Origin of the sequence: Peptoclostridium sp., assembly GCF_009881055.1 — a bacterium.
Classification (GTDB): Bacteria; Bacillota; Clostridia; order Peptostreptococcales; family Peptostreptococcaceae; genus Peptoclostridium_A.
Window position 1 is genome coordinate 1 of sequence record NZ_WXFG01000017.1, and the last position, 115,343, is coordinate 115,343.

The 115,343-nt window shown below is 43.4% G+C and carries 125 protein-coding genes and 5 riboswitches; of the genes, 113 read left to right on the plus strand and 12 right to left on the minus strand.

Features of this window, described 5'->3' with window-relative positions; translation table 11 throughout:
- The first annotated feature begins 924 nt into the window (after window positions 1-924).
- Together secA and prfB are read left to right on the plus strand one after the other, a co-directional pair.
- Window positions 925-3,669, plus strand: coding sequence for a preprotein translocase subunit SecA (gene secA, locus GT589_RS03435; RefSeq protein ID WP_293396064.1), 2,745 nt, complete (start codon window positions 925-927; stop codon window positions 3,667-3,669).
- A 10-nt stretch (window positions 3,670-3,679) separates the two neighbouring features.
- A protein-coding gene (gene prfB, locus GT589_RS03440) for a peptide chain release factor 2 (RefSeq protein ID WP_293396067.1) occupies window positions 3,680-4,790 on the plus strand; the annotation gives its coding sequence in 2 pieces (ribosomal slippage) (window positions 3,680-3,754 and window positions 3,756-4,790; 1,110 coding nt in all).
- 83 nt (window positions 4,791-4,873) lie between these two features.
- Here prfB and GT589_RS03445 read toward each other — a convergent pair.
- Window positions 4,874-5,329, minus strand: coding sequence for a YaaR family protein (locus tag GT589_RS03445; protein ID WP_293396070.1), 456 nt, complete (start codon window positions 5,327-5,329; stop codon window positions 4,874-4,876).
- 215 nt (window positions 5,330-5,544) lie between these two features.
- On the opposite strand from GT589_RS03445, the gene GT589_RS03450 reads away from it, so the two are divergent.
- From GT589_RS03450 to GT589_RS03480, 6 genes are all read left to right on the plus strand, one after another.
- Complete coding sequence (locus tag GT589_RS03450; protein WP_293396073.1) at window positions 5,545-8,190, plus strand: DUF6240 domain-containing protein; 2,646 nt, start codon at window positions 5,545-5,547, stop codon at window positions 8,188-8,190.
- Window positions 8,191-8,427: 237 nt separating this feature from the next.
- On the plus strand, window positions 8,428-11,154 hold the full coding sequence (locus GT589_RS10070) for a flagellin N-terminal helical domain-containing protein (protein WP_330582850.1): 2,727 nt from the start codon (window positions 8,428-8,430) through the stop codon (window positions 11,152-11,154).
- 14 nt (window positions 11,155-11,168) lie between these two features.
- Window positions 11,169-11,639 (plus strand): flagellar export chaperone FliS, encoded by a 471-nt coding sequence (gene fliS / locus GT589_RS03465; RefSeq protein ID WP_293396076.1) that lies wholly within the window; start codon window positions 11,169-11,171, stop codon window positions 11,637-11,639.
- 137 nt (window positions 11,640-11,776) lie between these two features.
- The gene (locus GT589_RS03470; protein WP_293396079.1) at window positions 11,777-13,900 is read left to right on the plus strand and encodes a Tex family protein; all 2,124 of its coding nucleotides are present in this window, start codon (window positions 11,777-11,779) and stop codon (window positions 13,898-13,900) included.
- A gap of 24 nt (window positions 13,901-13,924) precedes the next feature.
- Window positions 13,925-15,094 (plus strand): amidohydrolase, encoded by a 1,170-nt coding sequence (locus tag GT589_RS03475; protein WP_293396082.1) that lies wholly within the window; start codon window positions 13,925-13,927, stop codon window positions 15,092-15,094.
- Between the two features lie 52 nt (window positions 15,095-15,146).
- Window positions 15,147-15,261: riboswitch (FMN riboswitch) on the plus strand.
- A 70-nt stretch (window positions 15,262-15,331) separates the two neighbouring features.
- A complete protein-coding gene (locus GT589_RS03480) occupies window positions 15,332-15,943 on the plus strand; it encodes an ECF transporter S component (protein ID WP_293396085.1) in 612 nt (203 codons plus the stop codon).
- 181 nt (window positions 15,944-16,124) lie between these two features.
- Here GT589_RS03480 and GT589_RS03485 read toward each other — a convergent pair whose 3' ends face one another.
- A complete protein-coding gene (locus tag GT589_RS03485; RefSeq protein WP_293396087.1) occupies window positions 16,125-16,919 on the minus strand; it encodes an RNA-guided endonuclease TnpB family protein in 795 nt (264 codons plus the stop codon).
- A gap of 185 nt (window positions 16,920-17,104) precedes the next feature.
- On the opposite strand from GT589_RS03485, the gene tsaE reads away from it, so the two are divergent.
- The 4 genes from tsaE to tsaD are packed head-to-tail and all read left to right on the plus strand — an operon-like array spanning window position 17,105 to window position 19,747.
- Window positions 17,105-17,572 (plus strand): tRNA (adenosine(37)-N6)-threonylcarbamoyltransferase complex ATPase subunit type 1 TsaE, encoded by a 468-nt coding sequence (gene tsaE, locus GT589_RS03490; RefSeq protein WP_293396090.1) that lies wholly within the window; start codon window positions 17,105-17,107, stop codon window positions 17,570-17,572.
- A complete protein-coding gene (tsaB, locus tag GT589_RS03495; protein ID WP_293396093.1) occupies window positions 17,569-18,279 on the plus strand; it encodes a tRNA (adenosine(37)-N6)-threonylcarbamoyltransferase complex dimerization subunit type 1 TsaB in 711 nt (236 codons plus the stop codon). The genes tsaE and tsaB overlap by 4 nt, the downstream gene beginning before the upstream one ends.
- The gene (gene rimI / locus GT589_RS03500; RefSeq protein WP_293396096.1) at window positions 18,272-18,718 is read left to right on the plus strand and encodes a ribosomal protein S18-alanine N-acetyltransferase; all 447 of its coding nucleotides are present in this window, start codon (window positions 18,272-18,274) and stop codon (window positions 18,716-18,718) included. The genes tsaB and rimI overlap by 8 nt, the downstream gene beginning before the upstream one ends.
- Window positions 18,719-18,724: 6 nt before the next feature.
- Window positions 18,725-19,747, plus strand: a complete 1,023-nt coding sequence (gene tsaD, locus GT589_RS03505; protein ID WP_293396099.1) for a tRNA (adenosine(37)-N6)-threonylcarbamoyltransferase complex transferase subunit TsaD — start codon at window positions 18,725-18,727, stop codon at window positions 19,745-19,747.
- A 25-nt stretch (window positions 19,748-19,772) separates the two neighbouring features.
- Here tsaD and GT589_RS03510 read toward each other — a convergent pair whose 3' ends face one another.
- Window positions 19,773-21,689 carry an ABC-F family ATP-binding cassette domain-containing protein gene (locus GT589_RS03510; RefSeq protein ID WP_293396102.1) on the minus strand — a complete coding sequence of 639 codons (1,917 nt, stop codon included), beginning with the start codon at window positions 21,687-21,689 and terminating at the stop codon, window positions 19,773-19,775.
- Between the two features lie 425 nt (window positions 21,690-22,114).
- Between GT589_RS03510 and GT589_RS03515 the strand changes: the two genes are divergently transcribed.
- The 11 genes from GT589_RS03515 (at window position 22,115) to groL (ending at window position 34,085) form a co-directional block, all read left to right on the plus strand.
- Window positions 22,115-22,765: a redox-sensing transcriptional repressor Rex gene (locus tag GT589_RS03515; RefSeq protein WP_293396105.1), complete on the plus strand. Its 651-nt coding sequence runs from the start codon at window positions 22,115-22,117 to the stop codon at window positions 22,763-22,765.
- Between the two features lie 178 nt (window positions 22,766-22,943).
- Window positions 22,944-23,456, plus strand: a complete 513-nt coding sequence (locus GT589_RS03520; RefSeq protein ID WP_293396108.1) for a type 1 glutamine amidotransferase domain-containing protein — start codon at window positions 22,944-22,946, stop codon at window positions 23,454-23,456.
- A gap of 18 nt (window positions 23,457-23,474) precedes the next feature.
- Window positions 23,475-24,284 carry an ATP-binding protein gene (locus tag GT589_RS03525; protein WP_293396111.1) on the plus strand — a complete coding sequence of 270 codons (810 nt, stop codon included), beginning with the start codon at window positions 23,475-23,477 and terminating at the stop codon, window positions 24,282-24,284.
- Window positions 24,285-24,718: 434 nt separating this feature from the next.
- Window positions 24,719-26,065: an NADP-specific glutamate dehydrogenase gene (gdhA, locus tag GT589_RS03530; protein ID WP_293396113.1), complete on the plus strand. Its 1,347-nt coding sequence runs from the start codon at window positions 24,719-24,721 to the stop codon at window positions 26,063-26,065.
- 176 nt (window positions 26,066-26,241) lie between these two features.
- Window positions 26,242-26,601, plus strand: a complete 360-nt coding sequence (locus GT589_RS03535) for a response regulator (protein ID WP_293396115.1) — start codon at window positions 26,242-26,244, stop codon at window positions 26,599-26,601.
- 64 nt (window positions 26,602-26,665) lie between these two features.
- A complete protein-coding gene (locus GT589_RS03540; RefSeq protein ID WP_442952075.1) occupies window positions 26,666-29,113 on the plus strand; it encodes a heavy metal translocating P-type ATPase in 2,448 nt (815 codons plus the stop codon).
- Window positions 29,114-29,192: 79 nt separating this feature from the next.
- Window positions 29,193-29,408 carry a heavy-metal-associated domain-containing protein gene (locus GT589_RS03545; protein ID WP_293396120.1) on the plus strand — a complete coding sequence of 72 codons (216 nt, stop codon included), beginning with the start codon at window positions 29,193-29,195 and terminating at the stop codon, window positions 29,406-29,408.
- A gap of 117 nt (window positions 29,409-29,525) precedes the next feature.
- Entirely contained in the window at window positions 29,526-30,404 is an 879-nt protein-coding gene (locus GT589_RS03550) for a DNA-3-methyladenine glycosylase family protein (RefSeq protein WP_293396123.1), read from the plus strand.
- A gap of 10 nt (window positions 30,405-30,414) precedes the next feature.
- Window positions 30,415-31,905, plus strand: coding sequence for a cardiolipin synthase (gene cls / locus GT589_RS03555; RefSeq protein WP_293396126.1), 1,491 nt, complete (start codon window positions 30,415-30,417; stop codon window positions 31,903-31,905).
- Window positions 31,906-32,132: 227 nt separating this feature from the next.
- Window positions 32,133-32,417 carry a co-chaperone GroES gene (gene groES, locus GT589_RS03560; RefSeq protein WP_293396129.1) on the plus strand — a complete coding sequence of 95 codons (285 nt, stop codon included), beginning with the start codon at window positions 32,133-32,135 and terminating at the stop codon, window positions 32,415-32,417.
- 39 nt (window positions 32,418-32,456) lie between these two features.
- Complete coding sequence (gene groL / locus GT589_RS03565; RefSeq protein ID WP_293396132.1) at window positions 32,457-34,085, plus strand: chaperonin GroEL; 1,629 nt, start codon at window positions 32,457-32,459, stop codon at window positions 34,083-34,085.
- Between the two features lie 102 nt (window positions 34,086-34,187).
- Here the strand turns inward: groL and GT589_RS03570 are convergent, their stop codons facing one another.
- Together GT589_RS03570 and GT589_RS03575 are read right to left on the minus strand one after the other, a co-directional pair.
- Window positions 34,188-35,327 (minus strand): site-specific integrase, encoded by a 1,140-nt coding sequence (locus GT589_RS03570; RefSeq protein ID WP_293396135.1) that lies wholly within the window; start codon window positions 35,325-35,327, stop codon window positions 34,188-34,190.
- Between the two features lie 179 nt (window positions 35,328-35,506).
- Entirely contained in the window at window positions 35,507-36,583 is a 1,077-nt protein-coding gene (locus tag GT589_RS03575) for a Fic family protein (RefSeq protein WP_293396138.1), read from the minus strand.
- 478 nt (window positions 36,584-37,061) lie between these two features.
- On the opposite strand from GT589_RS03575, the gene GT589_RS03580 reads away from it, so the two are divergent.
- A complete protein-coding gene (locus GT589_RS03580) occupies window positions 37,062-37,190 on the plus strand; it encodes a hypothetical protein (protein WP_293396141.1) in 129 nt (42 codons plus the stop codon).
- 5 nt (window positions 37,191-37,195) lie between these two features.
- On the opposite strand, the gene GT589_RS03585 is transcribed toward GT589_RS03580, so the two are convergent.
- Window positions 37,196-37,603, minus strand: coding sequence for a helix-turn-helix domain-containing protein (locus GT589_RS03585; protein WP_293396144.1), 408 nt, complete (start codon window positions 37,601-37,603; stop codon window positions 37,196-37,198).
- Between the two features lie 133 nt (window positions 37,604-37,736).
- Between GT589_RS03585 and GT589_RS03590 the strand changes: the two genes are divergently transcribed.
- The 76 genes from GT589_RS03590 (at window position 37,737) to GT589_RS03965 (ending at window position 94,247) form a co-directional block, all read left to right on the plus strand.
- Window positions 37,737-37,961, plus strand: a complete 225-nt coding sequence (locus GT589_RS03590) for a helix-turn-helix transcriptional regulator (protein WP_293396147.1) — start codon at window positions 37,737-37,739, stop codon at window positions 37,959-37,961.
- Window positions 37,962-37,992: 31 nt separating this feature from the next.
- Window positions 37,993-38,673, plus strand: a complete 681-nt coding sequence (locus GT589_RS03595) for a Rha family transcriptional regulator (protein WP_293396150.1) — start codon at window positions 37,993-37,995, stop codon at window positions 38,671-38,673.
- A gap of 253 nt (window positions 38,674-38,926) precedes the next feature.
- Entirely contained in the window at window positions 38,927-39,727 is an 801-nt protein-coding gene (locus GT589_RS03600) for a phage antirepressor KilAC domain-containing protein (RefSeq protein ID WP_293396153.1), read from the plus strand.
- A 2-nt stretch (window positions 39,728-39,729) separates the two neighbouring features.
- Window positions 39,730-40,083 carry a hypothetical protein gene (locus tag GT589_RS03605; RefSeq protein WP_293396156.1) on the plus strand — a complete coding sequence of 118 codons (354 nt, stop codon included), beginning with the start codon at window positions 39,730-39,732 and terminating at the stop codon, window positions 40,081-40,083.
- A 13-nt stretch (window positions 40,084-40,096) separates the two neighbouring features.
- Window positions 40,097-40,405 (plus strand): hypothetical protein, encoded by a 309-nt coding sequence (locus GT589_RS03610; protein ID WP_293396159.1) that lies wholly within the window; start codon window positions 40,097-40,099, stop codon window positions 40,403-40,405.
- Between the two features lie 10 nt (window positions 40,406-40,415).
- Window positions 40,416-40,760, plus strand: a complete 345-nt coding sequence (locus tag GT589_RS03615) for a helix-turn-helix domain-containing protein (protein WP_330582852.1) — start codon at window positions 40,416-40,418, stop codon at window positions 40,758-40,760.
- A gap of 4 nt (window positions 40,761-40,764) precedes the next feature.
- Complete coding sequence (locus GT589_RS03620) at window positions 40,765-40,914, plus strand: sigma factor G inhibitor Gin (RefSeq protein ID WP_293396161.1); 150 nt, start codon at window positions 40,765-40,767, stop codon at window positions 40,912-40,914.
- Between the two features lie 165 nt (window positions 40,915-41,079).
- Window positions 41,080-41,205: a hypothetical protein gene (locus GT589_RS03625; RefSeq protein WP_293396164.1), complete on the plus strand. Its 126-nt coding sequence runs from the start codon at window positions 41,080-41,082 to the stop codon at window positions 41,203-41,205.
- A complete protein-coding gene (locus tag GT589_RS03630) occupies window positions 41,205-42,134 on the plus strand; it encodes a YqaJ viral recombinase family nuclease (RefSeq protein WP_293396167.1) in 930 nt (309 codons plus the stop codon). Before GT589_RS03625 ends, GT589_RS03630 begins: the two co-directional genes overlap by 1 nt.
- 11 nt (window positions 42,135-42,145) lie before the next feature.
- Window positions 42,146-43,000, plus strand: a complete 855-nt coding sequence (gene recT, locus GT589_RS03635) for a recombination protein RecT (RefSeq protein ID WP_293396170.1) — start codon at window positions 42,146-42,148, stop codon at window positions 42,998-43,000.
- A 40-nt stretch (window positions 43,001-43,040) separates the two neighbouring features.
- Window positions 43,041-43,181: a sigma factor G inhibitor Gin gene (locus tag GT589_RS03640; RefSeq protein ID WP_293396173.1), complete on the plus strand. Its 141-nt coding sequence runs from the start codon at window positions 43,041-43,043 to the stop codon at window positions 43,179-43,181.
- Window positions 43,182-44,054, plus strand: a complete 873-nt coding sequence (locus GT589_RS03645) for a DnaD domain-containing protein (protein WP_293396176.1) — start codon at window positions 43,182-43,184, stop codon at window positions 44,052-44,054.
- Entirely contained in the window at window positions 43,981-44,835 is an 855-nt protein-coding gene (locus GT589_RS03650; protein WP_293396178.1) for an ATP-binding protein, read from the plus strand. Before GT589_RS03645 ends, GT589_RS03650 begins: the two co-directional genes overlap by 74 nt.
- Window positions 44,836-44,847: 12 nt before the next feature.
- Window positions 44,848-45,303 (plus strand): class I SAM-dependent methyltransferase, encoded by a 456-nt coding sequence (locus tag GT589_RS03655; RefSeq protein WP_293396181.1) that lies wholly within the window; start codon window positions 44,848-44,850, stop codon window positions 45,301-45,303.
- A 15-nt stretch (window positions 45,304-45,318) separates the two neighbouring features.
- Complete coding sequence (locus GT589_RS03660; protein WP_293396184.1) at window positions 45,319-45,798, plus strand: YopX family protein; 480 nt, start codon at window positions 45,319-45,321, stop codon at window positions 45,796-45,798.
- Window positions 45,798-46,169, plus strand: coding sequence for a single-stranded DNA-binding protein (locus tag GT589_RS03665; protein ID WP_293396187.1), 372 nt, complete (start codon window positions 45,798-45,800; stop codon window positions 46,167-46,169). The genes GT589_RS03660 and GT589_RS03665 overlap by 1 nt, the downstream gene beginning before the upstream one ends.
- Before the next feature lie 185 nt (window positions 46,170-46,354).
- Window positions 46,355-46,645 carry a hypothetical protein gene (locus GT589_RS03670; protein ID WP_293396190.1) on the plus strand — a complete coding sequence of 97 codons (291 nt, stop codon included), beginning with the start codon at window positions 46,355-46,357 and terminating at the stop codon, window positions 46,643-46,645.
- Window positions 46,646-46,689: 44 nt separating this feature from the next.
- Window positions 46,690-47,277 carry a hypothetical protein gene (locus GT589_RS03675; protein WP_293396193.1) on the plus strand — a complete coding sequence of 196 codons (588 nt, stop codon included), beginning with the start codon at window positions 46,690-46,692 and terminating at the stop codon, window positions 47,275-47,277.
- 47 nt (window positions 47,278-47,324) lie between these two features.
- Entirely contained in the window at window positions 47,325-47,594 is a 270-nt protein-coding gene (locus GT589_RS03680; RefSeq protein WP_293396196.1) for a hypothetical protein, read from the plus strand.
- Window positions 47,595-47,649: 55 nt separating this feature from the next.
- The gene (locus GT589_RS03685; RefSeq protein WP_293396199.1) at window positions 47,650-47,793 is read left to right on the plus strand and encodes a hypothetical protein; all 144 of its coding nucleotides are present in this window, start codon (window positions 47,650-47,652) and stop codon (window positions 47,791-47,793) included.
- 63 nt (window positions 47,794-47,856) lie between these two features.
- Window positions 47,857-48,033, plus strand: coding sequence for a hypothetical protein (locus GT589_RS03690; protein ID WP_293396202.1), 177 nt, complete (start codon window positions 47,857-47,859; stop codon window positions 48,031-48,033).
- Between the two features lie 40 nt (window positions 48,034-48,073).
- Window positions 48,074-48,256, plus strand: a complete 183-nt coding sequence (locus tag GT589_RS03695; RefSeq protein ID WP_293396205.1) for a hypothetical protein — start codon at window positions 48,074-48,076, stop codon at window positions 48,254-48,256.
- A 123-nt stretch (window positions 48,257-48,379) separates the two neighbouring features.
- Complete coding sequence (locus GT589_RS03700; protein ID WP_293396208.1) at window positions 48,380-48,829, plus strand: hypothetical protein; 450 nt, start codon at window positions 48,380-48,382, stop codon at window positions 48,827-48,829.
- On the plus strand, window positions 48,826-49,056 hold the full coding sequence (locus GT589_RS03705; RefSeq protein WP_293396211.1) for a hypothetical protein: 231 nt from the start codon (window positions 48,826-48,828) through the stop codon (window positions 49,054-49,056). Before GT589_RS03700 ends, GT589_RS03705 begins: the two co-directional genes overlap by 4 nt.
- 211 nt (window positions 49,057-49,267) lie before the next feature.
- Window positions 49,268-49,453 carry a hypothetical protein gene (locus GT589_RS03710; protein ID WP_293396214.1) on the plus strand — a complete coding sequence of 62 codons (186 nt, stop codon included), beginning with the start codon at window positions 49,268-49,270 and terminating at the stop codon, window positions 49,451-49,453.
- Between the two features lie 13 nt (window positions 49,454-49,466).
- Window positions 49,467-49,676, plus strand: a complete 210-nt coding sequence (locus tag GT589_RS03715) for a hypothetical protein (protein ID WP_293396217.1) — start codon at window positions 49,467-49,469, stop codon at window positions 49,674-49,676.
- Entirely contained in the window at window positions 49,676-49,996 is a 321-nt protein-coding gene (locus tag GT589_RS03720; RefSeq protein WP_293396220.1) for a hypothetical protein, read from the plus strand. Before GT589_RS03715 ends, GT589_RS03720 begins: the two co-directional genes overlap by 1 nt.
- Window positions 49,969-50,163 carry a hypothetical protein gene (locus tag GT589_RS03725; RefSeq protein WP_293396222.1) on the plus strand — a complete coding sequence of 65 codons (195 nt, stop codon included), beginning with the start codon at window positions 49,969-49,971 and terminating at the stop codon, window positions 50,161-50,163. The genes GT589_RS03720 and GT589_RS03725 overlap by 28 nt, the downstream gene beginning before the upstream one ends.
- Entirely contained in the window at window positions 50,144-50,503 is a 360-nt protein-coding gene (locus GT589_RS03730; protein ID WP_293396225.1) for a RusA family crossover junction endodeoxyribonuclease, read from the plus strand. Before GT589_RS03725 ends, GT589_RS03730 begins: the two co-directional genes overlap by 20 nt.
- Before the next feature lie 16 nt (window positions 50,504-50,519).
- The gene (locus tag GT589_RS03735) at window positions 50,520-50,708 is read left to right on the plus strand and encodes a hypothetical protein (RefSeq protein ID WP_293396228.1); all 189 of its coding nucleotides are present in this window, start codon (window positions 50,520-50,522) and stop codon (window positions 50,706-50,708) included.
- On the plus strand, window positions 50,705-50,872 hold the full coding sequence (locus tag GT589_RS03740) for a hypothetical protein (protein ID WP_293396231.1): 168 nt from the start codon (window positions 50,705-50,707) through the stop codon (window positions 50,870-50,872). The genes GT589_RS03735 and GT589_RS03740 overlap by 4 nt, the downstream gene beginning before the upstream one ends.
- A gap of 12 nt (window positions 50,873-50,884) precedes the next feature.
- Window positions 50,885-51,439: a hypothetical protein gene (locus tag GT589_RS03745; RefSeq protein WP_293396234.1), complete on the plus strand. Its 555-nt coding sequence runs from the start codon at window positions 50,885-50,887 to the stop codon at window positions 51,437-51,439.
- Window positions 51,440-51,783: 344 nt separating this feature from the next.
- Window positions 51,784-52,128 (plus strand): hypothetical protein, encoded by a 345-nt coding sequence (locus GT589_RS03750; RefSeq protein ID WP_293396237.1) that lies wholly within the window; start codon window positions 51,784-51,786, stop codon window positions 52,126-52,128.
- A gap of 65 nt (window positions 52,129-52,193) precedes the next feature.
- On the plus strand, window positions 52,194-53,114 hold the full coding sequence (locus GT589_RS03755; RefSeq protein ID WP_293396239.1) for a terminase small subunit: 921 nt from the start codon (window positions 52,194-52,196) through the stop codon (window positions 53,112-53,114).
- Window positions 53,104-54,384, plus strand: coding sequence for a PBSX family phage terminase large subunit (locus GT589_RS03760; RefSeq protein WP_293396241.1), 1,281 nt, complete (start codon window positions 53,104-53,106; stop codon window positions 54,382-54,384). The genes GT589_RS03755 and GT589_RS03760 overlap by 11 nt, the downstream gene beginning before the upstream one ends.
- Window positions 54,384-55,784, plus strand: coding sequence for a phage portal protein (locus GT589_RS03765; protein WP_293396244.1), 1,401 nt, complete (start codon window positions 54,384-54,386; stop codon window positions 55,782-55,784). The genes GT589_RS03760 and GT589_RS03765 overlap by 1 nt, the downstream gene beginning before the upstream one ends.
- A complete protein-coding gene (locus GT589_RS03770; protein WP_293396247.1) occupies window positions 55,784-57,286 on the plus strand; it encodes a hypothetical protein in 1,503 nt (500 codons plus the stop codon). The genes GT589_RS03765 and GT589_RS03770 overlap by 1 nt, the downstream gene beginning before the upstream one ends.
- Window position 57,287: 1 nt before the next feature.
- Window positions 57,288-57,557, plus strand: a complete 270-nt coding sequence (locus GT589_RS03775) for a hypothetical protein (RefSeq protein ID WP_293396249.1) — start codon at window positions 57,288-57,290, stop codon at window positions 57,555-57,557.
- A gap of 11 nt (window positions 57,558-57,568) precedes the next feature.
- Window positions 57,569-57,949 carry a hypothetical protein gene (locus tag GT589_RS03780; RefSeq protein WP_293396252.1) on the plus strand — a complete coding sequence of 127 codons (381 nt, stop codon included), beginning with the start codon at window positions 57,569-57,571 and terminating at the stop codon, window positions 57,947-57,949.
- Window positions 57,950-58,077: 128 nt separating this feature from the next.
- The gene (locus GT589_RS03785) at window positions 58,078-58,689 is read left to right on the plus strand and encodes a phage scaffolding protein (protein WP_293396254.1); all 612 of its coding nucleotides are present in this window, start codon (window positions 58,078-58,080) and stop codon (window positions 58,687-58,689) included.
- A gap of 11 nt (window positions 58,690-58,700) precedes the next feature.
- Window positions 58,701-59,573 carry a N4-gp56 family major capsid protein gene (locus GT589_RS03790; RefSeq protein ID WP_293396256.1) on the plus strand — a complete coding sequence of 291 codons (873 nt, stop codon included), beginning with the start codon at window positions 58,701-58,703 and terminating at the stop codon, window positions 59,571-59,573.
- 52 nt (window positions 59,574-59,625) lie between these two features.
- Window positions 59,626-59,769: a hypothetical protein gene (locus tag GT589_RS03795; RefSeq protein ID WP_293396259.1), complete on the plus strand. Its 144-nt coding sequence runs from the start codon at window positions 59,626-59,628 to the stop codon at window positions 59,767-59,769.
- On the plus strand, window positions 59,766-60,155 hold the full coding sequence (locus GT589_RS03800; RefSeq protein WP_293396262.1) for a hypothetical protein: 390 nt from the start codon (window positions 59,766-59,768) through the stop codon (window positions 60,153-60,155). Before GT589_RS03795 ends, GT589_RS03800 begins: the two co-directional genes overlap by 4 nt.
- On the plus strand, window positions 60,152-60,514 hold the full coding sequence (locus tag GT589_RS03805; RefSeq protein ID WP_293396265.1) for a hypothetical protein: 363 nt from the start codon (window positions 60,152-60,154) through the stop codon (window positions 60,512-60,514). The genes GT589_RS03800 and GT589_RS03805 overlap by 4 nt, the downstream gene beginning before the upstream one ends.
- Complete coding sequence (locus tag GT589_RS03810) at window positions 60,515-60,859, plus strand: hypothetical protein (protein ID WP_293396267.1); 345 nt, start codon at window positions 60,515-60,517, stop codon at window positions 60,857-60,859.
- Between the two features lie 8 nt (window positions 60,860-60,867).
- Complete coding sequence (locus GT589_RS03815; RefSeq protein WP_293396270.1) at window positions 60,868-61,209, plus strand: hypothetical protein; 342 nt, start codon at window positions 60,868-60,870, stop codon at window positions 61,207-61,209.
- Between the two features lie 12 nt (window positions 61,210-61,221).
- The gene (locus GT589_RS03820) at window positions 61,222-61,785 is read left to right on the plus strand and encodes a hypothetical protein (protein ID WP_293396272.1); all 564 of its coding nucleotides are present in this window, start codon (window positions 61,222-61,224) and stop codon (window positions 61,783-61,785) included.
- 16 nt (window positions 61,786-61,801) lie between these two features.
- Window positions 61,802-62,239: an esterase gene (locus tag GT589_RS03825; protein ID WP_293396275.1), complete on the plus strand. Its 438-nt coding sequence runs from the start codon at window positions 61,802-61,804 to the stop codon at window positions 62,237-62,239.
- Window positions 62,240-62,449: 210 nt separating this feature from the next.
- Entirely contained in the window at window positions 62,450-65,125 is a 2,676-nt protein-coding gene (locus GT589_RS03830; protein ID WP_293396278.1) for a phage tail tape measure protein, read from the plus strand.
- Between the two features lie 3 nt (window positions 65,126-65,128).
- On the plus strand, window positions 65,129-65,986 hold the full coding sequence (locus GT589_RS03835; protein ID WP_293396281.1) for a phage tail family protein: 858 nt from the start codon (window positions 65,129-65,131) through the stop codon (window positions 65,984-65,986).
- Between the two features lie 3 nt (window positions 65,987-65,989).
- Window positions 65,990-67,108 carry a hypothetical protein gene (locus GT589_RS03840; protein WP_293396284.1) on the plus strand — a complete coding sequence of 373 codons (1,119 nt, stop codon included), beginning with the start codon at window positions 65,990-65,992 and terminating at the stop codon, window positions 67,106-67,108.
- Complete coding sequence (locus tag GT589_RS03845) at window positions 67,108-67,473, plus strand: tail fiber assembly protein (protein WP_293396287.1); 366 nt, start codon at window positions 67,108-67,110, stop codon at window positions 67,471-67,473. The genes GT589_RS03840 and GT589_RS03845 overlap by 1 nt, the downstream gene beginning before the upstream one ends.
- An 11-nt stretch (window positions 67,474-67,484) precedes the next feature.
- Entirely contained in the window at window positions 67,485-68,588 is a 1,104-nt protein-coding gene (locus GT589_RS03850) for a siphovirus ReqiPepy6 Gp37-like family protein (RefSeq protein WP_293396289.1), read from the plus strand.
- 12 nt (window positions 68,589-68,600) lie between these two features.
- On the plus strand, window positions 68,601-70,706 hold the full coding sequence (locus GT589_RS03855; protein ID WP_293396292.1) for a BppU family phage baseplate upper protein: 2,106 nt from the start codon (window positions 68,601-68,603) through the stop codon (window positions 70,704-70,706).
- A 315-nt stretch (window positions 70,707-71,021) separates the two neighbouring features.
- The gene (locus GT589_RS03860; RefSeq protein ID WP_293396295.1) at window positions 71,022-72,089 is read left to right on the plus strand and encodes an RNA-directed DNA polymerase; all 1,068 of its coding nucleotides are present in this window, start codon (window positions 71,022-71,024) and stop codon (window positions 72,087-72,089) included.
- A complete protein-coding gene (locus GT589_RS03865; protein WP_293396297.1) occupies window positions 72,046-72,348 on the plus strand; it encodes a hypothetical protein in 303 nt (100 codons plus the stop codon). The genes GT589_RS03860 and GT589_RS03865 overlap by 44 nt, the downstream gene beginning before the upstream one ends.
- Window position 72,349: 1 nt before the next feature.
- Entirely contained in the window at window positions 72,350-72,496 is a 147-nt protein-coding gene (locus tag GT589_RS03870; RefSeq protein WP_293396300.1) for a hypothetical protein, read from the plus strand.
- 42 nt (window positions 72,497-72,538) lie between these two features.
- Window positions 72,539-73,417 (plus strand): stalk domain-containing protein, encoded by an 879-nt coding sequence (locus tag GT589_RS03875; RefSeq protein WP_293396303.1) that lies wholly within the window; start codon window positions 72,539-72,541, stop codon window positions 73,415-73,417.
- Between the two features lie 13 nt (window positions 73,418-73,430).
- Window positions 73,431-73,697 (plus strand): BhlA/UviB family holin-like peptide, encoded by a 267-nt coding sequence (locus GT589_RS03880; RefSeq protein ID WP_293396306.1) that lies wholly within the window; start codon window positions 73,431-73,433, stop codon window positions 73,695-73,697.
- Between the two features lie 12 nt (window positions 73,698-73,709).
- Window positions 73,710-74,141, plus strand: a complete 432-nt coding sequence (locus tag GT589_RS03885; protein WP_293396309.1) for a YcbK family protein — start codon at window positions 73,710-73,712, stop codon at window positions 74,139-74,141.
- Window positions 74,142-74,629: 488 nt separating this feature from the next.
- Window positions 74,630-75,304, plus strand: coding sequence for a TIGR04283 family arsenosugar biosynthesis glycosyltransferase (locus tag GT589_RS03890; RefSeq protein ID WP_293396311.1), 675 nt, complete (start codon window positions 74,630-74,632; stop codon window positions 75,302-75,304).
- Window positions 75,304-76,005 carry a TIGR04282 family arsenosugar biosynthesis glycosyltransferase gene (locus GT589_RS03895; protein ID WP_293396314.1) on the plus strand — a complete coding sequence of 234 codons (702 nt, stop codon included), beginning with the start codon at window positions 75,304-75,306 and terminating at the stop codon, window positions 76,003-76,005. The genes GT589_RS03890 and GT589_RS03895 overlap by 1 nt, the downstream gene beginning before the upstream one ends.
- Window positions 75,977-76,984, plus strand: coding sequence for a phosphotransferase (locus tag GT589_RS03900; RefSeq protein WP_330582853.1), 1,008 nt, complete (start codon window positions 75,977-75,979; stop codon window positions 76,982-76,984). Before GT589_RS03895 ends, GT589_RS03900 begins: the two co-directional genes overlap by 29 nt.
- A 19-nt stretch (window positions 76,985-77,003) precedes the next feature.
- Window positions 77,004-77,681 carry a TVP38/TMEM64 family protein gene (locus tag GT589_RS03905; RefSeq protein ID WP_293396317.1) on the plus strand — a complete coding sequence of 226 codons (678 nt, stop codon included), beginning with the start codon at window positions 77,004-77,006 and terminating at the stop codon, window positions 77,679-77,681.
- A gap of 785 nt (window positions 77,682-78,466) precedes the next feature.
- Window positions 78,467-79,285, plus strand: coding sequence for an ABC transporter substrate-binding protein (locus tag GT589_RS03910; protein ID WP_293396320.1), 819 nt, complete (start codon window positions 78,467-78,469; stop codon window positions 79,283-79,285).
- Between the two features lie 63 nt (window positions 79,286-79,348).
- Complete coding sequence (locus GT589_RS03915) at window positions 79,349-80,029, plus strand: amino acid ABC transporter permease (protein ID WP_293396323.1); 681 nt, start codon at window positions 79,349-79,351, stop codon at window positions 80,027-80,029.
- The gene (locus tag GT589_RS03920) at window positions 80,022-80,747 is read left to right on the plus strand and encodes an amino acid ABC transporter ATP-binding protein (protein ID WP_293396326.1); all 726 of its coding nucleotides are present in this window, start codon (window positions 80,022-80,024) and stop codon (window positions 80,745-80,747) included. The genes GT589_RS03915 and GT589_RS03920 overlap by 8 nt, the downstream gene beginning before the upstream one ends.
- A gap of 110 nt (window positions 80,748-80,857) precedes the next feature.
- A riboswitch (purine riboswitch) is annotated at window positions 80,858-80,958 on the plus strand.
- A gap of 81 nt (window positions 80,959-81,039) precedes the next feature.
- Window positions 81,040-82,503, plus strand: coding sequence for an IMP dehydrogenase (guaB, locus tag GT589_RS03925; RefSeq protein WP_293396328.1), 1,464 nt, complete (start codon window positions 81,040-81,042; stop codon window positions 82,501-82,503).
- 2 nt (window positions 82,504-82,505) lie between these two features.
- Complete coding sequence (guaA, locus tag GT589_RS03930; RefSeq protein WP_293396331.1) at window positions 82,506-84,041, plus strand: glutamine-hydrolyzing GMP synthase; 1,536 nt, start codon at window positions 82,506-82,508, stop codon at window positions 84,039-84,041.
- Between the two features lie 201 nt (window positions 84,042-84,242).
- A riboswitch (purine riboswitch) is annotated at window positions 84,243-84,343 on the plus strand.
- Between the two features lie 346 nt (window positions 84,344-84,689).
- The gene (gene purE / locus GT589_RS03935; RefSeq protein ID WP_293396333.1) at window positions 84,690-85,169 is read left to right on the plus strand and encodes a 5-(carboxyamino)imidazole ribonucleotide mutase; all 480 of its coding nucleotides are present in this window, start codon (window positions 84,690-84,692) and stop codon (window positions 85,167-85,169) included.
- Window positions 85,170-85,259: 90 nt separating this feature from the next.
- Complete coding sequence (gene purC, locus GT589_RS03940) at window positions 85,260-85,964, plus strand: phosphoribosylaminoimidazolesuccinocarboxamide synthase (RefSeq protein WP_293396336.1); 705 nt, start codon at window positions 85,260-85,262, stop codon at window positions 85,962-85,964.
- 54 nt (window positions 85,965-86,018) lie between these two features.
- Window positions 86,019-87,056 (plus strand): phosphoribosylformylglycinamidine cyclo-ligase, encoded by a 1,038-nt coding sequence (gene purM, locus GT589_RS03945; protein ID WP_293396338.1) that lies wholly within the window; start codon window positions 86,019-86,021, stop codon window positions 87,054-87,056.
- Entirely contained in the window at window positions 87,050-87,649 is a 600-nt protein-coding gene (gene purN, locus GT589_RS03950) for a phosphoribosylglycinamide formyltransferase (RefSeq protein WP_293396341.1), read from the plus strand. The genes purM and purN overlap by 7 nt, the downstream gene beginning before the upstream one ends.
- A complete protein-coding gene (purH, locus tag GT589_RS03955) occupies window positions 87,639-89,174 on the plus strand; it encodes a bifunctional phosphoribosylaminoimidazolecarboxamide formyltransferase/IMP cyclohydrolase (RefSeq protein ID WP_293396344.1) in 1,536 nt (511 codons plus the stop codon). Before purN ends, purH begins: the two co-directional genes overlap by 11 nt.
- A gap of 12 nt (window positions 89,175-89,186) precedes the next feature.
- Entirely contained in the window at window positions 89,187-90,449 is a 1,263-nt protein-coding gene (gene purD / locus GT589_RS03960) for a phosphoribosylamine--glycine ligase (RefSeq protein ID WP_293396347.1), read from the plus strand.
- A 42-nt stretch (window positions 90,450-90,491) separates the two neighbouring features.
- Window positions 90,492-94,247, plus strand: a complete 3,756-nt coding sequence (locus GT589_RS03965) for a phosphoribosylformylglycinamidine synthase (protein WP_293396350.1) — start codon at window positions 90,492-90,494, stop codon at window positions 94,245-94,247.
- Between the two features lie 120 nt (window positions 94,248-94,367).
- On the opposite strand, the gene GT589_RS03970 is transcribed toward GT589_RS03965, so the two are convergent.
- The 3 genes from GT589_RS03970 to GT589_RS03980 are packed head-to-tail and all read right to left on the minus strand — an operon-like array spanning window position 94,368 to window position 96,843.
- On the minus strand, window positions 94,368-95,171 hold the full coding sequence (locus tag GT589_RS03970; RefSeq protein ID WP_293396353.1) for a metal ABC transporter permease: 804 nt from the start codon (window positions 95,169-95,171) through the stop codon (window positions 94,368-94,370).
- Window positions 95,164-95,931, minus strand: a complete 768-nt coding sequence (locus GT589_RS03975; protein ID WP_293396356.1) for a metal ABC transporter ATP-binding protein — start codon at window positions 95,929-95,931, stop codon at window positions 95,164-95,166. Before GT589_RS03975 ends, GT589_RS03970 begins: the two co-directional genes overlap by 8 nt.
- Entirely contained in the window at window positions 95,932-96,843 is a 912-nt protein-coding gene (locus GT589_RS03980; RefSeq protein ID WP_293396359.1) for a metal ABC transporter solute-binding protein, Zn/Mn family, read from the minus strand.
- 228 nt (window positions 96,844-97,071) lie between these two features.
- Between GT589_RS03980 and GT589_RS03985 the strand changes: the two genes are divergently transcribed.
- A complete protein-coding gene (locus GT589_RS03985; protein ID WP_293396362.1) occupies window positions 97,072-97,602 on the plus strand; it encodes a cob(I)yrinic acid a,c-diamide adenosyltransferase in 531 nt (176 codons plus the stop codon).
- A gap of 5 nt (window positions 97,603-97,607) precedes the next feature.
- Here GT589_RS03985 and GT589_RS03990 read toward each other — a convergent pair whose 3' ends face one another.
- Window positions 97,608-98,336, minus strand: coding sequence for an HAD family hydrolase (locus GT589_RS03990; RefSeq protein WP_293396365.1), 729 nt, complete (start codon window positions 98,334-98,336; stop codon window positions 97,608-97,610).
- Between the two features lie 219 nt (window positions 98,337-98,555).
- Between GT589_RS03990 and GT589_RS03995 the strand changes: the two genes are divergently transcribed.
- Window positions 98,556-99,653, plus strand: coding sequence for a hypothetical protein (locus GT589_RS03995; protein WP_293396368.1), 1,098 nt, complete (start codon window positions 98,556-98,558; stop codon window positions 99,651-99,653).
- A 24-nt stretch (window positions 99,654-99,677) separates the two neighbouring features.
- Here GT589_RS03995 and GT589_RS04000 read toward each other — a convergent pair whose 3' ends face one another.
- Entirely contained in the window at window positions 99,678-101,645 is a 1,968-nt protein-coding gene (locus GT589_RS04000; RefSeq protein ID WP_293396371.1) for a cell division FtsA domain-containing protein, read from the minus strand.
- A gap of 226 nt (window positions 101,646-101,871) precedes the next feature.
- Between GT589_RS04000 and GT589_RS04005 the strand changes: the two genes are divergently transcribed.
- From GT589_RS04005 to GT589_RS04020, 4 genes are all read left to right on the plus strand, one after another.
- On the plus strand, window positions 101,872-102,579 hold the full coding sequence (locus tag GT589_RS04005; protein ID WP_293396374.1) for a stalk domain-containing protein: 708 nt from the start codon (window positions 101,872-101,874) through the stop codon (window positions 102,577-102,579).
- A gap of 133 nt (window positions 102,580-102,712) precedes the next feature.
- Entirely contained in the window at window positions 102,713-103,978 is a 1,266-nt protein-coding gene (locus GT589_RS04010; RefSeq protein ID WP_293396376.1) for a pyridoxal phosphate-dependent decarboxylase family protein, read from the plus strand.
- 220 nt (window positions 103,979-104,198) lie between these two features.
- Complete coding sequence (locus GT589_RS04015; RefSeq protein WP_293396379.1) at window positions 104,199-104,828, plus strand: cyclodeaminase/cyclohydrolase family protein; 630 nt, start codon at window positions 104,199-104,201, stop codon at window positions 104,826-104,828.
- Between the two features lie 14 nt (window positions 104,829-104,842).
- A complete protein-coding gene (locus GT589_RS04020; RefSeq protein WP_293396382.1) occupies window positions 104,843-105,703 on the plus strand; it encodes a bifunctional 5,10-methylenetetrahydrofolate dehydrogenase/5,10-methenyltetrahydrofolate cyclohydrolase in 861 nt (286 codons plus the stop codon).
- Between the two features lie 96 nt (window positions 105,704-105,799).
- Here GT589_RS04020 and ymfI read toward each other — a convergent pair whose 3' ends face one another.
- Window positions 105,800-106,534, minus strand: coding sequence for an elongation factor P 5-aminopentanone reductase (gene ymfI / locus GT589_RS04025; protein WP_293396385.1), 735 nt, complete (start codon window positions 106,532-106,534; stop codon window positions 105,800-105,802).
- Between the two features lie 374 nt (window positions 106,535-106,908).
- On the opposite strand from ymfI, the gene GT589_RS04030 reads away from it, so the two are divergent.
- The 7 genes from GT589_RS04030 (at window position 106,909) to GT589_RS04060 (ending at window position 115,233) form a co-directional block, all read left to right on the plus strand.
- Entirely contained in the window at window positions 106,909-107,604 is a 696-nt protein-coding gene (locus GT589_RS04030) for a C40 family peptidase (protein WP_293396388.1), read from the plus strand.
- Window positions 107,605-108,115: 511 nt separating this feature from the next.
- Window positions 108,116-108,232: riboswitch (glycine riboswitch) on the plus strand.
- Between the two features lie 3 nt (window positions 108,233-108,235).
- Window positions 108,236-108,328, plus strand: a riboswitch (glycine riboswitch).
- 275 nt (window positions 108,329-108,603) lie between these two features.
- Window positions 108,604-109,719 (plus strand): glycine cleavage system aminomethyltransferase GcvT, encoded by a 1,116-nt coding sequence (gene gcvT, locus GT589_RS04035; RefSeq protein WP_293396391.1) that lies wholly within the window; start codon window positions 108,604-108,606, stop codon window positions 109,717-109,719.
- Window positions 109,720-109,854: 135 nt separating this feature from the next.
- Window positions 109,855-110,241, plus strand: a complete 387-nt coding sequence (gene gcvH, locus GT589_RS04040; RefSeq protein WP_293396394.1) for a glycine cleavage system protein GcvH — start codon at window positions 109,855-109,857, stop codon at window positions 110,239-110,241.
- Between the two features lies 1 nt (window position 110,242).
- Window positions 110,243-111,583, plus strand: coding sequence for an aminomethyl-transferring glycine dehydrogenase subunit GcvPA (gcvPA, locus tag GT589_RS04045; protein ID WP_293396397.1), 1,341 nt, complete (start codon window positions 110,243-110,245; stop codon window positions 111,581-111,583).
- Window position 111,584: 1 nt separating this feature from the next.
- Window positions 111,585-113,039, plus strand: coding sequence for an aminomethyl-transferring glycine dehydrogenase subunit GcvPB (gcvPB, locus tag GT589_RS04050; RefSeq protein WP_293396400.1), 1,455 nt, complete (start codon window positions 111,585-111,587; stop codon window positions 113,037-113,039).
- A 101-nt stretch (window positions 113,040-113,140) separates the two neighbouring features.
- Window positions 113,141-114,811: a formate--tetrahydrofolate ligase gene (locus GT589_RS04055; RefSeq protein ID WP_293396403.1), complete on the plus strand. Its 1,671-nt coding sequence runs from the start codon at window positions 113,141-113,143 to the stop codon at window positions 114,809-114,811.
- Between the two features lie 242 nt (window positions 114,812-115,053).
- Window positions 115,054-115,233: a hypothetical protein gene (locus GT589_RS04060; protein ID WP_293396406.1), complete on the plus strand. Its 180-nt coding sequence runs from the start codon at window positions 115,054-115,056 to the stop codon at window positions 115,231-115,233.
- Window positions 115,234-115,343 lie beyond the last annotated feature (110 nt).

Genomic DNA, 115,343 nt, shown 5'->3' on the forward strand with positions numbered 1-115,343 from the left:
TCCTTAGCGCCGATGGTACTTGGATCGAAGGGTCCTGGGAGAGTAGGTCGTGGCTGCGTAATCTTTTTATTTTTTTGTTTTTTTTGAAGAATTTAAGGGCGTGCCTTGAATACAAGAAAGCGGCTCGCGCGATGCTGCAGCTGCCAGCTATAATCCGATGAAAACGCCGGCCTTATGTCTCGTTTTGGACCGAATCCAAAGGAATAATTGGCCTTTAAATTTCATTTTGTGATTTCCAATTGGCTTATGCACTCTGAAATCTGGAATTTTGAGAACTCGCTGCGCTCAGACACTCAAAATTCCAACGATTTCATTCATGCACTTCGCCAGGAAATCAATCAAAACTCATTAAATCAGGCCTGCTTTATTCCGTTTGGATTCTTGCGATAAGAGCTCTGCCCATACGTAACTAGCCGACTATGCATAGTCCGGCTTTTTTTATTTGGATGAATCTCTCAAAACAGCAAGCTGCTCCAAATGTCGCAAAAAATAAAAAGCGTTACGCAGTTGGTGTGGGGAGAGGAAAACCAGCGCGCATGGCTGAGTGACTCTGGCAATGATAAATCAGGGCGCCTTTATGAGGCTTTGATGGATTTCCAATCGAAATGCAGATGCGGAGCCGGGAGAAAGCTTTGACTGTCTGAGCGCAGCGAGTTTCAAAGCTGCCGGCAGAGTGGCGGCATGAGATGAAAGGAAAGCCCAAAGCTGAGTCGGCGCCTATTTATCATGCAGAGTCAAAAGCAGAGTTCCTCACAAAACCTTAACATCAGTAAAATCAAAAAAAAGCTCTACAATATATATTTTATGATAAAATAATAGTTATGGGATAAAAAGGACTGTTGCATAATTTCAGCAAGCAAGCAGCCCGAACAGCCCAATTAGGCTATTAAAATAAAAATAGAATCTTGAAACGAGGGACTAAGCATGGAATTTATTAAAGAATTATTCGGGGGAAATAAAAAAGAAATTAAAAAAATCGAAAAAATAGTAGATAAGATAGAGGCGATAGAACCTAATTTTACAGGTATGAGCGATGCAGAGCTAAGGGGCATGACTCAGAAACTAAAGGATAGAGTAGCTGGCGGCGAGACGCTTGATGACATACTGCCGGAGGCTTTTGCCACAATGAGAGAGGCAGCCAAGAGGGTGCTTGGAATGAGGCACTACAGGGTGCAGCTAATTGGAGGTATAGTTCTTCACCAGGGAAGAATAGCTGAGATGAAGACTGGTGAAGGTAAGACGCTTGTGGCTACGCTTCCAGTTTATCTTAACGCGCTTTCAGGCAAGGGAGTTCACGTTGTAACTGTCAACGATTACCTTGCAAAGCGTGACAAGGAATGGATGGGAAGCATATATGAATTCCTGGGCCTTACAGTAGGTGTTGTTGTGCACGGGCAGACGCCTGAGCAGAAGAAGGCTGCGTACAACTGCGACATAACATACGGTACGAACAACGAGTACGGCTTTGACTACCTAAGGGACAACATGGTCATATATAAAGAAAACATGACACAAAGAGAGCTCAACTTTGCCATAGTCGACGAGGTTGACTCCATACTTATAGATGAAGCCAGGACTCCGCTTATAATTTCGGGACCTGGAGACAAGTCTACAGGACTCTACCATGATGCAAACACCTTTGTACAGATGCTGAAAGGCAGAATACTCGATCCTACAGAAGACAAGCAGGACAGATTCAACAGGGAGTACAAGGAAGAGACTGTTGATTTCACTGTAGATGAAAAAGGCCACTCTGTAATGCTTGCGGAAAACGGAGTTGCTAAGGCTGAGAAGTACTTCAACGTTGAAAACCTGTCAGACCCCACAAATATGGAAATATCACACCACATAAACCAGGCTCTAAAGGCTCATAACCTAATGAAGCTTGATGTGGATTATGTCATAAAAGACGGCGAGATAGTAATCGTAGACGAATTTACAGGAAGACTAATGTTCGGAAGAAGATATTCCGACGGCCTCCACCAGGCGATAGAGGCCAAGGAAGGGCTAGAGGTTCAAAGGGAATCGCAGACGCTTGCGAGCATAACGTTCCAGAACTACTTCAGGATGTATAAGAAGCTCTCTGGTATGACGGGTACGGCCAAGACGGAGGAAGAGGAGTTCAAGTCGATATACGGCATGGACGTAGTTCAGATTCCAACTAATAGGCCTATAGCCAGAAAGGACGAGCCCGACAGTGTATACAAGACTGATGAAGGCAAGTTCAAGGCTGTTGTAGATGAAATTGAGATGAGATACAGGACTGGTCAGCCTATACTTGTAGGTACTATAGCTATAGAAACGTCTGAAATGCTCTCTAACATGCTCAAGAGAAAGGGTGTAAGGCACCAGGTGCTAAATGCCAAGCAGCACGAGAGAGAGGCTGAAATTGTAGCGCAGGCAGGAACGCTAGGCTCTGTGACTATAGCTACAAACATGGCAGGAAGGGGTACCGACATAGTGCTTGGGGGTAATCCTGAGTTCATGGCCAAAAAAGAGATGAGGAAGCTTGGTTATAGCGACCACATCATATCGCTGGCTACAAGCTTCATAGATACGGAAGATCCTGAAATAATAGAAGCCAAGGACAAATACAAGGGAATATACTATGACATCAAAACGCAAACAGACGAGGAGCAGGAAAAAGTTAAAGCTGTCGGCGGTCTTTGCATACTTGGTACTGAAAGGCATGAGTCTCGAAGGATAGACAACCAGCTCAGAGGTCGTGCCGGACGTCAGGGAGACCCGGGTACGTCAAGGTTCTTTATAAGTCTTGAAGACAACCTGATGAGATTGTTTGGAAGCGAAAAGATAAGAAGCGTAGTAGACAAGCTGGGAATGGAAGACGACATGCCTATAGAGCATTCACTTCTGTCTAAGTCGATTGAAAATGCTCAGAAGAAGGTAGAGGGCAGGAACTTTGGAATAAGAAAGCACGTTCTCCAATTTGACGATGTAATGAACAAGCAGAGGGAGATAATATACAAGGAAAGAAGAAGCGTCCTTGAAGGCGAAAACATAAGGGAAAATATAATGTCCATGATTCAAAAGATAGTGGACTACGCAGTGGAGCGTTTCACCGCCGAGGGCAGCTATCCGGAAGAGTGGGATCTGCAGGGACTAAAGGAGTACATGTACTCTGCCTATCTTCCAAAGGACAGCATCGATTTTGGCGACATAGAAAATCTCGACAGGGAAAAGATAAAAGACATGCTGCTTGACCTTTCGGTATCGCTTTATGAGCAAAAGGAAGAGCTCATTGGCGAGGAAAGGATGAGGGAGATTGAAAGGATTATACTCCTTCAGGTTGTTGATACCAAGTGGGTTGACCACATAGACGCCATGGAGCAGCTAAGACAGGGAATAGGTCTAAGGGCGGTAGGACAGGAGGACCCTGTAAGGGCATACCAGTTCGAGGGCTTTGACATGTTCGAAGAGATGATAAGAAGCATACAGGAAGACACAATAAAATTCATGTTTGGATTCTCGCTCGAGGAGCGCATAGAAAGGAAGCAGGTAATAGATGTAGACCACCTTTCTCAAAGCTCTGCCGATCTTGATTCTCCGAGCCAGACAACAGTTGTAAAGGACGATAGGGTAGGAAGAAACGATCTTTGCCCATGCGGCAGCGGCAAGAAGTACAAGAAGTGCTGTGGAAAGAACTCATAGGGGGAAGCATATGCTTAATATTCAAGAATACAACCAGAAAATCCAGGAGATGAGTGAGTCAATAAAGGAGCTTTTGGTTTCTCTTTGACATAGCAAAGCTTAAGGACTTGGTGGATGAGCAGGAAAAAGCCATGACTAGCCAGGGCTTCTGGGATGACAATGAAAGGGCCCAGAAGACGCTGCAGTCCAACAAGATGATGAAGGAAGAAATAGAAGGCTTTGAAAGACTGGAATCATCGTATGAGGATATTCAGATACTTCTTGAAATGGCAATCGAAGAGGATGACGAAGCTACAGAAATGGAAGTAAAGCAGGCCATAGAAGAGCTTGAGCGGGAGATAGCCAGCATAAGGATAAAGACTCTTCTGTCGGGAGAGTATGACAAGAACAATGCAATACTTTCAATACATGCAGGCTCGGGAGGGCTAGACGCCCAGGAGTGGGCTCAAATGCTTCTCAGGATGTACAAAAGATGGGCCGAGCAGAAGGGATATACTACTTCTGTGATAGACATGATTTCAGACCCGGAAGCCGGAATAAAAAGCGCCACGATACTAGTGGAAGGTATGAATGCATACGGATATCTCAAAGGGGAAAAGGGCGTTCACAGGATAGTCAGGATTTCGCCCTTCGACCCTTCGGGCAAGAGGCACACGTCCTTTGCATCCTTGGATGTGATCCCTGAGATAGAGGAAGATGCGAGCATCCAGATCAATCCTTCCGATCTGAAGATAGACACCTACAGGGCTTCGGGAGCCGGAGGTCAGCACGTCAACAAGACTGATTCGGCTGTAAGGATAACTCATATACCTACGGGAATAGTGGTCCAGTGCCAGAACCAAAGGTCGCAGCACAGCAACAAGCAAATGGCCATGCAGATGCTAATGTCAAAGCTTGTTGAGATAAAGGAGCTTGAAAAGAAGGAGCGAATAGAGGATATACAGGGCGAATATTCTCAGATAAGCTGGGGAAGCCAGATAAGATCCTACGTGTTCAATCCGTACAATATGGTTAAGGACCACAGGACAAATGTGGAGGTTGGCAACGTTCAGTCGGTGATGGACGGGAACATAGATATATTCATTAACGAATATCTCAAGTGGATAAAAAGCGGCAAGTAGACCTATGCAAAAAATAGACAAAGAAAATGGAAGGGGAATACCCTTCCATTATTTGTATGCAAAAATAATATATAATAAGGAAATCACATCATAATATCAACAAGAAGACCTCTTATTGCATCTATACTTTTTAGAACTTTGGAATGATCTACATGATTTGTTATGAATTCTCTGGTTATGGCATCGAGTTCCCTGTCAACTTGTTTAACAACAGAATAAACTCTATGTCTTCCTCTTCTGTCAAGAAAGTTTTGCTGAGAATAGGTATGTGAGTTTTCGACTGCTATGCCCATGAATTCTCTTACTAGTTTTTTGTATTCAAGCACATCTTTTAGATAAAGGTTATTTTTAAGATGGTCAGATTTTTCTACTATCTTTTCGAATATGCCTTCAAGCTTAGTCCTGACCTCATCTGACTTTATCTTTTCAAATTTTTGCAAAAAGTCACTCTGTTTTGGCTTTAATTTTTGGGGGACGCTGCTTGTATTTTGAATTTCATGTGTCTGGGATAATTGAGATATATTGTTTATTGTTGACAATTCATCACATCCTTGTTAACTCTTCTTGGAATATAATATCATTATACATTATCGGCAAGACTCGTACATACATAAAATAAAAATATGAAGCTAATGCTGAAATCGAGATGGGATAATTAATGAGTCAATATGCTCATATTTCATAAAAGAGGTTAAACAAATTGGTGTCCAATGACGATAGATAATGTAATAAGAAAACCAAGAGGTGGTTTTACATGATAGATGCAATTTTGAACGGCAAACATGCGGCTGTTGCTGATGCATACACTGCACTTACAACATCTGCAAAAACGAAAGAAAAACTTTTTGAAAAAGACACTAAAAATAAAAACATGGATGTAGCGGATGAAAATGAAAGAGTTTTCTATTCCAAAATACTAAGGACGCTTGGCATGGATGCCAACGATGAAAATGTAAATGCCGCAAAAAAGCTTCAAAGTCATGAGGTTCGGCTGACAAGGGAAAATGTACAGTCGTTTTTGATTGCAAAGAACAGTATGGAGGAGATATCAGCCTCTCTTGACTACGAAAATGTTATAAGACTTTCAAAAATGGGTTTGGACATTGAAAATGAGTCGCTTCAAAAAATAGCACTGTCACTTGGAGAGCTTGAAGAAGAAAAAGAAGGGCTTAGCATACTAAAGATGTTTGGCAAGAAAGAACTTTCGACTGAACAGGCTGAAGAAATAGCAAATAAAGTATATGGAAGCAGCATGGGGAAGGATATAACTGACATAATAAAGTCTCTTCATAAGGCTGGCGAGAGTATAACAAAAAAAAATATCGAAAAAATAAATGATGTTTTTTACAAGCTTGATAAGCTTTCAGATATCAAGGATCAGACATTTATAGATACAATCAAAAATGAGCTCGACGTCAGTATAGGGAATCTATACAATATAAAAAGATTTGTAAAAACCGGGGAAATAGAAAAGGCGCAAGGCACAGAGGCTGCAATTATAAAAGGCTATGAGGCTGCAGGGCAAACAAAGCGTGCGATTTCAGCAGCAGAGCTGCAGCTTTTGGAGGATGATATAAAGGCTCTCCTTGATGAGATGGGGCTTGTAGCATCGCAGGATAATGTAGAGCTTTCGAAAGAGTTTATTAAAAGGGACATTCCTGTAACTAATGAGAATATAGCGAGCATAAAAGAGATGAAGGAAGCTCTTGAAAGTGTCATAAGAGCATTGGATATTGACAAAGCAGTTCAGCTCTCTAAGTCTGGGGTGGATGTGGAGAAAGAAGACATCAGGGAGCTTGCTGAAAAAATAAGACACCTGGAAGTTATTAATCAGGAAGATACTAAGCATTTGGATAGAAATGAATATGAGAAGATTAAAGAAACGTTGGAAAAAATAGAATCTTTGAAAAAAATAGAAGAAAAAGACCTGCTAAATCTTCTAAAGAAGAATGTAAGCTTCAAAATAAGCAAAATAGAACAAATCATATTGGGCAAAATAGAAGAACCTAAGCCGATTATTGAAAGTGTGTTGGGAACAGCGGCTAATAGCATAAGCAAAATAGCCGAAGCTTTCAGGGAAATAGGCGACCTCGACCTAAAAACAGTGGCCTTCCACATGAAAAACAGCATACCGATGACACTTGAAAACATTCAAAGCAGCACGATGTGGATTTCGGGCAAGGTGAAGAATCTGGATGTAAAATTGCCGGAGAATGAAGCAAATGTGCAGGCGCCTACCATCATGGGCGACATGGAAGAAGCCGTCATAAAAAAATACATGCAGCTAAATGGCAGTGTGGATAGAAATGCAGTAGAAGCTGCAAGGGCGCTTGTTCAAAATGGACTGCAGATTAGCAGCTCAAACATTCAAAGGGCAATTGACATATACGGAAGCTACAGCAACGTAAGGGACAACCTGACTAGCGACATGGTAATGAGCAGTGCACATATAGGAACCCATATTGAAAGTGTCGACATTCAAGCTGTTTCAAGATATGTGGATGCATACGAAAAAATGAGTGATAAAAATCAACTGACGCCGATAGAAGGCAAAGCAGTTCTAGGTCAAGGATATGAAGACAAACTGGTTTTTGGCAAGAATCTAATGGAGAATATTTTGGATTTGTGCAGAGAAAGTGAAAACAATATAGCATTTTTGATAAAAAACAGCAGAATGCTTTCTCTGGGAGAACTGCAAAAGACATACTCTATGTTAAAAAACAAAGACCAGGCAGGGCATAAAATTTCTGAAATTGCTGATTTCATATATGAAAAGGGCGATGAAAACAGCATCAAGGAAATTGAAAAACTTAGAAAAGCAGTAGATGAAATTTCAAAGAGTCTGAGAGCACCTGAAAGAAAACTAGATGATGCATACAAAGAAATGGAAGAAGCTTTAAAGCATTTAGAAAAGAACATAAAACTCCAAAACGATGAAAGCAATGACGCTCTAAGCAAGAAATTCAAGGAGCTGCATGAGACCATAGAGCAAAGCAGAAAAACTTCAGCAGAAAGCAAAATAATACAGCTTCCGATATATATGAATGGGCAGTTTACAAATCTCAACATGTATTTCACGGACAGAAGGAAGGGTTCGGCGAAAATGAACTCGGAAGATATGGTTGCTATAATAAGTATAAGCACTGCAAGCATGGGGAATGTGAAAATGGGGCTGGAGATACAAAAAAAGAGCGTAAACCTAAAAATCGAGCTTGAAAATGCATCTGACAGGGTCTATATGGAAAAACACAAGGGTATGCTTGAAGATCTATTTAGTCAAATTGGATACAAATTGGGGGAGATGACATTTCATGAAGATGAGCAAGGCGGTGCTTTGAAAAACGAGGAGCCTGAAAAAGAAATGCCCATGTCCCGCGGAGCTTTGGACATCAAGATATAGAGGTGATGAATATGAAAAAATATCCGGAGCAAGAAAGTCGGACCCCTATTGTAAAGTCGGAGGAAAATCAATCATTAAGACTTCCTAAAGAAGTTCCGGCTGATTTTTTAAACATGGTATCTCAGCTTCTTAATTTTATTGAACATGTAGACGAAATAAAGAGCAAAAACGAGTAAAGTATTTTGGAGATTCGGTCGATAAACTACTTGTAATTAAAAATGCCAGGGAGGAATAGAGTTGAGAATAAATCACAATATATCGGCAATGAATGCCCATAGAGTTCTAACTAGGAACAATGATATCGGAAGCAATACTCTTGAAAAACTCTCTTCGGGAAAGAGAATAAACAGAGCAGGAGACGACGCTGCTGGAATGGCCATAAGTGAAAAAATGAGGGCACAGATCAGAGGGCTTCAGGTAGCTTCAAGAAACTCCCTTGATGGAGTGTCACTTGTTCAAACTGCGGAAGGAGCAATGGCTGAGATTAACTCAATGCTTCAAAGGATGAGGGAGCTGGCGGTACAGGCAGCTAACGGAACGGCGACTGAGACAGACAGGCAGTCAATACAAGAAGAAATCAACCAGCTTACATCAGAGGTAAATAAGATTGCAAATGGTACGGAATATAACACAAAAGCTATGCTTAGAGGGAATGAGGCGCCAGACACCAATACGATAGTAAAGCTCATGTCTACAGGGAATGCGGCTAAAGCCACAACAGACAGTCTTGGAGTGACCGCTGGAGAGGATGTATTGACAAAGGATTTTTCTAACAAGACATTGTCAGTAAGTATCAACGGCAAAAAGACAGAGGTAAATCTGCAAGGTTTTACAGGGGATAAAAATGATACTCTTACAACCAACGAATTTTTGACCAGAATAAATGACGCTCTTGGCGATAGTGCAGTAGCTGTGTTCAACAAGGATTATGGTGTTGAAATAAGCACAATAGCTTCGGGTGGAGACCAGAACATAAAAATAGAAGGAAGCGCAGTTGATGTTTTATTCTCAGGGCAGACTGAGGTGTCTGTCTACGGCAAGGGCGAAGACTCCGGAGGAACTGCAAAAGGCTCATTCTACTTCAAAGATATGCCGGAAGTAGGTTCGTTCATACAAATAGGCAATGAAAGGATAGATTTCTACGATGGCTCCAAAGAACCTTATGTAGGCTCAAACAAGGCTATAGACATAAGTGCAGTCAAATCAGGGAATGAGCCAGTAGAAGTAGTTAAGACAGTTACTGAAGACTGGGAAGTTTCAAATAAAGTTTCGTATGCACCTGCAACACCTACAAGCATTGAGCCTGGAAAGGTTGAGGTTCTTAATTTTTCATTCAACTTCAAAGACGGGGATAAAATAAAAATAGGAAATACAGAATTAACGTTGAAAACTGTTTTGTCAGATCCTCCAGAGGCAAACGAAGTTAAAATAGAATCCAGCCTTGGTGAAACATTAACTAATTTAAATACAGTATTTGCATCAAGTTCGATAGCGCCTCACAATTTTGAAATGCAAGCGCCGGAAAGCGTTATGGAGCTTGATTTGAAAACTGTGGCAGGCGACATAGACGGCAAGGTCATAGAAATTGAATATCCAAAAGGGGCTTCAACTAAATTTGAATTCGATACGGATAATAGCGTTACTGCCGGAAACATCAAGATAGGGGTCATAGGCGGAGCATCTGCCGAGAGCATGGGAAATGCCATGAAAGCCGCCATAGAAGCCAAGTTTCCGGAGCTTTCTGTTGCAGTTGACGGCTCCAAGCTTACAATAAACGGAACGGATGGACTTGTATTCAAAGGTTCTGATTTATCATCCATAACGACAAGTACTATTGATGGCGATGGAGAGATAAAATCAAGCGCCATAATTTCAATAACCGATACAAATGGAAATTCAGACGAAGTGACTTTAAGCTTCACTCCAAACGGAGGAACTGAAATCATAGGCAGCAATATAAATCTAAACGTCGGAGGCACACCAGAGCAGGAAGCTGAATGGGAGTTTGAGTTCAGCGGAAACCTGGAAGCAGGACAAAAAGTAATAATTGACGGAGTTGAATTTACAGCAGTAGCTGGAGCTCCGGGAGCCAACCAGTTTGAAATAGGTGCAGATATTGAAACGACTGTTTCAAATCTTGCGGCAGCAATGAAGGCAAATGCAGCATTAGTTGAACCAGCGGGAATATACAGCGACATTGTAAGCTCTGGCGTCAAAATGACATTGAAAACGGCATCTGTAAGCGAGCCTGTTGTTCAGCTACTGCGAGAAGAAGTGACATTTGAAGAAGTAGAAGAGGAGCAGTCGAATACATATAAAACTACTGCAGAAATTGTGGAAGAGATAAAGAACAACATAAAACTTGATGGCGTTGATTTTGAAATAGGAATTGACAAGCCTCAGGAACTCATAGTAGTGTCAAAACAATCCGGATTTGCAGGGAACCTCATAGCTCTTGAGGGGACCCTTGATGAATTCAACACAAATCTTCAGATAGGCGCAAATGGCGGACAGAGCTTCAGATTGGAGATAGGGGACATAAGAGCCAAGGCTCTTGGAATATCTTCTGACAAGCCTACAGGCAATACAGGAGTGGATGGAGCAGCATATGTAAAAGTGCCTAATGTTACAAACGGCGTTTCTGCAAGCAATATAGAGTATTCAATAGATGTATCGTCAGAAGAAAAGGCCTCTGCAGCAATCAGCGTGTTTGACAACGCACTGCTTAAGGTGACATTTGAAAGGGCAAGGCTTGGGGCTGTTCAAAACAGGCTCGAGCATACTATAGCCAATCTTGACAACACAGCCGAGAACCTGACTGCCGCAATGTCGCGCGTAGAGGACACGGACATGGCTCTTGAGATGGCTAACTTCCAGAAGATAAATGTTCTTCAGCAGGTAGGGGTTTCAATGCTTGCTCAGGCAAACCAGCAACCCCAGTCTATACTTAAGCTACTAGGATAAAAGAGGTGGAATAGATGATAGAAAAAGAATACCTGGCTGTAAGAGTGGCTTCGTCAAACGACGCCCAGCTTGTTTCCATAGTGTACGAAGGACTGATCGATTCGCTGAACGAGTCTATCGAGCATATAAAAGACGGTGAAATTCAGAAGTTGAATCTTTCCGTAGATAAATGCAGGGATATAATAGCAGAACTAATAGCAACGCTGAGCGGGGATTCTGAAATTGCAATGAACTATAAAAGTCTTTACATATATTTGAATTCACTAATAACAGAAGCTCATATTAAAAAAGACACTCAAAAGTTTGAAGAGGCAAAGAAGATTGTAACTCCTCTACACGAGGGATGGAGTGAACTTGGCGAAAAGCTCTTCCAAGAGAGTGTGGAAAAAGGAAATGGAACAGCTGTCGTATCAGGAATGACATACGGCAAGGGGTATGTTAACGACCAAGTATCGCGCAGCGAAATTAGATGGGAAAAGGGTTAAAACACAAATAAAGATGTTAAGCCGGCAGAGGAAATCATATATTTCCAGCTGCCGGCTTTTTGACGTATTTGTCCCATTAAAATTTTCATATATGATATAATCTTTAAGGCAGCAATTTAGACGGGAGAGATGAAAAGATGATTACAAGCATGCTTGTAAAAGAGCTTGGCGTTAAAAAAGGACAGGTTGAAAATGCCATAAAGCTTATAGATGAAGGCAACACCATACCGTTCATTGCAAGGTATAGGAAGGAAATGACAGGCGGCCTGAGCGATGAAATATTAAGGCAGCTGCACGAGAGGCTCACTTACCTTAGAAACCTTGAAGATAGAAAGCAGGAAGTAATAAGGATAATAGATGAGCAGGGCAAGCTTACAGCGGAGCTTGAAAAGGCCATAAACAAGGCTGACATGTTGCAAAAGGTAGAGGACCTATACAGGCCCTACAAGCAGAAAAAGAGCACCAGGGCTGAAAAGGCAAGGGAGAGAGGACTTGAGCCTCTTGCACAGGCCATAATAGAAGGAAAAAGAGGCATACTGGAGTTTGCAGCGAGTTTTATAGATGCAGAAAAGGAAGTGGATTCGGAAGAGGCTGCTATAGCTGGCGCGAAGGACATAATAGCTGAGGGCGTATCTGACAACGCGGCATACAGGCAGTGGATACGTGAGCTTTGTTTGAAGACAGCAGTATTAAATTCTCAGGCAACAGACAAGGACAGCGATTCTGTCTACTCGAACTACTATGACTTCAGTGAGCCGATTTCAAAGGCGGCAGATCACAGGATACTTGCCATAAACAGGGGGGAGAGCGAGAAATTCCTCAGGGTCAAACTCTTATTCCCCGACGAGAGGATGGTCGAATACCTCAAGTCGAAGGAGATAAAGTCTGCAAACGAGTGTACATCGTATATGGAAGAGGCTATAGAGGACGCATACAAAAGGCTCATACAGCCGTCTATAGAAAGGGAGCTGCGCAGCGGTCTTACGGAAAGAGCCCAGGAGAATGCCATAGCTCTTTTTGGAAAGAACCTGAAGGGCCTTATAATGGCTTCCCCAGTCAAGGATGTAAGGGTGCTAGCAATAGATCCGAGCTTCAGAACGGGCTGCAAGCTCAGTGTACTCGACGAGACTGGCAAACTGCTTGAATACTCGACAATATACCCAAATGCACCCAGAAATGAGACTGAAAAGTCAAAACAGGAAATGCTAAGGCTCATAGAAAAACATGAGGTAGACATCATATCCATAGGCAACGGCACGGCCTCGCGCGAGACTGAATCGTTCGTGGCGGAATCAATAAAGGACTTGAGCAGGGCAGTCCACTACACAATAGTCAGTGAGGCCGGGGCATCCGTATATTCCGCATCAAAGCTGGCAAACGAAGAATATCCGGACATAGACGTTTCAATAAGGGGAGCAATATCAATAGGCAGAAGGCTTCAAGATCCAATGGCCGAGCTTGTAAAAATAGACCCAAAGAGCATAGGTGTGGGCCAGTATCAGCACGATCTCAACCAGAAGAGGCTCGATGAGGCGCTTAAAGGCGTTGTGGAGGACTGCGTGAACTCTGTGGGTGTGGACATAAACACTGCAACAGTATCCCTGCTGAGGTATGTATCGGGAATATCGGAGTCAATCGCCAAAAACATAGTCGCATACAGGGACGAGAACGGAAAATTCAATGGCAGGCAGGAGCTTAAGAAGGTCAAAAGACTTGGAGACAAGGCCTTTGAGCAGTGCGCAGGCTTCCTTAGGATACACGGCGGTGCAAATCTGCTTGATAACACGGCTGTCCACCCTGAGTCATATGAGGCTGCCAAGAGGCTGCTCGAGATTCTGGGCATAGACATAAGCGGAGCCTCAAAGGTGTCTATAGACAGAAAGGACATAGACATAAAAGCGCTTTGCGAGCAAACCGGTATAGGAGAGCTTACTCTGGCTGATATAATCACGGAGTTGCTTAAGCCGGGCAGGGATCCTAGAGATGAAATGCCAAAGCCAATACTCAGAAGCGATGTGCTCAGCATAGAGGACCTTAAGGTGGGCATGGTGCTATCGGGCACTGTAAGGAACGTTGTTGATTTTGGGGCGTTCGTGGACATAGGGATAAAAAATGACGGACTTGTTCACATTTCGCAGATATGCGAGCGGTTCATAAAGCATCCTATGGAGGTTCTGAGCGTAGGTGATATAATAAACGTAAGGATTATAGATGTAAACCATGAAAAGGGGAAGGTCTCCCTGAGCATGAAAGAAATATAGAGGATAAATTGGAAGGAGAATGGTATGCTACTTATTAAAAATGGCAAGGTGTACACAATGGCAAATGGCGTGCTTGATTCGGCCGATATACTTGTCAAATCAGGCAAGATAGCCATGATTGCAAAAGACATAGAGGCTACAAGCGACATGCAGGTCGTGGATGCCACGGGAAAATTCGTTTTTCCGGGCTTCATAGATGCGCATACTCACATGGGGCTCTGGGAAGACGGAATGGGTTTTGAAGGCGCCGACGGCAACGAAGAGACAGATCCCGTAACTCCGCACCTTAGAGCAATAGACGGAATCAATCCCATGGACAGGAACTTCAAGGAGGCACTTGAGGGCGGAATTACTACGGTTGCAACAGGTCCCGGAAGCGCCAATGTTATGGGGGGACAGTTCGTAGTAGTCAAGGCTGTCGGAGACAGGATAGACGACATGATAATAAAGGATCCGGCGGGCTTTAAGATAGCCTTCGGAGAGAATCCAAAGAGTGTCTATGGAAAGGATGACAGGGCGCCTCAAACGCGCATGGCGATTGCTGCGCTAATAAGGGAGACGCTCAAAAAAGCAGTCAACTACCACGAGGATATGCAGGATTACGTGTCAGATGAGGACGTTGACAGGCCGGAATACGACATAAAACTAGATGCACTCATTCCGCTGCTTGAAAAAAAGGCTCCGCTTAAGGCTCACGCTCACAGAGCGGATGACATATTTACAGCCATAAGAATAGCCAAGGAGTTCGATCTGGAGCTTACTCTTGATCACTGCACAGAAGGTCACCTGATTGCAAACCACATAGCTAAAGAAGGCTATCCGGCGCTAGTTGGGCCGTCGCTATGCGAAAGGTCGAAGATAGAGCTCAAGAATCTTGATTTCAAGACGGCTGCCGTACTTAGCAACGCAGGCGTTCAGGTTGCACTGATTACAGACCATCCAGTTGTGCCTATACAGTACCTTCCACTCTGTGCAGCTCTTGCAATAAAGGCTGGAATGGACGAGCAAAAGGCTCTTGAAGCCATAACGATTAATCCGGCGAGGATACTCGGGCTGGGTGAGAAGATAGGCAGTATAGAGGAAGGCAAGGATGCGGACATAGTAATATGGAACGGGTATCCGCTGGATGTGAAAAGTGTCGTAAGCATGACTATTGTTGATGGCAGTATCGTCTACAATTCGGCAGAAAAATAACACGTTGACAATTATTGCCTGACGTATTAATATAATTATATAAGTGAATATATTTTAACTTCAGGGCAGGGTGAGATTCCCGACCGGCGGTACAGTCCGCGAGCCTAACGGCTGAACTGGTTAGATTCCAGTACCGACAGTGAAAGTCTGGATGGGAGAAGTATGTATTTTTGTGCGAGCAGAGGAACCTGGAGATTATTCGGGTTCCTTTTTATTTTAAACTATGGGGGGATTTAAATGGATAGAGCGGCAAAACTAAATCCAGGCAGACTGTTTACAACATCGAACCTGGTTAAAATCTCAATGCTAGGAGTAATGTCTTTTTTGATAATGTTCATAGAATTTCCGATAATGTTCTTTCCTGAATTTCTGAAAATCGACATATCGGATTTGCCGGCTGTTATAGGAGGCTTTGCGCTCGGCCCCGTGGCGGGGCTTATGATTGAGCTTGTAAAAAATCTGCTTCACTTTGCAATAAAGAGCCAGACCGGCGGTATAGGCGAATTTGCCAACTTCCTTGTGGGCGGAGCTTTCGTGTTCGTATCATCTGGCATATACTACTCGTCCAAAAGCAAAAGAATGGCAGTGATTGGGTGCATTGCTGGAACTTTTGCCATGGGTATTGTGGGCGGACTTGCAAACTACTTTATACTCCTGCCTTTCTACTCGACATTCATGCCAATAGAAGCCGTGGTTGCCATGGGAGCCCAGTTTAACAGCGCCATAACAGACCTTAAGACATTTGTTTACTATTCAATAGTGCCTTTCAACATAATAAAGGGCGTATTGCTTTCTGCAGCGACGCTTGTGATGTACAAGAGGGTATCACATATTCTGAAAGGGCAGTAAATGAAAGGAATCAAAAAGTAGCCGAGAGCAGACATAATATATTTATTCACGTATATAAAAAGTAGGCATATGCCTATTTTTTTATGTTTAGACTGGGCTTTTTTTGCTATAATGAAAGTTGGACTACAATTGGACATAAGACTTAAGTCATAGATTGAACTACCGCCACCTATGATAAAGCTTAGAGGTGGACGGAGTTTTTGACTATCTCGGTAGAGATTTTGTGCAGGTAATCTGCTCTTGCACTAGCTATATGCTCATGTATTCTGGTAACCTTGACTCTTTGCTTGTGCCAGTTGTTTGAGAACTTGACACGCCTTGACAGTATGCGCTGTTCTCTTGCAAGCTTTGCTTCAAGCGTTCTGAAAAACTTGGGATTCTCGTATGTTGTGCCATCTGAAAGTATGGCGAAGTCTTTCAGCCCTACATCTATTCCGCATGAGGAATTCGACTTGGGCAGCTCTTGGACCTTTGCTTCAACTAGCAGAGACACGAAGTATTTGCCGGATGGGTTACGCCTTATAGTGGCACTTAGAATCCTGCCAGTTATTTCTTTAGACTTGGCAAATTTGATTATACCAAGCTTAGGCAGTTTGATTTTGTTGTCTGCTATAGCTATATTGACATTGGTGAATTTTGTAGTATACGACTGCACCTTGTTTCTTTTGGATTTGAAGCGTGGAGCGTCATTCTGCTTCTTGAAGAAACGGTCGAAAGCATCGCCAAGATTCTTCAGGGAAGATTGCAGTGCTATGCTGTCTACTTCCTTGAGCCACACAAGTTCTTTCTTGAGTTGGGTCATTTGCGCCGAGCAAGAATTATATGTCAAGCCCCTGCCTGTTTGTTTGTATTCACTGTTCCAAGCATTCAGGAAGTGGTTGAACACAAAGCGGCTACAGCCTATTGTTTTGGCTATCAGCTTTCTTTGCTTGCTATTCGGATATATGCGGAGCTTGTATGCTTTGTTAACTAGCATTGCTTTTCACCTCCTTGTGTGACATATAGGGCTGATTGCTGCTATTACTATCATATGTATACCCTGGAGCAGACACAAAAACACAACTTAAAAACATTAGGCGATTCATTCCCCACCTAAGAGGATGAGGGTATTCTCGCCCTAACATTGATAAAACTTGGAGAATCACCTTGAGGAGAATTGATATGAAAAAAATCCTTATGAAAAACGAACGGGAAACCACGGAACTGGGCTTCAGGCTCGGTTCGATCATAGACTTTCCTGCAATCGTGTGTCTGTCGGGAGATCTAGGAGCTGGCAAGACGACATTTGTGCAGGGATTTTCAAAGGGCCTGGGAGTCAGTGAGAACATAACAAGCCCGACGTTCACAATAGTCAATGAGTATAATGGAAGGCTGAAGCTTTACCACTTTGACGTATACAGAATTTCATCCTCGGACGAGATGTATGATATAGGTTTTGACGAATATATAAGTTCGGATGCCGTATGTATAATAGAGTGGGCAGAGATGATAGAGGATCTGCTCCAGGGAATCGAGAAGCTTTGGATAGAAATAAAGTATTCTGAAGGCTCAACCTTCAAGAGAGAACTCTTGATGAGGCCGGAGGGAGAAAAGTACGAGAAATTAGTCGAGGAGCTGTTTAAGGAATGAACATCATAGGCATAGACACATCTTCAGCGGTGGCCACTGTGGCGCTGATGAACGAGAGCAAGCTTATAGCTGAATACACTTTAAACCACAAAAAGAGCCATTCAACAAACCTCATGCCTATGCTCGATGAAATGCTAAAAGCGTGTGAAATTAAAACTAGTGACATTGACCTTATAGCAGTATGCAACGGCCCCGGCTCATTTACCGGAATAAGAATAGGAGTAGCGACTGCAAAGGCCTTGTCTCATGTGCTGAACGTGCCTATCGTTGCCGTAAACAGCCTTGAGGTTCTCGCATTCAACTCGGTCAGCTCATACAGCTATGTGATGCCCATAATGGACGCTCAAAGAGGCCAGGTATACTCCGCACTCTATAGGTGTGATGGCCAGGTAGTTGAGCTCGAGGGCATAGGAGTCAAAACAATGGAGGAAGTGCTAAGTCAGATTGAAGGCCTGGGCGAGCGAGTGATGGTGCTCGGGGAAGCTTCTGAGCTTTACAAGGATGAGATATCAAAGCTCAGCAACGCTGTAATCCCGCCTTGCAGCCAGCGCCTTGCAAGAGCCTCAAGCGTGTGCGAGCTTGCGGCTAAAAAGTACAGCTGCGGAGAGCTCAGCAATGGATTTGAGCTTAGGCCGGTTTATATAAGGAAATCCCAGGCTGAGGTGCAGTACGAGGAAAAAATGAAAAAGGCAGGCAGCAATGAGTAGCATATATGAAATAAGGGAAATGACAGCTGAGGACATAGATGGAGTATTTGAGGTGGAAAAGCTGTGTTTCAAGACTCCGTGGAGCAGGGACTCCTTTGAAAAGGAAATGGGAAACCAGCTTGCCTTTTACCTGATAGCTCAAAGCGGCGATGTAATAGCCGGCTACGGTGGAATATGGTTTATAGCAGGTGAAGGGCACATAACAAACATCGCGGTCCACCCGGATTTCAGAAGCAGGGGTCTGGGCCGGGCGATTGTCATGGGGCTCATAGAGGAGTCGATAAAGCGAGAAATCGAGGCCATGACTCTCGAGGTCAGAGCGTCTAACGACAAGGCCATTGGCCTTTATGAATCGCTCGGATTTAAGTCTGCGGGGGTAAGACCTGGCTACTACACCGACAGCAATGAGGATGCGCTTATAATGTGGAAGGAGCTATAAGAAAAGATGAAAAGTGTAATAACGCTTGCCATAGAGAGCAGCTGCGATGAAACTTCAGTGGCTGTTGTAAGGGACGGAAGGCAAGTTTTGTCTAACATAATATCAACCCAGATGGATGAACACAGGAAGTTTGGCGGAGTGGTGCCCGAGGTGGCATCCAGAAGACATATAGAAAACATACAGGGCGTAGTGCAGGAGTCGCTCGACGAGGCAGGAGTCAAATTCAGCGATATAGACATTGTTGGAGTGACATACGGAGCGGGCCTTGTGGGCGCTTTGCTCGTAGGCCTTTCTACTGCAAAGGCCATATCGTTTGCGCTTGGAGTGCCGCTTGTGGGTGTAAACCACATAGAGGGCCACATATGCGCCAACTTCATAGCACATAAGGAGCTGGAACCGCCATTTGCATGTCTTGTGGTTTCGGGAGGTCACACTCATATGGTTGAGGTCAGAGGCTATGGGGATTACAATGTACTGGGCATGACAAGGGATGATGCAGCCGGAGAGGCTTTCGACAAGCTGGCAAGGGCCATAGGTCTGGGATATCCTGGCGGCTCAAAGATAGACAGGGCAGCAAAACTCGGTGACAAGGAAGCCATTGATTTTCCAAGAGCTTACCTCGAAAAGGGCAGCTATGATTTCAGCTTCAGCGGCTTAAAGTCAGCTGCGCTCAACTACCTGAACAGCAAGAAGATGAAAAAAGAGGAGATATCTATAGAGGATGTTTCAGCCTCATACCAGGAGGCTATCATCGATGTGCTGGCGGAAAGAAGCATAAGGGCGTGCATTGAAAAAGGCTACAAGACACTTGCAATAGCAGGCGGTGTTGCAGCCAACTCTAGGCTCAGGGAGAGGCTTGAGGGCGATGCAAAAGCGCACGGAATACAGGTCAAATACCCTCCTATAGAGCTTTGCACTGACAACGCCGCAATGATAGGCTGCGCGGCATATTACGATTACATCGGCGGAAGGGTTTCGTCCCTTGATCTTAATGCAGTGCCTGGCCTCAGAATAGGAGAACGGGAATAAAAAAAACAGGCATAGCCTGTTTTTTTTATTCGGAAAGCTCCTCCCAGCGCTCGTAGAGGGACGCTAGTCTGCTTTCAAGACTTGATTTGCTCAAATGAATTTCTTTTGACTTTTCGGGATTGGAATAGATTTCCTCGCTACACATAAGTACATCCAGCTCGCCTATGCTCTCTTCGATGTCCATTATCTCCTCTTCGAGTGCCGCTCGCTCCTTTTCAACGCGCTTAGCCTCAACCTGTTTTTCTTTTTGCTTTTTTTTCTCATCGCGCAGCTGAGTCTTAGTCTTTTCAGGGGACTCCTCAGCGACGTTCATCTCCTCAAGCATTCGTTTCTTTTCATTATAGTAGTCGTAGTTGCCAAGGTACTCACTGTAACCGCCCTCCTCGAGGACTATTATCCTGTCGGCTATCTTGTTTAGGAAATACCGGTCATGTGATATTGCAAATATTGTGCCGTCATAGCCTAGCAGTGCATCCTCTAGTACCTCCTTGGAGTCGATGTCCAGGTGGTTCGTAGGCTCGTCAAGGAGCAGGAAATTGGATTTCGAGAGCATGAGCTTGAGCAGAGATACTCTGGCCTTTTCCCCTCCGCTCAGGGATGATATGGGTTTGAACACGTCGTCACCTTCAAAGAGGAATGCGCCAAGATATGTTCGCACCTGTGTCTGGGTCAGGCCTTCGTTCGAATCCCATATCTCGTCTATTACAGACTTGCTGCTGTCTATATTCTCCTGCTGCTGGTCGTAGTAGCCAAGGCTTACATTGGTGCCAAGTGAAAATTCACCTGAAAGGGCATTCTCCTTGCCGCAGAGTATTTTGAAAAGCGTGGACTTGCCCTTGCCGTTAGGGCCGATAAGGGCCACACGTTCGCCCCTGTAAATATCGAAGCTGAGCTTATCAAACAGAAGATTGCTTCCGTACGCCATTGACAGCTCCCTTGCATGGAGAACGTCTCTGCCGCTTTGGGCGGCTGCCTCAAAGTGCATTTTCGCTTTTTTGCTGTATATGAGAGGCTTTTCAGGTTCCTCGAGCTTTTCTATCACCTTTTCACGGCTTCTGGCCCTTTTGACGAATTTTTCATTTCCGTAGCCCTTGAGCCTCTGGGCTATTTCCTTTTGCCGCCTTATTTCAGATTGGGCTTCCTCGTACTGCTTTATTTCAAGCTCGCCCTCCTGAGCTTTTTTGCCTACATAATAGGAATAGTTGCCGCTGTATTTTTTGAGCATGGTGCCGGAAAGCTCGAATATACCGCTTACAGTCTGGTCCAGGAAATATCTGTCGTGGGATATTATAATTACGGTGCCAAAATACTGCTTTATGAATGTCTCAAGCCACTCTACGGCGTTTATGTCGAGGTGGTTTGTGGGCTCGTCCAGAAGCAGTATTTCGGGCTTTTTAAGCAGAAGCTTTGCCAGAAGAACTCTTGTCTTTTCGCCTCCGGAGAGTATGCTTACAGGCTTGTCAAATTCGTCATCGCTAAAGCCAAGACCCTTTAGTATGCCCTTTACCTCGGATTTGTAGCTGTAGCCGTTTTTCTTGTTGAATTCATCGAGCCTTGCGGAGTAGTCCTTCATAAGCATGTCGAGCCTGCTTGTATGTCCGTTTTTACCCTCTGCCGATATTTCATGTTCAAGCTCCCGGAGCGAAGCCTCCTCGGCCATGAGGGCTGAAAACACGCTGAGTGTTTCTTCGTATACCGTGCTTTCGGAATCGAACTCGGCTGTCTGCTCTAGATATCCAATGCTGTTTTGCTTTGATGCGAATATTTCACCGCTGTCGGGCTCATAAATTCCCGAGAGTATCCTAAATAGAGTCGATTTGCCGGAACCATTTATCCCGACAAGCCCTATGCGCTCGCCATCGTTGATGGAAAACGAAATATCCTTGAGTATAACATCTATGCCGAAGCTTTTGCTTATATTTTTGCAAGATAACACTATCATAAAATCACTCCCCAAAAGATAATTATAAGGTTAATGGCAGACATATTCAAGATGCGGTAATATCAAAATCGGAGACTTCCTTGGACATCTATCTAAATGAATCGCATTTGCCATAATATGGCATGAATTAATCGAAAAATTCAATGTCATATTGTTTTTATATAAAAGCGAAACATAAATTTTTATCAAAAATTGTTTTAAAAATAAAACAAAGTATGATATAATTTCATTTGCAGGTGTGCTTAAGACACAAAAAGAGGCACAAAAGCCATGTGTGATTGTTGAAAAACAAAAATTCATAAAAAAAATCAGATTTATAAATACTCACAATAAAGTGAATAAATCACAAATGCGATTGACAATTCACAAATTGTTTGTTACAATCATAACAAAGTTTAAAATTCAAAACGGAGTAGGTGAAATTCATGTCTAGAAAAATTTCAATGGCCGTTATCAGAAGACTACCGAAGTACCATAGATATCTTAGGGACCTTTTAGAGAAAGATGTAAATAGAATTTCGTCTAAAGAGCTTAGCAAGATCATAGGATTCACTGCTTCGCAGATAAGACAGGACCTTAATAATTTTGGTGGTTTCGGGCAGCAAGGGTACGGTTACAACGTAGAAGAGCTCTACAAGGAGATAAGCACAATACTTGGACTTGAAGAAGAGTACAACACAATAATTATTGGTGCCGGAAACCTCGGACAGGCCATAGCTAACTATGCGGGTTTCAGATCATCGGGATTCAGGATAAAAGCTCTTTTCGACATCAATCCAAGGCTTATAGGACTTAAGATAAGAGAGCTTGAGATATTCGACATAGAGGATATCAAAGAGTACGTGATAGCAAACAACATAAAAATCGCAGTTATTTGCATACCAAAGGATAAAGTTCAAAGCATAGCAAATGAACTAGCAGAAGCAGGGATAACTGGGATATGGAACTTTGCGCCGGTTGACCTTGACCTTCCAGATGACATAATAGTTGAAAATGTTCATCTTACTGAGAGCCTTTTTACGCTTTCATACCTTCTGAATGAAAAAAAACTCGGACATGAATTGCCGGAGGAATAATAAAAATCTGTCGCTACGACAGATTTTTTGCTTTTTTGAACAAAATCTGGACATATTTACTGCATATACCCTATTGTTTTAGGAAGAATGAATCAAAGAATGTGTTAATTAAAGAATTTATGGGTATATGAAATACTGTTTGGCAAGAATTGAATTTGGGATTTGGAGGTTTATAAAGATGCATGAAAAGAGGATTGGAATACTTGCGGAGGATGACTTTGAAGATCTCGAGCTGTATTATCCGTATTTCAGACTCATAGAGGCTGGCTGCAAGGCTGAAATAATCGGTTCCAGAGGCAAGGATTATTACAAAGGCAAGAAGGGGCTAAGCATAAAAAAAGATGTGGATATAGAAAATATAGCGCCACAGGATTATGACGGTGTAATAATACCGGGCGGATGGGCTCCCGACAGGCTAAGGCGCAGCGACAAGATATGCAACTTCGTCAGAGGAATACACGAGCAGGGAAAGCTTGTGGCTTCAATATGCCACGGGCCGTGGGTTCTTATATCTTCAAACATTGTAAAAGGCCATACGATGACAGCCACGCAGGCAATAAAGGATGATCTAGTCAATGCGGGTGCGCATTGGGTCGACAGGGCAGCCGTAAGGGATGGTAATATAATAACATCTAGAAATCCTCATGATCTTCCGGCGTTCATGAAGGAGATATTAAGCTTTATAGACTAATAAAGACAGGGAAATTTTATGAAAATATATGCATTAATAGGGCCGAGCGGAACGGGCAAGAGCTACAGGGCGCTCATGGTTGCCTACGAAAAAGGGATAGACTACATAATAGACGACGGGATACTCATACATAAGTCAAAGATACTTGCGGGTATCTCTGCCAAGAGGTCAAGAACAAGCATGGAGGCTGTAAAAAGAGCGATATTTGAATACGAGGAACAAAAGAGCGAAGTAATGCATGAGCTCGAAAGGCAAAAACCAAATAAGCTTCTTATAATAGGAACCTCAGAAAACATGATAAGCAAGATAATGGAGAGGCTCGGACTTGGATTTGAATATGAAAAGATATCAATATACGACGTGGCCTCCGAGCAGGAGATATACCAGGCAAAGACCACAAGAGCGTTGCAAGGTATACACACCGTCCCGCTTCCAACTTTCGAGTTGAAGAGCCATTTTTCGGGAATCATAAAAAATCCGGTGAAGCTTTTTTTTAAAACAAAGGACACAGATGAAGTGAAGGAATTTGAAAAGACGTTAATAAGGCCAACCTTCAGTTATCTCGGAAAATATTTTATATCCGAAAAGGCAATAATTCAAATGATCAAATATGAGCTTGAAAAATCGGATTTTGTGCGGAAGGTTTACAACATAAAAATACACAAGGCGCCGGATGGAATAGAGATTGAAGTTACGGTAGGTGTAGGCCTATGCAGGATGCATGTCGAAGCTGTTCTATTGCAGAGGAAGATCGCAGGCTCTGTTGAAGGAATGACGCTAATTAACGTTAAGGTTGTAGATGTCAGAATAATAAGGGTCTATTACTAGATAAAAAAATAACAGCAAAATACATGTATTGCTGCATGCATGGATTGTCTATTTATAGACAAAAAATATCAAAAAATGCCAGAAGGCACCGCTAGGTGAAACAGGTGCGATTATTCAGAATATTCAAAAAATAAATATTTATACAGCGCACCCGTGGATTATCGCGGATTTTAACATATGGCAAAGTGTGTGAAACATAATCAAGAATTAAAATGCGAAAATATACATAATTATAAGGTTTTTTAACTTGACACAAAAATATCAAATTTATGTTGTTTACATACAAAACACCCTATGTTATAATTTAATCAACACCAAGGAAAATGTTTTCTAGTGCTTTTATTGGATTTTGTTGGAAACCATGTGGAATGAGATTGTCTATTGTTCTACATGCAAAAAATAATAATATAATAATAGTAAGAGGAGATGTAAAGATGAGCTACGTTGAAAGCGTATTGGAAAAGGTAAAACAAAGAAATGCCAGTGAGCCCGAGTTCATTCAAGCTGTTGAAGAGGTACTAGCTACTCTGGGACCAATAGTTGAAAAGCACCCTGAGTGGGAAGCAGCTAATCTTCTTGAGAGATTCTGCGAGCCAGAAAGACAAATAATGTTCAAAGTGCCATGGGTTGACGATCAAGGCAAAGTTCAAGTTAACCGTGGATTCAGAGTACAATTTAATGGAGCTATAGGACCTTACAAAGGCGGCCTTAGATTCCATCCAACTGTATACCTAGGAATAATCAAGTTCCTTGGATTCGAGCAGATACTTAAGAACTCTCTAACTGGTCTTCCAATAGGTGGAGGTAAAGGTGGTTCTGACTTTGATGCAAGAGGAAAGTCTGACGCTGAAATAAGAAGATTCTGCGAAAGCTTCATGACTGAGCTGTACAGACATATAGGACCAGACGTTGACGTTCCAGCTGGAGACATCGGTGTTGGAGCGAGAGAAATAGGATACCTTTATGGTCATTACAGAAGAATAAGAGGAGCTTTTGAGAACGGAGTTCTTACAGGCAAAGGACTTTCTTACGGCGGAAGCTTAGTAAGACCAGAGGCTACTGGATTTGGCGTAACTTACTTCTGTAACGAAATGCTTAAGCATGAGGGAACGTCTTTCGAAGGCAAGACTGTTGTAGTTTCAGGCTTTGGAAACGTTGCTTGGGGAGCTTGCCAGAAGGTTAGAGATCTTGGCGGAAAAGTAATAACACTTTCAGGACCAGACGGATACATATACGATCCAGAAGGCGTTGTAACTGACGAGAAGATAAACTACCTTGTTGAAATGCTTAAAGAAAACAAAGGTGCAAGAGTTAAAGACTACGCTGACAAGTTCGGCTGCGAGTTCGTTGCTGGAGAGAAGCCATGGTCAGTTAAAGGTGATATCATAATGCCTTGTGCTATCCAAAACGACATAACTATAGAGCATGCCAAGATGATAGTTGCTAACGGAACTAAGTTTGTTGCAGAGGCTGCTAACATGCCTTGTACAAACGAAGCTGTTGAATACTTCCTTGCAAACGGCGTAATAGTAGGACCTGCTAAGGCTGCTAACGCTGGTGGAGTTGCTACTTCAGCTCTTGAAATGTCACAAAACAGCATGAGATACAACTGGACTGCTGAAGAAGTTGACGCTAAGCTACATCAAATAATGATAGACATACACAACAACGCTATGAAGGCTGCTGAAGAGTATGGATTCGGATACAACCTGGTTGCTGGTGCAAACATAGCTGGATTCCTTAAAGTTGCAGAAGCAATGATGGCTCAAGGTGTATATTAATAGCTAGAATATAAGTTTACAGAGAGGCTGCTCATAAGGCAGTCTCTTTTTTTCTGCAAAAAAGTTTAGAATATGACTGCTGAGGTATAAATATTATTGATGTTTAATTCAATTATTTGCCCGAATATAATAGCAGACTGTACAAAATAAACATACTTAAGCTAGAGGGAAGTGACATGATGAAAATACTTGTAGTAGACGACGCAGCTTTTATGAGGGAATTCATATCAGCAAACCTTTTAAAGGCCGGATTCGAGGTGGCTGGATACGCCTGTGACGGCAAGGAGGCTGTTGAGAAGTATGTGGAGCTAAGACCTGACATAGTCACGATGGATATCAATATGCCAAGAATGGACGGCATACAGGCTCTTGTCGAGATACTAAAGATTGACGAAACGGCCAAGATCATAATGATATCTGATATAGGACAGCACACCAAGATAATTGAGGCCATAAAAAAAGGCGCTCTGGATTTTATAGTCAAACCTGTGCATCCTCAAAAACTTATTCAGTCACTTGAAAAAGCAAGAAATTAGCTTGCTTTTTTTTATTTTTAGGCCTAAAATACCATTGGGGGGTATTTCGTGAATGCGGAGAGGGGTGGAATTATTGGCTAAAAAAGAGTTTAAAATTTCAGGCATGACCTGTGCTGCATGTGTTAGAGCAGTTGAGAAGGCAACGAAAAAATTAGAAGGTGTTACTAGTGTTGCGGTCAATATCTCGACAGAGAGTATGACGATTGATTACGATGAGAACAGAGTGTCTGTGGAAGATATAATGAGAGTAGTTGAAAGTAGCGGTTATAGTGCCGCTCTGAAGCAAGACATGAGAGAAGTGTCCATACCGATACGAGGTATGACGTGTGCGTCTTGTGTCAGGGCAGTGGAGAAAGCGATTCAGAAGCTCGACGGAGTGGTGGAAGTTAGCGTGAATCTAGCGACGGAAACCGCACAAGTTAAGTATGATGCGGACAAGGTCAGAATATCCAGTATCAAGACGGCTATAAAAAATGCCGGCTATGAGCCTCTTGAAATAAGTCTTGAGACGTCTGATGCAGATAGAGATGAAAAGGAAAGGCAGACGCGTGAAATGCTGCAGCGGGTGAGGGTGGCCATAGGCTGTGCTTTTCCGCTTTTATACATTGCAATGGGAAACATGTTTGGACTTCCGCTGCCTGGAGCAATAAATCCTGAAAGTCATCCTGCAAGCTTTGCGCTAGTACAGCTTGCGCTGCTTATACCAATAGTAATAGCCGGAAAGAAGTTTTACACGGTGGGGATGAGGGCTCTATTCAAAAAAAGTCCCAATATGGATTCGCTCGTAGCCATAGGCACGGGTGCAGCCATAATATATAGTATCTACTCCACGTATATGATAATGATGGGTGAGCACTACGTGCATGGGCTCTACTACGAATCGGCGGGCATAATAATAGCGCTTGTAATGCTTGGAAAATATCTAGAGACAAAGTCCCGAGGCAGGACATCTGAAGCCATAAAGAAACTTATGGGCCTGCAGCCAAAGACGGCACTTGTGGCAGCTGATGGCGACGAGATTGAAATACCCATAGAGGAAGTTGAACCTGGCGATATATTGATTGTAAAGCCGGGAGAGAGAATACCGGTGGACGGAGCCGTAGTTGAAGGATACACTTCCGTGGACGAGTCAATGATTACAGGTGAGAGCATACCGGTTGAGAAAGCAGCGGGCAGCAGCGTAACTGGAGGCACAATAAACAAAAACGGAACTATAAGATTCAGGGCTACCAGGGTAGGCAAGGATACTGCGCTTTCGCAGATAATAAGGCTTGTACAGCAGGCCCAAGGCTCAAAGGCACCGATTGCCAAGCTGGCTGACGTGGTTGCTGGATATTTCGTGCCTGCTGTAATGGTCATAGCTGCAGTTTCGGCGGTGCTCTGGTATTTGGCAGAAAGGGACAGCGTTTTTTCGCTTACAATATTCATATCGGTGCTTGTGATTGCTTGCCCGTGCGCCCTTGGGCTGGCAACACCTACAGCGATAATGGTAGGCACCGGCAAGGGCGCGGAAAACGGTATACTTATAAAGAGTGCCGAAGCACTTGAGAGTGCCCACAAGATTGATGCTGTTGTATTTGACAAGACGGGAACCATAACAATCGGAAAGCCGAAGGTGACGGACATACTGACCTACGGCGTTAGCGAAATTGAGTTCTTAAGGATTGTAGCGGCAGGGGAGAAGGTCTCGGAGCATCCTCTCTCTGAGGCAATACTGCAGCAAGCAAATGAGCTGCGAGTTCAAGTGCCGGAGGTCTCTGAATTCGAGGCTGTTCCGGGAAAGGGTATAAAATACACGCTTGACGGCAAAAGGGTTGGAGTCGGAAACGAGGCGCTCTTGTCTGAAATGGGCATTTCGTTTGAAAATGGCGACGATGCCAGGCTACTGGCGTCGCAGGGCAAGACAATCATAATAGGTGCTTTGGACGATAAGGTTATAGGCATGGCTGCAGTAGCCGACGTCATAAAGGATACAAGTCCAAATGCTGTTGAAACACTCAAGGAGATGGGTATAGAAGTAATAATGATAACGGGTGACAACGAAATTACAGCAAATGCCATAGCACAAAAGACTGGAATAGACAGGGTGTTTGCAGGAGTGCTGCCTGAAGGCAAGGCAAAGCGCATAGAGGAGCTCAAAAAAGAGGGGAAGACTGTGGCTATGGTTGGCGACGGCATAAACGACGCTCCCGCTCTGGCGGCGGCGGATGTTGGAATAGCCATAGGCTCTGGAACTGATGTGGCTATAGAGTCTGCAGACATAGTGCTTATAAAGGGAGACATAACTGACGTTGCAAGGGCGATCAACTTGAGCAGAAAGACAATAAGCAATGTAAAGCAGAACCTGTTCTGGGCGTTCATATACAACACTCTTGGAATCCCTGTGGCAGCAGGGGTGCTCCACATATGGGGCGGGCCGCTCCTTAGCCCTATGCTGGCAGGTGCGGCAATGGCTTTCAGCTCTGTGTCGGTAGTCACAAATGCCTTAAGGCTTAGGAAATTGAAGCTATAACATGCAGTTGCAAGGGTATTATAAAGACATAATATTTTATAATGCCAAGATATCAATATACTTGATAGGAGGAATTTTCATGAGAAAGCTTGTATATATAGAAGGAATGAGCTGCAGCCATTGCGTCAACAGAGTAAAGGGTGCCATTGGAGAGCTTGAAGGAGTGATAGCCGTCGATGTAAGCCTTGAGGAGAAAAGGGCTATTGTTCAGATGGAGAGAGAGGTTTCGGACGAGGCTATCAAGGCTGCAGTAGAGGAATGGGGCTACAGCGTCACAAGTATTGAAACCGCTTAACAACTTAGGTTGGCGAAATATAGCTTTACAAAAAATATTTTATGAATTAATGTTTAACTAAGCCCTTTGCAAATTGCGGAGGGCTTGATTTTACGCTCTTGGGAGGAATATCTTGATATGAAGATATATGAAGAAAAAAACAGAGTAATAGTCAGCGGCTTAGAGGATTTTGAGCCAAAGCACGTATTCGAATGCGGCCAGTGCTTCCGCTGGGACAAGGAGGAGGACGGCTCCTACACGGGAATAGCCCACTCGCGAGTGTTAAATGTAAAAAAGGAAGGCGACATAGTGATATTTGACAATACAAGCAGGGCTGACTTTGAGGGTATTTGGATGGACTATTTCGACATTGGGAGAGACTATTCCGCCATAAAGGACAGACTTAGAAAGTTGGATGAGCATCTTGAACGGTCGGTTGAATTCGGCTATGGCATAAGGCTGCTAAAGCAGGATGTTTGGGAAACCACAGTTTCGTTCATAATATCTGCAAACAACGCCATACCCAAGATAAAAAAGACAATAGAAACTCTCTCTTATCTTGCAAATGAAGAGGCTGTAGAATACAAAGGCAGAAAATTCTATGCTTTCCCAAGCCCCCTGACAATACAAAGGTTCCATGAAACCTGCGTGGACAACTGCAAGGCGGGATACAGAGCGCAGTACATAAAGGACAGCTGCAACATGATAATTAGAAAGGACGTGGACCTGGAAAGGCTCGATGAGCTTGATTCGCATGAGTGCAGAAAAGAGCTTATGAGGCTTCCGGGAGTGGGGCCGAAGGTTGCTGATTGCATAATGCTCTTTGCGCTTCAAAAATTTGATGCGTTCCCTGTTGATGTATGGGTAAAAAGGGTTATAAGCAGTCTGTATAGCCAGGAAGATATGAGTCTCAATAAAATGCGTGAATTTGCGCTGGACAGATTCGGGGAGCTTGCTGGTTTTGCGCAGCAGTATCTTTTTTATTATGCCAGGGAAAATGGAGTAGGCAGAAAGTAGGGGAGCTTTGATGGTGACCACGAGCGTTTTAGCATATTACATAATAGGTTTTTTCGTGCTGTCTGCTGCATTTGTGTCCATAGTGATATTTCTTGAAAACAGGGATCCTTCGAGAACTATAGCATGGCTGCTTGTGCTGCTTTTGTTTCCTGTGGTCGGATTCGTCATATATATCCTGTTTGGACAAAACATCAAAAAGAAGAAGATTTTCAAGACGCAGAAGCTTTTTTCTGAAATCAATGCCAACAAAATATTTGAAAGCATACAAAATTTTGAAAATCTGATTTCCATACAAAAGCAGGCAATAATGGAGGACCTTGTTTTCTACGATCCTGAGATAAACATAAAAAGAAGAATTATGAACCTGCTCTTGAACACGGGCAGATCTCCGTTCACTCTAAACAACAGCGTAAAAATACTAAACAGCGGAGAGGAAAAGTTCAGGGAGCTGTTTGAGGATATAAGAAATGCCAAGCGGCACATACATATGGAATACTACATAATAAAGGATTCCAAAATAGGCAGGTCCGTAAAGGAGCTGCTTATGGAGAAGGCCAAAGAAGGAGTCCAGGTGAGGGTGCTGTACGATGATGTCGGCTGCTGGAATCTCTGGTTCAAACGAGAATTTTTCAATGAAATGAGAGAATGTGGAATAAAGGTGGAGCCATTTTTGCCTGTGAAGCTGCCCTTCCTCAACAGGAGGCTCAACTACAGGAATCACAGGAAGATTGCGGTCATAGACGGCAAGATAGGATATGTAGGCGGCATAAACATAGGCGATGAATATCTGGGCATGGACGAAAAATTCGGTTTCTGGAGAGACACCCACATGAGGATAGAAGGAGAGGCTGTCTACATGCTTCAGCTCACGTTTCTTCTCGACTGGTATTTTTCCACAAAGGAAAAGCTTTTTTGCACATGCTATTTTCCGGCGATATCCTACTGCGGACATAACGTCATGCAGATAGTAGCCAGCGGACCTGATTCTGACTGGGAGGCGATACACCAGGCTTATTTCACTGCTATTTCGCAGGCCAAAAGGATGATATACATACAAACGCCGTACTTCATACCTGACGATTCGCTGCTTGTGGCCCTGAGGACTGCCGCGCTGAGCGGTGTGGACGTCAGGATAATGTTCCCAGGAAAGCCTGACCATAAAATAGTCTACCACGCTTCCCTGTCCTACTTCGAATCCATACTCAAATCAGGCGGAAAGGTGTTTTTGTATGACAAGAGGGGCTTCCTCCATTCCAAGGTCATGGTAGTGGACGATGACATAGCGTCCGTTGGAACTGCCAACATGGACCTTAGGAGCTTCATGATAAACTTCGAGATTAACGGGTTCATATACGACAAGGAAATAGTGGGCTCGTTAAAGCAGGATTTTCTTAATGACCAGCAAAGCTGCAAGGAGATTACGCTGGAGGAATATCAGAACAGACCAATGCTTCAAAAACTCAAGGGTTCGTATGCCAGACTTTTTTCTCCGATACTTTAAAAAAGAAGAAAAAACACTTAAAAATGAGTAAATAGCATAAATATGAATAAAAATGGCTATAAATGCTCTAAATCGACGTAAATCGCCTTTAAAGTCTATTGCCAATGAAAAATCTTTTTAATAGTATATTATATGTAGTTAGCACTCGGACTCATAGAGTGCTAAAATAAAAATACGTATTTCTGGCACATCTTAAATATAACAAATTTTCAAGGAGGGTTACATTAATGAAAATAAGACCACTTGCAGACAGAGTAGTAATCAAAAGACTTGAAGCAGAGGAAAAGACTAAAAGCGGAATAGTGCTTCCAGGAAGCGCCAAGGAGCAGCCACAAATGGCAGAGGTAGTTGAAGTAGGACCTGGCGGGGTAGTAGACGGCAAAGAGATCAAGATGGAGCTTGCAAAGGGAGACAGGGTTATATTCTCCAAGTATGCAGGCACTGAAGTAAAGATTGACGGCGAAGAATATACAATACTAAGACAAAGCGATATACTTGCAGTAGTTGAATAACAGACAGCATATCAATATAAACTATGGGAGGTTACAGGAATGGCTAAAGAAATCAAATTCGCTGAAAGCGCAAGAAAAGGACTAGAAGCTGGTGTTAACAAGCTTGCAGATACAGTTAAGGTAACTCTTGGACCAAAGGGAAGAAACGTAATACTAGACAAGAAATTCGGATCTCCGCTTATAACTAACGACGGAGTTACAATAGCCAAGGAGATAGAGTTCGCAGACGCCTATGAGAACATGGGAGCTCAGCTTGTAAAAGAGGTTGCTACTAAGACTAACGATGTTGCAGGAGATGGAACTACTACTGCTACAGTTCTGGCTCAGGCTATAATAAGAGAAGGACTTAAGAACGTAGCTGCAGGAGCTAATCCTATAATAATCAGAAAAGGAATCTCTAAGGCTGTAGACACTGTAGTAGATGAGATAAAGAAGGTTTCAAGATCTATACAAAACAAAGAAGAAATAGCGCAGGTTGCCGCAATATCTGCAGGCGACGAGGAAATAGGCGCCCTTATAGCTGACGCCATGGACAAGGTAGGCAAAGACGGCGTAATAACAGTTGAAGAGTCAAAGTCAATGATGACTGACCTTAAGGTTGTTGAAGGAATGCTATTTGACAGAGGATATCTGTCTCCTTACATGGTTACAGACGTAGAGAAAATGGAAGCTGTAATAAGCGATGCTTACATCCTTATAACTGACAAGAAGATTTCAAACATACAGGAAATACTTCCAGTGCTTGAGCAGATAGTGCAGCAAGGCAAGAGACTGCTTATAATTGCAGAGGACGTTGACGGAGAGGCTCTCGCGACTCTAGTTGTAAACAAACTAAGAGGAACATTCGAGGTTGTGGCTGTCAAGGCTCCGGGCTTTGGAGACAGAAGAAAGGCTATGCTTGAAGATATTGCTATACTTACAGGCGGAAAAGTTATATCAGAAGAAGTTGGACTTGAGCTTAAAGAGGCAACAATGGCTATGCTGGGAAGAGCCGAGACTGTTAAGGTTACAAAGGAAGAAACTACAATAGTAAACGGAGCGGGCGCTGAGTCTGACATACAAGAAAGAATAGCTCAGATAAAGAGACAAATAGAAACAACAACTTCTGATTTCGACAGAGAAAAGCTTCAGGAAAGACTTGCAAAGCTTGCTGGCGGAGTAGCTGTAATAGAGGTTGGAGCGGCTACGGAATCAGAGCTTAAGGAAAGAAAGCTGAGAATAGAAGATGCGCTCAACGCCACTAGAGCTGCAGTTGAAGAGGGAATAGTAGCAGGAGGAGGAACTGCTCTTGTAAGCGCTATACCTGCCCTAGACAAGCTTGTTGAAGAGACTGAGGGAGAGGTTCAAACTGGCGTTAAGATAATCAAAAAGGCCCTTGAAGAGCCGCTAAAGCAAATAGCAATAAACGCAGGTCTTGAGGGCGCCGTAATAGTAGAGAAGGTTAAGCATTCAGAGCCGGAAATAGGCTTTGATGCACTCAAGGAAAAATACGTGAACATGGTTGAGGCTGGTATAGTAGACCCAACTAAGGTTACAAGGTCAGCGCTTCAAAACGCAGCTTCAGTTGCTGCAGTATTCCTTACTACAGAAGCTGCCGTAGTAGACGTGAAGGAAGAAAACGAGCCTCCAATGCCAGGCGGAATGGGCGGCGGAATGCCGATGATGTAAGACAATCTGAATATCGATTGTTGCGAATGCTGGAATTTAGAGGTTTGACGAGTTAAAAAACTATTGATTTGCCACCATTTTGCCACCACGAGGTAGAAAAACCTATTTCGTGGTGGCAATTTTTCTTTGTAAAAGACTTTCGAATTGATTAACAGCTTGCTCTTCAATCTCTTTTGTAACGTGTGAATATGTGTCCATGGTTATGCTTATGTTTGAGTGACCCAGTCTTTCCTGGACTACCTTTGGATTAACTCCAGCCTGCAACAATAGAGTCGCATGCGTATGCCTGAGCATGTGGAAGTTCATATCAATGCCAGCTCTCTTTGCTATGTTGCTAAGCCGGCTAATTGTTTTAGTCGTCACAGGCTCGCCATTCTCTTTTGTGCTGACAAAGTCGGTATCGGTATAGTGTACACCGTACTTCAATTTATTCTCTTTCTGTCTGAGCTTTTGGTCCTTCAGTGCGCGTGCAAGTTCCCCGCCTATCTTAATGGTCCGGATAGAGCTCTTCGTCTTTGGGGGATAGAACTCCCACTTGTCATTTGTTGCCGTGAAGTCCAAGCGCTTTGTTATGCTGATAGTACTATTTATGAAGTCTATGTCTGTCCATTGCAAGGCTGCTATTTCGCCGGCTCTCATCCCTGTATGCAATGCAATCATTGTCGGAATGTAATGGTGAGAATTCGAGATCTTATCCAGCAATGTTTGAATCTGCTCGTCAGTCAATGTCTTGACTCTTTTTTCTTCCTCAACTGTCTTTTTGGGTTTTTTAACCTTAAGCATGGGATTGGTTTTGATAAATTCCCATTCATACGCCATGCTGAAAGCTATATTGAGCGTTGCGTAGATAAGGTTCATGTAGTTTCGAGAATAGTTTTTGGCTTTCTCAGAAACTATATTTTGCAGTATGGCTGGAGATATGTTGCCTATAAAGATATTTCCTATGGCGGGCAGAATGTGGTTTTTGATTATATGCTTACGAGCTCTTTGTGAGTTTTCGCGCATATTAACCTCGATATAGTTTGTCGTGAAATAATCCATGTATTCAGCCACGGAAATTTTCTTAGGCTCTATTACTTGGCCGGTCGCATTAAGTTCCTGCAGGGCCCTATTGAGAGCCTCCTGGGCCTCCTTCTTAGTTCTGAAGCCAGACTTTTCTTTCTTGACCCATCTGCCGTTTACTTTGCCCACCCTGAAGTAATACGACCATTTTTCGCCTCGTTTCCTTACGGATCCTTGCATATTATCACATCCTTTTTTAATGTTACAGCTTCAAAGGCTTGTGATATAATAGATTCACAAGATAATTCACAAGCCAGTTTAAGCTGGATAAGGAGCCCACCCCCATGGACTCCTTTTTTATTATACAGCAAAAAGAACACACGTTCATGGATTTGGTCAAAAGAAAAGAGCCGAAGCTCTTATCTGAGAATGTCTATTAAATCATAGAATCTATACATGGTATTCCTTTTTTTGTCGTCTCCGTAAATCTTGCCGCTTGTCAAAAGCTTGGCCACATAACTCCTAGCCGTGTTGTAGCTAACGCCTATTTCAGATTCAAGGTCTTTTACCGTAAAGAATGGCTTTTTAAAAATTGCCAGCACTGCCGAATCGTTTATTTTGTTGGATTTTGCAAAATTCATAAGCTCGTCATAGAGGGCTTCTATAGCAACCAACTTGCCTATGTATTTGTCAGCTTGGTTGACTGATGAATTGATGAAGAATACTAGCCATTCTTTCCACTTGGGCTCTTTGCCTCTAATGCTGTTTAGCAATGCATAGTATTTGAATTTGTTTTTCTCAAGCTCTTCGCTAACGAAAAATGTCGGGCTGTAGAGTATGCCCTTGTGAAGGAGATAAAGCATTATGAGTATTCGCCCAACTCGACCATTTCCATCTAAAAAAGGATGTATGGTTTCAAATTGGGCATGGATTATGGCAGCTCTTGCAATAGGGCCGAAATCATCTTCGAATTCATCATTTGCATATCTTTCGAGATTGCTCATAAGTTCACCGACCATTTGCGGCTCTGGCGGAATATATGAAGCATCTTCTATTTTGGTTGTAGGGCCTATGAAGTTTTGAATTCTCCTATATTCTCCTGGGCTTCTATGCTGTCCTCTGGCGTCTTCCATTATTATTTCATGAAGTCTTAAAAACATCCTCGTACTAATAGGGATGCTTTTCAAAAGGCGCACACCTTCTTGAAGGGCGTGCAGATAATTCAAAACTTCTTGTATATCCTTATCTTTTTTGCCGGTTGCTTGGGCTTCCATTACATCGCTGAATGTCGCCTGAGTGCCTTCGATTCTTGATGATTGAATTGATTCGTCCAGAGAGAAGAACATGAGGACTTCTTCCTTGATGACAGAGCGCTCAAGAAGCGAGTTGAAGCGTTCTATTTTGGCTCGGGCATTGGCTTCAAGCTTGTATATTTCTATGATGTCCGCATCATTCAATTTTACAGGAAGCATTTCTGGCATGAAAGGTTTTTTCATATTACCACCCCTTTTGAAATAATTATACATTAAACGGTGCGTTATCTCAATTTATTTATTTTTTTGAAATATGATTTTCTGTATTGATACCGCATGTTTGTTGTTTTTAAACAAAGAAAAAGAGCCTTTCGGCTCTGTGAAAAACGCATCGACTTTTAGTATTGATTTCCATGTGCAATAGAGGTACAATAAAACAAACAGGTGTTCGATTGATTATAAATAAAATTTATGGCATTATAAAATAATTCTATAGTAAAACTTAAATATCATCACAAAATACAATAAAACACGATAAGCCCCCGTAAGATACTGTGGGACAAAAAGCGGATTAATCTAAAATAAAGAACAAAGCCATCGGAATGTTTGAAAACGCTAAGTTTTACATAAAAATTGATTTTAAATTGCCACCACGGCGCGTTTCTGCATGGTTTTTTAAAAACTGATATAATAGGGGATATAAAATACTGGGAGGGGACTTATGAACGAAGAAAAAGACAAGCTCGAAAGCGAGAAACCAGGCGTAAGCATATCGCAATACATAAAAAAATGTACGATTAATGGCGATACATACGAAAATGAAGAATATAGAAAAGAGCAGGGTAAGTAAAAAACTTATTCCTGCTCTTTCTTTTTGGCTATTTTCATAAGCTCTATGAACTTTTTCATTTCTTCAACTGATATATCGCTTAATTCTAATTCCTTTGCAATTTCGATATATTCAAGTCCCAAGTCTTTAAACTTATCTGGTATCTGGTCTTTTTCATATATCTTAATTTCTTCATCATCTGTTCTTCCCAGTAAGTAATCCACAGTTACATCGAAGTAGTCGGCGATTTTGTTTAAAATTTCAAAATCAGGAGTCCTTTTATTTGTTTCATACATTCCGATAGCTCCTGCTGATACGCCGAGTATTTTTGCTAAGTCTTTCTGATATATTTGCCTTCTCTCTCTTAACCGTCTCAGTCTATCTCCAAACAAATCAATCCCACCAATCGTTGTTTTTACCTGTAATTGTAACATATCGTTAGCTCCTTTGAAATATAACTCAACAAAAAGTTAAAAAGTTTCAACAAATAGATTGACAATTAACAAAACGTTAGATATACTATCCTTAGAAACAACGTAACGTTAATTGAAAGGGTGGTGATAAAAAGTGGTTAACTTAAAAATTGCAAGAATTAAAAAAGGATACAGCCAGCAAGAATTCTCTGAAATGCTTGGAATCCACAAGAATTACTATTCCATGATTGAAACTGGATCCAGAAACCCAGGCTTCAAGCTTGCGAAGAAGATTGCGGACATTCTTGAAGTCACAGTCGATGAAATTTTTTTTGACGACTCAAACAACGAAACGTTAAGCGAAACTAACTCATATTGAATTTATACCCAAATTTAAGAGGAGAGAGCATATGAACAATCTAATTAATTTTCAAAGTCAACAAGAGCAACTAGTGTTGGACAGCAGGGAAGTGGCGGGAATGATTGATAAAAATCACGCGCATTTATTAAGGGATATCAAGTGCTATATAGAGCACATATCAACCAATCCAAAATTGGATTCGTTAGAATTTTTCAAGCCTTCCGACTACGTAGACAGTAAGGGTGAAAAGAGACCTCGTTATGAAATAACAAGGAAGGGCTGCGAGCTTGTTGGGAATAAACTCACGGGTGAAAAAGGGACAATATTCACAGCAAAATATATCAACAAATTTCACAGCATGGAAAAGGCAATGGCCGGCATATACCACATATCAGAAACGGCAATAGTCAACAACATAATGGGCAGTCTTGAAAGCAAGCTTTTCAGCCAGATAGACAAGCGATTCAGCATGTACGAGGAGAACTACAGGCCGACACACGCCAACAAGATAGATATTAACAGGTATATCAAGAATATGTTGGGCGAAGATAGAGAAGACGATGAGGTTGAAAAAGTGAAGGAAAGAGTACTGCTTCTTCTGGATGGCGAGAGCTGGCAAGATATCCCGTACAAAAAGATTATTGATAACCTACATCTTGTGGACGAAAGCGTTAGGTCGATTATGAGGTTCAGAGTTAAAAGGCAGCTAAGCTTGTTTGACCAAAACTAATATCCAAAGGAGGGAAGCGGATGCAATATTACGGATTTCAATTCGGAGTCGAAAAGCAAGGCCATGACATAATCATTGAATGCGGTTGTGGGCACATATTCAATCTTAGTAGAACAAATTATAACAGCAAAGCACCTAATCTAAGGCGATGCCCTGAATGTGACTGTTTATGGCATTTAGATAACGAGCGAGTGATACACCCAAAAACAAATGTTACGGTCGCAATAAAAGACATTAAATAGGGAGGAGAATGATGAACAATCTAACAATTATCAACAACAGAGAGAACATACCAATGATGAACGAGCTAATCGGCATCCAAACAAATGAAAGCCAAGAAGTAATTGTAAATGGCAGAGAACTTCATGAATTTTTAGAAATCAAAGAAAAATATACCGAGTGGTTCAGTCGCATGGTCGAGTATGGATTTATTGAAAATCAAGACTTTGCATTGGTTTCCGAAAAAAGAGAAACCAATAATCCTAAAAATCCATGGACTACAATTCAGAACCACGCGCTAAAACTAGACATGGCAAAAGAGCTTTCGATGATACAGAGAACTGAAAAAGGCAAACAGGCTAGACAATACTTCATCCAGATAGAGAAAGACTTTAATAGTCCAGAAAAGATAATGGCCAGAGCTTTGCAGTATGCCAACAGACAACTGGAAACTTTATCTTTTACAGTGAGGGCTCAGGAGCAACTAATAGGAGAGTTGAAGCCAAAAGCAGATTACGTTGACAGAATACTAAACAACAAAGGGCTTGTAACTATTACACAAATAGCAAAAGACTACGGCATGAGCGGAACCGCCATGAATAAACTTTTGCACCACTTGGGAATACAGTACAAGCAAGGAGAACAATGGCTGCTATACGCGAAACACCATAGCAAAGGCTATACGCACTCTGAAACAGTCGACATCATGCGTAAAAATGGAACGCCTGATGTAACCATGAATACTAAATGGACTCAAAAAGGCAGATTATTCTTGTATGAATTGTTAAAAGCCAATGGGCATGTTCCGGAAATAGAAAAAATAGGGAGGAATTAATAATGGACACAATTAAAAGGCAAGATGCAGCGGCAATAATCATGAATAGATTTATAAAATTGACACTGGATATGTCAATAGGCGAGAACAGCATAGCGGAAATATTGGCAAGAACTCAATCGGATATACTTACAGATTTATTGTTGTATATGCCAAGTGAAAAAGTCTTGAGTGAATTTGATGAAGCAAGAGACATATGGCACATAGTTGATGGAATTGTTGAATCAGTGGAAAGCTGCAACACGGAAGATGGAGAGGATTTGCTAACAATCGCCATTAGAAAGGATGATCAGAGCTACACGATAGCATTCAAGGATGGAGAATGGCTCAGCAACCATATAAGCGAAGAAAACTAAGGAGGAATTAACAATGATACAAGAAATTAATTTCGGCATAAGCGCAATAGATTTTTCAGAGAAGTTCGAGATTGGGCTTCAACAAACATTGAACTTGTTCAAGGATGCAAAACTTAAGTATGAAACGCTAGATTCGCCTGGAGACATTCTGATTATGCCGTCTGACTACACAGCTTTCTTCATCACACTGGAAAACATATTAACACAAGTCGACGATTTAGCAATGGAGGACATATATCTCGAGCGTGAGGCCATGACTGTGAGTGAATATTGGAAAACAATGCTTTCGGTTGAGTGGAAGCCAGTGCTCACTACTAGATAAGGAGGCTCGCATGTCAAAAAAAATAGAAATCCCAATAGTCCCATTTCCGTTTGACTTTTCGGGGCTGGATGAGGCACTAGAGAAAATGGAGCAACTCAGCAGGATGTCCAAGGAAGTCCAGCCTTTTAGGCCTCCCGCTGAGGACCACCTTTACACGGTAGCTGAGGTGGCAGCTATATTCAAGACGAATGCTAATGCTGTCTATAAGTTGATAGACAAGGGGCTTTTAGCCTGCTTGAAGCTAGGCAGCTTAAAAATACGAAAAAAAGAAGTGGAAGGATTCCTTGAAAGAATGGAAGGCATGGACCTAACAGACTTGGAGAACATTAAATCAATTGAAACCCATAGGAGGTAGAGTCATGGACGAATGTATATTCTGCAAGAATGAAGGGAGAAGCATTAAAGGGATGTACTACATGGGGCAATGGATATGTCCGGAATGCATGAAGAAAATCGAGAAAAGGCTTGTCGAGGAATGTGGAGAAGAGGAGGTGAAGTCATGTGGGTAAAAGCAAGAGAAGTCTTAGGCTTTTTGATGCTAACGGGAGCGATGTTCGCAATCATGTGGTGCTTTCTCTTAGCGGTATAAGAAAAGCCCCTCAGCCTGGCAGGGCATAGAAGGGGCGCATACAAATAAAATCAATTAAAGTATACCACATTTTGGAGGTGTAGTCATGATGCTAGATTGGCATGACAAATGGGTTTTCGAGGACGCAGTATTCCCTAAGAGAGAAATGACAGAAGAGGATATTTTCGAATGCTGTAGCGATGAAATAGAAACCGACGAGGAGGACGAATAATGAGCGCTCAGGTACTTATGAAGACGCTGGACCTGTCACACGAGGACTGGCTAAAGACTAGAAAACTAGGAATTGGCGGCTCGGAAGCAGCAGCGATAGCAGGTCTGAATCCGTGGAGCAGTCCACTGCGGATATACATGGACAAGGTGTCAGATGAAGTCGAAGGCATCCCGGACAACGAAAGGATGAGGATAGGCAGGGACCTTGAAGATTACGTGGCTAAGAGGTTTGCAGATGAGACAGGCAAGAAGGTCAGAAGGCTCAACAGCATGCTTCAGCACAAGGAGCACACTTTCATGCTGGCCAATCTCGACAGGGTTGTCGTGGGCGAAAATGCCTTCCTGGAATGCAAGACTACAAACTCTTATGCCAAGAAGGAATGGGAAGAAGGCATTCCGCTTCACTATGAGTTGCAGTGTTTACACTACATGGCAGTGGGCGGATATGACTGCTGCTACATAGCTGCCTTGATAGGCAACGAAAAATTCATCTGGAAGAGGATAGAGCGGGATGAGGAGACAATCCAGAACCTCATTCAAATTGAGCATAACTTCTGGCACAACAACGTGCTCAAGCAGGTTCCGCCAGAGCCAGACGGGAGCAACGAGTATTCGGAGATACTCAAGAAGAAATACGCATACTCGGAAGACAGCCAGATAGAGCTAGACGGTTCATTCGTTGAAAAAGTTGAAAGGATTGACGTACTCAAGGACCTGATCAAGGACATGGATACCGAAAAGACACAACTTGAGCAGCAGATCCAAGCGCAAATGGAGTTCAACGAAAGGGCTCTTGTAGGTGAAAGGTTAATAACTTGGAAGACATGCACATCAAACAGATTCGACAGCAGCTCATTCAAGAAGGACTATCCAGAGCTGTATGAACAATATATCAACCAAAGCTCTTACAGACGCTTTGTAATTAAATAGGAGGGATTGATATGGCAAGTGTAAACGCGAAAAACGCACTATCTCAAAAGGCAACAAGCAATCAGGTTCAAAAATCGGACGGTAACAAAGGCATGAAGCAGATGCTGGCTAAGATGGCATCTGAAATCAAAGCAGCGCTTCCAGAAATGATGAGCTCGGAAAGGTTTCAGAGAGTAGCCCTGACGGCGTTCAACAGCAACCCCAAGCTACAGCAGTGTGACCCGGTATCTTTCATAGCTGCAATGATGGAGAGTGCTCAGCTCGGTCTTGAACCGAATACGCCGCTTGGACAGGCTTATCTGATACCTTACGGTAACAAGGTCCAGTTCCAGGTAGGTTATAAGGGCCTTCTTGACCTTGCGCAAAGGAGCAACAAAATTAAGACGATATATGCCCACGCAGTGATGAAAAACGATGAATTTGATATAGACTATGGCCTTGAGCAGAAACTCATCCACAAACCACTCCTGAGCGGCGACAGGGGTGATGTAATAGGATATTATGCCGTCTATCATCTGACTAACGGGGGTTATAGCTTTTACTTCATGACAAAGGACGAGGTGACAGCTCATGCCAGGAAGTTTTCTAAAACATTCGGCAGCGGACCATGGCAGACAGATTTTGACTCTATGGCTAAGAAGACAGTAATCAAGCAGCTGCTCAAGTATGCGCCACTTTCGATAGAGATGCAAAGGGCAGTATCTTCCGATGAGGGCGTCAAGTCGAAGATATCAGACGATATGAGCATGATTGAAAATGATATAGATTCAATCTCAGCCGACTATACAGTGATAGATGCGGAAACAGGAGAGGTTACACAAGCCGAGGAAGTGAATTTCGAAGGCACACCATTCGAAGAAAAATAACCAGGGGCGGCTTGACCGCCCTCTACATAGGGGGATAGCTATGGAAGATAAATGCAGGTTTTGCGAGAGTGAGCACAAGGACATAGATGGCATGTACTTTTTCGGGCATTGGATATGCCGGCACTGCCTGGAGAAGATCCAGAAAAGGCTTGAAGAAAGCCAATATAAAGTAGGTGATTAGATGGCCAGATATAGACAAGTCCATACAAGCTTTTGGCAGGATGGTTTTGTATTAGAGCTCACTCCAGAAGAAAAGTATTTCTATCTATACTTAATGACTAATTCCAAGACGAACCAGTGCGGAATATACGAGCTCCCGAAACGGATCATAGAGACGGAAACAGGATACAACAGAGAAACAGTAGATAAGTTGCTCCAAAGATTCATTGGTTATGGAAAAATTAGGTATTGCGAAGATACCAGAGAAATAATTCTGCTTAATTGGAATAAGTATAACTTTATTAATTCTAAAAAAGTAATTGCATGCATGGAAAAGGAACTCAAAGGTATTAAAAACAGTGAATTCCTAAGGCTTTTTCAGGATGGATTAATCGAAGCTGGATACCCAGTTGATACCGTATCTATACCGTATGCATACCCTATGGATAGACTAGGCATAGACTCGGGGGAAGAAAGAGAAGAAGAAAGAGAAGAAGAAGAGAATAAGAATAAGAAAGAGAAGAAGAAAGAGAAAGAAGATTTATCTTCTTCCGCTGCTCTTTATGATAAAGACTTCAAGAAAATTGTTCAAGCATTCGATCAGAATATACATCCAATCACGCCTATGGAAGGTGAAAAGCTTTCTAACTGGATGAATGATATGGAAACAGACGTGATTATAGCAGCTATCGGAGAAGCAGTGACATATAACAAGCGCTCATATGGATATATCAATGCAATATTAAACAACTGGCACAAGAGCAACATAACCACTATGGATGGCCTCAATGCCTACCTGAGGGATAGGAGGGACAAGCAGAATGGAAACGATAACTCAAACACTTTCGAAAATGATCAATACGCAGACGTCAAATCAATCAAGTTTGGAAGTTGATTATTGCCCTGAGTGCGGAGAAAAAACATCCACGATTGTCGAATTCATGGGTGCCAAGAAAAAAGTTCCATGCATGTGCAAATGTAAGCGTGAGGAGTATGAAAAGCAAAGAGAGTTGGACATGAAAGTTGAGCAGCAAAGGAAACTAGACAGGCTAAAAGAATATAGCCTTATGGATAAAAGCTTCATGCAATACACTTTCGGAAATTTCAAGACGGATAAATACAACAAAGACCTGTATAAGCTTGCGGTGGAATACTGCAACGAATGGACAAGGATGAAAAAAGAGAATACAGGAATGATACTCATGGGGCCTCCGGGAGCAGGCAAGTCATATCTGAGCTTTTGCATAGCGAATGAGTTGCTCAATAAATTTGTCCCAGTCATAGCAATATCAACCATAGGCATAATCAACAAAATATACTCATCGTATAACAGCTATGGCGAGGAAGGCGAAGCCCATATAATCAACTCACTTAAAAATGCAGACCTCCTAGTACTGGATGATCTGGGAGCGGAGCACACATCTGCAAGAGGCAAGGAAAAACAAATAATCTACTCGATTATAGACAGCAGAGTCAGACAAGGGAAGCCCATTATAATAACAACGAACCTAAACAAGCAGCAGCTAAGGGAAAAGTTGATTTCCGAGGACAGAATAGACCGCAGCTTTGATAGGTTAACGGCAGTAGCTCCCATATTAGAAATCGAAGGCCCTTCGAGAAGGAAGGAAGAGGGCAACAGAAGATTTGATTCCTTGATGGGCTTGTTGAAGAAATAGGAGGCATGCTTTGTGACTAAGAAAATATTAGATGTTTGCTGTGGTAGCAGAATGTTTTGGTTCGACAAAAACCACAAAGATGCAGTATACATGGATATCAGAGAAATCGAGGATACCCTATGCGATGGCAGAAAACTCGTTATAAAGCCTGACGTAATCGGAGATTTTAGGAATATTCCATACGGCGACAATTTGTTCAGACTGGTGGTATTTGACCCACCGCACTTAGTTAGAGCAGGAAAAGCATCTTGGCTGAGAAAAAAATACGGAGTTCTGGAAGAATCGTGGCCAATCGATTTGAAGCAAGGATTCAGTGAATGCATGAGGGTTTTAGCTCCAGACGGTGTGCTGATTTTCAAATGGAATGAGGACCAGATTAGACTCAAGCAAATACTTGACTTAATAGACTTCAAACCTTTGTTTGGGAATCAAAGAGGAAAGACGCATTGGCTTGTATTTATGAAGTGATAGGAGGCGATAAGCGTGAGAGAAATCAAGTTTAGAGCGTGGGACCATAAGTACAAATACATGAACTATAAGGTCTGTGTTGCAATGTGGGGAGAATGGACAGACGTAGCAGGCGATGAAAACTATACCGCATGTAGCGTGTGGATAAAACCCGAGGATGTGGATTATGACTGTCAGCCGCATTGGGCGCATTTTGAGCCATACTCCAAATGCGTGGATATAATGCAATACACCGGTCTCAAAGACCATGCAAAACGTGATATTTACGAGGGCGATATTCTGCTATGGCAAGGAAAAGACCAGCAAAGCGGAGAGTATTTATCTGACAAATATGAGGTTGTATTCAAAGACGGGGCGTTCATGGCGAGGAATTATAGGGGTTATCACCCGAAATTTGAGCCGTTGGCTGAGACTCTCAGAATACGCTATGAATCCGACATAGTGACTATCATAGGCAACATACATCAGGACGCAGAACTTTTGGAGGTGGAATAATGAATAGTGTGGTAATTATCGGAAGACTTTGCAAGGATCCTGACCTTAAATATCCACCAGGGATTGAAAAAGCAGTGGCGACATTTACGGTTGCCGTGAATAGAACGTTTAAGAACAAGGAAGGTAATTACGAGGCGGACTTCATACCTGTGCAGGTTTGGGGGAAAGCAGCTGAGAATTGTGCAAACTATCTTCAAAAGGGCAGACAGGTCGGAGTCAGCGGAAGACTTCAGGTAAGAAGCTACGAGGCTCAAGATGGGACGAAACGCTGGGCGACTGAAGTTGTTGCAGATAGGGTTGAGTTCCTGGAATATGCGAAGAGCGACGGTGGACAGAGCGAGCCAGCAGGGTTAAGTGCAGAAGGATTCTAGGCACTGGACGACTCGATGGATGACATTCCTTTTTGATTAGGAGGCAGACATGGGATATACACACGGAACAAGATGGGATAATCAGAAGATAGAATCTGAAATAAAAAAAGTAATGAGGTGTCTCGGCATAGATAGGATGCCGAGTAGAAGCGAAATAGAGCAAGTCACGGGAAATAATTCTCTGCTTGTACGTCAACAACGCCATCAAGGTAGACATAAAAGCAGCTAAGCCATATACGAATTCGAAAACAGGGACTTTCCACACATTCAATCTCGACAAGAAAGAGCACGCTTGCGACATATTCATGATGTTTGCAATAGAGCATGATGAAAGCATCGGTAGAATATTGATAATACCAAGCAAAGAATTAAAGGTTAAGCAATTGTCCATTGGAGCCAAAAGCCAATACAACAAGTACGTGAATAGATGGGATTATTTTGATAAATATGCGAATTTTATGAACGGTATAAATTAACGTTAGAGCTTAGCAAAACATCATATATCAAGGAGGGCGTTGATGTGGCAAAAAAGATACCTGAGGAGATAGATTCATACATTAAGGCGAACTACGCTGACACTCGAAACAGCGTGCTCATGGAAAGGCCGGGAGTGACGCTGCATAGATTGCAACTGGTACAGAAAAAATATGGGCTAAAAAAGAATCCTGACGCTATAGAGCCGAGAAAGAAAAACAGAGGCTTCGGCATGAAAATGAAGGTAAAGGAATATATAAAAGAACACTGGGGAAGCAAAACACTCAAGGAGATAGCAGACGCAAACAGGCTATCTCAGAGCACAATCAAGATATACGCCGAGGAGCTAGAGTTGTATAAGCCGCAAAGAGCATCAGACAGAGGCCCGAAAGTGAACATACCTCAGCGCAAACAGTTTGAGCCAGGTAGGAAATACATCATCAAGCAACCATACATCATGGGAGGCAGTGGTGACAAGGAAAGACGTGGGGACGGCAGGTGCAAGAACATGATTGGCATATACACGTACTTATACGATACGGAGCACCTGCATTTCTTCAGAGATAAGCTTGGAAGGCTTGAGAGTTTCCAGTGGAAAAGAATAGGCATTGATGTGCAGATCAAGGAGGTGTAGGTGCGCAATCTGAATAAATGGCCAATAAGAAAAAAGGAGTGGTCTGTATGATGATAGACAGTGAAGTCTTGAAGAAAAAACTCAACGATAAATCTATTGTTGATTGGATAGACGATGACAACAGCCCTATTAATTACAAACAAGGTTATCTAAGCGGCATCATAAAGGCTCTATCAGTAGTAGGCGAAGTCGAGTATTTCACAAAGAATGGACATGATAGGCCGCCGATAGATTTTGAGCTTGACGATGAAGCGGCAGAAAGTCTAAGGGTAGTTATGAAGACAGTAAATGACAAACTCAAAGAACTTGAATTATAAAGTCATTCTGAAAAAGACATCGTGAATGGCTGTATAGGGCTTATGGATAGCGTGCATGGGCACGGTGCCGGAAATAGCCAAGGAACTGGGCATCAAGGAAACGAGTCTCAGGTTCTATTCGTCACCGGTATATATGAAACGCATCAGCGCTGCTAAAAATCCAAGGGTGCTGGTGTGCTTGGATGATGAGGAGGAATAGCAGACTTATAATCGTGTGATGCGCAATCTGAATATATTATGCACCAATTTAGGAGGTGGAAAAATGGACACAAGAGAGTATAGAGAAGTTTTGTACACAATAGAAGTTGATTGGAAAGGTGAAAGAGTATGGCTTAATAATCATGTTTCTAAAGAAAAATTGGTGCTAACAGAAAAAGACTCTGAATACATTTATGATTGCTTTCAAGACTTGAAAGCAAAAAGAATGGGGTTATACTAATTCACATTACAAGCAAATAGCGCAATAGGAGGCGCAGGGCATGAACAACCTAAAAGATATAGAGAGAGCCATACAATATCATAAGCAGCAGCTAGGATTTGAGCGAGGTAGAGATTGCCATAGGCTGGCTAAATATTACGAACTGGCGATGTGCGAGGATTATACAAAACGATATACAAGTAAAAAATACAGCACAATCCAATCAAATGATGCAGTATGCTGATTGGCTATACAATTTGTTCTCGTGTCGCCATAGTGCTTGGAATTTGCTTTTGCAGGCTCTTTTTTTAAACATTCAGAGGTGACTGACAAGGGAAAACCAAAGTAAAATTGGGAGGGATTGACAATGGAAAAGAAAACTAAAACAATCATTAAGGATGTGTTCATAGCTAATGATGGTACGGAATTCTACAACGAAGATGACTGCCTTTGCTATGAGGAAGAGAAAAAACAAGAAAACTTGGAAAGAGAGATAGAAGAGAGATTGGGGATTAAAACTCAAGCAAATTTCCCAGCCATGCTTAATAATAGGTACAAGCATGAGTACAAGCTTTTCTTAATTAGAAACGAAAAAGATTTAGACTTTTTTGTGAAAACATACGAATATTGGTTTACGCAACTGGAAAACTATCATCAAGTAGATAAGGAAACATTTGTTTACCCAGATGTGCTTTGCATATTAGACTTTCCAACAGGTGGAGAGGAACATAGGCTATACAGGATGTCTCAGCTATGCAATCAATTTAATGCCTTTATAGACGAGGTTTCATCAGTTGTGAATGAGAAGATGGAATGATATTATTTGTTTGCCATTTACAAACAACTTCAAGAGGGCATGGCAAGCGCCAGCAAACGGAAGAAACGGACATGTGCGCAGCCTTATGTGTGTTCTGTCACATAAATGTCCACAATAACAGAAAATACGACCTAGAGCTTAAAAGATTAGCACAGGACAGATACAGGGAGAAAGGATATTCAGACGATGAAATTAGGAAACTTGTCGGAGGAAAGCTGTACGATTAGGGGGGATAGCATGATCGAGTTTCATCTAGACCAAATAATAACTTCAAAGCACGGACTCAATAAGATTTATGCCGGGTGCCACTGGACCCAGCTGGGAGATTTAACATGACTAAATCGGAGTTTGTTAACAATGAATGGACCCTAGAAGAAATATTGAGGGAGTTGAAATAATTCACAATACAAGCAAATTGCGAAATAGGAGGATAAATAAATGAAAAGCGAATGGAAAGTATCATCTAATTTTATCAATGACAAAAAAATATACTGTGCATATAGAAATATAGATACGGCAGAAATTGATCACTCTGGGAATCGTGAATATCATGGGGAATGGACTGATAATCGTGATGAAGTCAGATTGAGAGTGGAAAAGCTGAATTTGGAAAGCGAAAAATAGTGGAGGTGCAGCAGTGAATATCGGATGTTATTTATTATCTGAGGGCAAATTTGAAAAAGCTGCTTTGTCTGAAAATCTGTTAACCGAATTAGCTAAAAGCCTCAGGCAAAGCGGAAAAGAGATGGTGCACTTTGCATCTAGGAGCATTGAAGTTGAGGGAATCTTTATTCCGGCAAAAAACTCTACGACGGCATTAATGGCAATACCAGAGGAGGCGAAGTAATGGATTTATATATAGAAAAACTCAACACTGCTTTTAAAGAACTGGCCATGAAACTGGCCGGCATAGCAAAGAGAGTGAAGACCGAATTTGTTAGAAGGAACCTGAAAGCAAGCGAAACGGAAGAAGCTGCAGCGATGGAAATACACGAAGTTCAGGAGAGAATAAGCAAGCGCATAAGAAAGAGTATGGAGCTTCGTGCTGAAATATTGAGGCTGGATAGAATACGACATCGAACAAGAAAGTATAGAATCGAGAAGAAGCTGAAAAGAAGGATGCAGCCACTTATAGAAGCGTGGTTCGCAGAAGATGTGAAGGAGTAGACATGGGGATAATGTATGATTTGATAGCCAAGAAAGCTGCCAAGATTGCTGTTGAGAAATACTTCAACGGCATGGATCCTCAGAAAGCGATTGAAGAGGCAGCCAAGGAGTGCAACATTCAATTGGGAAAGCAAAAGGAAGTGCGAAATGAAGATAATAATAAATGACATACCGCCCAGCAACAATAAGTATATGGGAAATTCGAATTCTTTCCATGCTTACAGCGAAGAAAAGAAGCGATGGGAGTGGTTGGTCAGAGGAAGTATAAGAAGACCTAAAAAGCCCCTTCAAATCGCTCTGGTGAGGATAACATACTTCTTTAAAGATAGAAGAAGACGTGACCCAGACAACTATTCCGGAAAGTTTCTTTTGGACGGTCTGGTGAAAGCCGGAGTAATTGAGGATGACAGCTTCAACAACATAGAACTGAGGCTTCAGGGGAAGGTTGATAAAAAGAATCCAAGAACTGAAATTGAGGTGATGGAGATTGAACAGGCAGCAGAGTAGACAATCGTCCAAGGCGATGAAAAAGCGGTTTTCGAAAATGAGCGTTGCTGAGTTCGAAAACACCATCAACAACATAATATTCAGGGCCCAGGAGGAAGTGATGGAGGTTTACAGGGAAGCTCTTCACGAGCGGTTTGGATTCGGTCCTGGGAGAATGGAAAGGTTGATGGTCGGAGTGATGAAGAGACTGGAGGCGAGGGAATGAAAATCGAAATCATCAAAGAGGATAACAAGGTCGTGTCAGCCAAAGAGTATTACATAAACGAGGAAGGCTGGCAAAGAGAAAGAGAGCTCGAAAGCCACGAGCTTGGATTGCTGGGTGTAAGCCTTATCAATCATGCGTGGGCAGGCGGACAGATAGAGAAATAGGAGGGAGATTACTTGGTAACAGGGGATGTTTTTAGAAAAACAGAAAGCAAGCTATATACTTATTTCAGAAACATCAAGAGAAAAGGAGTTCTAGAGCATAAAAAGGGGATACTGGAAAAAAAGAAAGAGAATGTGCTCAGAGACATTAAGGAATGCAATGTCATAATAGACGATTGTCTTAAAGGCATTGATTATTCAAAAGACAAAGTAACAGCATCAAGCGATTGCATAGGTCCAGCGGAGAAAGCGATTATCAATGGCATAGGGAAGCTTGAGCGGGAACTCGAAAAAACAATGGCTGAGAAGTTAGATATACAATCGGACATAAGGCAACTCGAAATTGCGATCTGCGAAATTGAATACATACTGAAAAAGCTTGATGAAAAGGCCAGGGAATTTGTTGAATACAAGTACGGAGACGAGGCTGGATTTGAATTGATAGGTGAGAAACTTAGCATGAGCAGAGCAACAACATACAGGAAGAGAGAAGACATAGTAAAGGACATTGCAAAGTACATGGAGTGGAATGAATTTGAAAAGTGTGAGACAAACGTGAGACAAATTTGAGACAAACATGAGACAACAAGAAGAAAAATCTATGTTATGCTTGGTATAAGGAAAAGTGAAAAGAAGTGCACACAAAGTCGAGAGAGCAGTCCAGCGGGGCTGCTTTTTCAATTTGAGGTGATAATTTGAACGTGAATAAATACATCGAGACAAAGAAAAAGCAAATAGACGGAAAGGTAAAGGCTGCAGAGAACCATAAGTGCAGAAATTGCGAGTGGATGTCGCATTATTATCTCAAGAGTAATTATGATACAGTGTTTAAGTGCATGTTTCCGAAATGCGTGAAATAAATCCTCCTGACTCAGGCGGGCTTAGTCCCGCCACCTCCTTTTCAGTGTCGAAAAATGGCGAATGGTTCTTGTGGAAATAAATTGCCATTGGAGTATACTGGGAATGGGGAGGGGGGTGAGATTGTGGAATACTATAATAAAGCCTTTGAAAGCCTAAAAAATAAGTACGAGTTAGAAAAAAATGAAATATGCAAAGTTATCGAGGAAACGAAGATAAGGCAGTATGAATTATGTGTACGAAGAGAGTATAAGCATATATTCTTTGATTTTGAGAATGAAGAAGAAAGAAAAGAATATGATTATAATCTTGAAAAAATAAGAAGTCATGAGCAATCATTAGAACAAATAAACATAATAACTGAATTTCTTGACCAAAAATTAGAACAGTATATAAAATAACACAAGAGCCTCCGGGCTCTTTTTTCATGAATAAAACCTAGTACTGCGAGGTGGTGGTGATGTAATTGGCAAGGCAAAGAAGTCCAGACAGCATACAAGGTGAAGAACTATATATAAAAAGCAACGGAGAAATGCTTCTTAAGGATATAGCCGAAAAGATTGGGGTATCTGAGGGGACTGTCCGATCGTGGAAGAATAGATATAAATGGGATTTGAAATTAAATGGAGATACTGCAACGTTGCAAAAAGAAGCTGAAAAGAAACGCAACGTTGCAAAAGAAACAAAGATAGAAAAGAAGTCTCTCCGAGATAAAATAACTGAAAGTGATATAGATGGTGCTGAGCTAACTGAAAATCAGCGCCTTTTTTGTTTGTATTATTTGAAAAGCTTCAATGCGACAATGGCAGCTATAAAGGCGGGATATTCGAAGGATAGTGCGCACGTACAAGGTCCTAGGCTGTTAGGAAATGTTAGAGTTAGAGCCGAGATTCAAAGGCTTAAAGGTGCTATGCATGAAGAGATCTTCATCGATGCAATGGATGTGCTGAAAAAGTATATAGCCATAGCCTTTGCAGATATAAGCGACTATGTAACATTCGGCCAGAAGGAAGTGCAGGCCATGGGAGCTTTCGGGCCCATCGTAGATGATGATGGCAATCCGGTCATGAAGATGGTCAACTATGTAGACTTCAACGAAAGCAGCGTAGTCGATGGAACGATAATCAAAGAGGTAAAGCAGGGTAAAGACGGCGTTTCAATCAAGTTCGAGGACAGGATGAAGGCGCTTGAGAAGCTGGAGCTGTACTTCGATATTCTCCCTGATAAATTCAAGCGGAAAGTCGAGGAAGAGAAGCTTAGCATGGCCAAGGAGCGACTGGAGCTCGATAAACTCAAGCTCAAAGAGGATGCAGACGAAATTGAAGATGATGGCTTCATAGACGCACTGAGGGCAGAAACGTCGGAGGTGTGGGACGATGAAGCTTAGGAAGGCAGTATTCAAGTTTAAGCCGTTCAGCAGGAAGCAAAAAAAGATACTGACATGGTGGATGGGCGAATCGCCCGCAAGCCATATGGACGGCATAATAGCCGACGGTGCCATACGTTCCGGCAAAACTCTTTCGATGTCGCTTTCATTCGTCATGTGGGCAATGGAGGAATTTGAGCAGCAGAACTTCGGGATGTGCGGAAAGACGATAGGGTCATTCAGAAGGAACGTCCTGTTTTGGCTCAAGCTCATGCTTAGATCTAGAGGATATAAAGTTCAAGACAAGCGTGCAGATAACCTCGTGATTATAAGTAAAGGCGGCAAAAGCAACTTTTTCTATATTTTCGGCGGCAAGGACGAAAGGTCGCAAGACTTAATCCAGGGTATAACATTGGCTGGCTGCTTCTTTGACGAGGTAGTACTAATGCCTGAAAGTTTCGTTAACCAGGCTACAGGCCGTTGTTCTGTGGAAGGTTCGAAGTGGTTTTTCAACTGTAACCCCGAAGGGCCTTATCATTGGTTCAAGCTCAATTGGATAGACAGAGCGCAGGAGAAAAACATACTCTACCTGCATTTTACTATGGACGACAACCTTTCGCTTTCAGAGAAGATCAAAGAGAGATACCGAAGGATGTATTCGGGGGTATTTTTCCAGCGGTATATACTTGGCCTGTGGGTAGTAGCAGAGGGAATCATATACGACATGTTCTCAAGGGAGAAACACGTCGTTCCTACAGTTGACAGGGCATACACGCAATACTATGTTGCGATAGACTACGGAACGCAAAACCCTACAACATTTGGACTGTGGGGCCTTTGCAATGGAATATGGTACAAGGTGAAAGAATATTACTATTCAGGCAGGGATGAGGGCAAGCAAAAGACAGACAGCGAGTTTGCCGATGATCTCCAGTCTTTTATTGGGGAACTGCCGGTCAAGGCTGTCATAATAGACCCTTCGGCAGCTTCATTCATAGCGGAGCTCAGAAAGCGAAACATAAAGGTTCAAAAGGCAAAAAACGATGTCTTGGATGGCATAAGATTCATGGCGGCGCTTCTTACAAAAGAACTTATAAAATTCAATGACTGTTGCCAGGAGACATTCAAGGAGTTCAGCTCCTATATATGGGATTCAAAGGCATCCGAAAGAGGAGAGGACAAGCCGGTCAAAGAAAACGACCACGCTCTCGACTCAGATAGGTATTTTTGCTACACAGTAGTCAGAATACCAAGAGCAACGAGAAACTACTCAGGAAAGGGGGCGAGATAGTGCTAGAAATAATAAGGCAGGAGCTCGAAGGGCTTTATGGAGATGAGGTCCTGCGAGATATGAGCGAGATAATTTCGCTATACGAATTTTACGAGGGCAAAGGGCAGGACTGGACTATCCCGGCAGACCTCGACTATAAGCCAACGAAAAAGAAAACGAACTGGACTAAAAAGCTTATCAAGGAAGAAGCTCGCTTCCTCTTTGGGAAAACTCCTGAATTCAAGATAGTGTCAGAAAACGAGGAAGGCGCACAGGTAGTACAGGAGTATGTAAATAAGGTTCTCAAGGACGGATTGTTTTCAGATAAGCTTGTTAAAGGCGCAAGAGACTGCTTTGTTGGAAAGAGAGTTGCATTGAAGCTCTCAGGGGGAGCAGGCCAGCCAATCAAGGTTCATTTCAAGCCTAGTCTTGAGTTTGTGTTTGAGCCTCAGGACGAAGATGTGGATGAGCTTCAGTCTATAGTGTTCTTCTACCATATGAATCAAGCGGAGGACAAGAGCAAGCAGCGCATCTGGAAGCAAAGGTATCACATGGACAATGCAAGGTGCATACTCAATGAGGGGATATATGACGGCTACGGTAGGGTTGTAGAGGAGAGATTCGCGGACTACGACACAGGCCTTTCATTCATTCCCGCATACGTCATAATAAACGATGGCCTCACGGGAGACCTCAAGGGCGAATCAGATGTCACGGAGCTCATGGACAACCAGAAGGCGTTCAATAGGCTTTCGAGCGATGATGTCGATGCTCTGCGGTTCAACATGTTCCCTCAGACAGTTGCAACAAACGCTTCAGAGGACAGCCTGAAGTATATCAAGATAGCTCCAGGGGCGCTCATAGACCTTCAGCAGGCAATCGAGGCAAATGGCAACGTAGACATGAAGAAGCTAGAAAGCCAGTTCAGCTATGGCGACAAACTGGAAAAGACATTGTCCAGAGCGGTCACAGAAATGCATGAGGTGCTGAACGTGCCGAGGCTTAACCTTGATGAGCTCAAGGGCATCATGACTTCAGGCAAATCCATGAAGGCTCTGTATTGGCAGCTTGTGACTAGATGCGAAGAAAAATATACGTCTTGGAGGCCGGCTCTTGAGTGGATGGCGTGGGCAATCATAGAAATGACGAAAGCCTACAAGCTCGAAAGCTTGCCGGAGTTGCCGGACATGGCTATCCAAGTAGAGAACATATATCCATTGCTTGAGGATGAGCAGGACGAAAAGCTTCTCGACATGCAATCAATCAACACGCAGGCTATGAGCAAGAAAACATACCTGAAGAAATGGAATCCGGGCATGGATGATAAGCAGGCTGAAGAAGAGCTAAAGCAGATAGCGCTTGAGAAGAACCTTCTTGAAGATTCGTACATGAAAGGACTTGACGAGGGAGCTGGTGAGTAATGGCCAGCAAAAGATACAAGGAACTTATGAAACAAGCCCAGAGCGAAAGAACAAGGCTCACAAGGGCGATTCATAATGAGATAAATGAAATATTCAAGGATGTTTCGAAATCGCTTGAGAGGAAAGCTGTGGGCGCAAAAAGGGCAAGTCTAACTGAGCGCTTCATGCTCGACTACAAGAAAGCAATAGATGCAGAACTGAAGGAAGTCAGAAAACAGCTCTACTCGAAAAATAAGAAGGTAATAGAGGATGCAGCAAACGCTGCAGTAAAGTCGCAGTTGTCATTCCTTGAAGAAATAGACGTAAAGTACAGCTTAGGACTTGGCGAAACGTTCAGAGACGCTTTTTCAAGAGTGCCAAAAGACGCCATGAACGAAATACTCTCGGGCAATATGTACAAGGACCGCATGGGTCTGTCAGAGAGGATATGGGCAGACACAAAGGGCATGGAAAAGGACATAGATTACATCATAGCTAGAGGCATAGCAGAGAAGAAATCAGCTTACGACTTAGCAAAAGATCTTGAGGTGTATCTGGATCCAGAAGCCAAGAAGGATTGGGAGTGGTCGAATGTCTACCCGAATACTAGAAAGCAGATAGACTACAACGCCCAGAGGATGGCGAGAACGAGCATAAATCATGCCTTTTTCAACACCAACATGAAAAGCTATGCTAAGAACCCGTTTGTCGAAGGGGTAGAGTGGATGCTGTCCAACTCTCATTACGAGAGACAGATAAAACCTTTTGGCCCCGACGTTTGCGACGAGTACGCAAAGCATGATGAGGGTTTAGGAACAGGAATATTCCCGGTGGACAAAGTGCCACTTCCGCATCCGATGTGCCTATGCACGCAGGCAGCATACATACCCAAAGACTTTGACGAAATAGGCGAAGAGTTAGGGCGGTGGGTAAGAGGTGAAAGCAACCCAACGCTTGATGGATGGTATGGCGAATTTGGCAGAGAGTTTGCAGGAGGCGGGAAACAAGATGGCGACATCTACAAGTTCAGAAAGAGGGAATCCTATGCGGATTGGTTCGACAAGCGCAACGACAGTTACAAGAAGGCTGTCCTGGGAACCCATAAATACTATTTGCATAAAGCGGGAGTTTTCAAAGATAGCTACTTTGATATGCCATGGTCTGAGTTGAACACAGAAAAGAATAGGATTATAGTGGCTAGAGAAAAGACTTTAGCTGAAGGACCTAAATGGAAGAGTGGTAAGCTAGAGCAACACGTATCCACAAGAAGGATAAGAAAACACATACCAGATAACTGGACAGCCCAGGATTACAATGACAAAATACTGGGTATCATTGATAACAAGGAAGCCGATGTGTATAGATATCTTGATAAGTACGTTGTTTTCAGTGATGGCGAGTGGATAGTAATGATGTCTCAGGAAGGAACTATGGAAACAGCATTCCCTCCCGAAAAATTCGATAACTATGTGAATAAGGGAAAGGGATATGAGTTGCTTGGCAAGCTAAAGGAGATGTATTGATGTGGAAATAAGGCGAGAAGTAATTTCGTACATCGGAGGGATTAAAGACTTTGAAAAAGTAAGCCCATTTGAACTTGTAGACACTTTGATGGTTAGGGATGAACTTGAAAAAATCATATCAGAGTTAAACAGCGAAGAGCTTCGCAGGGTTGAGGAAGCAGACGATGAGCTTAAATCAAAAGGCGAACTAGCTCATAAACATTTGATGAAAATCGAATATAAAACTCACAAAGAGCCAAAAGAAAATTGGTGGTGGCATGTGGGAGAGTAAGGAGTGATAGCGTGGAACTGGATATCAAACATCAAGTGCTGTTTGCAATATACTCAGAGTATCAAAAAGACATACCTAATATGCAGAATGTCAATTTCAAAAGCTTGGATATGGACAGCCTTGCATTCAGAGTTGCATTGCTGAAGCTCCAAAATGAGGGGCTGATTGACGGCCTTGTGACATGTCCTCCGGGGACGAGGCTTGCAGAAAAGGTTAAGGCGCTGTTGATGGAAGGTGTAATGCCAACAAGAGAAGGTATCGAGTATGTTGAGAGAAAGCTTGAGGTGGCAAGAGACCTTTCGGGGCGCGAGAAACTCAAGCTAGTATCCGATAAGCTTGGGAGACTAGGCTACGAGATTCTGAAAGAGTTTGTAGCAGCACAATTCAAATGATGACAAGGCACTTTCGAATGAAGGTGTCTTTTTTATCGCCTTCTAAAAGTTCAGGCGTAAAAGAGAAGTATTCTATCGTGGTACACTGGCACGTTAAAAAGTGAAAATAGACTATTGGAGGTAATGGAATGAACTGGCTTAAAGAACTACTTGAGAGACTAGGGCTTGCAGACAAATTTGAGGATATAAGAGCAGCGGTTGAAGCAAATTATAAGGGATATGTGCCGAAAGAGCGTTTCGATGAAGTAAACGATCAGAAGAAGGAATACAAGAAGATGCTTGATGAAAGGACTACCCAGCTTGAAGAACTCAAAGGCAAAGCCCAAGGCAACGAGGAACTGCTAAACAAAATCAAGGAGCTTGAAGGCGCTAACACAAAGACTGCAGCGGACTATGAAAAGAAAATAGCCGATCAGTCTTTTTCTTTTGCACTCGAAAGCGCCTTGAAGGATGGGAAAGTCAAGAATACCAAAGCTGTAAAAGCTCTGCTTGACCTTGAAGGCATTAAGCTTGACGGGGATAAGCTGACAGGCCTTGATGAGCAGATATCCAAGCTTAAGGAATCTGACTCATATCTGTTTGAAGTTGAGAATGCCGGCGGCACAGGTGGCGCAGGGAACTTCGGCAGGAATAATGGAAAAACAGGAGTAACAAAAGAGCAATTCGGCAAAATGAGCTACAACGAGAGAGTGAGTCTCTATAATGAGAATCCAGAGCTGTACAAACAATTAAACGACTAGGGGGAATTTAAATGAGTAAACTATTTAATATTAAACTACAGCTGTTCGCCACAGGAACAACTGCGTTAACGAACATGGTGAATCCGCAGGTTATGGCGGATATGGTATCGGCAGAGTTGCCAAGCAAGCTTAAATTTGCACCAATAGCGAGTGTAGACACTACGCTTCAAGGGCAGCCAGGAACAACGATAACAATCCCGGCATACAACTACGTGGGTGAGGCTGACGACCTTACAGAGGGCGTTGCAATGGGTACGGTGGTTCTTGAAACTACTACAAAGACGGCTACCATAAAAGAGGCCGGTAAAGCGGTGGAGATAACAGACAAAGCCGTGAACTCGGGATATGGAGACCCGCTAGGGGAAGCTAAGAACCAGATAGTCATGTCCATAAACGACAAAATAGATTCCGATTGCGTGACAGCACTTGCGGCGGCAACTCTTACTCATGACATATCCGCGGAAGTTACTAACAACTTCATAACCTACACTGCAGTTGTAGATGCGGTGGATAAGTTCCAGGAGGAAGACGACGAAGCTAGGATACTATTTATACATCCGAGCCAAAAGACTAGGCTTAGAAAAGACGAGAACTTTATAAGGGCTTCAGATCTTGGGGACAATGTGCTCCTAAAAGGAACGATTGGGGAACTGGCTGGATGCCAGGTGGTTGCGTCAAACAAAGTGCCATACGATGATGTAACTGGAAAATACACAAATCTTATAGTTAAGCCAGGGGCGCTTGCTATATACCTGAAGGCAAAGGCTAACATAGAGGACGATAGGGATATTCTAAAGAGAACTACTGTCCTAGCGGCTTCGGAATACTATGTGGCGGCTCTAGCTAACCCAAGCAAGGTAGTCAAGTTTATCTGCAAAAACTAAATTAAAGCAGGGCTAGTCCCTGCTTTTTCTTTTTGACGGAGGTGATCAAGAAGTGCTTTTGAGAAGATACCACAATAAAGAAGACGCGCCTCAAGAAACCGCGACAGAAGTAAAGATTGAAAGCAAGTTAACAAAGGCTGTGCCTGATAGCAGCTCATCTAAGAAGCCTGCTAAAAAGGCGGATGATGCCAAGTGAGAATCCTAACTGACGAGCAAAAGATTAGTGCTATTGCATATATCAAATTCAAGCTGTTGGAGGACAAATGGCCGTTCTTTACTGATGCGCAAATTGCAATGCTCTTGGAAAGTAACCTAAATGCTCAGGACCTTGCGGTATATGAGGGTCTGGTGGCTAAAAGTAGAGTGGACAGCATAGAGCTTCCAGGAGGACTTAAGAAGCCATCAAATCGTGAATACTGGCTTTCCATAGCTGGAGAGATGAGAAGAAAGATAGCAGCTGCTATAGAGGCAGGAGCATATGCTGATATAATCACGGAAATGGAAGCGACGGGTCTTATGGATGTGTTCCGGACGTCTAATGGAGGCGGATTCTACTCGATGATGAGGGTGGATGAAATATGAACGTAGAACAAATATCAGCACAGGAAATCAAAGCTATAATCAAAGAAGTTGGCGGGCTTGTGAGTGTCCTCAGGAATGGCGAAAATGAGTTTGGCGAGCCTGTAGAGAGTCCATTCGGGATTATCATTGCAGGTTATTTTTATAAGCAGGACAAGTACATGGGAATCAAAATAGACACTGCTGGCTCGACTGTAAAGGCAGCGGGTGAAGCAGCGTATAGGCTTCTGACGGGGGTTGACGATGATACGTTGCAGATTCAGTCGGGAGATTATTTTGAGTACAACGGCATCCAGTACAAGATTACCGACCTCGGTAAGTTTGAAAATGCTTATTTCAACATGTCACTGGAGGTGATGTAGATGGGGTTAAAACTTGATACATCAGGCCTGCTTAAAGGGCTTGGAGAGGCTGACATTAAAATGAAGGCTGCTGTAGGTGTGTATTGTGACGCCGCAGGCAAGAAGCTGGAGAGGGAAGCAAAGGCAAACAGGCCTTGGACAGACAGGCAGCCACTAGCGAGGCCAACTATTAAAGGTGGCAAGGAGTGGCAAGGTTCAAAATGTAGGGTATTCGTTAGCGGCAATACGGATTACTTTGAATACCTTGAATTTGCTCACGAGAAGAAATACGCGATTCTATGGCCTACCATTCAAGCTAACAGCAAGAAGATGCTTGAAGGCATGCACAAGATACTTGAAAAGTAGGTGGCAACATGTGGAAGAAGATATATTTGCATCTCAAGGCTAAAGGTTTTGCGGTGTATAGCCCAGGACAGCATACAGGGCTTTGCGCGAGCTCTTATGTGGTTCTCAAGGACTCAGGCTCCAATGCTTTTGCAGGTACAAACCAAGTAGGCTATGCGCTCATGGATGTAATAATATACCACCCTGCAGGCAAATATAGCACGCTGGGCGATTATGTGAAAAGCATCCGCAGCGCCATGAAGGAAATACCTGAGGCAAGATTCACAGGCTACGAAACGCCAGTGCTGATGGAAGAAGAAAAGCAGGGTTACACGACTAGCCTGCAATATCAAATACTTAAGAAAATATAGGAGGTAATGCCGATGGCTGCAATAAATTTGACAGGAAAACCCCTTGTCAACGTGGTAAGGGTGGAAGTTATTACAGAGGAAACCACGCCAAAGACATATAGAATGGGCACAAGCGACAAGGCTACTGCTAAACCAAAGATATCTCAGGGGAAAGAGGAGATACTCAGAGTAAAAAATCAAATACTAGGCCTCGACAGGACGGAGGACATAGTTGTTGGATATGACTTGGATCTTGAGTCAGCGGTTATGTTACCGGAACTTTTTGCTTTGATAGATGGAGGAACACTTACATTCGATCCTGTAGAAACAACCAAAGTGACAAAATACGAAGCTCCAACTCAAGGAGTGGCGGTATCGAGAACCCCGTTCACATTGAACATTTTCACAGAGGAGAAGGATACTGACGGCAGCGTACTTGGATATGCCCAGTTTGCATTCAAGCACTGCAAGGGCAAGCCGGTTGATTACCAGTTTGAAGATGGCAAGTTCACAGCCTCAAAACTCGCAATGGAGTCAAGAGCCAAAAAGAACGAAAAGCCAGTAGCAATCGACTTTTTAGACACGCTACCAGCATAATAGGAGGAATTAATATATGAGTACAGCACTTAAAATAACTAGCTTAGGCGAACTGAAAAAGAAAGCGCTGGGTTGCATGGAGCAACTCCCAGGGTGGGACGATGAACCGTTCATAGCAAGATTGAAAAGGCCTTCCCTGCTGGGTCTTGCGTCAAAAGGCAAGATACCAAATTCAATGCTGGGAAGCGCACAGAAAGTATTCAGCAAGGGCGTGAGCGGCGATGTGGACATCAAAGAGGTGTACAGCATAGCGAGAATTATAGCCGAGGAATCCCTTGCAGAGCCAACTGTGGAGCAAATAGAGGAAGCGGGCTTAGAGCTAACAGATGAGCAGCTAATGGCGATAATAAGCTATACGCAAGCGGGGTCCGCAGGGCTTGAAAGGTTTCGTCCAAAGCAAGCAGATAGTGAGGATACTGGATCAAAGCAAGATGTACAACGAAAAGCCGAGTAGGATTCTTCGAATAGAGGATGAATACACGGCTTTTTGCTTTGATGAGGCGTGTTTCTACATTCAGCAAATGCTTGAGGAACGAGATAAAGAAGGAAATTTCGTAAACACGCCAACTTGGGTGGATGAAGTAAATTCTCAGAATAATAGCGATACAATCAAATGGATGCAGGGGCTCTAGTGGCCCCTGGCTCCCAATAGGGAGGTGAACAAATGTCAATAGATGCAGGTACGGTAGTTGCGTATCTTGATATGGACACAAGTAAATATAGCTCGGCGCTCAAGACGGCAGGCATGCAACTCGGAGTGCTTGAAAGTCAGAGTGCAAGTCTTGGGGACAAGCTCACAGGGCTGGGCAGTTCACTTAAAACTGTGGGCGCTACCATGGCTGTTGGATTTACGGTTCCCATATTGGCGGCAGGCGCAGCCGGAATAAAGCTTGCAAGTGATTTCAACGAGTCATTGAACAAGGTCAATGAAGTTTTCGATGAGAGTGCAAGCGAAGTTGAAGCGTGGTCACAAAAGACGCTGGAGGCTTCAGGCATAGCGCAAGGGACGGCACTTGATATGAGTGCGCTTTTTGGAGATATGGCAGTGAGCATGGGACTGCCTACAGATAAAGCGGCTGACATGTCCATGTCACTTGTTGGACTAGCCGGGGACATGGCTTCTTTCAAAAATATCAGCTTAGACAGAGCACAGACGGCGCTTGCAGGTGTGTATACCGGGGAAACTGAAGCACTTAAGGGTCTTGGTATCGTTATGACACAGGCGAATCTCGAGGCGTTTGCCCTAGCACAAGGAATTCAAAAGCCAATCAAAGAAATGACTCAGGGCGAGCTTGTGGCGCTCAGGTATGCATACGTCATGGACGTGACTAAAAACGCTCATGGGGACTTCGCTAGAACTTCAGATGGGGCAGCAAACCAGATGCGTATATTCCAGGAATCGCTCAAAGAGCTTGGGGCAAGTTTCGGTCAGCATTTACTCCCGGTGTTTACGCCGATGGTTCAAAAGCTCAACGAAACGCTTAAATGGTTTGGAGAGCTTGACGAAGGGACTAAAAAGACAATAGTGACAATAGCCGGCATAGTGGCGGCGATAGGGCCAGTGCTGATGATACTAGGAGCATTATCAAGCGCAATAGGTTCTATTATAGGGCTTTTCACGGTAGCGGCTCCTGCGACGACAGCAGTAGGTGCGGCAGCCACGGCAACGGTAGCTCCAATAGCGGCAGTAGGCACTGCAATTGGTTCGGTAATAACATTCGCCACGAGCGTATTGGCTCCATTGGCGGCGGTGGGTGCGGCTTTATTTTTATTGTACCAAAATAGCGAGACGTTCAGAGACGGAGTCAAGGCTGTATGGGAGGCTGTAAAACAAACATTCCAGAGCTCTCTTGATTTTATCAAGACGTTGTTTAGAGGAGCAACGACTTTCCTTCGGGATTTACTTAATGTATTCAAAGCGGCATTCTCTGGTGACTGGAGCGCTCTGTGGTCGGCAATTAAGACTCTTGCGAGCAACTCGTGGAACAGCATCAAGGCAATATTCTCGACCGGTCTGGAGGCCTTGAAGGGCGTACTTAGAATCGGGTTCGAGGCCATGAAAACAGTCATATCGACTGTGTGGACCGGCATTAAGAATCTAATAAGCACTTTGCTGGGTGGCGTCAAGACGCTGTTCACGCAGAAGATCCCCGAGTGGGCGAATGCAATCAAGGGTGCAGGCCCGGCGATGCTCCAAGCAGGCAAGGATATGATTCAAGGGCTTATAAATGGCATACAGAATAAAATCAGTGCCGTAAAGGGCAAAGTATCAGAGCTGGCAGAAAGCATTCCAAACTGGCTGAAGAAAGTACTTAACATTCAATCTCCATCGAAGGTTACGACAGAGATAGGTCAGTTCGTAGGTGAAGGCCTAGTACTTGGAATGGACTACACAAAGGCAGCTGTATCCGGCAAATCAGATGAACTGGCCAACAAGATAGGCGAGTCCCTCGGCAAGGTGAACGATTACGTCAAAAACACAGTAAGTATCATCCAAAAGCAGTATGAGCTGTGGAGGGTGCAGAACAAGAGTCTCGAAGGCAGCTCGCAGGACCTTGCAAAGCAACTAGATGTGCAGAAGCAACAACACACAGCACTATCTATAGAAATTGCCAACACAGAAAAGGCATTGTCACAAATAATTGCAAAATATGGCGAAACATCAAGCGAGGCGCTGAGCTACAAGAATCAATTGCTCGATTTACAGATAGAGCAGGCAAAACTCAAAAATGACATAGACGACACTACAAAGTCACTCTCTGGTATGGCCGACAAGTACAAGTATGTTGGGCAGGTCATGGATGATGGCAGGATATACCAAGGTGTCAATTCGCTCGGAAACGAGGTCTACAAAATATCTTCAGGTGGCAAATCCTCAGGTGGTAGCAAAAGAAATGGCCCTGCAATAGGTTCAGCTGAGGACAAGGCTGAAAAAGAAGCGCGCCGTGCAAGAGACAGGGCAAATGGTATGCCTGACGGCTATGCTACTGGTACAGACAATGCAACTCCAGGATGGCACCTCGTAGGAGAAGAAGGGCCGGAGCTTATGTGGTTTAACGGCGGTGAAAAGGTGGCCAGCAACTCAGAAACAAACAGCATATTTGAAATGGTCGCAGACCTTGCAAGGTCAATCCAGTTTGCACCGCAAGTGTTAGAACAAAAAATAACAAATAATTTCAATCTGGACTATGACAAGCTTGCGCAGGCCATATCAAAGGCCGCTAAGCCTTCGGTGACCATGCAGAATACTTTCAACAGCCCAGAGGCTCTTGATGCCGTGAAAATTAGATGGGAGCAAGAGAAACTGACAAGAAGCCTTGCAATGCAGTGGGGGGTGTAGCGGATGCAGATGACATATATAAACTCAAGCGGGGAACAGATAGATTTCAGTCTGGACTCCGAATACCTCCTCATTGACGTGCAGGGAGTGAGCGGCCTTAATCTCAACATAGAGGCGCAGAAAGCGCCTTTGCAGGATGGGCAGACCTACCTGTTCAACACGCTGGATTCGCGCCTGATAACGCTCACTGTGGCCTTTGTGTATGAGGATGACAATGATAAATACTTCAAGCGAGACATGCTGCTGAAAATGTTCAACCCAAAACTAGGGCAAGGCGTGCTGCAAGCAGACTTTCTGCACTATACGCGGGAAGTGGACTGCATAGTAAGCGGCATGCCCGACTTCTACGTTGCGCCAGAAGATGCGGACACGCTCTGCAAGGTGCAAATCAACCTCATAGCGCATGATCCATACTGGAGGGACGCAAGGCAAAGGGAAATTGAAATTGCATCGTACAGCGGCGGTCTGAGCTTTCCACTGTCGCTTCCGATGAACTTCAGGGTGAAAGAAAAATCCAAGAAGATATACAACGATGGTCATGTTGATGCGCCTGTGACTATAGAGTTCTTTGGGCCGGCGGTCAATCCTACGGTCACGAACGAAACTACGGGAGAATACATCAAAGTCAACAAGACTCTTATTGACGGAGACAAGCTAATCATAACCACCGGCTTTGGGAATAAGGCTGTAAGGCTCATAGACGGCGTAGGAGCCGAGTCCAACGCCTTCCACTATGTAGACCTGCAAAGCACTTTCTTCGGCCTTGCAACAGGCATTAATGAGCTTAATTTTGACGATGATAACGATTCAGAAGGCGCAAACGTGAAAATAAAATGGAAAAACAGATATTTGGGGGTGTAGATTTTGCCGGAAACAAGCAGATTTTTTGACAGCACCCAGGGCGACGCCAGAACATATTCCGCGGCTGACTTTGCAGAATACTTTGCAACAATGGTTACAAGCGGGGTGTGGGCAGAGGAACTGGATGCGCTTGAATTATACAGCACAGACACAAATATGACTTCTACCCTCAAAGCGGGTAGAGCCTTTATCAACGGCCACTACTATGAGAGCGACACGGCGATGCCGATGACGCACGATGCGGCGGATGCAACATATGACAGAATAGATAGGGTTGTTTTAAGGCTTAACCTAAACGCGGAAGCCAGGAATATTAAAGCTACAATCCTTAAAGGCACACCATCCGAAACGCCAATAGCTCCTGCGCTCACTCAAGACAGCACAGTATACGAGATACCTATAGCGCAAGTGCTTATACCTGCAGCAAGTGGAGTTGTACTTGATGCAAATATAACCGATGAAAGGCAATATGCGAGGTACAAGACTAAGCCAGAGTGGTATCCTGAAGGCAGTGTGCCACAAGAAGCTTATATGTATCAATTATTTAAGAACGAACTTACGGCGCAAGAGATAAGTGACATTGAAGCTAACCCAAGTTTAATGGCGATTATAAACGGTAATCCCATAGCAGCAGATACAGTTGATGGAGCGCACCTTTCGACAGATGGAACGCTTGCTTCTAATTCTGACATTAAAATACCGAGTGAAAAAGCGGTCAAGACATATGTAGGTGAAAAAACTGCAAGGGCGAGTGGAACATGGTCAGATACAACTACATCCATTTCAGCAGGCTCAACGTACAAAAAAACAATTTCATTGGGGATGTCTGCGAGTCGTGGAAAGTTTATATCAACTGGATATGCTTCCGGCGACCAATCAGTTGTATTTTTTAATACAAGTCAGACTGGGGCTGTTGGAATAACAAGTGATGGAGGGGTTACATCTGTTATGTCTAATGCGTATTACACTACTAATCCACTATCAGACTATTGTTTTGGGCCATATATATCTATTCAGAACGCTTATATAAGCGGCACTAATCTTGAAATAGTTTTAAAAAATAATGATACTGGCGCTAGAACGATATATGCTAGAAATTTAAATTGGGAGGTGGAGAAGTAATGCTGATAATCATTAGAAAAAGCGACAAGGCTTCTTGTGGAACGGTATCTTCAAATATGTCTTTTGATGATGAGTTGCTACTAAATGTTATTCCTAATTTCGGTGGTCACGCTGAGGACTATGAATTAAAAGAAATTCCAGATGAAATTGCACTTGCACTTACATTTGATGAAAAGCTCACAGCAATACGAAATCAAAGGGATAGGTTGCTTGCAGAATGTGATTTCACTCAACTTCCAGATGCGCCGATAAGCTCAGAACTCAAAACAGCTTACGCAACATACAGACAGGCACTTAGGGATTTGCCAGAGACAATCACAGTAGACAACATAGACAGCGTTCAGTTTCCTGCGAAGCCTGAATAGGGGTGATATGATTGCATCCTATAAGAGTAATAAACAGCAATTTTGAACTTGTAGCAGACATAGAATTGTATGAAACAGCCATATACAAAAGGAGCTTCACGGGGGTAGGCACATTCGAGATATACATGCCTTACTTCCAGGGGCTCCTTGATGTTTTCGGCATAAAAAGTTTTGTCATATTCGACAACAACGTTCATAAGGTCGGCATAGTGAAATATCTCCGGATAGAGATAACCGAATCCGGCAGAGAGCAGCTCATAGTCGGAGGCAGGTGCCTAAAAAGCATATTGCAGCAGAGGATAGTAATCCCTCCCGCAGGACAGGCGCAATGGAGCAGGACTTCAAAGAATGTCGAGACTGTCATAAAGGATATGATAGCAGATAGCATGATAAGCGCTGCGGATGCAGACCGAAACATCAGCTTTGTGCAAAACGCTGCAAGCCAAAACAGGGGAAGCGTTATAAGCTGGGACAGCCGATACTACAATCTTATGGATGAAGTCGAGAAGATCTGCAATGAAAACGGCATGGGCGTATTCGGGCATCTGGACTTGACAAACAAGAAGGTCATATTCGATGTTGTCGAAATATTCAACACTGCAATAGACAACGGCGTGAACCCTCCTGTGATATTCAGCAAAGACTATGACGACATAAAGAACCAGACCTACATCTATGACACCTACAGCCTTGTGTCGGATGCGTTTGTAGCTGGCCAAGGCGAGGGCGTGTCCAGGACTATTGTGGAAGTCGGCTCTGGAGGCACAGGCATAGACAGGATAGAAAGCTTTATAGACGCGCGGGACATAGCGGATGTTACAGAGCTCACAAGCCGGGGAAATGAAAAGCTCCTGGAGGCTGGCATCAAAGAGACTTTCGAAAGCTCCGTGCTTACGCACAGCGCCTTTCAGTACGGGTCGGATTGGGATTTGGGCTATAAGGTCACGGTTGTAAACAGCGACCTCAACAAGCGTTTGGACACTGTGATTACTGAGGTGGTTGAAAACTACTCGGCAAGAGGCTTGGAGCTCCAGGTCACTTTCGGTGACAAGATACCAAACGTGCTGGACAAAATCAAACAGGATATTAACAAGCCTGTCAAAACCAACATATAAGGAGGTAGGCTTTTGATTACAAATGACTATAACATAATCATGGACCTTGAAAAGCCGGTCCTGCTGCAACGCAAAACTTTCGTGCAGAATGACACAAAGTCATGCAAGATAGTAATAGAATTCAAACGGAATGCTCAGGTCGTGGATCTAACTGGCCTGACGGTGAATTTCGCTTTCCAGAGAGCTGACGGGATATCTATCAACGCTATAGGGACAATTACAGATGCGCAAAGCGGTGTGTGCGAGTACGTGTTGGCAAGCAACATACTGGCCGTAGAGGGGCAAGTGCTCATGCAGGTGTCGCTGTTCGGGCCTGAGAACGAAAGGCTCACAAGCGTAATCCAGGTGCCTTTCACGGTGATAGCGGACATAACAGACGGGGCTAACCCAATTGCAGAAGCGGACGACTATCCGGTGCTGACTCAGCTCATAACTGATTGTACTGCAATCCTTAATGCGGAGGCAACAAGAGTAATAGCAGAGCAAGACAGGGTGGAAGCTGAAGTTTTGAGATTGTCCGCAGAAAATGCGAGAGTAGCATCCGAGGCAACAAGAGTAATAGCAGAGCAAGACAGGGTGGAAGCTGAAGTTTTGAGATTGTCCGCAGAAAATGCGAGAGTAGCATCCGAGGCATCTAGAGGCAGCGCAGAGACAACAAGACAAACAAATGAATCCGCTAGGATTAGCGCAGAAGCTTCTAGGGTAACATCTGAAAGCGCTAGAGTTTCCGAGTTCGATACAATAAAAACCGAATACGCAAATCTATCGTCGCAAATAATCAAGAAGTATGGAGTTAGACGAACGCTGGGAGCAACTACGCCGAACCTAGAAAGACTTTACAGCGCTGTCGGGAAAGTCGCAAATTTCCCGGTCGGAGATGTATCCGTTCAAAACGATTTCGACAGCATATATCCATGGTCGCACATGCGAGATTGTATTAGGGATTCCACGGGCAGATTTCACTACAAAGGAGATCCTGCCTATGGCGCTGCAATTGGAGACCACTTGGTGGAGATCCCGAAATTCTACGCTTCAATATCGCAAACTGAAACCTATAGGGATTTCGTACTTTCTGAATACCCAGCAGCCGGCTTAAGGTTACCATATGCTTTCTACCGCGAAGATGGCACGATATGCGATAAAATATATGTCGCAAAATATAAAACTTGTTCTGATGGCGGCGTGGACGTTTCGAGGCCTGATTTGGTTCCGGAAAATTATCGAGACCTAGCAAGCTTCAGGATTGGCGCAAGAGCAAAAGGTGCCGGATGGCAACTGATAGATATTGCATATGTCTCGGAAGTGCTGCACGTGCTCTATCTGATTGAATATGCAAGCTTATACTCGCAGGATAAGCTTGGACTAGGCGTTACAGCGATGCGATATGCATCAGGAGACACCGCACAAATAGCCGAAACAGGCGTAAATAGGATAGTGGTGCTCAACGCTGTAGCCGACAACTTCGCTGTTGGCCAGCAAATAAGCATAGGAACGAGCTTAGGTTCAAGCAACGTGGCGAACAAGAGAAACATCACAGCCATAAACGCAGTGGATGCGTCAACGAAAGAAATTGTTTTTGATGGGGCCACAGTAAACATAGCTGTAGGAAATATCGTATGGAGCTCTGCACAGAAAACAGGCAGCACGAAAAATCTCACGCTGCCGTCAGGAAGACTGGCTGGAACAAACGGAAAAGTATCGATGAAATACAGAGACATAGAAGATCCATTCGGAAATGTGCTTGAATGGGTGGACGGCCTTCTGATCAACAACAACATTGCACATATTTGCAGGAAACCAAGCTTGTACGCATCGACATTGACAACCGACTATAAAGCGGTTAGCTATACAAATAAAAACACAGATGGATACCCGCTTGAAATGGGATATGACAACAACTATCCTGAAGCCCTATTCCCTATCACTACAGGAGCAGGCTCAACAACCGGATACACTGATTATTATTATCAGAACACCGGCTTGAGAGGGGCCTTTTTTGGTGGCTATACGAGCAACGGCAGTGCTGCGGGTTTGTTTTATTGGGGTCTGGGCAACACGCCGTCGGCTGCGAACTGGAGTATTGGGTCTCGACTTCTCTTTAAACCGCCGGTGGGTTAGCCGGGGACCGGGGATGGCCAATCCCCGGAATGATATTACCCTATTAAAAACAAAATACCTTTATATAGGGGTTCTGCATGCAGGGGCCTATTTTGGTGGCAATGCGAACAACGGCAGTAATGCGGGTTTGTTTTATTGGAATCTGAACAACACGCCGTCGAATGCGAACTGGAATATTGGGTCTCGACTTATCTTATACATGAACACGCATGCAGTCCTCCTTGCCGCTTGGCAAAAATTCGTCGCTACGGAACAGACTAGTAACTTAATTGTTGAAACTCTGTTAGACACTATAAGAGAATCCGAGGTTATATTTTGAAAAGAACAGGCTACTTATTCGAAAAAATAGTTGATATCAATAATATAAAAACCGCAATAATTAACGCAAGCAAGAAAAAGAAGAAACGGACCTGCGTTAAGAAGGTGCTTGCTAACATAGAGTTTCACGCCAAGGAAATACAGGACATGCTGCAAGACGATAGCTATTTGCCAAGTCCTTATTATGTCGAAAGCATAATCGACAACTCAAGCTGCAAGCAAAGGGTCATATTCAAGCCTAAGTTTTATCCGGACCAGATTATCCACTGGGCAACGATGCAGGTGCTAGAGCCTGTCCTTATGCGAGGTATGTCTCGCTATTGCTGCGGGAGTATTCCAGGGCGTGGCGGAGCACATGGCCAAAAAGCTCTAAAGAAATGGCTGAGAAGAGACCGCAAACACACAAAATATACCCTGCAGCTGGACATAAGCAAATTCTATCCGTCCATAGACCAAGAAATCCTAAAGACGCAACTGAGAAGAAAAATAAAAGACGGCAGATGCCTGCAACTCCTGGACAAAATAATAGAGAGCACTTCCAGTGGGCTTCCTATAGGAAATTTCACATCGCAGTGGCTTGCTAATTTCTACCTGGAGGGCCTAGACCATTTCATAAAGGAAAAGTTGAAAATCAAATACGCCATACGATATATGGATGATATCGTCATGTTCGGAAGCAACAAGAAGAAGCTGCACAAAGCACGCAAATTGATAGCTGAATATCTTGAGACTCTCAAGTTGAGACTTAAATGCAACTACCAGGTGTTCAAGACGGATTCCAGGCCGCTTGATTTTCTGGGCTTCAGATTCTACCGGGACCACATAACGCTCAGACGAAGGAACGCCCTGAGAATCAGAAGGCGTGCCATAAGAATCAAGAAGAAGGGCTATTTCAACCTTAAGGATTCGGCCGCCATGCTAAGTTATCTCGGATGGATATATCACAGCGATAGCCATAAATATTTCAAGAAGTGCATCGAACCAAATATAAATATTGAGAAGATGAAGGATGTGATCAGACGTGAAAGCAGAAAGCAATGTAATGCCTCAAGCGTATGCAATTGACAAGATTGGGGAACAAGCAGTCATAACATTTGCTGAAAATGTCACCGAAATAGTAATCGAATCAGAAACAAAATATGAATACGACAGCTATAGTATGGTAGTGCCATACAGAACAGATATTGCCGCTCTAGTGGAAGAAGATTACCAGGCGTGGATAGATAGCGCCAAAGCGATTGAACCGGCACCTGCAAAACCGACTATCGAAGAGTGTGTCGCCACCATAGAAGAAACTATAGACGTATTGTTCGGAGGTGAATAGGTTGAAAATAGAGCAATTAAAAGAAATCAAGAAAATCAAGGATGCAGCAAGAGTGAAGAACAAGGGCAAGACTGTAGCCAAAATGACAGCGGGCGAAAGAAATGAGCTGCTTGAAACTATAGCAAGAATGCTACGGTTGATTGACTAAAACTAGGAGTCGAAAAACTCCTTTTGCACGGGAGGTGAAACCGTGGATGTAAAAGTAGTACTTGAGAAACTGAATATCAGCAAATGGCATAAGCAAGGCATAACCGGCAAAGGCGCAAAGGTTGCCATAATAGGATTCGAGGCTGGAGCACATCATAACGGGGCATGGCTAATCAAGCAAACAGCTCCGGAAGCAGAAGTCCGAGAAATTAACGTCATGAAAGGCGGCATGAGTTTTGAGCAGGCTTTCAAAGAGTGCATTGTCTGGGACGCTGATGTAATATGCTGCAGTCTTAGGAAAAGCACATGGAGTGCTGAGCAAGAGATGCTTTCGAAAACTCTATATGACCAAGGGTGCATAATGATAGACTCCAGCGACAATGAAGGAGATCCCATAGATGCATGGCCGGCGTTATCTCCTTACTGGTTCGTCGTGGGCGCATACAACGCCAAGTGGAACGAGGCGGAAGGCTACAGTTCATACGGTCCTAAGCTCGACTTCCTTGGCTACACAAGCCTGGACTGTCCGAACAAATACGGTAACATGATTCCAATCACTCACACCTCGGGAGCCACGCAGGTTCCTTCGGGCATGGCGGCACTCCTGAAAGAGAGCCACAACATAACACCTGAAGGCTTCAGGGAGTTTATCAAGGAAAACAGTATGGACATACTTAATGAGGGCAAGGACGACAAAAGCGGATGGGGGGTGCTCGCTATGCCAGACAAGGTATATGCGAATAAAATCGAACTAACTATAGGAAAGCAAATGGCGACGGTCAACAGCAAGGCAGTAACTCTAGATGCAGCGCCAGTGATAATGAATGACAGGACTATGGTGCCACTCCGGTTTGTGGCTGAGGCGCTTGGATGTAAGGTTGGTTGGGATGAGGCAACACAGAAAGTCACTATAGAAAAATAGGGGAGGGATAGTATTGGAAGCAAAAATATTTGAAATGGCAACACAACAGGGTCTTACGGCTGTATTATTTGTAGCGTTGTTTTGGCACACTCTCAAAACGTCAAATGATAGAGAGATGAGGTTGCAAGCTGTAATAGATAACAACCAACGCATTATGGGTGACATGGTGGCTAAGCTTGATACACTCGACTCAATCAAGGATGACGTAGACGATATCAAGGTATCGCTTAATGCTACAGCGGCTACAATCAATGCTACAGCAGCCACAAGATTGCCATAGGAGGTACATATTATGCTAAATGTCAAAGTATACGATGGGAAAATCACTGATAATTTTAACATTGCAGAATTTGCCTGCAAAGGCGGAGGAGAAGTACTCCTGAACAGAGAGACAATAGACCACATTTGCAGGCTCCAGCGCTTTAGGAATTGGTTTAATAGGCCGATGACAATCAATAGCGGGTATAGGACAGCTGCCTATAATGCTAAAGTAGGCGGGGCTAAAAATTCAATGCATGTGCAGGGTATAGCTACGGACTTTGCGTTGCCAAATGAGTTTTATACGTTCTCAAAAGAGCGCCAAGAGCAGTTCTTGCAGAACGTGAAAAAGAAGTGGTTTGAGATATGTGCAGCTGATGGATTGGGCGGAGGGGTAGGGTTCTACAAAACCTTCATTCACCTAGATAGTAGGACAGGAAAGTCAGCGCACTGGGATGGAAGATAGCCGGGTTTCCCCGGCCTTTTCTATTGCGACCTAAATATGCCCGAAAAAAGTGGTGGCAATAAAAACTTGCCACCACTTTGCCACCACAGTATAAAACATTTATTTATATTGTAGGTAACTATAAAACACAATAAGATTTTGGGGGTTATTAATTTGGCCTCATATATAATGTAGAAAAAAATTGCAAATCATTTTAAGATACAATCCAACACATTACTTTTACATGCCGATGATGTAGGACAATCTGAATATTGATTGTTGTAAATACCACCAAATTGCCACCATGGGATGATTTTTACATCCTGCGGTGGCAATTTTTAATGTGCGGAAAATATAGAATAAATTAATGGAAAATACAACGACAATAGAAAATATTTATATGAGGCATTTTCAGCCAATTTGTATTTGTCGTGGGAGTCGGGGACGTATATACTAATAGTTGTAAACTTATTACATTTCAATTACATCTCTCCTTCTAAGGTGATTTAATGATATCTATAATAGTTCCCGTATTAAATGAAGAAAAAACAATAGAAGGGTTGCTCCTGGAGCTCAAAGCTCTCGAAGGCGATAAGGAAATCATTGTAGTCGACGGCGGAAGTGTTGACAGGACAGCAGAAATTGCTGCCAGGCACGCAGCTCTTATTGGCGGGGTCAGCGGAAGGGCGAGGCAGATGAACATGGGAGCTGGCGCGGCAAAAGGAGAAGTGCTTTGGTTTGTGCACTCAGACTCCAAAGTGGACAGAGAAAGCCTGTATCATATAGAAGCGGCAGTTGATGAGGGCTGTGTAGGCGGAGGCTTTTCAATGTTTTTCCATGATTACGATGCGCCTCTAATGAGATTTATAGCCAGCTCATCAAACATGAGAGCACGACATGTAGGCCTTTATTTCGGAGACCAGGGAATATTCGTAAGACGCGATATATTCGAACGCATAGGGGGCTATCCGGATATACCCATAATGGAGGATTGGGAGATGGGTCTTCGTCTGAAAAAGGAAGGCAGAATGGAACTGCTTGATGCCCCTATCGGGACATCGGGAAGAAGGTTCAAAAACGGCGGGGCTCTTAGGACTCTGTTGTTCATGCACAGGATAAAGCTACTTTATATATTGGGGATACCCCCGGAAAAATTAAGCGGCACATACAGGAAGGTACGATAATGAAGGCATTAATACTTATGACAAGAATCCCAGTTCCGGGAAAGACAAAGACAAGGCTAATGGAGGTCCTTTCGCCGGAAGAATGTGCCCTGCTGCACGAATGTTTCCTGAAGGATGTTTTCGCGGCTCTTGAGCTGCTTGACGATGTGGATATATATGTCTCACATACGACCGAAGGGAATCTTGACATACTCAAAGCTATTGTCCCAAGAGGAATAGAGTTTTTGCCTCAGAAGGGGGAAAAGCTGGGCGAGAGAATGAATAATGCCATAGCCGAAGTTCTCCAAAAAGGATATTCAAGAGTGATACTAATAGGTTCAGACATACCAGCTCTGCAGCCATGCGATATAGGAGAAGCGTTTGAAACGCTTGAAGAAAGCGACATTGTGCTGGGGCCGACGCTGGACGGTGGCTATTACCTGGTGGGAATGAAAAGCCCGAGCGCTCAGATATTTGATGACTCTCTCAAATGGGGAAACAAAACAGTGCTTGAAGGGACTCTGGATATAGCAAACAAGCTTGGGCTGGAAACCGGTCTTGCAGCCAAGTATAGAGACATAGATACCAGCGATGACCTGGAATGTTTCATGAGATATGCAACTTCAGGAGCAGCTGACTGTCAAGTGTTTCCACAGTACACATTGGAATTTCTTATAAAGCGTTGGAGTGACGATGATGCTAAAAGATACGCTGAAAGATAAAATATATTACTATATTAGTGCAAAAGGTCTGCGCGAGTCGCTTGGCATCGGAGAAGGCTCCCAGGTGGAATTTCTGGCGCAGGGCGAGTACAACATTAATTTCACACTTGAAGGGAATTCAAGAAAGTATGTACTCAGGGTAAATACAGGAAGCCAGCTTGAGTTGGATAATCAGATAGAATATGAATATGAAGCTCTAAAAAGACTATATCCAAGCGGGGTTACTCCAAAACCTTATTTTGTTGATGGTACTAAAAAGTATATAGATTATGGAATATTGGTTATGGAGTTCCTGGAAGGTGTCCATCTTGATTATGCCAAGGACATGGAAAAGGCTGCCGACATATTCTCGAGAATTCATTCCATGGATACTGAGAATATGGATGCGTCAAATTTCATATGCGAGAAAAGCATATTTTCAGACAGGATTACAGAGGCAAGAAGGCTTTTGAAGAGTTTCATGGAATCGCCGATAATAGAAACGAAGCTTAAAAGCTTCTTTGCAGATTTTATGGACTGGGCTGAAAAAAATGCATGGAGAGAAAGCTACTTCATTACTGACCCATGGAATGTCATAAACAACACGGAAGTCAATTCGGGCAATTTCATAATAAATGACAAGAGGCACTATCTCATAGACTGGGAAAAGCCCGTCATAAGCGATCCCTGTCAGGACATAACGCAGTTCCTGGCGCCCACTACAACTCTTTGGAAGGCAGATTATATTCTCTCAGAGCAGGAAAAGGAAGATTTTTTTAAAGCCTATTCAAGCGGCCTAAGATGTGAGGACAGAGGGATAAGGGACAGAGTAGAGCTCTATACGCCTTATTTGTATCTCAGAGCGCTTTCGTGGTGTGCCTTTGCCTATCTGGAATACATGAAGCCGGACAAGGGCATTAAAAATATGGATACATTTGAAAAGATAAAGGCGTATCTTGATATTGACTTCATGAACAGCCTGTTAAGGCGCTTTAGATAGAAAGAGGAGCGACGGACTTATGGATAAAAATAAAAAGCTGCTGCTTTCTGCAGCACTTATAGTGGCGACGGCAGCTGCAATGATTTATTTTCATCGCACAGGCATGATGAGGCATTGCACTTCGGAGGGCATCAAAAGCTATGTGAATTCGTGCGGCATGTTTGGTCCCATAATATATATGGTTATGTTCTCGGTGATTCCATCGGGTGCGATAATAGCAATAGCGGGCGGAATGGCTTTCGGCATGGGCCTTGGGACGCTCTATACGATGCTAGGCGCCTTAATCGGGGCGACTACGGCATTTTATATATCGAGGCTCCTTGGTAGGGATTTTGTGATGAAGCTCACAAGAGGGAGGCTAAGGAGCTTTGATGATGGCGTTGAAAAACACGGCTTCAAACTGATACTAGTAATGCGCCTAATTCCGATAATACCTTTTAACCTCATAAGCTTCGGTGCCGGTCTTACCAAGATGAACTTCAGGGACTATATTATGGCTACGGTGCTGGGGATAGTTCCAGGAGTGATTGTGTTTACTAATCTTGGCGACAAGGCCATGGATGTAAAGTCGCCTCAGTTTATTATGGCTGTTGGCATATTGCTACTGCTTCTTGTGGCGTCATATTTCTTTAAAAGAAAAGTCAATATGGATGAGTTTCAAAAGAAGCTGGCTCAGGACGATATAAAATCGGTGTAAATCAAAAATTACAAAAATCAAAACACATGCAAAGAGGCCTCTTTTCCTTTTAATCCAGTTTCTTTACACTAGGATTAAAGGATGAGGCCTCTTTGCTCTTGGACAAATTCCTGTATTATGGGAATCTGCCTCCTTTCAGTTGATAAACTCCATTGCTGAAATCTATCTAATCCAACTAATCATTTTTCATTCAATAATATTTGCTTTTAAAGGGTTGCCCTATATAGCATGGTCCTTAGCCTTTTGAAACCATCCTTAAGTTATCCTGCAAGCTTTTATTTTTGAACTTAGAGATTATATTCTCTAATCGCTCAATTTAGGTTAGAGTAATATTTTTCATTCTCTAAGATAAGCAATTGTAAGGATTTTGTTTAAGGATTTATTAGTTTCAAACTACTTAAGGGATTATATAAAGCTTCTTCCTTTGCAGCTTATATTATTGAATAGTAACTTTTAGTTGGTAGTATATATATATCCGGTCGAACATAAATTAAACACAAAACACTATAATTATTATAAAAAATTACACATAAAATACATTCGCAAAAAATCAGTTGAAAAAGTTTGAAAAAAGCATGTGAGTTGTATTGAGTAATAGTCGGTTAAACAGCCTTTCTATATTTTTGGATTGACACCAAAAAAACGATACTGTATAATTTTAATCGAGTGGTGATATGGACTTCGAGCTTTCGTCTCTTAGATTTATTGTTTTCTAGTAGGCGGGGGCTTTTTTAATGCGAATCCAATTTTTACAAAAAACTAGTCTGTTGAATGGAGGTATTGTTATGAGTAGTATCAGAAGAATATTGGCATTAGTAGTTTCGATTTCATTGGTGTTTGCACTTACGGCATGCTCTGGCAAGAAGGATGGCGCTTCAAGTGACGCAGGCAAGCTCGAGCAGATAAAGCAAAGCGGCAAGCTTGTGCTTGGAACAAGCGCGGATTATCCGCCTTTTGAATTCCACAAGGAAATAAACGGCAAAGATGAAATAGTAGGTTTTGATATTGAAATAGCAAAAGCCATAGCCGCTGAGCTTGGCGTAGAGCTTGAAATAAAGGACATGAAATTTGACGGACTTTTGGCTGCGCTTAACACTGGTAAGGTGGACATAGTGATAGCGGGAATGAATCCAACAGAGGACAGAAAAAAGGCTGTAGATTTCTCTGACATATACTACAGAGAGGTTCAAAGCGTAGTAGTAAGAGCTGAAAGCGTAGACCTTATAAAGACGCTTGACGACCTAAAGGGCAAAAAGGTTGCCGTTCAAAAGGGAACTACAATGGAGGCCATGGCGCAGCAGCACATGCCTGAGTCTGAGATAAAGGGGCTTGGAAGAGTTACAGACGTTGTGCTTGAGCTTAAAAACAGCAAGGTAGAGGCAGTAGTTATGGAGAAGCCGGTTGCAAAGGCTTATGTGCTGGCAAACCCTGAGCTTAAGCTTACAGAAATAGAGCTTTCGCCTGAAGACACTGGATTTGCAGTGGCTGTTAAAAAGGGAAATGAAGACCTTGTAACGAAGACTAATGAAATACTTAAATCGCTTATTGATCAGGGCAAGATAGATGAATTCGTTGCAGATGCAAATAAATTGATGGAAGAATAATTTAAAAGGGCAAATACATATGTATTTGCCCAAATCTATGTATTTTTTAGGAGGACTGTCAAAGTGGATTTTGGTTTTTTAAAAGACTACTACATGTTTTTTGTGTCTGGAGCTAAGATAACTGTACTCCTCGCAGTATTCTCCGTATTTTTTGGAGTGGCACTGGGAGTATTCTTCGCACTGCTCAAGCTTTCCAGTAATAAGCTGCTAAGAGGAATAGCTACGTCTTACATAGAATTTCTCAGAGGCACGCCTATGCTTGTGCAGCTGTATATCATATATTATGGGCTTCCGCTAATAGGAATAAACTTTCCGGATATTCCGGCGTTTGGAAGCAGCTTTCCCGACTTCATGGCCGGTGTAGTTTGCCTTTCGTTCAACAGCGGCGCATACGTGGCTGAGATAATACGTGCAGGTATACAGGCGGTGGACAAGGGCCAGATGGAGGCGTCAAGGTCACTGGGCTTTACATACGCTATGACCATGAGGTACATAATAATACCGCAGGCATTCAGGAACATACTTCCTGCTCTTGGAAACGAATTTATAGTAATAATAAAAGAGTCGGCTATAGTGTCTATAATAGGAATACACGACCTCATGTACAATGCAGACACTGTAAGAGGCAATATTTTCCAACCTTTTGAACCACTGATAATAGCAGCGATAATGTACTTCATGATGACATTTACGCTTTCCAAGGCGCTTGGTTTAGTTGAAAGGAGATTGAAGACAAGTGATTAGCGTTAGGGATTTGCACAAAAAATTCGGTAAGCTCCATGTGCTTAAGGGCATAGACATAGAAATAAGCCAAGGAGAGGTAGTGGTTGTAATAGGACCGTCAGGTTCCGGCAAATCCACATTTCTAAGATGCCTCAACCTGCTTGAGACTCCAACTGAAGGAGAGATAATTTTCGAGGGGCTTTCAATAACTGACAAGAAAAACGATATCAACAAGCTAAGGCAGAAGATGGGGATGGTGTTCCAGCAGTTCAACCTCTTCCCTCATATGACTGTGCTTGAGAACATAACTCTGGCTCCCTTGAAGCTGAAGAACATCAGCAAACAGGAGGCCGATGAAATAGCAATGAAGCTGCTCAAAAGGGTAGGGCTTGCCGACAAGGCATCAAGCTATCCTGCCCAGCTCTCAGGAGGGCAAAAGCAGAGGATAGCTATAGCAAGGGCTCTTGCTATGTCTCCTGACGTTATGCTCTTTGACGAGCCAACCTCAGCTCTGGATCCCGAGATGGTCGGCGAGGTGCTCGATGTAATGAAGGAGCTTGCAGCGGAAGGTATGACGATGATAGTCGTAACGCATGAGATGGGCTTTGCCAAGGAAGTGGGAGACAGGCTCATATTCATGGATGAAGGCAAGATACTTGAAGAGGGCAACCCCAAAGCCGTATTTGCTAATCCTCAGCATCCAAGGACGAAGGATTTCTTGGGCAAGGTGCTTGCGTAATTAAATTCGGATTTTATGAACAGTCGCCTATGGCGGCTGTTTTTTTAAAAAAACCATTCGTGTGTTGACACAGGCCGGTTAATCTGATATTATTTTTAAAATAAAAACTGAATATTAAACAGATAATCACTCGTATAAATTCGGCAATTGGGCCGATTATCTCTACAGGCATACCTTAAATATGCCGTCTATGAGTGGGATTTAATTATTCCACTTTCAGGTTTGCTATCCGGGCTTTTTTGTTATAATGGTATAACAGGATATATTCATAAATTCATATCGGAGGTAAAAAATGGAGAAGATTTTAAAGGAAGCCTTAACATTTGATGACATTCTATTGATTCCGCAAAAGTCTACAGTTTTGCCAAAGGAAGTCGATACATCAACGCATATTACAAAGAAAATAAAGCTGAATGTACCGATAATGAGTGCGGGCATGGACACTGTTACAGAGTCCAAAATGGCGATAGCTGTTGCAAGAGAAGGCGGAATAGGAATAATACACAAAAACATGAGCATAGAGGAGCAATGCCTCGAGGTAGACAAGGTAAAAAGAAGTGAAAACGGCGTAATAATAGATCCATTTTACCTTAGCAAGGAACATACAATAGCTGATGCGGACGAGCTCATGGGAAGATATAGAATATCAGGTGTTCCGATAGTTGACGAAAACAAGCGCCTAATAGGCATAATAACTAACAGGGACATCAGATTCGAAGAGGATTTCTCCAAGAAGATAGAAGATGTTATGACTAAGGAGAATCTAATAGTCGGCAAGGAAGGCACGACTATGGAAGAAGCCCAGAGCATACTTAGAAAAAACAAGATAGAAAAGCTCCCAATAGTAGATGAAAACTACGTACTTAAAGGACTTATAACAATAAAGGACATAGAAAAGAAGATAAAGTTCCCTAATTCAGCAGTAGATGAAAGAGGAAGGCTGGTATGCGGCGCGGCAGTAGGTATAACTGGCGACATGCTAGACAGGGTTGAAAGGCTTGTCAAGGCAAGCGTGGATATAATAGTTCTAGACAGCGCTCACGGACATTCACAGGGCGTTGTAGACAGCGTGAAAGCCATCAAGGCCAAATTCCCGCAGGTTCAGGTAATCGCCGGCAACGTGGCTACTGCCCAGGCTGCTGAGGATCTTATAGCTGCAGGAGCTGATTGCATAAAGGTAGGAATAGGACCTGGCTCGATATGTACAACAAGAGTTGTTGCAGGAGTTGGAGTTCCTCAGGTTACAGCCATAATGGATTGCAGCGAGGTTGCAAAGAAACATGGAATACCTGTGATTGCTGACGGCGGAATAAAGTATTCTGGAGACGTTGTAAAGGCTCTTGCTGCGGGTGCTGACATGGTTATGATGGGTTCCATGTTTGCCGGAACAGAAGAAAGTCCTGGTGAGACTATACTCTTCAAAGGAAGGGCTTTCAAGGCATACAGAGGAATGGGTTCTGTAGAGGCCATGAAGCAGGGTTCTAAGGACAGATATTTCCAAGAGGACACCAAGAAGCTAGTGCCTGAAGGTGTAGAGGGAATGGTGCCTTCAAAAGGCTCTGTTGCAGATATGGTGTTCCAGCTTGTTGGAGGTTTGAGGTCAGGCATGGGCTACTGCGGAGCAAGGACAATTCCAGAGCTTCAGGAGAAGTCTCAGTTTGTAAGAATTACAGGAGCGGGTCTTAAGGAAAGCCATGCTCACGACATAACGATAACTAATGAAGCGCCAAACTATAGCGTACAAGGAGAGGTATAATAATGAACAGAGAGCTTGTTTTAGTAGTTGACTTCGGAGGGCAGTATAATCAGCTTATAGCCCGAAGAGTAAGAGAGGCCAATGTATACTGTGAGATAATACCATTCAATTATCCACTTGATAAAATCAAAGCGAAAAATCCAAGCGGAATAATATTCACAGGCGGTCCTTCAAGCGTATATGGAGAAAACGCACCTATGGTTGAAAAGGAGCTGTTCTCGCTTGGAATCCCAGTGCTTGGAATATGTTACGGAGCCCAGCTTATGGCTCATACTCTTGAAGGCAACGTTACAAGAGCTGACAAGAGAGAGTACGGAAAGACTAAGATAAAGTATGAAGATTCAAAACTTTTCAAGGGAATGAAATCAGACAGCATATGCTGGATGTCACATACTGACTATATAGAGAAGGCTCCTGCAGGATTTGCCTGCTCTGCATCTACTGCAGACTGCCCTGTAGCTGCAATGGAAAATCCGGAGAAGAATCTCTACGCTGTACAGTTCCACCCTGAGGTTGAACATACGGAGGAAGGCTTCAAAATAATAAGAAATTTCCTTTATGAAGTGTGCGGACTTAAAGGCACTTGGACTATGGGATCTTTCGTAGATGAAAAGGTTAAGGAAATAAAAGCAGCTGTTGGTGACAAGAAGGTGCTTTGCGCTCTTAGCGGCGGAGTTGACTCTTCTGTTGCTGCAGTCCTTGTGCACAGGGCTATAGGCGACAACCTGACATGCATATTCGTAGATCACGGCCTTCTAAGAAAGGACGAGGGAGACCAGGTTGAGAGTATATTCAAAGAGCATTTCCACATGCACCTTATAAGAGTTAACGCTCAGGACAGATTCCTTTCAAAGCTTGCGGGCGTAACAGAGCCTGAGGCGAAGAGAAAGATAATAGGCGAGGAATTCATAAGAGTATTCGAAGAGGAATCTCACAAGCTTGGCAAGATGGACTTCCTTGTTCAGGGAACAATATATCCAGACGTAATAGAAAGCGGCTCGGGAGAAAGCGGAGCATCAGTTATAAAATCACACCACAACGTAGGCGGACTTCCTGAAGATGTGGATTTTGAAATAATAGAGCCTCTTAGAGAGCTTTTCAAGGACGAGGTTAGACAGCTTGGCCTTGAGCTTGGAATAGCAGAAGACCTTGTATTCAGACATCCATTCCCGGGACCAGGTCTTGGAATCAGGGTAATAGGCGAAGTTACAAAGGAAAAATGCGACATACTAAGAGAAGCTGACGCTATATATATGGAAGAACTCAAGAAAGCGGGACTTTACAGAGAAATATGGCAGGCTTTCGCAGTGCTTCCTGACGTAATGACTGTAGGCGTAATGGGAGACGAGAGAACATACTCGCATCTTGTAGGCCTAAGAGCGGTAGCAAGCAGCGACGGCATGACAGTGGACTGGTTCAAGATGCCTTACGATGTGCTTGAGAGAATCTCAACTAGAATAGTAAACGAAGTAGACCACGTAAACAGAGTAGTTTACGACATAACTTCAAAGCCTCCAGGAACCATAGAGTGGGAATAATATTGAATTAACAGATAGCCGCCGGCGATAAACCGGCGGTTTTTTGCGTACTAGATCAATATGCGAAATATAAAAGAATGATTAAAAAGCAATGTTCGCACCAATGGCGAATATGCGACCTTTGCAAACATATAAAAATACACTTTATTATTGACATTGCCGTTTGCATTGATTTACAATATATTTGTAAACGAAAAATGAATACAGCAAATTATATTTACTCATATATTCCCGGTAATATGGTCCGGGAGTCTCTACAGGAAATCCGTAAAATTCCTACTATGAGCGGAACTTCTAGATGCTTTTAACGGAGTTTTGCTTATATCAGGCAAAGCTCTTTTTTTTTACAGGCCATAGATGAATCGATATTCCAGCTTTTAATTTCAAGAATATGTAGTACGTATTTTGCCCTTTAAAAGTGAATAAATGCCCCATTTAATCGACGGGGCTTTTTATATACAATTATTGCAGCAGATATACGGATTATCTTGATTAAAAAAGGGTTAAGGTTCGGATGATTATAGGTTTGATATCATCAAATAGGGATATATTGAAAGTAAGCAGACATATGAGATAAGGGAAAGTATATTTACTGCATCAAATAGAGAATAAAGTTTAAAGTATGAGTATATTATTGGAGGTGCTTTTATGAAGGTAACTGTTATTATGGGTTCAAAGTCGGATTATCCGAAGCTGGAGGAAGCGATAAAACTATTGGAGAGCATGGGTGTGAGCACAAGTGTCAGGGTGCTTTCTGCACACAGAACGCCAAAAGAGCTTTTTGAGCATATAGAAGAAGTAGATTCACAAGATTATGACGTTATAATAGCTGCGGCTGGAAAAGCTGCACATCTTCCGGGAGTAATAGCAGCCCACACTCTAATTCCTGTAATAGGACTTCCTATAAAGTCGTCAACAATGGACGGCCTTGATTCCCTTCTATCGATAGTACAAATGCCACAAGGCATACCTGTTGCAACAGTTGCAATAGACGGCGGGCTTAATGCTGCTATACTTGCACTTCAAATAATGGCTCTTAAATACCCTGAACTAAAGACAAAGCTTAAAGAACATAGGCAGCAAATGGCTGAAAAGGTGCTTGAGGACGACAAGTCTATCGGCAATTAGAAGTAAATGTAGGGCCGGATATCAATATTAATCCGGCCACTTTGCGTGACTATAAATAAAATCATATCAAATATAACGGGAGGTATTTTCATGAATACAGAAATGCTTTACGAGGGAAAGGCAAAGAAGGTTTACAAGACTGACAAGTCTGGAGAATACGTAGTATATTTCAAGGATGACGCAACTGCCTTCAACGGAGTTAAAAAAGATACACTTGCTGAAAAGGGCATACTAAACAACAGCATATCCTCAATACTTTTCGAGCTGCTTGCAAAGGAAGGCGTTGAAAGCCACTTCATAAAGAAGCTTTCTGAAAGAGAAATGCTTGTAAAGGCGGTTGAAATTGTCCAGCTTGAAGTAATAGTCAGAAACATATCTGCAGGCTCAATGGCCAAAAGACTTGGCATTGAAGAAGGCATAGTATTCGCCGAGCCGGTATTCGAGCTTTGCTACAAGAATGACGCTCTGGGCGATCCGCTTATAAATGATGACCATGCAGTAGCGATAAATCTGGCTACAAGGGAAGAAATAGCTCAAATAAGAGAGCAGACAATGAAGATAAATACACTTCTTAAGGAGTTTTTCAAGAAAGCCGGCCTCAAGCTTGTAGACTTCAAACTTGAATTCGGAAGATACGACGGCAAGGTAATATTGGCAGACGAAATTTCGCCTGATACCTGCAGACTTTGGGACATAGAGACAAACGAAAAGATGGACAAGGACAGATTCAGAAGAGACCTTGGCAATGTGATGGAAGGCTACAAGAAGGTTCTTCAAAGGCTCGAAGAAAAATAGTATTCATTAGTTTCAATAGATCCAATGCAGAATATATAATCCTGGAGGAGAAAAATGAGCGAAAAGATAAGCTACAGCCAATCGGGAGTAAACATAGATGAAGGCAACAAGACGGTTGAACTAATAAAGGAAAAGGTAAGATCGACATACAATTCGAACGTACTAGGAGACCTTGGAAGCTTCAGCGGTCTTTACAGCCTTAAGAGCTTCATGGGCATGAAGGAGCCCGTGCTGCTTTCGTCTACAGACGGCGTGGGAACAAAGCTTAAAATAGCCCAGCTTATGGACAAGCATGATACAGTGGGAATAGACCTTGTGGCTATGTGTGTGAACGACCTTATATGCCAGGGAGCAATGCCTCTCTTCTTCCTTGACTATATAGCTGTAGGAAAGCTTGATTCGGAGAAGGCAAGGGACATAGTTTTCGGCATAGCGGAAGGCTGCAAGCAGGCAGAGTGCGCTCTTGTAGGCGGAGAAACCGCAGAGATGCCGGGCATGTACAGCGAAGACGAATATGACCTTGCGGGTTTTTCTGTGGGAATATGCGATAAGGAAAAGCTCATAACAGGAGAGAACGTAAAGGAAGGCGACGCCATAATAGGTATAGCGTCAAGCGGAGTCCACAGCAACGGTTATTCGCTGGTTAGAAAGCTCTTCCTTGATAAGCTGGGCTGGAGTCTTGACAGGCCTATGGAAGGCTATGACTGCACGCTTGGAGACATGCTGCTTACACCGACTAAAATATATGTAAAGCTTGTAAGAGAGCTTATGGCTGATTTTGAGCTAAAGGCTATAGCACATATAACAGGCGGAGGGCTTTTGGAGAACGTCCCAAGAGTGTTGCCAAATGACATGTCGGCAAGCATCAAGAAGGATTCATGGGAAGCGGCAGACATATTCAGCGTCATAAAAGGGCTGGACATGGTAGAGGAAAGAGAGCTCTACAGAAGCTTCAACATGGGCATAGGACTTGTGATAGTTGTGGACAAGGAAATAGCGGACAATGTAATAGAAAAAGCCAACGCGTGCGGCGAAAAGGCGTACAAAATCGGAGAAATATCAAAAGGCGACGAGGGCGTAGTGCTATGGTAAGAATAGCAGTTCTTGTTTCCGGCTCCGGCACTAATCTCCAGGCCATAATAGACGCCTGTAAGAGCGGCGCTATCGGAAACGGAGCGATAAAGCTTGTAGTATCAAACAAAAAGGATGCATACGGCCTTGAAAGAGCCAGGAATGAAGGCATAAAGGCTGTGTTTGAGAATAAAGAGGAAGCCGTGCTCGAGCTCCTTGAAAGCGAAGGGATAGACCTTATAGTCTTGGCGGGTTATCTGAAGATACTCAGCCCCGAGTTCATAAGAAAGTATGAAAACAGGATAATAAACGTTCATCCCTCGCTCATACCTTCATTTTGCGGCAAGGGCTACTATGGCCTTATAGTGCATGAAAAGGCCATAGAGTACGGCGTCAAAGTAAGTGGAGCCACAGTACACTTCGTAACCGAAGAGGCTGATGCGGGCCCTATAATAATGCAGGGAGCCGTGCCGGTGCTTGACAGCGACGACGCTAGCTCTCTCCAAAAGAGGGTGCTGGATGTGGAGCACAAGCTCCTTGTGGAAGCTATAGATCTTTACTGTAACAGCAGACTCAGGATAGACGGAAGGAGAGTATATACAAATGGCAAATAAAAGAGCGCTAATCAGCGTCACTGACAAGAGCGGAATAGTCGAGTTCGGAAAAAGCCTTGTAGAACTTGGCTTCGAAATAATATCAACAGGAAATACCCACAAGATGCTCAAAGAGGCGGGTGTGGAAGCCATAACTATAGATGAGCTTACAGGCTTTCCTGAAATACTAGACGGCAGGGTAAAGACTCTGAATCCTTACGTGCACGGGGGAATACTCTACAGAAGAGATGTGCAGGAGCACGTGGAGACTGTGGAAAAACTCAGTATCAAGTCTATAGACATGGTTGTAGTAAACCTGTACAACTTCGAAGGCTGCCTCAGATCCGGAGCGCCAATGGAAGAGATGATTGAGAATATAGATATAGGCGGCCCAAGCATGATAAGGTCAGCAGCCAAGAACTACAAGGACGTGATAGTTGTAACAGATCCTTCGGACTATGATGGAATAGTAGAAAAGCTAAAAGGAGGCGGACTAAGCCAGGAAGACAGGCTGATGCTTTCATACAAGGCATACTCGCTTACAGGCCACTACGACTCGATAATATCGAACTACTTCATGGATGTTGTTGGAGACAGGTATCCAAGATACTTCAACATGTCCTTCGAAAAGGAAGACGAGCTAAGATATGGAGAAAACCCTCACCAGGCGGCAGGACTTTACAAGGAGAGCTACATACAAAACACGAAGCTGGATTTCGAGCAGCTCCATGGAAAGCAGCTTTCGTTCAACAACATAAACGACCTGAATGCGGCGCTTGAGATACTTGCCGAGTTCGAAGGAGAAGCGGGGGTAGCATCTGTTGCAATAAAGCACGCAAATCCGTGTTCAGCGGCAGTTGGAGCCGACGCCTTCGAATCATTCAAAAAGACATACGAAGCCGACAAGGTTTCAATATTTGGTGGAATAGTGGGAATAAACTCAGTGGTGGACGGCAAGACTGCAGAGGTTCTTAGCGAGATATTCCTTGAAATAATAGCAGCATACGATTTCACCCCTGACGCTATGGAGATTCTAACAAAGAAGAAGAACCTGAGAATACTTAAGCTTAAGAGCCTTACTCCAAAGACGAGAGGCTATGACATGAAGTATCTTGACGGCAAGCTGCTTGTACAGGACAAGGATCAGGCGCTGTTTGAAAAGGTCGAGACTGTAACAAAGACCGAGCCTTCAAAAAATCAAATGGACGACATGATGTTTGGGATGAAGATTGTAAAGCATATGAAGTCAAATGCAATAGCAATAGTCAAGGACGGAACCACTCTTGCGCTTGGACCTGGACAGACCTCAAGGATTTGGGCGCTTGAGAATGCCGTGGCAAACAATGAAGGCAAGAGTCTTGAAGGCAGCGTGCTTGCTTCAGACGCATTTTTCCCGTTTGACGACTGCGTGAAATTCGCGGCTGAGAATGGAGTTAAGGCTATAGTTCAGCCTGGCGGTTCAGTAAACGACGAGGATTCAATAAAGGCTTGCGATGAGCTTGGAATAGCGATGGTATTTACGGGAATAAGACACTTCAAGCACTAAGGAGGACTGGTTATGAAAGTCTTGGTAATTGGTAACGGCGGAAGGGAGCATGCCATAATATGGACGCTTTCTAAGAGCCAGAGGGTCGACAAGATATACTGCGCACCGGGAAATGCGGGAACAGCAAGCATAGCAGAGAATATAGATATAAGTGCCGACAACATTGATTCACTTCTTGATTTTGCAAAGAAAAATGACATAGAGCTGACTGTGGTAGGACCTGAGGTGCCGCTAGTACTTGGCATAGTAGACCTTTTCGAAAGCGAGGGGCTGAGGATATTCGGACCAAACAGGCAGTGCGCTATGCTAGAAGGCAGCAAGGCGTTTTCAAAGGAGTTTATGATAAGAAACAATATCCCTACTGCTATGTATGCGGAATATACCGACTACAACGAGGCGGTTGCAAATATCGACAAGCTGGGATTCCCTATAGTAATTAAGGCTGACGGACTTGCAGCGGGCAAGGGCGTTCTCATAGAATACGAGTTGGAAGATGCGATAAAAAACCTTAAAGATATTATGGTCAACAAGGTGTTCGGTGAATCCGGAAGCAAGGTCGTATTTGAGGAGTTCATGACGGGCATTGAGGCCTCTATGCTTTGCTTTGTAGATGGCAACACGATAGTCCCAATGGAGAGCGCACAGGACTACAAGAGGATATACGACGAGGACATGGGGCCAAACACAGGCGGCATGGGCACATACTCTCCAAGCCTCATATTCAATAGCGAGCTTGAAAACAGAATCGAGAGGGAGATTCTTGAGCCCATCATGGCGGGATTCAAAAAAGAAGGCCTCAAATTTAAGGGAGTGCTCTTCATAGGCCTTATGATAACTTCAGAGGGTCCAAAGGTGCTTGAGTTCAATGTCAGATTCGGTGATCCTGAGACTCAGTCTGTGCTTCCAAGACTAAAGACTGACCTTGTGGACATATTCGAAAGCGTTATAGATGAAAAGCTCGCAGACCAGGAGATCCTCTGGAGCGATGAGAGGACTATATGCGTTGTAATGGCATCAGGCGGCTACCCTGGAGACTACGAAAAGGGCAAGAAGATAGACGGTCTTGAAAGCGTCGACCCTGACGTTGTTGTATTCCACGCCGGAACAAAGCTGTCTGGTGGCGATGTGGTTACAGACGGCGGAAGGGTACTTGGAGTAATGGCAAAGGGTGCTACCATGGAAGAGGCATCAGGCAAGGCTTATGCGAACGTTGCTAAGATAAGCTTCGAGGGAGCGCAGTACAGGAAGGACATAGGAAAGCTTATTCAGAGATAGAGGATTATCTTTAAGAATACTTATTACAAAGGAGTATTGAAAATGAGCGATAGAGTTAGAAGGATATTTGTGGAGAAAAAAGCCGGGTTTGACGTTCAGGCTCAGGGTCTTCTTTCTGATATAAAGGAAAGCCTGGGGATAAACAGCATAACAGGCATAAGACTGCTTAACAGATACGACATATCAGGCATATCTGACGAGGTATATGAGGGCTCAAAATTCACTATATTTGCAGAGCCTCCGGTGGACTATGTTTATGATGAGCTTGCGGCTGTTTCAGAAGGCGACAGGGTTTTCGCGGTAGAATACCTTCCGGGACAGTATGACCAGAGAGCCGATTCGGCAGCGCAGTGCATACAAATACTTTCAAAGGATTCTGAACCTACTGTTAGAGCTGCGAAGGTATACGCTCTAAGCGGCGACATAAGTGATGCTGAATTCGCAAAAATAAAAGCTTATTGCATAAATCCTATAGATTCAAGAGAAGCTGACCTTGAAAAGCCTGCCTCTCTTGAGATGAAATACGACGTGCCTGCTGACGTGAAGGTGCTTGATGGCTTTAATGCTCTTGACGAGCAGGGTCTTAGGGGCTTCATGGAGGAGTATGGTCTTGCCATGAATTACGAGGACCTCGAGTTCTGTCAGGGGTACTTCAGAGATACTGAAAAAAGAGAGCCGTCAATAACTGAAATAAGAGTTATAGACACATATTGGTCAGACCACTGCAGACACACGACATTCGACACTCAGATTGAAAGCGTACAGATAGACAGCGGAAAATATGCAGAGCCTGTAAAGGCTGCCTACGAGAGCATGAAGGAGTCTATGGCAAACGTATCTCCAGAAAAAGCTTCAGTATGCCTTATGGACATTGCAACTCTCGGCATGAAAGAGATGAGAAAAAACGGCATGCTTGACGATCTTGAAGTATCAAAAGAGATCAACGCATGCAGCATAGAGGTAGAGGCAGATGTGGACGGAAAGCCGGAAAAATGGCTTGTAATGTTCAAAAACGAGACTCACAACCACCCTACTGAAATTGAGCCTTTCGGAGGCGCGGCAACATGTCTTGGCGGAGCCATAAGAGACCCGCTTTCAGGAAGATCATATGTATACCAGGCTATGAGAGTTACAGGCAGCGCGGACCCAAGGACGCCTATAGAAAAGACGCTTCCGGGAAAGCTAGCTCAAAGAAAGATTACTACAGAGGCTGCAAGGGGCTACAGCTCTTACGGAAACCAGATAGGCCTTGCAACTGGAATGGTTTCCGAGCTTTATGACGAAGACTTTGTGGCAAAGAGGATGGAGGTTGGAGCTGTAATAGCTGCTGCGCCTAAGGACAACGTGCTAAGAGGCAATCCTGAACCTTCAGACATAGTAATACTTGTCGGCGGAAGAACTGGAAGGGACGGCTGCGGAGGAGCAACTGGCTCATCCAAGGAGCACACAGAAGAGTCGCTCACAAGCTGCGGAGCTGAGGTTCAAAAGGGTAACGCCCCTACAGAAAGAAAGATACAAAGGCTATTCAGAAACGCTCAGGTTGCAAAGATGATAAAAAGATGCAACGACTTTGGAGCAGGCGGAGTGTCAGTTGCCATAGGTGAATTGACTGACGGACTTGACATAGATCTTGACATGGTTCCAAAGAAATACGAGGGACTTGACGGCACGGAGCTTGCAATATCCGAATCCCAGGAGAGAATGGCTGTCGTCGTTTCAAAGGATGACGCAGAGAAATTCATAAGCATGTCTGCCGAGGAGAATCTGGAGGCTACTATAGTTGCCACAGTCACTGGAGACAGAAGGCTGAAGATGAACTGGAGGGGCAAGAGCATAGTAGACCTTTCAAGGGATTTCCTGGATACTAACGGAATAAGGCAAAAGACCAGCGTTCAGGTTGCGGCTCCACAGGAAGAGAGCTATTTTGCAGTAGTGGAAAAAGAAGTTGCTGCTGCGGACGTAGAAAAGAAATGGAAAAGCATGATGTCTGATCTTAACATCTGCTCTCAAAAGGGAATGGGCGAGATGTTTGACGGCACTATAGGCGTTGGAAGCGTTCTTATGCCTTACGGCGGAAAATATCAGGATACTCCTGCACAGGTTATGGTTGCCAAGCTTCCAGTTCTGGGAGCTGAGACAAGCACTGCAACCGCAATGAGCTTTGGCTATAATCCTAAGATAGGAAAGTGGAGTCCTTTCCACGGAGCTATGTATGCTGTTGTGGAATCGGTTGCCAAGCTTGTGGCAGCAGGAGTTGACCACAAAAGGGTAAGGCTTTCGCTCCAGGAATATTTTGAAAAGCTAAGAAAGGAGCCTCAAAGATGGGGCAAACCTTTCAGCGCACTGCTTGGCGCATACATGGCTCAAAAGGGCTTTGGAGCTCCGGCTATAGGCGGAAAGGACAGCATGTCGGGAAGCTTCAACGAGCTTGACGTGCCTCCGACTCTAATATCCTTCGCAGTGGGCGTTGTGAAATCAGGAAGCACGGTGTCATCTGAATTCAAAAAGGCCGGCAGCCAGGTTTTGATGTACAAGGCTCCTGTAAAGGACGATTTGACATTTGACTTTGAAGCTCTTACAAAAGACTATGAAAGCATACATGCTCTGATTGAGAGCGGCAAAGTGCTTTCGTCATACGCAATAGGCCTTGGCGGAGCAGCAGAAGCAGTTACAAAGATGGGCTTTGGAAACAGGATAGGAATAGAGCTTGAGAATCTTGACAACGTGGAGCTTTTTGCGCCGGGATACGGCTCGATAGTCCTCGAGCTTGAAGCAGGTGCTGGCGTCGGAGAGCTTGCGGGCTGCAAGGTAATAGGAAAGACAACGGCTGAGGCTGCTATAAAGGTGGCTGGAGTGTCTATGGACATGGAAGGCCTCTACAAGCTTTGGGAGGCTCCGCTTGAGGAGATATTCCCTACGCGCACTGGCAAAATTGAAGGAACTCCTATGCAGTCAGTATTCAAGGCTGAGTCTTCAATAAAATCGCCTGTCAAAATAGCAAAGCCGAGGGTATTCATACCTGCATTCCCAGGAACAAACTGCGAGTATGACTCTGCAAGGGCCTTTAATAAGGCGGGAGCAGAGGCACAGATAATGGTGCTCAAGAACCTTACTCCAGCGCAGATAGAAGCTTCAATAGAAGAAATGGTAAACCACATTAAGAATTCTCAGATAGTAATGATACCTGGAGGCTTCAGCGCAGGAGACGAGCCTGAAGGTTCCGGAAAATTCATAGCGACTGTGTTCAAGAACCCGTATGTTAAGGAAGCTGTTATGGACCTGCTCACTAAGAGAGACGGCCTTGTGCTTGGAATATGCAATGGCTTCCAGGCCCTCATAAAGCTTGGTCTTCTTCCATACGGCGAAATAAGGGATGTTGATGCAAGCGCTCCTACGCTGACATACAACAAGATAGGCAGACACGTTTCAAAGCTTATAATGACAAAGGTTGTGTCCAACAAGTCTCCATGGCTTGCAAACATAGAGCCGGGAAGCATGCACACAATACCTGTTTCGCACGGTGAGGGAAGATTCTTTGCAGACGAGGCTACTGTAAAGAGCCTGTTTGAAAATGGACAGGTTGCTACTCAGTATGTCGACTTCGATGGAAATCCAACTTACGATATAGCGTTCAACCCTAACGGCTCTGTTCATGCCATAGAGGGAATAACAAGCCCTGACGGCAGAGTGTTCGGAAAAATGGCCCACTCGGAGAGGGTTGGCAAGGACATATGCAAGAACATCCCTGGAAACAAGGAGCAGGATATATTCAAATCGGGAGTTTCATACTTCCTGTAAGAAACTAAAAAAAGGAGTATTGCGTGCTACATTTTAGTAGTCATGCAATACTCCTTTTCATATTCATAATTGCAGCAGGCTTTAGCTTGCGCAATAAGTTGATAAGTTGGTGCCTGGCACCTACACTTTCTTTCCCTTGAGTATCAGGCTTACAAAGTAAACTCCGCATGACACGAGAATTATTGTCGCCCCTGAGGGGATGTTGAATATGTACGAAACAACAAGGCCCAGCAGGCAGTTTGCCATGCCAAGGACTATTGAAAGCTTCATTATTCCAAGCAGGTTACGGCTAAAGAGCGATGATGTTGCAGGCGGGATTGTAAGCAATGCTATTACAAGCACTATCCCGACTATTTTTATAAGTATTACTATTGACATTCCAACAAGCACAGAAAGGAAGTACTCGAGGAAGCGCGTGTCCATACCTATCACACTTGAAAACTCCTCGTCAAAAAGGTAAGCCTTCCAGTGGTTGAAAAAGGCGGCTATCGAAAGCACAATAAAAATGTCCATTCCCAGAGCAAGCATTATATTGCTGCGAGATATTGTCAGTATATCGCCGAACAGGTACGATGACATGTCAGGTGGATAGCCTGGTGTTAGGGCTATAAACAGTATCCCCAGAGCCATGCCCACAGCCCAGAACATACCTATTAGGGCGTCGGAGTCGGAGCTGGTGTTTCTCTTTATCCCAGCTATGCATAGCGCCGAGGCGATTGCAAATAACAGGCCTGTTATTATGGGCTCGACGCCAAGAAAATATCCGAGCCCAATGCCGCCAAAGGATGCGTGGGCTATTCCGCCGCTCAGCATCACAAGCCGCTTTTCTATTATAATGGTGCCGATAATGCCGCAGACTATGCTGGCGAGCAGGGCGCCGATTAAGGCATTCTGTATGAAGTTATACTGTAGAGCGCTAGTCATTTTTATCCTCCTCATAGTCAATGTGCGGATTGAGCACTCTGTGGGGTACCCCATGTGCGATAAGGTCTATATGGCAGCCGTAAACTCTCTCGAGGCTTTCTGTAAGCGGGGTTTGCTCATCGCCGTGATAGAAGAGCTTTCTGTTGAGGCATGCTATAGTGTCGACATAGGAAGATACGGCTCCTATGTCATGGCTTACTATTATTATGGTTCTGCTCTTGCTGAGCTCCTTCAGAAGTGCATATATGTCGGTTCTTGAGGTTGAATCAATGCTGGCTGTCGGCTCGTCAAGAAGGAGTATGTCTGGATTTGCGGACAGAGCGCGAGCGAGCAGCACCTTCTGCAACTGGCCGCCGGAGAGCTTACCTATCTGCCTGTTTTCAAGATCTGCTATGCCCATGAGCGACAAATTATTTCTTGCATTAGAAATGTCCTCGCTGCTGAATCTGTGAAAAGGAGTAAGCTTTCGCGTGAGAGTGCCCGCAAGCACCACATCGAGCACGCTTATTGGGAAAGTCCGGCTGAAGCTTGTAAACTGCGGCACGTATCCAACCGGCATTTTGCTGTTTATGCTCACATGACCTCCGGTAGGCTTTATAAGCCCGCATATTATCTTAAGGAGAGTGCTTTTACCACCGCCATTGGGACCTATTATGCCCAGGAATTCACCGCGTCTGACATTTAGATTTACAGAATCCAGCGCACAGACTCCGGAATAGGACATGCTTATATCTTTGAGCTCTATTATGTAATCAGTCATCTAATCAAGGACCTCCTTGAAGGTTGCTGCTATCTTTTCCATGCTCTTTATATAGTCGCTAGAAAGCGGAGTTATCTCTACAACCCTGCCGCCTATCTCGTCAGCAAGTGTTCTGGACTGGGCGCTGGCAATTTCAGACTGGTGGAATATAACTTTTATATTGTGCTCCTTTGCAAGGTCTATTATGGACTGGAGCTGCCGTGCAGTTGCATCCTTGCCCTCGTTTTCCACGGCTATCATCTTAAGGCCGTAGTCATCGGCAAAATAGCCCATGGAAGGGTGGTATATTATGAACTCCTTCTGTCCAGACTTGGAAAGCTGCTCACTGATTGACGAGTCCAGCTGCCTGAGCTGTTCCTTGTAGGTCTTTGCGTTGCTTGAGTAGAGCTCTTTGTTTTCCGGATTGAGGGCCGAGAGTTCGCGCTCCATGACATCGACCATTACCATTACACGTTTTGGCGACATCCATATGTGAGGGTCCCTGCTGAGCTTTTCGCTATCTTCATCATCGGTGTCCTCGTGCGTATGACCTGATATGTAAAGCTCCGGATATACATTTGCAACTTCTTTGTCGAGCCTTATCACCTTTGCATCCGGATTAAGCTCGTTTGCCTTGGGAAGTATGTTAGCCTCCTCTGAGGGCACGCCCATTGCAAAATAGACTGAAGCTGTGCTGAAAAGCTGCATCTGCCTTGGAGAAGGCTGATATGTCTCGGGACTGCTTCCGGGCGGGATTATTGTGACCATTTCGACGTTTTCTCCGGCAATTGCCTTTACAAACTCCTCCTGAGGAGGTATGGAAACTACAATTACGGGCTTTTGTGATTTTACTGATTCATCCTGACCGCACGCGCAGAATATGACGCTTGAAATCACCAAAAGAAGCAGAATGAGTTTTTTTCTAGATAACATGCTATCACTCCTAATCTCTAATTAAGTTCAACTGTAACTACAAATGCTAATATGATAACACAACTGGTTTTTCCAAATACATATGCATAATGATACCCGATTGGAGTCGGGATTAAATAGGCAGTTCTTAAAAATCGGAAATTGTGGTAAATTATTAGATAACAATATCAGAAATTCCAAAATGCATATCAAGTTAAGAGTTCACATCAGCGCATAGGAGATGAAGCTATGGAGGCCAGAGGGCTTATTCAGATATACACAGGCGAAGGCAAGGGCAAGACGACTGCAGCCGTAGGTCAGGGCATAAGGGCGTGCGGAAGAGGCTTCAGGGTGATAATGATACAGTTTCTAAAGACCTCGGACTCCGGAGAACTCGAAATATTGAAAAAAATAGACTGCTTTGACGTCTGCAGGTTCCAGACTCAGGAGGGCTTTTACTGGAAGCTTGACAAGGCAGGAAAACAAAAAGTGGAAGCCGAAACAAAAAAGGCGCTTGAATTTGCAGAAAAGATCATGTCTGAAAATTTGTGCGACATGCTTATTCTGGATGAAATACTCGGAGCATTCTCTAAGGGGCTTTTCGACCTTGAAAGGTTACTCAATCTGATGGGCAAAAAACCGGATAGCATGGAGCTGATAATGACCGGCAGGGGGGCGCCCAAGGAGCTCATAGAGAAGGCCGACCTTGTGACTCAGATGCAGAAGGTAAAGCATCCGCTGGACATGGGGATAGGAGCCAGAAGAGGCATAGAGTATTAATCACTCTACACCTCTATTATATTGACTCCCGAATCAAGACTGTATATAACATCTTTGCGCTCCACTATAATCTGCGTTTTATCGGCGAGAGCCTTCTCGCTTTTTATTTTTTGGATAAGCTCGTGCGTGGGATTAATGGCTACAGGATATTTGACCCTTTTTAGCATGGTTATGTCGCCGTTTGTGTCTCCGTATGCGTAGCTTTGTGATATATCGATGTCATATTTTTTGATGAATTCATCTATGGCTACCGTCTTGTCCTTTGATTCCCACATTGGGACTATGTTTCCGGTGAAAATCCCGTCCTCGAAAATATATTTTGAACCTATATAGTCAGTTGCCTTATACATACGGGCCATCTTTTCAACGAGGAAATCAGGGCTGCCGGATATGAATATCACAATATGTCCCATTTGGACATGATTTTGTATCATCGTTCTGGTATATCTGTACACTTTTTCGAACTTGACCTCTACGATATCCTCGCTTGTGTAGTCGATTATTTCGCGCTTTACGCCCTTGAGCGAGTTCAAATAGATCTGTGCCGCCTCGAGCAGATATGAGTCATAATCGCCCTTTCGGGTCAGCCACTTGTCGTATGTATGCTTTAACTGATCAATCCAATACTTTTCGGGTATGACCTCGAACTTCACCAGCTTTTTGAAGTGCTCAATCATGAGCGAATCTCTGTGCAATGTACCGTCAATGTCGAAGAAAGCAGCAATATTGCCCATATTTTCACACCGCCTTTGTTGTGATATTTGCAAAGTCTTTTAGCTATTATACAACAAAACAGATAGCAGTAATCTCCAAAACAGCAAATTGTGTATAAAATAGCGGGACAAACGGATGTGAAAGCAGAATTATTGAGCAAGCAACTTGCTTACAGTGTCAAAAATGCCGTTTTTGTTGTAGAATAATATGATGTAGAAATTATTGAAGAAGGTGTGTGTATGGAATTTTTATCAGCGATAGCTACGAACTCAAGGCTAATGGGAAGCGTGGGACTTAGGGTGGCATGGGAGCTGCCAGATGGAAGGCTGGACCAGTTTTTTCTGCTTGATGCGGAGGGGCTGGGAATAGCTGATTACGTGGGCATAAAAAACGGAGAGCCCAAAAGGCTCCATTCGGAAACTGAAAGGCTAATGGGCGGACTTGGAGCTGAGCGGATAAAGCTCACGTTTGCAGAAGCCGTGACGTTAATAAAGGATTATGCAGCGAGGAACGAAAGCTATGGAAAGCCTCTGCCTGCTAACAGCGGAGATTTTGAATTCATACTGAAAATGAACCCGGCGGAAGTGGATGCACAGGAGATTTTTTTTAAGCTCTGTAAGGAAATTGAAACCCCGGTTGAGTTTATAAACTACATGGTGATGCGCTTTGTCGCAAGAGACAGTGAGGCGATAAGATACTTCAGCGACAACAAGGATATATGTGAAATGTACATAACAAAAGCAAATGCTTCGCTTCTTAAAAATAGTGTTAAAAAAGCCGGCAGGAGAGGCCTGGGTTATGTCTCAAGGCTTATATACGAGGATAAGGGTGAATACTCAAGATGCATCCTGGGAATGTCTATGAAACTGGTTGAAGACAGATATATGATAGCGGCAATAACCATAGGCACTGTGACAAGGCTTGATGCGGCCGAGGCATTTGATGAAATAAGAAGGGAAGAGTACATAGGCATATATCATGTGGATTTTCCGGATGAATTTAGGGATACCTTCCTGTATGACATGAGCCATTGCCTTAAGAGTCCGTTTGAAAGCGGAATCATGCTTACTGAGTTCAGGCTGGACAATTCCCATGTGAAAAGCCCTGAGTACCTAATTAGCAATGACATAGCATCAATATACTTCATCACAAATTCCGGCCAGCTGGTAGTAGCAAACTACTATCCTCAGGAGAGGATAGATGCGGACAGCAGGCTGTTAAACTGCTATAGCGAATATATCATGCTCGGGGATGAGTTTATATTCCCGGCATCAGTCATATACGAGTTCGCCCTAGGCGGTTGCGACAGCTTCTACAGCTTTCTGACAAAAAGATAAGTGCAGGCATAGCCTGCACTTTTTCTACTTCCAGCTTATTTCGACGGAATCGCCGTTTTTGAGTTCATGCATGAATTCGGCTCTTTTGCCGTTGACGAGCAAAGTCAAGAATCCCTGGGGCTTTGATATGTCAAAGTCTATATATTCGAATATGTCAGTAAGGACAAAGGCTGATTTGCTGTGTGATATTTCTATTTCGTGGCCATTCACTGTAAGCATAAGATGGTTACCTGGAGTGCTGTGAATAAGTCCGCTGTATTCAGACTCTAAGTGCCTGTAGGCGTCCATATCGCCAATGTCGGGAGTTTCTATGCGTTCTTCAACTTCAACAGACTGCAGATCATCTTGTAAATGGTTTTGTAAATCAGCCTGCGAATAGGCCTCTGAACCGATGGGAGCCGCAGACGGAACAACGTCAATAATGTCACCGTTAGATACAAGTGTTTCCAAATCCGATATCGCGTCATTCAGCCTGATTTCACATCCCTCAAGCGATTCTGAGGCTATGCCCTCCAGTTCAAGGCATTCTAGAACAGAGAGCACCTGAGCTTTGCCTTTTTGTGCCGGCTTGACAGCTATATCGCAGCCGTCGCTGATTGTGTCCATGAGGCTGGCCTGTACTCCGTTTATAAGTATTTGTGCCGGTTCGCCCGGAAGACCCTTGAGGAGTCGCTGCTCGCCAACTACGCAGTACGATATGTCATCGCCCTTTTCGGGGATTAGGCTTCTTGGCTTGAAACCGACTGACAGCAGCGCGTCAGAAACCTTGAGCTGCTTTGAGTTGAAAAGTCTCACTGTGTTTTCATTGAGCTGTACCTCTATGAAGTTCTTGCGCGCATTCAAGGAATGGTTGAGAGCTATCCCAAGAGGAGTTATCGCCTGAGGGCCAAGCAGGCTATCAGGTATGTCGATGAATTCCACGGCTATAGAAGAATCCCTTATTACAACCCTTTCCTTGGGCATGCCCATATATTCAGCAATCATGTCGCCTAGCATAGGTATCTGGCTGCCCCCGCCTACGAGGAACACGGCACCAGGTGCCTTGCCGTTGTGGACGAGTATTTCGTCAGCGATTTTATGGGCCATGCAACCTATCGAATCCTCTATGGAGGCTATTATATCAGCGGAAGGCAGTGTTTGCTCAATGCCGACGACATCCATGAATTTTACTTCTTTTTGAGCTGCCAGCTGGATTTTTATCGATTCGGCAGTGTCAAAATCCAGGAGGAAATTCTTTGCAATCTCCTCGGTTATGCTGTCGCCTGCTCCAGAAACCATCGCATAAGATGCTATGGCTCCCTGGTTTGTAATTGCAATATCGCAAGTACCGGCACCTATGTCGACCATTGCAAGATTCAAAAGCCTCATGTTCTTTTTTATGGCCACATTCATTGATGCAATCGGCTCAAGTGTTAGGCTTTCAATTTCAAGTCCGACTCTATCCATTACGCTGTAAAGACTGTCTATTACTACATTTGGAAGGAAGGTTGCCAGCACTTCAACTTCAATGCTGTGTCCCCTGTGGCCTACAAGATTTTCTATGAATATGCCGTCCAGATAGTATGCCGTTGCAGTGTGTCCAACGCAGTAATATTTGGAATCACCCTCGCCCAGATTTTCTTCCAGCAGATCCTGAGCATTTTGAACGCCTTCAAGCTCGAGGCTTTCCACAAAAGGCTGTTCTATTTCGCTTAAAAAGTCTACATCCAGCTTGGCTTTCGCCCTGCATGTCTTGAGAGACCTTCCGGCGGCAGCCACTGCAACTCGCTCAAGTTTTGAGCCTATTTGCTCCTCAAGAGAAGACTTCACTTTGGATACAATGCGGGCAACCCCATCTATATTGTGTATTTGACCGTCATACATATTCCTGTCGTCATGCTCAGCCACGGAGCTTGCAATTATCTTAAGCGCTCCGCCTTCACGCCGGCACACGAGTCCTATTATAGTTCTGGTTCCTATATCAAGAGCAAATATCAAATCACTTACATGCATTAGCATAATCTCCCTTTTGCAAATATTTGTTCCGCAAAATGCCATACCTTAATAATATAATATCCAGCGCTTTGATTTCAATTGTAAACCTGAAAAAATGCATATCCGGTTTCCAATTAGAAGACGGTTTGCCGTGAGTAGACACAGATAAGGGGTATAATAAAAAACAAATCCATTTGTATGTATATGGAAAATAAAAGGTTGAATCAGGCGAGGGGGGAGTAGCATGAAAAAATCTATTGCTGCTGCAGCTATGCTGGCTGCAGTTACGGGAACCATATTTGCATATGAGGGAGAAATAAAGGAAATCACAGCGCAAATCAATGAGCAGATAAACGTGTATATCGATGGAGAACAGGCAGGAGAAGAGTACACACCCATAATATACGAGGGCAGAGCCTATATGCCTATCAGGGCTGTCTCTGACAAGCTGGGGATAAATATATACTGGAACGAGGAGCAAAAGAGCATAGAGCTGGGGGCAAAAAAAGACGCAACACCTATAAAGGCATCGGACTACGAGGACAGGTTCTATTCGGAATTTACATCGGACAAGGAGCTGCTGACGCTAAATGGCGAGAGCAGCGACAATGGCATAATATTCAGGAGGGACTACGGAGATTTTGGGGACTATGAAGGCGGCTATGTGAACTATGCAGCCATTGTCAAACCTGGCGGGGTCTACACCAAATTCGGGGGCACAATCAGGATGGAGAACAATACAAATGCAGAGAAGGTGCTCTTCAAATTCTACGAAAACTACGTCGAGGACAGGCTAATAAAGGAAATAGAAGTAAAACGGGGCGAGGACGTGCAATTTGAAATAGACATAAGCGGTGTTGATAAATTATTTATATATCAAAGAAGTGAAGACAGGCTTGAAAAGTTCAGTGACCCGGTGAAAATGGTCATAGCCGAGCCCTATTTCAAATAATAAAAAGTGAGGTGCAGCAATGCTTGAGCTAGAAAAAATGGATTTACACATTGACAGCTTGATGGAATTGATTAAAAAGTATCAAAGTGAAATTTCCTCAGGCAGAGTATTGCCCGAGGCTTCAAGAAGTGAAATGGAAAGAATTATTTTTGAGGAAATGCCAACCGCAGGAAAAGCTCCGGAGGCTGTGATAGGAGAGTTTGCAGAGAAAATCATTCCAAACTCCACCAAGGTTGGCAGTGCAAGATTTCTCTCGTGGATAATAACAAGCCCTTCGCAGGCTGGAATACTTGGAGAGATGGCTAACATAGGGCTGAGCCAGGCTCCGTTCTTATTCAAGGCCGGCCCTGCCGCGACCGTAATTGAAGACATGGCAATAGGCTGGATAAGCAGTCTCTTCGACTTTCCCAAAGAATCGGGCGGAATACTTGTCAGCGGCGGCAGCGTATCTACTCTTACGGCATTAGGAGCAGCCAGGGAGGCAATGTTTCCGGGAATAACCGAAAACGGAATGCATTCTATCGAAAAGCCGCCTGTGCTCTACACGTCAAAAAAAGCGCATGCCTCAATAGACAAGGCTGTGGGAGCTCTGGGCTTTGGAAAGAAAATGCTAAGGAAGATAGCTGTGGACGCTGAGTATAGAATAGATGCAAATGAGCTTGAGGAGAGCATACTAAAGGATATTCAGGAGGGTCTTAGGCCATTTTGCATAATAGCCCAGGCGGGCACATCTGTTGCAGGAGCCGTAGACGACATACAGAAGCTCTCGGAAATCGCGAAAAAATACAGCCTGTGGCTTCACGTTGACGGAGCTTATGGAGGAGGGGCTATAATAACCGCCAAAGGCAGAGAACTGCTAAGGGGAATACAGGAGGCGGACTCGATATCGGTAGATCCTCACAAGTGGCTCTTTATACCACCAGAGGCCGGTTGCGTTCTTTTAAGGAACAAGAAGCATCTTTACAACGCATACAGGATGGGGCAGGATGAGTATAATCCAGATACCCCTGTGGAATTTGTTAATTACGGAATACAGTCGACCAGAATGTCGAGGGCCATAAAGATATGGTTTGCATTCAAGATATATGGAATTAATACGCTCTCAGCCACTATTGAAAAAAATATGGAGCTTGCAAAGGCGTTCTATGAAGGACTTGAGGGTGTAAAGGGACTCTATAGACTTAACAATCCAATGACAAGTGCGGTTTGCTTTAGTTTTGAAGGAGGACAGGAGGAAAACGAAAGCTTCCTAAGATATATTGAAGATAAGTTTTTCGTGTCTCCTGCAGTACTCGGAGGAAAGCACTGTATACGGGCATGTTTTTCAAACTATAGGACTAAAGTGGAGCATGTAGAGGAACTTCTGGAATTGGTACGCAAATTCAAGGGGATTTATTAGGATGATAACTTTATTAAAAAAATGAATTCGATAAATAAATAACATTTTTAATAGAATTTATTGTATAATTCTTTATTTTGTTAAAGAAATACTTATTGCAAAAAACTCAAGAACAATTGAACTTGATGAAAACGATTGTTATAATACACCTAACAGACGGCAGATAATTTGGAAAATTCATACAAATAAGCAAAAATAAATTTCAAAGGGGAGTATTTCTATGGCAATGATGGACAAGAACTGTAAAGAATTTGTTGAAGCATTGGCGTCTAAGGCACCTGTGCCTGGCGGCGGAGGTGCGGCTGCTTATGGCGGCGCAGTTGGTATGGCCCTATCCACAATGGTTGGAAATTACACTGTAGGCAAAAAGAAATATGCCGAAGTTGAAGACGAAGTTAAAGAGCTTATGGCGCAAGGAGAGAAGATACAATCTGAGCTTTTGGCGCTTGTAGAAAAGGATGCCGAGGTATTCGAGCCGCTGTCTAAGGCATATGGACTGCCAACTGAAACGGAGGAGCAGAAAAAAATAAAGGCTGAGACGCTTGAAAAAGAGTCAATAAATGCATGCTCTGTGCCTATGGAGATAATGAGGAAGGCATACGAAGGCATAAAGGTACATAAGCGCATGGGTGAAATAGGAAGTATGCTTGTCATTTCAGATGTAGGCTGCGGCGTTGTATTCTTGAAATCAGCTCTCATAGCAGGAAAACTTAATGTCGTAATAAATCTGAAAACCATAAAGAATGAAGAATTTGTAAGCAAGACAAGAGAAGAAATGGACCGTTTAGTAGCTGAAGGCTGCAAAATGGCAGAAGAAACTCTTGAGGCTGTAATTGAAAAAATATCATAGGGGGAATTATTGAAATGGCAGAAAGGTTAATGGGTAAAGATGTTGCGGCTGCTATCAAGGAAGAACTCTCTTCTAAAGTTGCGGCATTGAAAGATAAAAATATCACTCCAAAGCTTGGGATTGTAAGAGTCGGAGCCAGACCTGACGACTTGTTTTACGAGGGCGGAGCCAAGAAGACATGTGAATCGATAGGCATGGATTGTGAAGTGTTCGAATATCCGGAGGATATTACTCAGGAAGCTTTTGAAGCTGCTGTAAAAGAAGTGAATGCAAGAAAAGATGTAAACGGCATACTAATGTTCAGTCCTCTGCCAAAGCATTTGAACGAGCCTGTAATCAGAGAGTTAATCTCGACAGAAAAGGACGTGGACTGCCTTACTGTAGGCAGCCAGGCAAAGGTTTTCATAGGCGACAAAACAGGATTTGCTCCTTGCACGCCAGCTGCAGTTATGGATATTCTCCATCACTTTAACATCCCTGTAGCGGGAAAAAAAGCGGTTGTACTCGGAAGATCTCTAGTTGTTGGCAAGCCGCTGGCTATGCTGCTGCTAGGCGAAAATGCTACGGTTACAATATGCCACTCAAGAACAGAAAACCTTCCAGAGGTTTGCCAGGATGCAGACATACTGATAGCAGCAGTAGGAAGAGCAAAGATGGTTAAAGCCAACTTTGTAAAGCCGGGCCAGACTGTAATCGATGTAGGTATAAACGAGGATCCAGACAATCCTGGAAAATACTGCGGGGATGTTGATTACAATGAGGTTGCTGAAATTGTTGAGAAGATAACTCCTGTACCTGCTGGTGTGGGTTCGGTTACTACTTCTGTGCTTTGCAAGCAGACAATAAGAGCATGCGAGATGCAAAACGGACTATAGGATTATAAATGAAAAAAACGCCCCATAGTAAGAATCGGAGCGTCTTAGAGACTGTCGGCAGAATTTAGGTTGCCGACAGTTTTTGTTTTGTTGGCGCTACACAACATATCCACCGTTTACGCTGAGCACATGGCCTGTTATGAAGTCGGCATCATCTGAAGCCAGAAAAAGTGCGCTTGCCGCTATGTTATGAGGCTTGCCCAGCCTCATAAGAGGCGTATCGTATCTGAGTACCTCCAGCTCCTCATCGGTGTAGTCGCTGAGCATGTCGGTCTGTATAACACCGGGGGCTATGCAGTTGACCTGTATGTTGGAGGGACCCAGCTCCTTGGCAAGAGCCTTGGTAAATCCAATAACACCTGCCTTAGCAGCGGAGTAGTGAACCTCGCAAGAGCCGCCGACAAGCCCCCACATTGAGGATATGTTTATTATCTTGCCTTTCTTGTTTGGAAGCATATATCTTAGCACGCTCTGAGTGCAGTTGAATACGCCCTTTAGATTAGTGCCAAACACGCTGTCCCATTCGGTTTCGGTAATATCCGTAAAAAGATTAGAAACAGATATGCCTGCATTGTTCACAAGCACGTCTATCGCGTTGAATTTCTCCATGCAAAAATCCACCATGGCGTCCACCTCAGCTCTTACGCTGACGTCGGCTTTGAAGGCGAAAGCAGAAAGGCCCTGAGACTTAAGCAGCTTTTCAAGCTCAAAAGCCTCTTTGGCAGAGCTGTTGTAGTTGATAATCACATTGTAGCCTCTGAAAGCGAAGTTTTCAGCGATGGACTTGCCGATGCCTTTGGAGGCGCCTGTTATTATTGCAGTTTTATTCATCTAACTAAACCACCTAAAATTAAATATAATAATATTGCGAACGTAAGTTCATTGTACATCAAATTCTCCTGAAATTAAAGTTTTGATATCATTGTTAAGGGGTATTAATATTCTTGCTGGCAGTCCCACACTGTCAACACTATCTTTATTTCCATATTGATGCACAAAGGCAGGGGCATGCTCCTGCCTTTGTGCGCCAAAATAGGCCGAAAGTATCTTGGAGTATCTGGAAATGAAATTTTCTGAAAACGGATTTGACAATTATATAGCATATAAGTATAATGTTAATAACTATATGTTTATAAAAAATACTTATACAAGTGAGGCTGTATTCGTGAAAAGATAATGAGACAAACACATTACATGGAGGGTATATGATTAAAAAAATTCTATTGAGTGCATCGCTTATACTGATGCTCCTTAACATGGGAATGTCAGCAGGTTTTGCACAAGAGATCCCAAATGCATATGTCAAAGTCAACAGCTTGAACGTAAGAAACAGCGCAGATATTCAGTCACAGGTAATAGGAAATGTTGTTGTTGGACAGAAGCTTGAGCTTCTCGAGCAGTCCGGCAAATGGTCAAAAGTAAGGCTTGAAAACGGAACATTAGGATGGGTTTATTCTGATTATATAAGCTCAAGTAGTAATACATATTCGCAGGGCAGTGCTTCTCAGGTTGTAAGCAGGGGCGGTTCAAGGGCATCAAGCCTTATGGTCGTTGCAAATGCTAAGCTAGGGGCAAAATATTCGAGAGGATCTGAAGGTCCTGACAGATTTGACTGTTCCGGATTCGTAAAGTATGTATACAAGGAAGTGTTCGGCAGAGTTCTGCCACACAGCTCGAAGGAACAGGGCCAATTAGGCAGCAGCGTTCCAAGAGAAGCTGTTCAAACGGGAGACATTGTGGTGTTTGCCACGGCGGGCAGCAGCAATATAAATCACTCGGGAATATATTTGAATGACGGCAAGTTTATACACGCATCCTCGTATGACGGCAAGGTTTTGATTTCTGACATGAGTTCAGGTCATTACTACAAGGCTTTTAGGGGAGCAAGGCGGATTGAATAAATAGAGAGTAAAAGGCAGAGCTTATAAGCTCTGTTTTTTTATTTGCAAATTTACTGACGGGAAATAAAGCTGATAATAAGATATACAATATAATAAATATAACGCAAATATACCGTATTGCATAGAATAAAGATATTATTTATCGGTAATAATGTAATAATACTGCTAAGTATATGGATGTTTTGTTAAGTTAATGATGTCGTACTACAAATATATGGTATACTAAGGTGTGGTTTGATTGAAACGATATTAACAAAATGTGCGTTTAAAAGATAAATATTTGTGTACTAATCAATTATAAAAAACTCGAATTTAAATCTGCGTTATAATCCGGAAGTGCTCTAAAATATTGTATTATTAAGATACAAGAGGTCGGAGAGGGCTTGAGTACAGCATGTTAATTTCTTGGGAAATGCACCTTAGAGTTCAGAAAATTTAGTTAAATTAATATCTTTGGTTGAAATCGGGATTGATGTATTATATCATAACGTTAAATCAGAATATGGACCAAATGAAGGCAGCGAGAGATATCCTACTTAATTCATAGGTGTGGATGGCCGACGGGGCAATATAAGAGAATTGCCAATTCCTTATAGAATCTTTCAGGCGAAAATATCGTTGTCAGATGGGGCTCTGAAGAGATCGTACAACAAATGTACGACACCGAAGGAGAAAGTGCAAAGCATAAAACTTTGCATGTAAACTCTCAGGTAACGAGACAGAGAATATAGTGGCTTATGTGTTTCCATGCGGATTTGTCATTGTATTCTTTTTTTATTACCAAAAGACGATAATATTGTAAATTATGTCAACATATACAAGTGATTAGAGTAAAACTGCATGGGTATAGAGAAATATAGCTGTGATTTCAGATGTTATATTTGACTATATCCATTAACAAGATTACCTGCTTAACATTGCCTGCTTTATAATTCAATATATTAAATATAAATAAAGCTAAACTAAGACAGGACTACTGTTCTGGGAGGAGGATTTTTAATGGAAAATGTTAAAAAGACAGCCCTTTACGATCTTCATGTGAAATATGGGGGCAAAATAATCGAATTTTGTGGTTGGGCACTGCCTACTCAATACGAAGGCGGCGGAATAAATGCGGAGCACGAGGCTGTTAGAACTGCGGCTGGTATGTTCGACGTTTCTCACATGGGTGAAGTTGAGGTTAAGGGCAAGGAAGCTGAAAAATTCATAAACTACCTTGTTCCTAATGATATAACAGTATTGGAGCCAAATCAGGTTCTATACACTCAGTTCTGCTATCCTCACGGAGGAACTGTAGACGACCTGCTTGTTTACAAGTACACTAACGACGACTACCTGCTTGTTATAAATGCTGCTAACGTAGACAAGGACTATGCATGGATAGTTGAGAATTCAAAGGGCTTCGATGTGAGCCTTAAGAATATATCTCCTGAGGTTTCTGAAATAGCTCTTCAAGGACCTAACGCTGAGAAGATACTTCAGAAGCTTACAGATACTGATCTTTCACAGGTCAAATTCTTCTATTGCCAGAAGGATGTAAAAATAGGCGGAGTAAGCTGCCTTATATCAAGAACAGGATATACAGGTGAAGACGGCTTCGAGATATATACTTCAAACGAAGAAGTTGCAGCTGTATGGGAGAAGCTTATGGAAGCAGGCAAGGATCTTGGTATCAAGCCGGCTGGACTTGGATGTAGAGATACTCTAAGATTCGAGGTAGCTCTTCCGCTATACGGAAATGAGCTTGGAGAAGATATATCGCCTCTTGAAGCAGGACTTGGATATTTTGTTAAGCTAGACAAGGAAGCTGACTTCATAGGCAAGGAAGCTCTTAAGAAGCAAAAGGCTGAAGGACTTAAGAGAAAGCTTGTTGGACTTGAACTAAAAGGCAAAGGCATAGCAAGACATGAATGTGAAGTTTATGCCGGAGACAAAAAAGTTGGTTTTGTAACTACTGGATACCAATCTCCAAGCACTGGCAAAGTAGTTGCCCTTGCTATAGTAGATACAGAATATACAGAAATGGGAACACAGCTGGAAGTTCAAATAAGAAAGAACAGAGTTCCTGTAGAAGTAGTTGCTAAGAAATTCTACAACAAAAGCTATAAAAAATAATTTTTAGTTCGCTTTAGTGTGGATATTGAAACGTCTGTATAGTATTATATTAGTATAATAAAGTAACAGACGTTACAAATAATAAAATGAAATGCCAATAAAAAATACATTTATATTTCTGAGGAGGAATTTACAATGAGCAAAATAGTAGAAGGTCTTTATTACACAACTCACCATGACTGGGTTAAGGTTGACGGAAACAAAGCATATGTTGGCGCTACAGACTACGCACAGCATGCTCTAGGAGATATAGTATACGTTGAGCTTCCAGAAGTGGGAGACGAATTTGGCGTTGAAGATGCTTACGGTGTTATAGAATCAGTTAAGGCTGCTTCAGATGCATACGCTCCATTAAGCGGAAAAATAGTTGAAGTTAACAGCGAACTTGAAGATGCTCCAGAGAGCATAAACGAAGCTCCATACGAAAAATGGCTTGTAGCTATAGAAATGAGTGACGCTTCAGAACTTGAAAATCTAATGGACGCTAAAGCATACGAAGACTTCTGTAACAAGGAGGACTAATATGCATAAGTATATCCCAAATACAGCTGCTGAGAAGGAGGCTATGCTCGAGAGCATAGGCGCATCGTCAATAGATGATCTTTTCAGCGACATACCAGCCGAGCTAAAACTAGGCAGAGAGCTTAATCTTGATGCGCCTATGTCAGAGCTTGAGGTTGAAAGACATATGAATGAGCTTGCCGCTAAAAACAAATCTGACTTTGTTTGCTTCAGAGGTGCAGGCGCTTATGACCACTATATTCCATCAGTTATAAAGCACCTGACACTTCGTCAGGAATTCTTCACAGCATACACTCCTTATCAGCCAGAGATAAGCCAGGGTACGCTTCAGATGATATTCGAGTTCCAGACAATGCTTTGTGATTTGACAGGAATGGACGTTGCTAACGCATCTATGTATGACGTTGGAACTGCTACCGTAGAGGCTGCGGTTATGGCCGTTCAAAACAAGAAAAAATGCACTAATGTAGTTGTGTCTAAGGGTGTTGCGCCAGAGACAAGACTTATACTTCACACATATATGAAGCAAAACGGGATAGAGGTAATAGAAGTTGACACTGTAGACGGTGTGACTGATATGGAAAAGCTATCTGCAGCTGTTGGCGACGAAACTGCAGGCGTAATAGTTCAAAATCCAAACTTCTTTGGAATATTTGAAGATGTTGAAGCCGCAGCGGAAGTAGCTCATGGCAAGAAGGCTCTTCTTGTTGACGTTGTTGATCCAATATCTCTTGGAATAGTAAAAAGACCGGGAGACATAGGAGCAGACATAGTTGTAGGAGATGCTCAATGCTTTGGTAACGCTCTAAACTTCGGAGGTCCATACATAGGCTTCCTAACAACTAAATCTAAGATGGCAAGAAAAATGCCTGGAAGAATAGTTGGTCAAACTGAAGATACAGAAGGCAAGAGAGGATTCGTTCTTACTCTTCAAGCAAGAGAGCAGCACATAAGAAGAGAAAAGGCGACATCCAACATATGCTCAAACCAAGGTCTATGCGCTCTTACAGTTGCAATATACCTTTCGACAATGGGCAAAAGCGGACTTAGAGAGGTTGCGCTTCAGTGCATGAACAAGGCTCAGTACGCTTACAAGAAGCTAACTGAATCAGGCAAGTTCAAACCTCTATACAACAAGCCTTTCTTCAAGGAGTTTGCTCTTACAAGCGGCACATCAGCAGCTGATGTTAATGCCAAGCTTGCTGAAAGCAACATACTTGGAGGATACGAGCTTGAGTGTGAATATCCTGAGGCTAAAAACGGACTTCTTTTCTGCGTAACAGAAAAGAGAACAAAAGAAGAGATAGACTGCCTAGCTCAGGTTATGGAGGTGAACTGCTAACATGAAGAACTACAATAAGCTTGTATTCGAGGTTTCTAAAGAAGGAAGAAAGGCATACAGCCTTCCAAAGTGTGATGTTCCAGAGCTAGATGCTGCAAGCGTTATACCAGCGGCATACCTAAGCAGCGAAGAGCCTAAGCTTCCTGAGCTTAGTGAAGTGGATGTTATAAGACACTTTACTAACCTTTCTCAGAAGAACTTTGGTCTTGACGGAGGATTCTATCCGCTTGGATCATGTACTATGAAGTACAACCCAAAGATAAATGAAGACATGTGCAGAATACCAGGGCTTACTAATGTTCACCCATATCAGCCTGAAGAGACTGTACAGGGATCTCTTGAAATAATGTACAACCTGGCTCAAAGCCTTGCAGAAATATCTGGTATGGACGAGGTTACTCTTCAGCCGGCAGCAGGAGCTCACGGCGAGTACGCTGGTCTTCTTACAATAAAAGAGTACCATAAGAAGAGAGGCGACCTTAAGAGAACAAAGATAATAGTTCCAGACTCAGCTCACGGAACTAACCCTGCCAGCGCATATGTTGCAGGACTTGAAATAGTAGAAATCGAGTCTAACTCTCAAGGCGGAGTAGACATCGAAAACCTCAAGGCAGTTCTAAATGACGAGGTTGCAGGCTTCATGCTTACAAACCCAAGCACACTAGGACTATTCGAGGTAAACATAACAGAGATAACTAAGCTTATACACGAAGCTGGCGGTCTTTGCTACTATGACGGAGCCAACCTTAATGCCATAATGGGCAAGACAAGACCAGGAGACATGGGATTTGACGTTATGCACTTCAACCTGCATAAGACATTCTCTACTCCACACGGTGGAGGCGGCCCAGGAGCTGGTCCAATAGGAGTTAAAGCTCACCTTGCAGAATTCCTTCCAGTGCCAGTTATAAGCAAGAAGGAAGACAAGTTTATACTTGACTACGACAGACCAAACTCTATGGGCAAGATCAAGAACTTCTACGGCAACTATGGTGTTTGCCTAAGAGCATATGCCTATGTAAAAACAATGGGTGCAAGCGGACTTAAAGAGGTAAGTGAAGCAGCCGTGCTTAACGCAAACTACATGATGCATAAGCTTAAGGGAGAATACAAGCTTCCATACGATCAAGTTTGTAAACACGAATTCGTGCTTGATGGACTTAAAGGAAGCGAGCTAGAAGTAACTACTCTTGATGTTGCGAAGAGACTTCTTGACTACGGATACCATCCACCAACAGTTTACTTCCCTCTTATAGTACATCAATCTATAATGATTGAGCCTACTGAGACAGAAGCTCGTGAAACACTAGATGAGTTTGTTGATGCGATGCTTAAGATAGCTGAAGAGGCTAAGAGAGATCCGCAGATACTCAAAAATGCACCACAGACTACTCTTGTTAAGAGACTTGATGAAGTTAAGGCTGCTAAAGACCTTATACTAAAATATCAAGGCTAAAATAAAACAGCTTATAAAACATGCCGGCAAAGTGGCTTTGCCGGCATGTTTAAAAATGGGTAAATACAGCAAAGCTTTTGAAAATTTGAGGAGGTTAGAGGATGAAAACAGACGTTCAAATAGCTCAGGAAGCCAAGATGCTTCCAATAGTGGAAGTTGCAAAGCAAATAGGACTAGGCGAGGACGATATCGAACTTTATGGAAAGTATAAGGCGAAGATATCTCTTGATGTTTATAAGAGACTTGCTGACAAGCCGGACGGAAAGCTAGTGCTAGTTACAGCTATAAACCCAACTCCAGCAGGAGAAGGAAAGACTACTACAAACGTAGGTCTTAGCATGGGTCTTAACAAGATAGGCAAGAAGACTATAACAGCTCTTAGAGAGCCATCACTTGGACCATGCTTTGGAGTTAAGGGAGGAGCAGCTGGCGGCGGATACGCTCAGGTAGTTCCAATGGATGACATAAACCTTCACTTTACAGGTGACATACACGCTATAACTACAGCTCACAACCTGCTTGCAGCGCTTATGGACAACCACATAAAGCAAGGCAATGAGCTTGGAATAGACATAAACAAGATAACTTGGAAGAGAGTTCTAGACATGAACGACAGAGCTCTTAGAGACATAGTTATAGGTCTTGGCGGAACAGCTAACGGAATCCCAAGACAAGACGGTTTCGACATAACTGTTGCATCTGAGATAATGGCTATCATGTGTCTTGCTACAAGCCTTTCAGACCTTAAGGATAGACTTTCAAGAATGATAGTAGGCTATACAAGCGACGATCAGCCTGTTACAGCTGGACAGCTTAAAGCTACAGGAGCTCTTGCTCTTCTTCTTAAGGACGCTCTTAAGCCAAACCTTGTACAGACACTTGAGAACACTCCTGCAATAATACACGGCGGACCTTTCGCTAACATAGCTCACGGCTGCAACTCTGTAACAACTACTAAGACGGCTCTTAAGATAGCTGACTACGTAGTTACAGAAGCTGGCTTTGGTGCAGACCTTGGTGCTGAGAAGTTCTTCGACATCAAGTGCCGTTTTGCTGATCTTAAGCCTGACGTAGCAGTAATAGTTGCTACAGTTAGAGCGCTTAAGAACCACGGCGGAGTAGCTAAAGCAGACCTTGGAGCTGAAAACATGAAGGCTCTTGAAGATGGCTTTGGCAACCTTGAAAGACACATTGAAAACGTGCACAAGTTCGGAGTGCCAGCAGTAGTTGCTATAAACGCATTCCCTACAGACACTGAAAAAGAGCTTAAGTTCGTGGAAGATGCCTGCAGAAAGCTGGGCGCTGACGTTGTGCTTTCAGAAGTATGGGCAAAAGGCGGAGAAGGCGGAGTTGAGCTTGCTAAGAAGGTAGTTGAAGTGGCTGAAAAAGGCACAGCAAAATTCAAGCCTCTATATCCAGCAGAAATGCCTCTTAAGCAAAAAATCGAGACGATAGCAAAAGAAATATACAGAGCGGACGGAGTAGAGTTCTCGGCTAAGGCTTCAAAAGAGCTTGATAAATTCGAGAAGCTTGGATTTGGAAACCTTCCAATATGCGTAGCTAAGACTCAGTATTCATTCTCTGACAATCCTAACCTTAAAGGAGCTCCAAAGGGCTTCACTGTATCAGTAAGCAATGCAAGAATATCAGCTGGAGCAGGCTTCATAGTAGTGCTTACTGGAGATATAATGACTATGCCTGGACTTCCAAAGGTTCCAGCTGCAAACCACATGGATGTGCTTGAAAGTGGAGAAATAGTAGGTCTGTTCTAATATTTAATAAATTAGTATCATCCTCTTAATCTCATCGGGGAAAACAACAGTTTTCCCCTCTTTTATACACATAGCTATAGAAAAATTCTATCATCAAGGAGGGCATTATAATGTCGTTTAAAATTGAAGGCGGAGACGTAAAAAAAGCTCTAGAAGTGAGCATAGATGAGTCAATAAAAGACAGAATAGCTAACGCTTGTGCAACCTGAGACATCAACGCGGTCCTAGCAGTTGCTTGGGGAGTGAAGGAAGAAATAAGCGCTAGTGAAGCTGAAACAGTAGACAAGACTCTTGCAGAGCTTGCAGGTTCAAACATAGCACTTGAGTCTGGATACAAGGTTGATTTCATGAAGGGCGGATGCAAAGTAAAAGATGACAAGGCTGTGCTTATATACAGATATCAAATAACTGAAAAGCCTTAAATTTCATACCTTCAGAATAAAAATAATATAATGTAAAATCAAAACAGTATAAAACAAATCTATGGACAGGCCGTTTATAAACGGCCTGTTTTGTGATAATCTTAATATAT

Excerpts from the sequence above, each read along its gene's own strand:
- secA (WP_293396064.1), top strand. The coding sequence starts at position 925 with ATGGAATTTATTAAAGAATTATTCGGGGGAAATAAAAAAGAAATTAAA.
- GT589_RS03450 (WP_293396073.1), top strand. The coding sequence starts at position 5,545 with ATGATAGATGCAATTTTGAACGGCAAACATGCGGCTGTTGCTGATGCA.
- fliS (WP_293396076.1), top strand. The coding sequence starts at position 11,169 with ATGATAGAAAAAGAATACCTGGCTGTAAGAGTGGCTTCGTCAAACGAC.
- GT589_RS03470 (WP_293396079.1), top strand. The coding sequence starts at position 11,777 with ATGATTACAAGCATGCTTGTAAAAGAGCTTGGCGTTAAAAAAGGACAG.
- GT589_RS03475 (WP_293396082.1), top strand. The coding sequence starts at position 13,925 with ATGCTACTTATTAAAAATGGCAAGGTGTACACAATGGCAAATGGCGTG.
- GT589_RS03480 (WP_293396085.1), top strand. The coding sequence starts at position 15,332 with ATGGATAGAGCGGCAAAACTAAATCCAGGCAGACTGTTTACAACATCG.
- GT589_RS03485 (WP_293396087.1), bottom strand. The coding sequence starts at position 16,919 with ATGCTAGTTAACAAAGCATACAAGCTCCGCATATATCCGAATAGCAAG.
- tsaE (WP_293396090.1), top strand. The coding sequence starts at position 17,105 with ATGAAAAAAATCCTTATGAAAAACGAACGGGAAACCACGGAACTGGGC.
- tsaB (WP_293396093.1), top strand. The coding sequence starts at position 17,569 with ATGAACATCATAGGCATAGACACATCTTCAGCGGTGGCCACTGTGGCG.
- rimI (WP_293396096.1), top strand. The coding sequence starts at position 18,272 with ATGAGTAGCATATATGAAATAAGGGAAATGACAGCTGAGGACATAGAT.
- tsaD (WP_293396099.1), top strand. The coding sequence starts at position 18,725 with ATGAAAAGTGTAATAACGCTTGCCATAGAGAGCAGCTGCGATGAAACT.
- GT589_RS03510 (WP_293396102.1), bottom strand. The coding sequence starts at position 21,689 with ATGATAGTGTTATCTTGCAAAAATATAAGCAAAAGCTTCGGCATAGAT.
- GT589_RS03515 (WP_293396105.1), top strand. The coding sequence starts at position 22,115 with ATGTCTAGAAAAATTTCAATGGCCGTTATCAGAAGACTACCGAAGTAC.
- GT589_RS03520 (WP_293396108.1), top strand. The coding sequence starts at position 22,944 with ATGCATGAAAAGAGGATTGGAATACTTGCGGAGGATGACTTTGAAGAT.
- GT589_RS03525 (WP_293396111.1), top strand. The coding sequence starts at position 23,475 with ATGAAAATATATGCATTAATAGGGCCGAGCGGAACGGGCAAGAGCTAC.
- gdhA (WP_293396113.1), top strand. The coding sequence starts at position 24,719 with ATGAGCTACGTTGAAAGCGTATTGGAAAAGGTAAAACAAAGAAATGCC.
- GT589_RS03535 (WP_293396115.1), top strand. The coding sequence starts at position 26,242 with ATGATGAAAATACTTGTAGTAGACGACGCAGCTTTTATGAGGGAATTC.
- GT589_RS03545 (WP_293396120.1), top strand. The coding sequence starts at position 29,193 with ATGAGAAAGCTTGTATATATAGAAGGAATGAGCTGCAGCCATTGCGTC.
- GT589_RS03550 (WP_293396123.1), top strand. The coding sequence starts at position 29,526 with ATGAAGATATATGAAGAAAAAAACAGAGTAATAGTCAGCGGCTTAGAG.
- cls (WP_293396126.1), top strand. The coding sequence starts at position 30,415 with ATGGTGACCACGAGCGTTTTAGCATATTACATAATAGGTTTTTTCGTG.
- groES (WP_293396129.1), top strand. The coding sequence starts at position 32,133 with ATGAAAATAAGACCACTTGCAGACAGAGTAGTAATCAAAAGACTTGAA.
- groL (WP_293396132.1), top strand. The coding sequence starts at position 32,457 with ATGGCTAAAGAAATCAAATTCGCTGAAAGCGCAAGAAAAGGACTAGAA.
- GT589_RS03570 (WP_293396135.1), bottom strand. The coding sequence starts at position 35,327 with ATGCAAGGATCCGTAAGGAAACGAGGCGAAAAATGGTCGTATTACTTC.
- GT589_RS03575 (WP_293396138.1), bottom strand. The coding sequence starts at position 36,583 with ATGAAAAAACCTTTCATGCCAGAAATGCTTCCTGTAAAATTGAATGAT.
- GT589_RS03580 (WP_293396141.1), top strand. The coding sequence starts at position 37,062 with ATGAACGAAGAAAAAGACAAGCTCGAAAGCGAGAAACCAGGCGTAAGC.
- GT589_RS03585 (WP_293396144.1), bottom strand. The coding sequence starts at position 37,603 with ATGTTACAATTACAGGTAAAAACAACGATTGGTGGGATTGATTTGTTT.
- GT589_RS03595 (WP_293396150.1), top strand. The coding sequence starts at position 37,993 with ATGAACAATCTAATTAATTTTCAAAGTCAACAAGAGCAACTAGTGTTG.
- GT589_RS03600 (WP_293396153.1), top strand. The coding sequence starts at position 38,927 with ATGAACAATCTAACAATTATCAACAACAGAGAGAACATACCAATGATG.
- GT589_RS03605 (WP_293396156.1), top strand. The coding sequence starts at position 39,730 with ATGGACACAATTAAAAGGCAAGATGCAGCGGCAATAATCATGAATAGA.
- GT589_RS03610 (WP_293396159.1), top strand. The coding sequence starts at position 40,097 with ATGATACAAGAAATTAATTTCGGCATAAGCGCAATAGATTTTTCAGAG.
- GT589_RS03615 (WP_330582852.1), top strand. The coding sequence starts at position 40,416 with ATGTCAAAAAAAATAGAAATCCCAATAGTCCCATTTCCGTTTGACTTT.
- GT589_RS03620 (WP_293396161.1), top strand. The coding sequence starts at position 40,765 with ATGGACGAATGTATATTCTGCAAGAATGAAGGGAGAAGCATTAAAGGG.
- GT589_RS03625 (WP_293396164.1), top strand. The coding sequence starts at position 41,080 with ATGATGCTAGATTGGCATGACAAATGGGTTTTCGAGGACGCAGTATTC.
- GT589_RS03630 (WP_293396167.1), top strand. The coding sequence starts at position 41,205 with ATGAGCGCTCAGGTACTTATGAAGACGCTGGACCTGTCACACGAGGAC.
- recT (WP_293396170.1), top strand. The coding sequence starts at position 42,146 with ATGGCAAGTGTAAACGCGAAAAACGCACTATCTCAAAAGGCAACAAGC.
- GT589_RS03640 (WP_293396173.1), top strand. The coding sequence starts at position 43,041 with ATGGAAGATAAATGCAGGTTTTGCGAGAGTGAGCACAAGGACATAGAT.
- GT589_RS03645 (WP_293396176.1), top strand. The coding sequence starts at position 43,182 with ATGGCCAGATATAGACAAGTCCATACAAGCTTTTGGCAGGATGGTTTT.
- GT589_RS03650 (WP_293396178.1), top strand. The coding sequence starts at position 43,981 with ATGGAAACGATAACTCAAACACTTTCGAAAATGATCAATACGCAGACG.
- GT589_RS03665 (WP_293396187.1), top strand. The coding sequence starts at position 45,798 with ATGAATAGTGTGGTAATTATCGGAAGACTTTGCAAGGATCCTGACCTT.
- GT589_RS03680 (WP_293396196.1), top strand. The coding sequence starts at position 47,325 with ATGATGATAGACAGTGAAGTCTTGAAGAAAAAACTCAACGATAAATCT.
- GT589_RS03685 (WP_293396199.1), top strand. The coding sequence starts at position 47,650 with ATGGGCACGGTGCCGGAAATAGCCAAGGAACTGGGCATCAAGGAAACG.
- GT589_RS03690 (WP_293396202.1), top strand. The coding sequence starts at position 47,857 with ATGGACACAAGAGAGTATAGAGAAGTTTTGTACACAATAGAAGTTGAT.
- GT589_RS03695 (WP_293396205.1), top strand. The coding sequence starts at position 48,074 with ATGAACAACCTAAAAGATATAGAGAGAGCCATACAATATCATAAGCAG.
- GT589_RS03700 (WP_293396208.1), top strand. The coding sequence starts at position 48,380 with ATGGAAAAGAAAACTAAAACAATCATTAAGGATGTGTTCATAGCTAAT.
- GT589_RS03705 (WP_293396211.1), top strand. The coding sequence starts at position 48,826 with ATGATATTATTTGTTTGCCATTTACAAACAACTTCAAGAGGGCATGGC.
- GT589_RS03710 (WP_293396214.1), top strand. The coding sequence starts at position 49,268 with ATGAAAAGCGAATGGAAAGTATCATCTAATTTTATCAATGACAAAAAA.
- GT589_RS03720 (WP_293396220.1), top strand. The coding sequence starts at position 49,676 with ATGGATTTATATATAGAAAAACTCAACACTGCTTTTAAAGAACTGGCC.
- GT589_RS03730 (WP_293396225.1), top strand. The coding sequence starts at position 50,144 with ATGAAGATAATAATAAATGACATACCGCCCAGCAACAATAAGTATATG.
- GT589_RS03735 (WP_293396228.1), top strand. The coding sequence starts at position 50,520 with ATGAAAAAGCGGTTTTCGAAAATGAGCGTTGCTGAGTTCGAAAACACC.
- GT589_RS03740 (WP_293396231.1), top strand. The coding sequence starts at position 50,705 with ATGAAAATCGAAATCATCAAAGAGGATAACAAGGTCGTGTCAGCCAAA.
- GT589_RS03750 (WP_293396237.1), top strand. The coding sequence starts at position 51,784 with ATGGCGAATGGTTCTTGTGGAAATAAATTGCCATTGGAGTATACTGGG.
- GT589_RS03760 (WP_293396241.1), top strand. The coding sequence starts at position 53,104 with ATGAAGCTTAGGAAGGCAGTATTCAAGTTTAAGCCGTTCAGCAGGAAG.
- GT589_RS03770 (WP_293396247.1), top strand. The coding sequence starts at position 55,784 with ATGGCCAGCAAAAGATACAAGGAACTTATGAAACAAGCCCAGAGCGAA.
- GT589_RS03785 (WP_293396254.1), top strand. The coding sequence starts at position 58,078 with ATGAACTGGCTTAAAGAACTACTTGAGAGACTAGGGCTTGCAGACAAA.
- GT589_RS03790 (WP_293396256.1), top strand. The coding sequence starts at position 58,701 with ATGAGTAAACTATTTAATATTAAACTACAGCTGTTCGCCACAGGAACA.
- GT589_RS03805 (WP_293396265.1), top strand. The coding sequence starts at position 60,152 with ATGAACGTAGAACAAATATCAGCACAGGAAATCAAAGCTATAATCAAA.
- GT589_RS03810 (WP_293396267.1), top strand. The coding sequence starts at position 60,515 with ATGGGGTTAAAACTTGATACATCAGGCCTGCTTAAAGGGCTTGGAGAG.
- GT589_RS03815 (WP_293396270.1), top strand. The coding sequence starts at position 60,868 with ATGTGGAAGAAGATATATTTGCATCTCAAGGCTAAAGGTTTTGCGGTG.
- GT589_RS03820 (WP_293396272.1), top strand. The coding sequence starts at position 61,222 with ATGGCTGCAATAAATTTGACAGGAAAACCCCTTGTCAACGTGGTAAGG.
- GT589_RS03825 (WP_293396275.1), top strand. The coding sequence starts at position 61,802 with ATGAGTACAGCACTTAAAATAACTAGCTTAGGCGAACTGAAAAAGAAA.
- GT589_RS03830 (WP_293396278.1), top strand. The coding sequence starts at position 62,450 with ATGTCAATAGATGCAGGTACGGTAGTTGCGTATCTTGATATGGACACA.
- GT589_RS03835 (WP_293396281.1), top strand. The coding sequence starts at position 65,129 with ATGCAGATGACATATATAAACTCAAGCGGGGAACAGATAGATTTCAGT.
- GT589_RS03845 (WP_293396287.1), top strand. The coding sequence starts at position 67,108 with ATGCTGATAATCATTAGAAAAAGCGACAAGGCTTCTTGTGGAACGGTA.
- GT589_RS03885 (WP_293396309.1), top strand. The coding sequence starts at position 73,710 with ATGCTAAATGTCAAAGTATACGATGGGAAAATCACTGATAATTTTAAC.
- GT589_RS03890 (WP_293396311.1), top strand. The coding sequence starts at position 74,630 with ATGATATCTATAATAGTTCCCGTATTAAATGAAGAAAAAACAATAGAA.
- GT589_RS03895 (WP_293396314.1), top strand. The coding sequence starts at position 75,304 with ATGAAGGCATTAATACTTATGACAAGAATCCCAGTTCCGGGAAAGACA.
- GT589_RS03900 (WP_330582853.1), top strand. The coding sequence starts at position 75,977 with ATGATGCTAAAAGATACGCTGAAAGATAAAATATATTACTATATTAGT.
- GT589_RS03905 (WP_293396317.1), top strand. The coding sequence starts at position 77,004 with ATGGATAAAAATAAAAAGCTGCTGCTTTCTGCAGCACTTATAGTGGCG.
- GT589_RS03910 (WP_293396320.1), top strand. The coding sequence starts at position 78,467 with ATGAGTAGTATCAGAAGAATATTGGCATTAGTAGTTTCGATTTCATTG.
- guaB (WP_293396328.1), top strand. The coding sequence starts at position 81,040 with ATGGAGAAGATTTTAAAGGAAGCCTTAACATTTGATGACATTCTATTG.
- guaA (WP_293396331.1), top strand. The coding sequence starts at position 82,506 with ATGAACAGAGAGCTTGTTTTAGTAGTTGACTTCGGAGGGCAGTATAAT.
- purE (WP_293396333.1), top strand. The coding sequence starts at position 84,690 with ATGAAGGTAACTGTTATTATGGGTTCAAAGTCGGATTATCCGAAGCTG.
- purC (WP_293396336.1), top strand. The coding sequence starts at position 85,260 with ATGAATACAGAAATGCTTTACGAGGGAAAGGCAAAGAAGGTTTACAAG.
- purM (WP_293396338.1), top strand. The coding sequence starts at position 86,019 with ATGAGCGAAAAGATAAGCTACAGCCAATCGGGAGTAAACATAGATGAA.
- purN (WP_293396341.1), top strand. The coding sequence starts at position 87,050 with ATGGTAAGAATAGCAGTTCTTGTTTCCGGCTCCGGCACTAATCTCCAG.
- purH (WP_293396344.1), top strand. The coding sequence starts at position 87,639 with ATGGCAAATAAAAGAGCGCTAATCAGCGTCACTGACAAGAGCGGAATA.
- purD (WP_293396347.1), top strand. The coding sequence starts at position 89,187 with ATGAAAGTCTTGGTAATTGGTAACGGCGGAAGGGAGCATGCCATAATA.
- GT589_RS03965 (WP_293396350.1), top strand. The coding sequence starts at position 90,492 with ATGAGCGATAGAGTTAGAAGGATATTTGTGGAGAAAAAAGCCGGGTTT.
- GT589_RS03970 (WP_293396353.1), bottom strand. The coding sequence starts at position 95,171 with ATGACTAGCGCTCTACAGTATAACTTCATACAGAATGCCTTAATCGGC.
- GT589_RS03975 (WP_293396356.1), bottom strand. The coding sequence starts at position 95,931 with ATGACTGATTACATAATAGAGCTCAAAGATATAAGCATGTCCTATTCC.
- GT589_RS03980 (WP_293396359.1), bottom strand. The coding sequence starts at position 96,843 with ATGTTATCTAGAAAAAAACTCATTCTGCTTCTTTTGGTGATTTCAAGC.
- GT589_RS03985 (WP_293396362.1), top strand. The coding sequence starts at position 97,072 with ATGGAGGCCAGAGGGCTTATTCAGATATACACAGGCGAAGGCAAGGGC.
- GT589_RS03990 (WP_293396365.1), bottom strand. The coding sequence starts at position 98,336 with ATGGGCAATATTGCTGCTTTCTTCGACATTGACGGTACATTGCACAGA.
- GT589_RS03995 (WP_293396368.1), top strand. The coding sequence starts at position 98,556 with ATGGAATTTTTATCAGCGATAGCTACGAACTCAAGGCTAATGGGAAGC.
- GT589_RS04000 (WP_293396371.1), bottom strand. The coding sequence starts at position 101,645 with ATGCATGTAAGTGATTTGATATTTGCTCTTGATATAGGAACCAGAACT.
- GT589_RS04005 (WP_293396374.1), top strand. The coding sequence starts at position 101,872 with ATGAAAAAATCTATTGCTGCTGCAGCTATGCTGGCTGCAGTTACGGGA.
- GT589_RS04010 (WP_293396376.1), top strand. The coding sequence starts at position 102,713 with ATGGAAAGAATTATTTTTGAGGAAATGCCAACCGCAGGAAAAGCTCCG.
- GT589_RS04015 (WP_293396379.1), top strand. The coding sequence starts at position 104,199 with ATGGCAATGATGGACAAGAACTGTAAAGAATTTGTTGAAGCATTGGCG.
- GT589_RS04020 (WP_293396382.1), top strand. The coding sequence starts at position 104,843 with ATGGCAGAAAGGTTAATGGGTAAAGATGTTGCGGCTGCTATCAAGGAA.
- ymfI (WP_293396385.1), bottom strand. The coding sequence starts at position 106,534 with ATGAATAAAACTGCAATAATAACAGGCGCCTCCAAAGGCATCGGCAAG.
- GT589_RS04030 (WP_293396388.1), top strand. The coding sequence starts at position 106,909 with ATGATTAAAAAAATTCTATTGAGTGCATCGCTTATACTGATGCTCCTT.
- gcvT (WP_293396391.1), top strand. The coding sequence starts at position 108,604 with ATGGAAAATGTTAAAAAGACAGCCCTTTACGATCTTCATGTGAAATAT.
- gcvH (WP_293396394.1), top strand. The coding sequence starts at position 109,855 with ATGAGCAAAATAGTAGAAGGTCTTTATTACACAACTCACCATGACTGG.
- gcvPA (WP_293396397.1), top strand. The coding sequence starts at position 110,243 with ATGCATAAGTATATCCCAAATACAGCTGCTGAGAAGGAGGCTATGCTC.
- gcvPB (WP_293396400.1), top strand. The coding sequence starts at position 111,585 with ATGAAGAACTACAATAAGCTTGTATTCGAGGTTTCTAAAGAAGGAAGA.
- GT589_RS04055 (WP_293396403.1), top strand. The coding sequence starts at position 113,141 with ATGAAAACAGACGTTCAAATAGCTCAGGAAGCCAAGATGCTTCCAATA.